108 protein-coding genes and 1 tRNA gene (2 of these 109 cut by a window edge) are annotated in these 115,343 nt (G+C 65.5%); 61 read left to right on the forward strand and 48 right to left on the reverse strand.

The window, feature by feature from the left end:
* The 18 genes from AC5RUO_RS04845 to AC5RUO_RS04930 all read right to left on the reverse strand — a co-directional run.
* A protein-coding gene (locus AC5RUO_RS04845) for an Hpt domain-containing protein (RefSeq protein ID WP_494102939.1) crosses the window boundary here: on the reverse strand, positions 1-271 show its 5' portion. It extends 194 nt beyond the left edge of the window; the window shows 271 of its 465 coding nt (coding positions 1-271); its start codon is at positions 269-271; its stop codon lies off the left edge, out of view.
* Positions 272-363: 92 nt separating this feature from the next.
* The gene (locus AC5RUO_RS04850) at positions 364-1,248 is read right to left on the reverse strand and encodes a type II secretion system F family protein (protein WP_494102940.1); all 885 of its coding nucleotides are present in this window, start codon (positions 1,246-1,248) and stop codon (positions 364-366) included.
* Positions 1,249-1,254: 6 nt separating this feature from the next.
* On the reverse strand, positions 1,255-2,187 hold the full coding sequence (locus tag AC5RUO_RS04855; RefSeq protein WP_494008915.1) for a type II secretion system F family protein: 933 nt from the start codon (positions 2,185-2,187) through the stop codon (positions 1,255-1,257).
* Positions 2,188-2,196: 9 nt separating this feature from the next.
* Complete coding sequence (locus AC5RUO_RS04860) at positions 2,197-3,696, reverse strand: TadA family conjugal transfer-associated ATPase (RefSeq protein WP_494008914.1); 1,500 nt, start codon at positions 3,694-3,696, stop codon at positions 2,197-2,199.
* Positions 3,696-4,892, reverse strand: a complete 1,197-nt coding sequence (locus AC5RUO_RS04865) for a CpaE/TadZ family protein (RefSeq protein ID WP_494102941.1) — start codon at positions 4,890-4,892, stop codon at positions 3,696-3,698. The genes AC5RUO_RS04860 and AC5RUO_RS04865 overlap by 1 nt, the downstream gene beginning before the upstream one ends.
* Entirely contained in the window at positions 4,889-5,644 is a 756-nt protein-coding gene (cpaB, locus tag AC5RUO_RS04870; protein ID WP_494102942.1) for a Flp pilus assembly protein CpaB, read from the reverse strand. The genes AC5RUO_RS04865 and cpaB (AC5RUO_RS04870) overlap by 4 nt, the downstream gene beginning before the upstream one ends.
* 40 nt (positions 5,645-5,684) lie before the next feature.
* On the reverse strand, positions 5,685-6,722 hold the full coding sequence (locus tag AC5RUO_RS04875; RefSeq protein ID WP_494102943.1) for a pilus assembly protein TadG-related protein: 1,038 nt from the start codon (positions 6,720-6,722) through the stop codon (positions 5,685-5,687).
* Positions 6,710-7,084, reverse strand: coding sequence for a TadE family protein (locus AC5RUO_RS04880; protein WP_494008910.1), 375 nt, complete (start codon positions 7,082-7,084; stop codon positions 6,710-6,712). Before AC5RUO_RS04880 ends, AC5RUO_RS04875 begins: the two co-directional genes overlap by 13 nt.
* A gap of 99 nt (positions 7,085-7,183) precedes the next feature.
* Positions 7,184-7,399 carry a Flp family type IVb pilin gene (locus tag AC5RUO_RS04885; RefSeq protein WP_494102944.1) on the reverse strand — a complete coding sequence of 72 codons (216 nt, stop codon included), beginning with the start codon at positions 7,397-7,399 and terminating at the stop codon, positions 7,184-7,186.
* 470 nt (positions 7,400-7,869) lie between these two features.
* Complete coding sequence (locus AC5RUO_RS04890) at positions 7,870-8,757, reverse strand: type II secretion system F family protein (protein ID WP_494008908.1); 888 nt, start codon at positions 8,755-8,757, stop codon at positions 7,870-7,872.
* A gap of 17 nt (positions 8,758-8,774) precedes the next feature.
* A complete protein-coding gene (locus tag AC5RUO_RS04895) occupies positions 8,775-9,722 on the reverse strand; it encodes a type II secretion system F family protein (protein ID WP_494103378.1) in 948 nt (315 codons plus the stop codon).
* Between the two features lie 5 nt (positions 9,723-9,727).
* The gene (locus tag AC5RUO_RS04900; protein WP_494008907.1) at positions 9,728-11,227 is read right to left on the reverse strand and encodes a TadA family conjugal transfer-associated ATPase; all 1,500 of its coding nucleotides are present in this window, start codon (positions 11,225-11,227) and stop codon (positions 9,728-9,730) included.
* Entirely contained in the window at positions 11,224-12,429 is a 1,206-nt protein-coding gene (locus AC5RUO_RS04905; protein WP_494008906.1) for a CpaE/TadZ family protein, read from the reverse strand. The genes AC5RUO_RS04900 and AC5RUO_RS04905 overlap by 4 nt, the downstream gene beginning before the upstream one ends.
* A complete protein-coding gene (cpaB, locus tag AC5RUO_RS04910) occupies positions 12,426-13,214 on the reverse strand; it encodes a Flp pilus assembly protein CpaB (protein WP_494008905.1) in 789 nt (262 codons plus the stop codon). Before cpaB (AC5RUO_RS04910) ends, AC5RUO_RS04905 begins: the two co-directional genes overlap by 4 nt.
* A 32-nt stretch (positions 13,215-13,246) precedes the next feature.
* Positions 13,247-14,275, reverse strand: coding sequence for a TadE/TadG family type IV pilus assembly protein (locus tag AC5RUO_RS04915; protein WP_494008904.1), 1,029 nt, complete (start codon positions 14,273-14,275; stop codon positions 13,247-13,249).
* Positions 14,263-14,652: a TadE/TadG family type IV pilus assembly protein gene (locus AC5RUO_RS04920; protein WP_494008903.1), complete on the reverse strand. Its 390-nt coding sequence runs from the start codon at positions 14,650-14,652 to the stop codon at positions 14,263-14,265. Before AC5RUO_RS04920 ends, AC5RUO_RS04915 begins: the two co-directional genes overlap by 13 nt.
* A 116-nt stretch (positions 14,653-14,768) precedes the next feature.
* Positions 14,769-15,005 carry a Flp family type IVb pilin gene (locus tag AC5RUO_RS04925; RefSeq protein WP_494008902.1) on the reverse strand — a complete coding sequence of 79 codons (237 nt, stop codon included), beginning with the start codon at positions 15,003-15,005 and terminating at the stop codon, positions 14,769-14,771.
* 280 nt (positions 15,006-15,285) lie between these two features.
* The gene (locus tag AC5RUO_RS04930; RefSeq protein WP_494008901.1) at positions 15,286-15,951 is read right to left on the reverse strand and encodes a prepilin peptidase; all 666 of its coding nucleotides are present in this window, start codon (positions 15,949-15,951) and stop codon (positions 15,286-15,288) included.
* A gap of 292 nt (positions 15,952-16,243) precedes the next feature.
* On the opposite strand from AC5RUO_RS04930, the gene rplM reads away from it, so the two are divergent.
* Both rplM and rpsI read left to right on the forward strand, forming a co-directional pair.
* Entirely contained in the window at positions 16,244-16,687 is a 444-nt protein-coding gene (gene rplM, locus AC5RUO_RS04935; RefSeq protein ID WP_009358699.1) for a 50S ribosomal protein L13, read from the forward strand.
* A 39-nt stretch (positions 16,688-16,726) separates the two neighbouring features.
* A complete protein-coding gene (rpsI, locus tag AC5RUO_RS04940; protein WP_058266545.1) occupies positions 16,727-17,233 on the forward strand; it encodes a 30S ribosomal protein S9 in 507 nt (168 codons plus the stop codon).
* A 51-nt stretch (positions 17,234-17,284) separates the two neighbouring features.
* Here rpsI and AC5RUO_RS04945 read toward each other — a convergent pair whose 3' ends face one another.
* On the reverse strand, positions 17,285-19,171 hold the full coding sequence (locus tag AC5RUO_RS04945) for an ArnT family glycosyltransferase (protein WP_494102945.1): 1,887 nt from the start codon (positions 19,169-19,171) through the stop codon (positions 17,285-17,287).
* The gene (locus AC5RUO_RS04950; protein ID WP_494102946.1) at positions 19,168-20,406 is read right to left on the reverse strand and encodes a bifunctional glycosyltransferase family 2/GtrA family protein; all 1,239 of its coding nucleotides are present in this window, start codon (positions 20,404-20,406) and stop codon (positions 19,168-19,170) included. Before AC5RUO_RS04950 ends, AC5RUO_RS04945 begins: the two co-directional genes overlap by 4 nt.
* Before the next feature lie 187 nt (positions 20,407-20,593).
* On the opposite strand from AC5RUO_RS04950, the gene glmM reads away from it, so the two are divergent.
* Genes glmM through AC5RUO_RS04965 form a run of 3 tightly spaced genes read left to right on the forward strand, consistent with a single transcriptional unit; the run spans position 20,594 to position 23,186 of the window.
* On the forward strand, positions 20,594-21,955 hold the full coding sequence (glmM, locus tag AC5RUO_RS04955) for a phosphoglucosamine mutase (protein WP_494102947.1): 1,362 nt from the start codon (positions 20,594-20,596) through the stop codon (positions 21,953-21,955).
* A 50-nt stretch (positions 21,956-22,005) separates the two neighbouring features.
* Positions 22,006-22,395 (forward strand): hypothetical protein, encoded by a 390-nt coding sequence (locus tag AC5RUO_RS04960; RefSeq protein WP_494008897.1) that lies wholly within the window; start codon positions 22,006-22,008, stop codon positions 22,393-22,395.
* The gene (locus AC5RUO_RS04965) at positions 22,380-23,186 is read left to right on the forward strand and encodes an HTTM domain-containing protein (protein WP_494008896.1); all 807 of its coding nucleotides are present in this window, start codon (positions 22,380-22,382) and stop codon (positions 23,184-23,186) included. Before AC5RUO_RS04960 ends, AC5RUO_RS04965 begins: the two co-directional genes overlap by 16 nt.
* Before the next feature lie 69 nt (positions 23,187-23,255).
* Here the strand turns inward: AC5RUO_RS04965 and mscL are convergent, their stop codons facing one another.
* The 3 genes from mscL to coaA are packed head-to-tail and all read right to left on the reverse strand — an operon-like array spanning position 23,256 to position 25,551.
* Positions 23,256-23,660, reverse strand: a complete 405-nt coding sequence (mscL, locus tag AC5RUO_RS04970; RefSeq protein WP_494102948.1) for a large conductance mechanosensitive channel protein MscL — start codon at positions 23,658-23,660, stop codon at positions 23,256-23,258.
* Positions 23,661-23,683: 23 nt separating this feature from the next.
* Positions 23,684-24,550 carry a M15 family metallopeptidase gene (locus tag AC5RUO_RS04975; protein WP_494102949.1) on the reverse strand — a complete coding sequence of 289 codons (867 nt, stop codon included), beginning with the start codon at positions 24,548-24,550 and terminating at the stop codon, positions 23,684-23,686.
* A 5-nt stretch (positions 24,551-24,555) separates the two neighbouring features.
* Positions 24,556-25,551 carry a type I pantothenate kinase gene (gene coaA / locus AC5RUO_RS04980; RefSeq protein WP_494008894.1) on the reverse strand — a complete coding sequence of 332 codons (996 nt, stop codon included), beginning with the start codon at positions 25,549-25,551 and terminating at the stop codon, positions 24,556-24,558.
* A gap of 108 nt (positions 25,552-25,659) precedes the next feature.
* Here coaA and glmS point away from each other — a divergent pair, with 108 nt between their 5' ends.
* From glmS to AC5RUO_RS05020, 8 genes are all read left to right on the forward strand, one after another.
* Positions 25,660-27,552 carry a glutamine--fructose-6-phosphate transaminase (isomerizing) gene (glmS, locus tag AC5RUO_RS04985; protein WP_494102950.1) on the forward strand — a complete coding sequence of 631 codons (1,893 nt, stop codon included), beginning with the start codon at positions 25,660-25,662 and terminating at the stop codon, positions 27,550-27,552.
* A 4-nt stretch (positions 27,553-27,556) separates the two neighbouring features.
* Positions 27,557-27,904: a holo-ACP synthase gene (locus AC5RUO_RS04990; protein WP_479771618.1), complete on the forward strand. Its 348-nt coding sequence runs from the start codon at positions 27,557-27,559 to the stop codon at positions 27,902-27,904.
* 30 nt (positions 27,905-27,934) lie between these two features.
* The gene (locus AC5RUO_RS04995; RefSeq protein ID WP_494102951.1) at positions 27,935-29,527 is read left to right on the forward strand and encodes an NAD(P)H-hydrate dehydratase; all 1,593 of its coding nucleotides are present in this window, start codon (positions 27,935-27,937) and stop codon (positions 29,525-29,527) included.
* Positions 29,528-29,591: 64 nt separating this feature from the next.
* Positions 29,592-31,847, forward strand: coding sequence for a glycogen debranching protein GlgX (glgX, locus tag AC5RUO_RS05000; protein ID WP_494102952.1), 2,256 nt, complete (start codon positions 29,592-29,594; stop codon positions 31,845-31,847).
* Positions 31,844-34,174 carry a malto-oligosyltrehalose synthase gene (treY, locus tag AC5RUO_RS05005; protein ID WP_494102953.1) on the forward strand — a complete coding sequence of 777 codons (2,331 nt, stop codon included), beginning with the start codon at positions 31,844-31,846 and terminating at the stop codon, positions 34,172-34,174. Before glgX ends, treY begins: the two co-directional genes overlap by 4 nt.
* The gene (treZ, locus tag AC5RUO_RS05010) at positions 34,171-35,940 is read left to right on the forward strand and encodes a malto-oligosyltrehalose trehalohydrolase (RefSeq protein WP_494102954.1); all 1,770 of its coding nucleotides are present in this window, start codon (positions 34,171-34,173) and stop codon (positions 35,938-35,940) included. Before treY ends, treZ begins: the two co-directional genes overlap by 4 nt.
* 102 nt (positions 35,941-36,042) lie before the next feature.
* Complete coding sequence (gene mgrA / locus AC5RUO_RS05015) at positions 36,043-37,086, forward strand: L-glyceraldehyde 3-phosphate reductase (protein ID WP_494008888.1); 1,044 nt, start codon at positions 36,043-36,045, stop codon at positions 37,084-37,086.
* Positions 37,087-37,235: 149 nt separating this feature from the next.
* The gene (locus tag AC5RUO_RS05020) at positions 37,236-38,321 is read left to right on the forward strand and encodes an inositol-3-phosphate synthase (RefSeq protein WP_494008887.1); all 1,086 of its coding nucleotides are present in this window, start codon (positions 37,236-37,238) and stop codon (positions 38,319-38,321) included.
* Between the two features lie 206 nt (positions 38,322-38,527).
* On the opposite strand, the gene AC5RUO_RS05025 is transcribed toward AC5RUO_RS05020, so the two are convergent.
* The 4 genes from AC5RUO_RS05025 to AC5RUO_RS05040 form a co-directional block, all read right to left on the reverse strand.
* The gene (locus tag AC5RUO_RS05025) at positions 38,528-39,487 is read right to left on the reverse strand and encodes a DUF559 domain-containing protein (protein ID WP_494008886.1); all 960 of its coding nucleotides are present in this window, start codon (positions 39,485-39,487) and stop codon (positions 38,528-38,530) included.
* A gap of 153 nt (positions 39,488-39,640) precedes the next feature.
* Positions 39,641-41,317: a formate--tetrahydrofolate ligase gene (locus AC5RUO_RS05030; RefSeq protein ID WP_494102955.1), complete on the reverse strand. Its 1,677-nt coding sequence runs from the start codon at positions 41,315-41,317 to the stop codon at positions 39,641-39,643.
* A gap of 75 nt (positions 41,318-41,392) precedes the next feature.
* Positions 41,393-42,658, reverse strand: a complete 1,266-nt coding sequence (gene mshA / locus AC5RUO_RS05035) for a D-inositol-3-phosphate glycosyltransferase (RefSeq protein WP_494102956.1) — start codon at positions 42,656-42,658, stop codon at positions 41,393-41,395.
* Between the two features lie 97 nt (positions 42,659-42,755).
* Positions 42,756-44,162, reverse strand: coding sequence for a family 4 glycosyl hydrolase (locus AC5RUO_RS05040; RefSeq protein ID WP_494102957.1), 1,407 nt, complete (start codon positions 44,160-44,162; stop codon positions 42,756-42,758).
* A 93-nt stretch (positions 44,163-44,255) separates the two neighbouring features.
* Between AC5RUO_RS05040 and AC5RUO_RS05045 the strand changes: the two genes are divergently transcribed.
* From AC5RUO_RS05045 to tsaD, 6 genes are all read left to right on the forward strand, one after another.
* Entirely contained in the window at positions 44,256-45,347 is a 1,092-nt protein-coding gene (locus AC5RUO_RS05045) for a carbohydrate kinase family protein (RefSeq protein WP_494008882.1), read from the forward strand.
* Positions 45,348-45,457: 110 nt separating this feature from the next.
* Entirely contained in the window at positions 45,458-46,693 is a 1,236-nt protein-coding gene (gene alr / locus AC5RUO_RS05050; RefSeq protein ID WP_494102958.1) for an alanine racemase, read from the forward strand.
* Positions 46,690-47,274 carry a tRNA (adenosine(37)-N6)-threonylcarbamoyltransferase complex ATPase subunit type 1 TsaE gene (gene tsaE, locus AC5RUO_RS05055; protein ID WP_494102959.1) on the forward strand — a complete coding sequence of 195 codons (585 nt, stop codon included), beginning with the start codon at positions 46,690-46,692 and terminating at the stop codon, positions 47,272-47,274. Before alr ends, tsaE begins: the two co-directional genes overlap by 4 nt.
* Positions 47,274-47,945, forward strand: coding sequence for a tRNA (adenosine(37)-N6)-threonylcarbamoyltransferase complex dimerization subunit type 1 TsaB (tsaB, locus tag AC5RUO_RS05060; protein WP_494102960.1), 672 nt, complete (start codon positions 47,274-47,276; stop codon positions 47,943-47,945). Before tsaE ends, tsaB begins: the two co-directional genes overlap by 1 nt.
* Positions 47,946-47,974: 29 nt before the next feature.
* Positions 47,975-48,433, forward strand: a complete 459-nt coding sequence (rimI, locus tag AC5RUO_RS05065; RefSeq protein ID WP_494051348.1) for a ribosomal protein S18-alanine N-acetyltransferase — start codon at positions 47,975-47,977, stop codon at positions 48,431-48,433.
* A complete protein-coding gene (gene tsaD / locus AC5RUO_RS05070) occupies positions 48,430-49,518 on the forward strand; it encodes a tRNA (adenosine(37)-N6)-threonylcarbamoyltransferase complex transferase subunit TsaD (RefSeq protein WP_494102961.1) in 1,089 nt (362 codons plus the stop codon). Before rimI ends, tsaD begins: the two co-directional genes overlap by 4 nt.
* Positions 49,519-49,611: 93 nt before the next feature.
* Here the strand turns inward: tsaD and AC5RUO_RS05075 are convergent, their stop codons facing one another.
* A complete protein-coding gene (locus AC5RUO_RS05075) occupies positions 49,612-50,763 on the reverse strand; it encodes a glutamate--cysteine ligase (RefSeq protein WP_494102962.1) in 1,152 nt (383 codons plus the stop codon).
* A 387-nt stretch (positions 50,764-51,150) separates the two neighbouring features.
* Between AC5RUO_RS05075 and AC5RUO_RS05080 the strand changes: the two genes are divergently transcribed.
* Complete coding sequence (locus AC5RUO_RS05080; protein WP_494103379.1) at positions 51,151-52,587, forward strand: glycoside hydrolase family 3 N-terminal domain-containing protein; 1,437 nt, start codon at positions 51,151-51,153, stop codon at positions 52,585-52,587.
* Between the two features lie 17 nt (positions 52,588-52,604).
* Positions 52,605-53,423, forward strand: a complete 819-nt coding sequence (locus AC5RUO_RS05085) for a shikimate 5-dehydrogenase (RefSeq protein ID WP_494102963.1) — start codon at positions 52,605-52,607, stop codon at positions 53,421-53,423.
* Between the two features lie 10 nt (positions 53,424-53,433).
* On the opposite strand, the gene AC5RUO_RS05090 is transcribed toward AC5RUO_RS05085, so the two are convergent.
* On the reverse strand, positions 53,434-54,675 hold the full coding sequence (locus AC5RUO_RS05090; RefSeq protein WP_494102964.1) for a THUMP-like domain-containing protein: 1,242 nt from the start codon (positions 54,673-54,675) through the stop codon (positions 53,434-53,436).
* Positions 54,676-54,728: 53 nt separating this feature from the next.
* Here AC5RUO_RS05090 and AC5RUO_RS05095 point away from each other — a divergent pair, with 53 nt between their 5' ends.
* Entirely contained in the window at positions 54,729-55,109 is a 381-nt protein-coding gene (locus tag AC5RUO_RS05095; protein ID WP_494102965.1) for a glycosyltransferase 87 family protein, read from the forward strand.
* Here AC5RUO_RS05095 and AC5RUO_RS05100 read toward each other — a convergent pair.
* Positions 55,049-55,981 (reverse strand): DMT family transporter, encoded by a 933-nt coding sequence (locus AC5RUO_RS05100; protein ID WP_494102966.1) that lies wholly within the window; start codon positions 55,979-55,981, stop codon positions 55,049-55,051. The two genes, AC5RUO_RS05095 and AC5RUO_RS05100, sit on opposite strands and share 61 nt — an antisense overlap.
* A 210-nt stretch (positions 55,982-56,191) precedes the next feature.
* Between AC5RUO_RS05100 and groES the strand changes: the two genes are divergently transcribed.
* Positions 56,192-56,485, forward strand: coding sequence for a co-chaperone GroES (groES, locus tag AC5RUO_RS05105; protein WP_003805290.1), 294 nt, complete (start codon positions 56,192-56,194; stop codon positions 56,483-56,485).
* A 77-nt stretch (positions 56,486-56,562) separates the two neighbouring features.
* Complete coding sequence (groL, locus tag AC5RUO_RS05110; protein ID WP_494102967.1) at positions 56,563-58,173, forward strand: chaperonin GroEL; 1,611 nt, start codon at positions 56,563-56,565, stop codon at positions 58,171-58,173.
* An 86-nt stretch (positions 58,174-58,259) separates the two neighbouring features.
* Here the strand turns inward: groL and AC5RUO_RS05115 are convergent, their stop codons facing one another.
* Positions 58,260-58,862, reverse strand: coding sequence for a dihydrofolate reductase family protein (locus AC5RUO_RS05115; RefSeq protein ID WP_494008871.1), 603 nt, complete (start codon positions 58,860-58,862; stop codon positions 58,260-58,262).
* A 69-nt stretch (positions 58,863-58,931) separates the two neighbouring features.
* On the opposite strand from AC5RUO_RS05115, the gene AC5RUO_RS05120 reads away from it, so the two are divergent.
* The 15 genes from AC5RUO_RS05120 to AC5RUO_RS05190 all read left to right on the forward strand — a co-directional run bounded on the left by AC5RUO_RS05120 (position 58,932) and on the right by AC5RUO_RS05190 (position 82,731).
* Positions 58,932-60,455, forward strand: a complete 1,524-nt coding sequence (locus AC5RUO_RS05120; protein WP_494008870.1) for an ATP-dependent DNA ligase — start codon at positions 58,932-58,934, stop codon at positions 60,453-60,455.
* A 112-nt stretch (positions 60,456-60,567) separates the two neighbouring features.
* Positions 60,568-62,202, forward strand: a complete 1,635-nt coding sequence (locus tag AC5RUO_RS05125) for a LuxR C-terminal-related transcriptional regulator (RefSeq protein ID WP_494102968.1) — start codon at positions 60,568-60,570, stop codon at positions 62,200-62,202.
* A 99-nt stretch (positions 62,203-62,301) separates the two neighbouring features.
* Positions 62,302-62,649: a hypothetical protein gene (locus AC5RUO_RS05130; RefSeq protein ID WP_494008868.1), complete on the forward strand. Its 348-nt coding sequence runs from the start codon at positions 62,302-62,304 to the stop codon at positions 62,647-62,649.
* The gene (locus tag AC5RUO_RS05135) at positions 62,646-63,773 is read left to right on the forward strand and encodes a flavin-containing monooxygenase (protein ID WP_494102969.1); all 1,128 of its coding nucleotides are present in this window, start codon (positions 62,646-62,648) and stop codon (positions 63,771-63,773) included. The genes AC5RUO_RS05130 and AC5RUO_RS05135 overlap by 4 nt, the downstream gene beginning before the upstream one ends.
* Positions 63,774-63,809: 36 nt before the next feature.
* Positions 63,810-65,870, forward strand: coding sequence for an acyltransferase family protein (locus AC5RUO_RS05140; RefSeq protein ID WP_494102970.1), 2,061 nt, complete (start codon positions 63,810-63,812; stop codon positions 65,868-65,870).
* A complete protein-coding gene (locus AC5RUO_RS05145) occupies positions 65,867-67,939 on the forward strand; it encodes an acyltransferase family protein (protein ID WP_494102971.1) in 2,073 nt (690 codons plus the stop codon). The genes AC5RUO_RS05140 and AC5RUO_RS05145 overlap by 4 nt, the downstream gene beginning before the upstream one ends.
* A 211-nt stretch (positions 67,940-68,150) precedes the next feature.
* On the forward strand, positions 68,151-69,662 hold the full coding sequence (gene guaB, locus AC5RUO_RS05150) for an IMP dehydrogenase (RefSeq protein ID WP_494008864.1): 1,512 nt from the start codon (positions 68,151-68,153) through the stop codon (positions 69,660-69,662).
* Positions 69,663-69,771: 109 nt separating this feature from the next.
* Complete coding sequence (locus tag AC5RUO_RS05155) at positions 69,772-71,631, forward strand: ABC transporter ATP-binding protein (protein WP_494102972.1); 1,860 nt, start codon at positions 69,772-69,774, stop codon at positions 71,629-71,631.
* A 122-nt stretch (positions 71,632-71,753) separates the two neighbouring features.
* Positions 71,754-72,890 carry a GuaB3 family IMP dehydrogenase-related protein gene (locus AC5RUO_RS05160; RefSeq protein ID WP_494008862.1) on the forward strand — a complete coding sequence of 379 codons (1,137 nt, stop codon included), beginning with the start codon at positions 71,754-71,756 and terminating at the stop codon, positions 72,888-72,890.
* Between the two features lie 109 nt (positions 72,891-72,999).
* Complete coding sequence (locus AC5RUO_RS05165) at positions 73,000-74,739, forward strand: glycerol-3-phosphate dehydrogenase/oxidase (protein WP_494008861.1); 1,740 nt, start codon at positions 73,000-73,002, stop codon at positions 74,737-74,739.
* A 40-nt stretch (positions 74,740-74,779) separates the two neighbouring features.
* Complete coding sequence (locus AC5RUO_RS05170) at positions 74,780-75,268, forward strand: PTS sugar transporter subunit IIA (protein ID WP_494102973.1); 489 nt, start codon at positions 74,780-74,782, stop codon at positions 75,266-75,268.
* A 75-nt stretch (positions 75,269-75,343) separates the two neighbouring features.
* The gene (locus AC5RUO_RS05175) at positions 75,344-76,213 is read left to right on the forward strand and encodes an SURF1 family protein (protein ID WP_494008859.1); all 870 of its coding nucleotides are present in this window, start codon (positions 75,344-75,346) and stop codon (positions 76,211-76,213) included.
* Complete coding sequence (locus AC5RUO_RS05180; protein ID WP_494008858.1) at positions 76,210-76,722, forward strand: DUF3817 domain-containing protein; 513 nt, start codon at positions 76,210-76,212, stop codon at positions 76,720-76,722. Before AC5RUO_RS05175 ends, AC5RUO_RS05180 begins: the two co-directional genes overlap by 4 nt.
* A gap of 100 nt (positions 76,723-76,822) precedes the next feature.
* Complete coding sequence (gene guaA / locus AC5RUO_RS05185; protein WP_494008857.1) at positions 76,823-78,412, forward strand: glutamine-hydrolyzing GMP synthase; 1,590 nt, start codon at positions 76,823-76,825, stop codon at positions 78,410-78,412.
* Positions 78,413-78,540: 128 nt separating this feature from the next.
* The gene (locus tag AC5RUO_RS05190) at positions 78,541-82,731 is read left to right on the forward strand and encodes an AAA family ATPase (RefSeq protein ID WP_494102974.1); all 4,191 of its coding nucleotides are present in this window, start codon (positions 78,541-78,543) and stop codon (positions 82,729-82,731) included.
* A gap of 39 nt (positions 82,732-82,770) precedes the next feature.
* Here AC5RUO_RS05190 and AC5RUO_RS05195 read toward each other — a convergent pair whose 3' ends face one another.
* From AC5RUO_RS05195 to AC5RUO_RS05205, 3 genes are all read right to left on the reverse strand, one after another.
* The gene (locus AC5RUO_RS05195; RefSeq protein WP_494102975.1) at positions 82,771-83,505 is read right to left on the reverse strand and encodes an RcpC/CpaB family pilus assembly protein; all 735 of its coding nucleotides are present in this window, start codon (positions 83,503-83,505) and stop codon (positions 82,771-82,773) included.
* Positions 83,506-83,610: 105 nt separating this feature from the next.
* Positions 83,611-83,889, reverse strand: coding sequence for an FmdB family zinc ribbon protein (locus AC5RUO_RS05200; RefSeq protein WP_494008854.1), 279 nt, complete (start codon positions 83,887-83,889; stop codon positions 83,611-83,613).
* Between the two features lie 114 nt (positions 83,890-84,003).
* Positions 84,004-84,624, reverse strand: coding sequence for a 5-formyltetrahydrofolate cyclo-ligase (locus AC5RUO_RS05205; RefSeq protein ID WP_494102976.1), 621 nt, complete (start codon positions 84,622-84,624; stop codon positions 84,004-84,006).
* Positions 84,625-84,732: 108 nt separating this feature from the next.
* Between AC5RUO_RS05205 and galU the strand changes: the two genes are divergently transcribed.
* From galU to AC5RUO_RS05225, 4 genes are all read left to right on the forward strand, one after another.
* Complete coding sequence (galU, locus tag AC5RUO_RS05210; protein ID WP_494008852.1) at positions 84,733-85,638, forward strand: UTP--glucose-1-phosphate uridylyltransferase GalU; 906 nt, start codon at positions 84,733-84,735, stop codon at positions 85,636-85,638.
* Positions 85,639-85,643: 5 nt separating this feature from the next.
* On the forward strand, positions 85,644-86,264 hold the full coding sequence (locus AC5RUO_RS05215) for a GNAT family N-acetyltransferase (RefSeq protein ID WP_494102977.1): 621 nt from the start codon (positions 85,644-85,646) through the stop codon (positions 86,262-86,264).
* A 105-nt stretch (positions 86,265-86,369) separates the two neighbouring features.
* On the forward strand, positions 86,370-87,281 hold the full coding sequence (locus tag AC5RUO_RS05220) for a hypothetical protein (protein ID WP_494103380.1): 912 nt from the start codon (positions 86,370-86,372) through the stop codon (positions 87,279-87,281).
* Between the two features lie 130 nt (positions 87,282-87,411).
* A tRNA-Ala gene (locus tag AC5RUO_RS05225) sits at positions 87,412-87,484 on the forward strand.
* Positions 87,485-87,652: 168 nt separating this feature from the next.
* Here AC5RUO_RS05225 and corA read toward each other — a convergent pair.
* The 3 genes from corA to AC5RUO_RS05240 form a co-directional block, all read right to left on the reverse strand.
* Entirely contained in the window at positions 87,653-88,648 is a 996-nt protein-coding gene (corA, locus tag AC5RUO_RS05230; protein ID WP_494008850.1) for a magnesium/cobalt transporter CorA, read from the reverse strand.
* A 34-nt stretch (positions 88,649-88,682) separates the two neighbouring features.
* Positions 88,683-89,108 carry a DUF1761 domain-containing protein gene (locus AC5RUO_RS05235; protein WP_494102978.1) on the reverse strand — a complete coding sequence of 142 codons (426 nt, stop codon included), beginning with the start codon at positions 89,106-89,108 and terminating at the stop codon, positions 88,683-88,685.
* A gap of 72 nt (positions 89,109-89,180) precedes the next feature.
* A complete protein-coding gene (locus AC5RUO_RS05240; RefSeq protein WP_494008848.1) occupies positions 89,181-89,660 on the reverse strand; it encodes an Lrp/AsnC family transcriptional regulator in 480 nt (159 codons plus the stop codon).
* A gap of 169 nt (positions 89,661-89,829) precedes the next feature.
* Here AC5RUO_RS05240 and AC5RUO_RS05245 point away from each other — a divergent pair, with 169 nt between their 5' ends.
* Positions 89,830-91,080, forward strand: coding sequence for an MFS transporter (locus AC5RUO_RS05245; protein WP_494102979.1), 1,251 nt, complete (start codon positions 89,830-89,832; stop codon positions 91,078-91,080).
* A gap of 12 nt (positions 91,081-91,092) precedes the next feature.
* Here AC5RUO_RS05245 and AC5RUO_RS05250 read toward each other — a convergent pair whose 3' ends face one another.
* Together AC5RUO_RS05250 and AC5RUO_RS05255 are read right to left on the reverse strand one after the other, a co-directional pair.
* Positions 91,093-91,596 carry an Lrp/AsnC family transcriptional regulator gene (locus AC5RUO_RS05250; protein WP_009356995.1) on the reverse strand — a complete coding sequence of 168 codons (504 nt, stop codon included), beginning with the start codon at positions 91,594-91,596 and terminating at the stop codon, positions 91,093-91,095.
* Positions 91,597-91,753: 157 nt separating this feature from the next.
* Positions 91,754-92,995 (reverse strand): MFS transporter, encoded by a 1,242-nt coding sequence (locus AC5RUO_RS05255; RefSeq protein ID WP_494102980.1) that lies wholly within the window; start codon positions 92,993-92,995, stop codon positions 91,754-91,756.
* Positions 92,996-93,099: 104 nt separating this feature from the next.
* On the opposite strand from AC5RUO_RS05255, the gene AC5RUO_RS05260 reads away from it, so the two are divergent.
* Together AC5RUO_RS05260 and AC5RUO_RS05265 are read left to right on the forward strand one after the other, a co-directional pair.
* Complete coding sequence (locus tag AC5RUO_RS05260; protein ID WP_494102981.1) at positions 93,100-94,074, forward strand: LysR family transcriptional regulator; 975 nt, start codon at positions 93,100-93,102, stop codon at positions 94,072-94,074.
* Positions 94,075-94,155: 81 nt separating this feature from the next.
* Positions 94,156-95,106 carry an N-acetylglucosamine kinase gene (locus tag AC5RUO_RS05265; RefSeq protein WP_494008844.1) on the forward strand — a complete coding sequence of 317 codons (951 nt, stop codon included), beginning with the start codon at positions 94,156-94,158 and terminating at the stop codon, positions 95,104-95,106.
* A 16-nt stretch (positions 95,107-95,122) separates the two neighbouring features.
* Here AC5RUO_RS05265 and AC5RUO_RS05270 read toward each other — a convergent pair whose 3' ends face one another.
* Positions 95,123-96,139, reverse strand: a complete 1,017-nt coding sequence (locus AC5RUO_RS05270; RefSeq protein WP_494102982.1) for a pirin family protein — start codon at positions 96,137-96,139, stop codon at positions 95,123-95,125.
* Positions 96,140-96,381: 242 nt separating this feature from the next.
* Between AC5RUO_RS05270 and AC5RUO_RS05275 the strand changes: the two genes are divergently transcribed.
* From AC5RUO_RS05275 to AC5RUO_RS05300, 6 genes are all read left to right on the forward strand, one after another.
* The gene (locus tag AC5RUO_RS05275; RefSeq protein ID WP_494008842.1) at positions 96,382-97,482 is read left to right on the forward strand and encodes an ABC transporter ATP-binding protein; all 1,101 of its coding nucleotides are present in this window, start codon (positions 96,382-96,384) and stop codon (positions 97,480-97,482) included.
* Positions 97,482-98,213, forward strand: a complete 732-nt coding sequence (locus AC5RUO_RS05280; RefSeq protein WP_494102983.1) for an ABC transporter permease — start codon at positions 97,482-97,484, stop codon at positions 98,211-98,213. Before AC5RUO_RS05275 ends, AC5RUO_RS05280 begins: the two co-directional genes overlap by 1 nt.
* The gene (locus tag AC5RUO_RS05285; protein WP_494008840.1) at positions 98,210-98,953 is read left to right on the forward strand and encodes an ABC transporter permease; all 744 of its coding nucleotides are present in this window, start codon (positions 98,210-98,212) and stop codon (positions 98,951-98,953) included. The genes AC5RUO_RS05280 and AC5RUO_RS05285 overlap by 4 nt, the downstream gene beginning before the upstream one ends.
* Positions 98,950-99,912, forward strand: coding sequence for an ABC transporter substrate-binding protein (locus AC5RUO_RS05290; protein ID WP_494102984.1), 963 nt, complete (start codon positions 98,950-98,952; stop codon positions 99,910-99,912). The genes AC5RUO_RS05285 and AC5RUO_RS05290 overlap by 4 nt, the downstream gene beginning before the upstream one ends.
* 140 nt (positions 99,913-100,052) lie before the next feature.
* Positions 100,053-101,273, forward strand: coding sequence for a pyridoxal phosphate-dependent aminotransferase (locus AC5RUO_RS05295; protein WP_494008838.1), 1,221 nt, complete (start codon positions 100,053-100,055; stop codon positions 101,271-101,273).
* A 51-nt stretch (positions 101,274-101,324) separates the two neighbouring features.
* Positions 101,325-102,179 (forward strand): polyphosphate kinase 2 family protein, encoded by an 855-nt coding sequence (locus AC5RUO_RS05300; RefSeq protein ID WP_494102985.1) that lies wholly within the window; start codon positions 101,325-101,327, stop codon positions 102,177-102,179.
* Between the two features lie 9 nt (positions 102,180-102,188).
* Here the strand turns inward: AC5RUO_RS05300 and AC5RUO_RS05305 are convergent, their stop codons facing one another.
* Positions 102,189-102,407, reverse strand: coding sequence for an exodeoxyribonuclease VII small subunit (locus AC5RUO_RS05305; protein WP_494008836.1), 219 nt, complete (start codon positions 102,405-102,407; stop codon positions 102,189-102,191).
* Positions 102,400-103,737, reverse strand: a complete 1,338-nt coding sequence (xseA, locus tag AC5RUO_RS05310; protein ID WP_494008835.1) for an exodeoxyribonuclease VII large subunit — start codon at positions 103,735-103,737, stop codon at positions 102,400-102,402. The genes AC5RUO_RS05305 and xseA overlap by 8 nt, the downstream gene beginning before the upstream one ends.
* Positions 103,738-103,900: 163 nt before the next feature.
* Here xseA and AC5RUO_RS05315 point away from each other — a divergent pair, with 163 nt between their 5' ends.
* Both AC5RUO_RS05315 and AC5RUO_RS05320 read left to right on the forward strand, forming a co-directional pair.
* Entirely contained in the window at positions 103,901-104,752 is an 852-nt protein-coding gene (locus tag AC5RUO_RS05315; RefSeq protein ID WP_494008834.1) for a hypothetical protein, read from the forward strand.
* Positions 104,753-104,761: 9 nt separating this feature from the next.
* Positions 104,762-105,841 (forward strand): 4-hydroxy-3-methylbut-2-enyl diphosphate reductase, encoded by a 1,080-nt coding sequence (locus AC5RUO_RS05320; RefSeq protein ID WP_494008833.1) that lies wholly within the window; start codon positions 104,762-104,764, stop codon positions 105,839-105,841.
* A 97-nt stretch (positions 105,842-105,938) separates the two neighbouring features.
* Here AC5RUO_RS05320 and AC5RUO_RS05325 read toward each other — a convergent pair whose 3' ends face one another.
* Entirely contained in the window at positions 105,939-107,165 is a 1,227-nt protein-coding gene (locus tag AC5RUO_RS05325) for a DNA recombination protein RmuC (protein WP_494008832.1), read from the reverse strand.
* Positions 107,166-107,255: 90 nt separating this feature from the next.
* On the opposite strand from AC5RUO_RS05325, the gene ychF reads away from it, so the two are divergent.
* On the forward strand, positions 107,256-108,341 hold the full coding sequence (gene ychF, locus AC5RUO_RS05330; RefSeq protein ID WP_494008831.1) for a redox-regulated ATPase YchF: 1,086 nt from the start codon (positions 107,256-107,258) through the stop codon (positions 108,339-108,341).
* A 31-nt stretch (positions 108,342-108,372) separates the two neighbouring features.
* Here the strand turns inward: ychF and AC5RUO_RS05335 are convergent, their stop codons facing one another.
* Together AC5RUO_RS05335 and AC5RUO_RS05340 are read right to left on the reverse strand one after the other, a co-directional pair.
* Positions 108,373-109,479, reverse strand: coding sequence for a tyrosine-type recombinase/integrase (locus AC5RUO_RS05335; RefSeq protein ID WP_494102986.1), 1,107 nt, complete (start codon positions 109,477-109,479; stop codon positions 108,373-108,375).
* Entirely contained in the window at positions 109,457-109,960 is a 504-nt protein-coding gene (locus tag AC5RUO_RS05340; protein ID WP_494102987.1) for a helix-turn-helix domain-containing protein, read from the reverse strand. The genes AC5RUO_RS05335 and AC5RUO_RS05340 overlap by 23 nt, the downstream gene beginning before the upstream one ends.
* 109 nt (positions 109,961-110,069) lie before the next feature.
* Between AC5RUO_RS05340 and AC5RUO_RS05345 the strand changes: the two genes are divergently transcribed.
* From AC5RUO_RS05345 to AC5RUO_RS05370, 6 genes are all read left to right on the forward strand, one after another.
* A complete protein-coding gene (locus tag AC5RUO_RS05345; protein WP_494102988.1) occupies positions 110,070-110,252 on the forward strand; it encodes a helix-turn-helix domain-containing protein in 183 nt (60 codons plus the stop codon).
* A 67-nt stretch (positions 110,253-110,319) separates the two neighbouring features.
* Positions 110,320-110,880, forward strand: a complete 561-nt coding sequence (locus AC5RUO_RS05350) for a hypothetical protein (protein WP_494102989.1) — start codon at positions 110,320-110,322, stop codon at positions 110,878-110,880.
* A 7-nt stretch (positions 110,881-110,887) separates the two neighbouring features.
* Positions 110,888-111,109, forward strand: coding sequence for a hypothetical protein (locus AC5RUO_RS05355; protein WP_494102990.1), 222 nt, complete (start codon positions 110,888-110,890; stop codon positions 111,107-111,109).
* 205 nt (positions 111,110-111,314) lie between these two features.
* Positions 111,315-111,638: a hypothetical protein gene (locus tag AC5RUO_RS05360; protein ID WP_494102991.1), complete on the forward strand. Its 324-nt coding sequence runs from the start codon at positions 111,315-111,317 to the stop codon at positions 111,636-111,638.
* Positions 111,635-112,456 carry a hypothetical protein gene (locus AC5RUO_RS05365; protein WP_494102992.1) on the forward strand — a complete coding sequence of 274 codons (822 nt, stop codon included), beginning with the start codon at positions 111,635-111,637 and terminating at the stop codon, positions 112,454-112,456. The genes AC5RUO_RS05360 and AC5RUO_RS05365 overlap by 4 nt, the downstream gene beginning before the upstream one ends.
* Positions 112,457-112,929: 473 nt before the next feature.
* Positions 112,930-113,481, forward strand: coding sequence for a recombinase family protein (locus AC5RUO_RS05370; RefSeq protein ID WP_494103381.1), 552 nt, complete (start codon positions 112,930-112,932; stop codon positions 113,479-113,481).
* Between the two features lie 79 nt (positions 113,482-113,560).
* On the opposite strand, the gene AC5RUO_RS05375 is transcribed toward AC5RUO_RS05370, so the two are convergent.
* From AC5RUO_RS05375 to AC5RUO_RS05385, 3 genes are all read right to left on the reverse strand, one after another.
* Positions 113,561-113,773 carry a hypothetical protein gene (locus tag AC5RUO_RS05375; protein WP_494102993.1) on the reverse strand — a complete coding sequence of 71 codons (213 nt, stop codon included), beginning with the start codon at positions 113,771-113,773 and terminating at the stop codon, positions 113,561-113,563.
* A gap of 105 nt (positions 113,774-113,878) precedes the next feature.
* Positions 113,879-114,961, reverse strand: coding sequence for an HNH endonuclease family protein (locus AC5RUO_RS05380; protein ID WP_494102994.1), 1,083 nt, complete (start codon positions 114,959-114,961; stop codon positions 113,879-113,881).
* Positions 114,958-115,343 carry the 3' end of an adenine-specific methyltransferase EcoRI family protein gene (locus tag AC5RUO_RS05385; RefSeq protein WP_494102995.1) on the reverse strand. It continues 643 nt past the right edge of the window, so the window shows 386 of its 1,029 coding nt (coding positions 644-1,029); its start codon lies beyond the right edge, outside the window; its stop codon occupies positions 114,958-114,960. The genes AC5RUO_RS05380 and AC5RUO_RS05385 overlap by 4 nt, the downstream gene beginning before the upstream one ends.

The following is a 115,343-nucleotide window of genomic DNA, read 5'->3' on the forward strand; positions in this document are numbered from 1 at the left end:
CCAGTGCCGACTCGCTGTCCTGGCGGTGTACGGCGGCGGCCAGGCGCGTGTAGCGCTGGTCCCACATGGCCGCATAGTCGCGGGCGAAGCGTTTGGCCAGTCCGGTGCCGGCCAGTTCGTCTTCGAGTTCGTCAAGGACGGCGGCGTCAATGAGCGGCAAGAGCCCGGCCGCTTCCTGTGAGGGCGGGGAAAGGTAGGGCGCGCTGATCCCGGCCGGCAAGGGGCCGGCAGAAAGGCCCTCGCTGCTGGAGCCGGAATCTGGACTGTGCATTGTTCAAGGCTACTTCCTGGAATTCTTTCGTTGGCCTATTTGGGATGAACCTGTGTAAACCTTGACCGACTCTTCAGCGGTCCTTGTGCCTGTCACTGGCCGCTGAACGTCATCACGGTATTGACCACGGCCGGGCCCAGGATGGCGATGAAGAGGACGGGGAATATAAAGAAGAGGAGCGGAAAGAGGATCATCACCGGAAGTTTCATGGCCTTTTCCTCTGCCCGCTGGCGGCGCTTCACGCGCATCACTTTGGCCTGGACCCGAAGGACCCGGCTGATGGCGATCCCGTACGTGTCCGCCTGGACCACGGCCTGCACAAAGCTCCGCAGTTCCGGGATGTTGGTCCGCTCAGCCAAGGCGATGTAGGACTCGCGGCGGCTGCGGCCCACCTGCATGTCCTGCAGCGTGCGCACCAGTTCCTCCGCCAGCGGGCCCTTCCCGTTCTCGCCGGCCCGGGCCATGGCGCCCTCGAACCCCAGGCCAGCCTCCACGGAGATCAGCATCTGGTCCAGCGTGTTGGCGAGCTCCAGCTGGATGACCTTCTGCCGCTCCTGCCCCTTGCTGTAGAGCAGCAGGTCCGGAATGAAGTAGCCCAGGAACAGGACGAAAAGGCCTGACAGCTTCATCAGGGGCGTACTGCCGATGGTGGTCAGGTAGATGCCGACTGTGATGCCTGCCAGGCCGATGGCGAGTTTGGACCCCAGCACCTTGCCGAGCGGCATGGAGACCGGGCGGCCGGCCAGGGCCAGCAGGCGGTCAAGGAATGCCACATAGGCCGGGGGAGTGAGGCGGCGGCCGATGCCTTCGAGCAGCCCGGGCTTGCTTTCCGGCGCCACGGTGACGGCCGGGGCGCCACGGTTGAGGAGCTCGCCGACGGCCAGCCTGCCCTGCCTGTCCACGGTGAGGGCGGACCAGGCGAGGACCGCCACCGGGACTGAGACCAGGAGGACGGAGAGGAGGATGATGACGTTCACGGTTCCTCAGAACTTCAGGTTGATGATCTTGCGCATCCACAGCGCGCCGATGGTCATGAGGACGAAGGACGCGCCGATCATTGCCCAGCCCAGCGGGTGGGTGAACATTGAGTCCATGTAGGTGGGACTCACGGTGAGCAGCATGGCCACGATGCCGAACGGCATGGCGATCAGGATGTAGGCGGAGAACTTGCCTTCCGCCGCCAGCGCCTTGATGTGGCCCTTGATCTCCGCGCGCTCGCGGATGGTTTCGTTGACCTGGTCCAGGACGTCGGCCAGGTTGCCGCCCACTTCCCGATTGATCTGGATGGCCTGCGAAATCCAGACAAAGTCCTCATTTTTCATCCGGTCCGCCGTGTCATTGAGCGCGGCCAGCAGGTCGCGGCCCAGGCTGGTTTCGGTGATCACCCGCCGCATCTCCTCCGACGTCGGCTTCTGCGACTCGGCCGCCGCGGCGTCGATGGCGCGCAGGATGCTGTGCCCGGCACGGAGGCCGCCGGAGAGGAGCTGCAGGGTGTCCCCGAGCTGGCCGTCGAAGGCCGTCCGGCGTTTCCCGGCCAGGAACCCGAGGACGAGTTTTCCGATGAAGGGTGCCAGCAGGGCAAGGAGCAGCCCCACCAGCGGGCCCACGGCGACAGTTCCCACCAGCATGCCAAGGCAGGCACCGATCCCCACCAGGAGGAGGAATTCCGCCTGGCTAAGGCGCAGCCCGGCGTTCTCCAGCTGGGGGCGGGAGAAGAGGGTGAGGTTCCGCCCGGCCAGGAGCCGTTCGAAGGACCGGACGGCGGTCAGCGAGAACCGTGCCAGGGAGGACGGCGGGTCGGTGTCGAACGGACGACGGCGGTCCAGCGGCACCGAGGGGGCGCCCGGCAGGATCACGGCGACGCCCAGCAGGCAGACGGCGGTGAGCAGGATGACGGCTCCGGCTGCGAGGATCACGGTGGCGCCCTATCTTCCGGGAGAGGTGGTGCCGGCGGGGTTCAGGGGTGACGCAAAGACCGACGGCGACACGTGGATTCCCAGGTCCTCGAACCGGTCGATGAACCGCGGCCGGATTCCCGTGGCCACGGGCTTGCCCAGGAACCGCCCGTGCGCGTCCACCCCGGCGGAGTAGTCGAAGACGAACGCGTCCTGGAGGGTGACGATGTCCCCTTCCATGCCCTGGACCTCGGTGACGTGCGTGATGCGCCGGGAGCCGTCACGGAGGCGGGAAATCTGCACGATGAGGTTGACGGCGGAGGCAATCTGTTCTCGGATGGCCCGTAGCGGCAGGTCCATGCCGGCCATGAGCACCAGGGTTTCGAGCCTGGCCACGGCATCGCGCGGGGAGTTGGAGTGCACGGTGGAAAGAGACCCGTCGTGGCCGGTATTCATTGCCTGCAGCATGTCCAGGGATTCACCGCCGCGGACCTCGCCCACCACAATGCGGTCCGGGCGCATACGCAGCGAGTTCCGCAGCAGTTCGCGGATGGTCACCTCACCCTTGCCTTCGGTATTGGGCGGGCGGCTTTCGAGCCGGACCACGTGCTCCTGCTGGATCTGGAGTTCCACGGCGTCCTCGATGGTGACGATCCGTTCATCATGCGGGAGGAAGGATGAGAGCACGTTCAGGAGCGTTGTCTTGCCGGTGCCCGTACCGCCGGACACGATGATGTTGAGCTTGGCCTTGACGCAGGCGTTGAGGAGCTCGGCCATCTCCGGGGTCAGGGTGCCGAAGTCGATCAGGTTGCGGACCGTCAGCGGGACCTTGCTGAACTTACGGATGGTGAGCGAGGATCCGCCCACGGCCAGCGGCGGGATGACGGCGTTCACGCGGGAACCGTCCTCGAGCCGGGCATCCACCAGGGGGGACGACTCGTCGATGCGGCGGCCCACCTTGGACACGATCCGCTCGATCACTTTGCGCAGGTGCTCCTCGGAGCTGAACCGGGATTCGGTGAGCGTCAGCTTGCCCTTGCGCTCGACATAGATCTGGTCCATCCGGTTGACCATGATTTCCGTGACGGCCGGGTCGTCCAGCAGGCGCTGGAGGGGACCGTAGCCCAGGACGTCGTCGGCAACGTCGCGGACCAGCCGGGTGCGTTCTTCGGACGTGAGCGGCACCTGTTCGGCATCGATGATGCGGGAGAGTTCCTCCTTGGCGGTGCTCCGGAGCTCCTGCTCGGTGACCGCAGCATCATTGAAGCGGGCGCCCATCCGTTCGAAAAGGGCGTTGGCCGCCCGCAGCTTCATGGCGGCGAAGACGTCCACCTTCGGTGCCGTGGGCACCTGCTGGGTGCCGGCGTCGTGCGCGGGAATCACGACGGCGGGGCGCGCGGGAAGGTGCCCCTCCGCCGTCGTGCCCGGAAGGGCCGGGGACGCGGCGGCGGGACGCTCCAGCACGGCCGTGGCCGTGCCGGACGCCTGGCCGCGGTCCTGGGCCGCGTTGATCCGTTCGGAGAGTTTCATCAGATGACCACCCTTCGGTGAAGCTTCCGCTGTGTCTGGGTACGCCACGCCGGGTTGAACCGCTCCACCAGCAGGCGGAGGCTCTTCACGGCGGGGTCTTTCCTTGATTCCTGGAGGACGGGGATGCCCCGGTTGGTGGACAGGGCAACGGCGCGGGACCGGGGGACGCTGACATCCACGGGCGCGCCGATGGTGGACTCGACGTCCTGGACGTTGAGACCGGCCTTGGCGTCCGCCATGTTCAGGACAACGTGCCGGGATTCGGGCATGATGTCCAGCTGGCGGAGGACTTCCAGGCCGGAGCGCAGGCCGCGGAGGCTGGGGACGTCCATGGCGCTGACCCACACCACGTCGGTGCACTGTTCCATGGCGGCCAGGCCGATTTCCGGCATGCCGGGCGCGGTGTCGATGACCACGTACTGGAATTCCTGGGCCAGCTGCTCGATGAGGCGGCTGATCTGTTCCGGGGTGATGTGGTCTGCGTCCACCGGGTTGGGCGGGGCGCAGAGCGCGTAGATGCCCGCCGGGTGCACGGTGAGGAAGGCCTTGAGGACCAGGGGGTCCTGCGCGGCCGCCGGGGTCACGGCATCAGTGACGGTGTGCTCCGGGTTCAGGTACAGGCCGGAGGCAACGTCGCCGAACTGCAGATCCAGGTCCACGATCACCACGCTCATGGGCGCGATCTGGCCCAGGCCGATGGCGATGTTGGTGGCGAGGGTGGTCTTGCCGACGCCGCCCTTGGGGGAGAAGACGCCGATGACCAGGCCCTTGCCGCCGTTCTCCGTGGGCGGGGCCTCGTGGTTGCGGTGGCGGGTGGCGAAGGACTGGCAGGCACGTTCCAGGAGGACGCGGATTTCGGCCGCGTCCGCATGTGGGCTGAGGATGTCCCGGATGCCGGCGCGCATGGCGTGCAGGAGGAAGTCCGCCTCGATGTCGCTGACCAGGACCAGGCTGAGGCCGGGGAGCTGGACATCGAACACCTTGGCGAACCGGAGTGCCTCCTCGTAGGGCACATCCGGGCCGATGATCAGGACCTCGGGCTGCTCCTGGTTGAGCAGGGAGAACAGTTCGGCGGGGCCGGCCGGGAGGATGTCCGAAGCGATGGTCTGCACGGTGCCGCGCAGGCCGTTCGCGACGGCGGCGCGCAGCTTCTGGTCGAACTCGCCGTTGGGGGAGAGGAGGACGAAGCGGCTCACTTGTAGACCACTTCCTTTCGCTCCACGCGGGGGCCGTTGTCCTGGGCATCCACGGGTTCCTTGGTGAGCCAGAGGCTGCCGTTGATGGACGTGAAGATGATCTTGGCGGCGTCCACATCGGTGACGGCGACGGTGAGCATGAGGGAGCCTTCGGGGAGGGTGGTGTCCTGCGGGTTGGTGCCGTCCTCCGGGGTTTCCGCGCCCGCGGCCTGCGGGGCGCGCTGGACGGCGGTGACCAGGACCTTGCGGAGGGTGAGCTGGGTGGTGGCGTCTTCCGGCCTTGCCTTGTACGCGCCGCCCTCGAAGTTGAGGGCGATGCCCACGTGGTCGCCGACGTTGATCCGCCCGCCCGCGACGCGCTGCGGTTCCAGCTGGAAGGAGACTTCCTGCAGCCCGGCAGGAACTTCCACGGCGCCGCTCTCCTTGGCTTCCTCCGGGGCGACCAGCCGCTCGGCCAGGAGCTGCTCGCCGGGGACGAGGTCCACGGCGGCCACTGTGCCGGCCTTGCCGTCGAGGGTGCTGAGGGCGGTATCGGACACGCCCGCCGAGGGGACCTTTTCGATGACCAGGCTGGCGGTCATGTCGTTGACCGGGGTGCCGGCGGAAACGGCTTCCTTGACCACCAGGACGTCGCGGGGTTCGGTGGAGGCGAGGGCGCGCTGGTCGGCGCCGTTGGCGTAGAAGATGATGAGGATGGCTCCCACGAGCGCCAGGGCGACGGCGGCCGTTCCGGCGAGCAGGCGAGACTTCACTGTGTTACTCCGTGGGTTTCGTGGGGCGCGTTGTTTGTGGTCAGAGGGTGAGGCGGGCGATGGTGGCGCCGTACTGGTCCACCGGGCCGAGGGTGTAGCCGTCGGCGAGGGAGACGTATTTGACGAATTTGCCGATGATGCCGCGGCACTCGCCCTTGCATTCGGTGGCGGTGGTGACGCCCGTCGTCGTCGACTTTTCGCTGCGGTGCTCGTAGGGGAGGCCGGTGCCGCCGCTGAACTTCCAGCCGGTGACCTCGAAGGCGGCGAAGGACACCAGGCCGTAGATGGCGCCCGCGCCGGTTCCGGTGACCTTGTTGAAGACCGGGAGGAGGACGATCACCTTGCGGCCGGCGGCGATTTCGCTGGCCCATTTGTTGAGCTCCGTGGTGCAGTTGCCGGGGGCGTTGTTGCCGGGGTCGCTGCCGCCCTCGCTGACGGCGAGGTCGATGGTGCCGCCGCACTTGCCGGCGTCCTGGACCAGCCAGCCGAAGCCGCCCTGGACTGCGGCGCCGGACGGGCCGTAGTTGCAGTCGGCGTTCTGGTTCTTGCCATGTTCCTGGAGGAGCTGGAGCGCGCCGCCGATGTTGTCCTTGACCTGGCAGATGGAGAATGCCAGGGGAAACGCGGTGCGGCCGGCCTTGGGGCTGCCCCACGCTGCCTTGGACTGGGCGCCTACCTCCTTGGAGGGGATGCCGATGGCGTTGGCGAAGAAGAGCGAGACAGAGTTGTCTTTCCCGCCGGTTTCCTTGGCGCTGGTGGTGACGCTGACCGTCCGGGCGGTCTTGTCCAGCTGGATGCTGTGGACCTTGCTCATCCCGTCCAGGGCGTTCTGGTTGGCGAGGCTCCCGGCGAGGGTGGAAGTCATCGAGCATTGTGTGTCCGTGGCGTCCCTGGCGCATTTCTGTGCCAGGGCGATGGCGGAGGCGTCCGCGCCGCTTTGCAGCTGCGCGCGTTCGGAGTAGATGACCCCGACGTCGACGGCGATGGCCGTGAAGCCGAGGAGCGTGACCAGGAGGAGGGCGACGATGACGCTGACGGCGCCTTTCTCCGCTTGGTCCTGGTAGCTTACCCGCCGCACAGCATTACTCCTTTGCCCGTCATGGGGAACGGTCCGGCGATGCCGGTGATGGTGGACAGGTTGTATTTGATGGTCAGCGTCACCTGGTTTCCGGTGCTGCAGGCGGTGGTGCTGAGAGTGATGTTCGAATCGGGGATGGTGCTGCTGACGGACGCGGCCGCATTCCTGGCCGCCGTCCTGGCACCGGTGGGATCGTTGGCGATAGCCATGACACGGACGCCGTCGCGGGCTGCGTTGGTGAGCGTGATCTGGGCGTTGTAGGCGCGGCCGAATTCGATGGTGCCCAGCACCAGCATCAGGAGGAGGGGCAACAGAATCGCGAATTCGACGGCGGCTGCTCCGCGCTCCGAATCGTGTGACACCTGCTGCACCTCCTCCTGGATTTGCTGGTTGTACTTGGGCCTTGTGGGGGGCGGTTCCGATATGGGGGGTAGCCGGAACCGCGGTCGGGGAGTGGCTTGTTAGGAACCTGTGCCGGTGCCGCCGGTGGCCGGAGCGGTCGGGGCGATCTTGGTCTTGACGTCCGTGAAGAGGTCGTCGAGGGTGCCACCGAGGAGGGTGACGGCAGCGATGATGACCACGGCGATGAGTGCGACCATGATGCCGTATTCAACGGCGGTGGCGCCCTTTTCGTCGGTGCGGAGGCGGGCCATGAGGTTGGTGTAAAGAGAAAGCATTTGAGACTCCTGTGCGAGACGGATGGCTGGTCCTGCACCAGCACTGAAACGAAGTTAGCAAGCGGAATTGGCCCTAATCCCGGATCTTGGAGCATTCTGCGCAAACGCTTTCACTCCCGCACTTTTCCTGCGCTTTTGCTTGGTTTTAGCTGTGCTGATGCTGGGAATCCCTGTGGTGGGCACACAAACGGACCCCCTCGGTTCTGGGTGCCGAGGGGGTCCGGTCTATGGGCGCCAATACGGCGCGGTATTTCGTCAGGCGACTTAGGGGATGCCCAGCAGTAGTTTCAGATGGAATGTAAGTTCGTCGAACCAGCCCTGCAGTTCCAAGCCAAAGAGGGTAACGATGGCAATCGTTGCAATCACGATGAAGCTCATGAGGACGCCATACTCAGTTGAGGTTGCGCCATGTTCCTCAGCAACCAAGGCTCGCCACGGGCGCCATCGAGGAGTGGGGGCTGGCCGATGGGTCACAACGTGCCGCCGGAGAACAATTCCATGATGCTGATCACGGAGGGTCCAAGGACAACGATGAACAGTGTGGGCAAGATGAAGAAGATCAGCGGGAACAGCATTTTGACCGGCATCTTCATGGCGTGTTCTTCTGCACGCTGCTTCCGCTTGATCCGCATATCTGAGGCCTGGGCCTTAAGTACCCCCGCGATTGCCACACCGTAAGCGTCTGCCTGAACGACCGCGCGAACGAAACTGCGCACGTCCGCTACGTCGATCCGATCGGCCATCGCCAAGTAGGCTTCCTTGCGGGACCTTCCCACTTGGATGTCCTGCAGCGTGCGGATCAATTCGTCTGCCAGGGGGCCGCTGCCGTTGTTCCCTGCACGCCCCATAGCCATTTCGAAACCGAGTCCCGCCTGGACCGCGATCAGCATCTGGTCCAAGGCGTTGGGCAGTTCCAGGCGAATCGCCTCGCGGCGTTTTTGTGCCCTGTTCTTGATGAGGATGTCCGGGACGAAGTAGCACAAAGTGGTGACGGCCACCATGATCAGGAAGTTGGGAGCAGTTGGGGACGACAGGAAAAATAGATAGCCGAGTACGGCACCAGTAAGGGCCAGCAGCGGCTTGATCATAATGATTCTTGCCAGTGGCCATTCTTTGGGGCGTCCAGCGCCGGCCAGCTGCTTATCCAGCCATCCGGCATAGCCTTGAGGCGTCAGTCTCTGGCTCATCTCGGTCAAGGTTTCATTGACGCTAAGGCCTTGGCGTTTCACCTTTGCTGCCTTGCCCAGATTGGCCTGGATGTTGCGAAGCCCAGCCCGATCGCCCGTGAATACGAGAAACGTCATAAGTGTTACCGGCAGCACGATGGCCAGGATCCCGGCGTGCGCGATCACTTGCATCGACAATCACCTGCTTTCTAGAACTTGGGCTTGACGAGGCTCTTCAGCCAGAGGCCGCCAAGAGTCAGGAGGACGAGGCCGGCGGCGATCATCATGTAGCCGGGCAGAGTAGTGTAGAACGTTCTGGAGTACAGCTCGTTGAACGCAGTCAGGCCGAGAAACATCACAACTGGCAGAGACATCAGGACAAGGGCCGACATACGCCCTTCAGCGCTCAGTGCCCGAATTTGTCCACGAACCTGGTTTCGGTCGCGAACCGTGTCACCAAGATGATCAAATACTTCGGCCAGGTCCCCGCCCACCTCACGGTGGATTTCAATCGCTTGGGCGATGGCGGCGAAGTCCTCGCTCTGCGTGCGTTGAGACACGTCTGCTAGCGACTCTCCCACATCCCGCCCGATGCGGGTTTCATTTACGATCCTGCTGAGCTCTTCGGACATCGGCGGCTGATTTTCCTGTGCAGCAGCATCCACGGCACGGAGCAGACTATGGCCAGCGCGCAGACCGCCAGCCAGCATCTGGAGTGTGTCGGGAACCTGATCATCGAACTGGCGCCGCCGCCGAGCAGCCAATAACTTCAAGGCGAGGTGAAGCAGCACCGGCGTAACAAGGGAGAACAGAAGAGCAGTCGCACTCCCGCCTAACATGAATCCGATGACGCCTGCAAGGAGGGTAATGACGCCACCCATAAGTAGGTAATCGCCCGGATCCTTCTTGAGCCCGCATTCGTCCAGGCGGTCGCGGCTTAGGAAGCGGTTGCCCCGTTCATTGACGGTCTTGTTGAGGGCGCCTACTGCATGCCCAGTGAGTCGGCTTAAGCCTGTTGCATGCGGGACCACATCGGGACGGCGCCGTGACATGGGAAGGGCTGAGGTGTTCTTGAAGACAACCCAACCGAACAGGACCAATGCGAGATAGACCAGGAACAGTCCGGCTATGAAGACAGCGGGCGAGACCTCCTGCATCACTGCTACCTCCCCCTTGTTCTGGGCCCGCCGGCCATCTGAGCGCCGAATACCGATGCTGAAATTGGTATGCCCAATTCAGCAAACCGATCCGTAAATCGGGGCCGCACGCCCGTTGGTACGGGTTTGCCCAAGAACTTGCCATTGGCGTCGATTCCCGCTGAATAGTCGAAGACGAACGCGTCCTGGAGGGTGACCACATCCCCTTCCATCCCTTGGACCTCGGTGATGTGTGTGACTCGACGGGTACCGTCCCGGAGCCTTGAAATGTGCACGATCAAGTTGATGGCGGAGGCAACCTGTTCGCGAACTGCACGCAGCGGAATATCCATTCCGGCCATAAGCACGAGCGTTTCCAGCCTCGCTATTGCGTCCCTGGGCGTGTTGGCATGGACAGTCGAGATGGAACCGTCGTGCCCGGTGTTCATGGCTTGCAGCATGTCCAGGCACTCGCCACCGCGCACCTCGCCCACCACAATCCGGTCGGGGCGCATGCGGAGCGAGTTCCGCACCAGGTCGCGAATGGAGACTTCCCCCTTACCTTCAATGTTTTGAGGACGGCTCTCAAGCCGAATCACATGGTCCTGCTGGAGTTGCAGTTCGACGGCATCCTCGATGGTGACGATCCTGTCGTCCGTCGGGATGAATGAGGACAGGACGTTCAGAAGTGTCGTCTTGCCAGTGCCGGTGCCGCCGGAGACGATGATGTTCATTCTCGCGAGGACACACGCCCTTAATAGTTCCGCCATCTCTGGTGAGAGGCTTCCCAGTGCGATCAATTTGTCCACTGTGAGCGGGTCCCGGCCGAATTTCCGGATGGTGAGGGCCGGTCCGTTCACGGCGAGTGGAGGGATGATGGCATTGACGCGCGAACCGTCTGCCAGCCTCGCGTCCACCAGTGGTGAAGACTCATCGATCCGGCGTCCGACCTTGGATACAATGCGCTCGATGACTCTGCGAAGGGCGTCATCGGAACTGAACTTCGTGTCGGTCAAGAAAAGGTGGCCTCGGCGCTCCACATAAACCCGGTCGAACCTGTTGACCATGACTTCCGTTATGGATGGATCGTCCAGGTAGCGTTGGATTGGTCCATGACCGAGCACATCGTCGATGATTTCCCGGATCAGCCGTTGGCGTTCGGCGCCCGAAAGAGGCACCTGTTCCTCGTCGACGACAATCTTCAACTCATCGCGTACAAACTGGTGGAGCTCGGCTTCCTCAAGAGACGAATCCGTTATCCGTGAGCCGAGTCGCTCGTACAGGGCCTGGCTCGCTCTTTCCTTGAGGGCAGTGAGGGCGTCACTTGCCCCCGCTGCAGTTTGGGGCGTTTCCAGGGTCACGACCGCACTGGCGGCGGCTTCAGCGGTCTTGGCTTCCTGGATCCTACCCAGGGTGGCCGGCGCGGCTGGCGCTTGGAAGGCTCCCTCGAAAGGGTTGCCCGCCTTGGGCCCCTGAGAGGGTTTAGATTCACCCCGGAGCTGCTGAAACCGATCGGTGAGGCTCACTGTACTACCGCCCTTCTGTGCAGCTGTTTGTGGGTTCGTGATTCCCATTCGGGTTTGAAACGGTCAACCAGTTTCCGCAGGCCCTTCGTGGCTGGGTCGCGGCTCCCGTCTTGGAGGAGCGGAATTCCTTTGTTGGTCGAGTATGGTAGCGACTTGGATCTCGGCAGTACCACGTCAACGGGCGCGTTTATAGTTGCCTCGACGTCTTGCAGGGTAAGTCCTGTCCGGCGATCTGCCATATTCAAGACCACATGACGCTGGGCCGGCATGAGATTCAGCTCATCGAGGATCTGGAACCCCGTGCGAAGGCCCCTGATGCTAGGAATATCCATGCCGCAGACCCATACCGCGTCAGAAGCATGTTCAAGCGTGGCCAAGACGTGTTCGCCCAAGCCGGGTGCAGTGTCCACGATGATGTAGTGGAATTCCTGCTTGAGCTGAGTGAGCAGCCGCGAGATGTGTTCGCCGGTGATCTTGTCCATCTCCACGGGATTACGGGGGGCGCACAGCGCGTAGATCCCCGCAGGATGGACGGTGAGGTATGTCTTCAGAACCATGGAATCCTGACTTGCTGCTCCCACGACGGCATCCGTAATAGTGTGTTCAGGTTCGAGCAGCAGCCCACTGGCCACATCACCAAATTGAAGATCGAGGTCAACGATGACAACACCCATAGGTGCTGCCTTGGCCAACCCGACAGCTAGGTTCGTAGCAATCGTCGTCTTGCCCACGCCTCCCTTTGGAGACATCACAGCGACGACCCGTCCGCCCTTCCCATGGTCGGCGTGCTCAGAAGTCCCCGGAGCTAGGCCTCTACGACGGCCGGCAGCAGCGAGACTGGCTCTTTCCAACATAACGCGGATGGCGTCGGGATCGGCGCCCGGGTCCAGCAGGTCCCTGACTCCGGAGCGCATAGCCTTGATGACCACGTCCGAGGTTTCCGGAACTACCAGTACCACGCTGATCTCAGGGAATTGAAGATCCATGACCGAGGCCAGTTTCAAAGAGTCTTCCACTGGCAGTCCTGGGCCGAGGATCAGGACCTCTGGAGGCTCCCCGACCAACTGCCGCAGGAAGTCCTGCGGCCCCTCCGGCAGGTAATCGGCCTGGAAGGCCTGCAAGGAACCGTGGATGCCTGCCGTCGCCAACCGCGTCTTCTGCTCGAAGTCAGCATCGGGTGTGATCAGAACAAAGCGGCTCATCGGAACAACCTCGTCTTGTCCACGACCCCAACCGTGCCTTCAACGGCATTGCCGGGTTCTTTGGACAAGTAGATCTTGCCGAACTCTGCGGCGAATACGATTCGTTCTGCGTCTGCCGAATTACGTGCCAAGGTGATGAGGTAGGTGCCGTCGCCGGTGGCTTCCTTCTTCGCCGGGGTTGTGCCATCTGTGGACGCAGTGGCTGTGGTATCTGACTTCGCCGCCGCGCCGTTACTGTACTGAGCTGCAGTGACTAGGACTTTGTGGAAGGTGAGTTGAGTTCCGCTGGACTTGCTGATCACGTCCCCCGTGGCCGCGTTGGTGGTGGCGTCATCAAGGGAAATGAAAACGCCCACGGTGTCTCCGGCCTTGATAACTCCACCCACGACGCGTTCAATGGGGAGTTTGAGAGTGAGCTCCTGCATCCCCTCGGGAACCTGAACCCTAGATGGGCCAAGTAGGGAGTTGGCGTCGACCATGCGTGAGAGAAGCAACTGCTCCCCGGGTACGAGGGGGACGGCCGTTACTTTGTCGGCAAGATCGTCCAAGCTGGATACGGTGTCCGAAGCCAGCGCCAGTTTCGGCACTTCCTTCTTGATAACGGAAGCGGTCAGTTTCTCGGTCGTGGTGCCGGCGGCAACGGGCTTCTCAACGACGTAGACCGATTCTGTTTCGGTGCCCGCTAAAGCCCGTTTGTCTGCGTTTTGTACGTACATCACTAGCATTACCGTTCCTATGATGGCCACAAGTAGTGCAGCGGTGCCTCCCAGTAGGCGTGTTTTCATTTTGATCCCCTTAGAAAATGGTTATTGCCTTGCTAGTTGATAAGCCGGATTTTGGAGGTCCCCAGGTCCACCCCAACTCCGGGAAGGCCGCCGCCGGAATCGATGGATACATATTTGACGAACTGTCCGATGATGCCGCGGCACGGATCAGTGCAGGCGTCCGCGGGGTCTGCCACATGCGGTGCTTTGTTGCGGAAGGTCCTCGGCTCGGTGGAGCCGCCACCGAATTTCCAACCTTGGATGTTGAAGGTCGCGTATCCGCGGATATGGAACCAACCTCCTGCACCAGTGCCGCCCGCGTTGTCGTAAACCGGGAAGGTCCCCATGACTGTCCCCCCGCCGTTGATCGTGTCCTTCCAGGATTGAATGATCGCGTCGCAGGCGGTCGTACTCGGGTAGTCAGCGCCAGTGTCAGAGTCTGCGTTGTCGCCGCTGTCAGTTTCCGCGTGGCACGCGCTGCCCGTTTGATCGAGCCAGCCAAACCCACCTGGTATGACGTGGCCAGCAGTGGATGTGCAACTGCTCATGCCTGGCTTGTATTTGATCAGTTGAATTTCGCCACTGGCGGCAGAAGAAGACAGATCGTACTGACAATCAGAAATCGCCAGGGGGAATGCTGAGCTACCAGAAGGGAACTCGAGACCGGCAGTAGCGTGGGCACCCACCGTTGCCGGCGGGGCATCAAGTGCGGAAGAAAACATCTGCCGCAGGAAGCCCGCGCCGCTCGTTCCATCGCGGGTAGTTGTCCTGACCGTCACTTCGTTAGGGACTGACATGTCAACCTCAAATACCGTCGATGATTCATCGTTGGAATTGCCGTCCGCAAGGGCTGCCGCTATCGCTTCGGCTTCAAGCTGCGAGCAACCTGTTTCGTGACAGGCCTGCATCACGGCTATTGCACCGGCGTCGGCGCCATTTTGGAGTTGGGCTCGTTCGGCATAGATCTGGCCGACGTCCACAGCGAGGGCACCGGCGCCGATAAGCACTAGCATCAGGAGTGCGACGACAATGCCTGCGGCGCCCCGCTCGGGGTCATTCGAGGTTTGGGTTAGCCGCCGCATCTCATTGCTCCTACTCCTAGCAGGCTCACGCCACTGCCAAAAAGGCCGGTGAGGGTGTCCGTGGTATATGAAATTTCCACATTGACAGTGGCATCGGCCGTACAGGCCGCGGGTGTGAAGGTATATGCAAATGTTGCAGTGTCTAGACCGGGAGCCCCATTTGCTGCAGCAGCTTCTGCTTCATCCTGGTCGTTCGTGATGGCCATTGTTCGAGCCGCTTCTCGCGCAGCCTGAGTGACGGAGATTTGAAGGTTGAAGGCATGGGCAAACTCGACGATCCCGGCAAGGAGCGCCAGGAGGATGGGTGCAACAAGTGCGAATTCAACGGCAACGGCGCCGCGGCTGCTCCTGTCGCTTTGAGGTGCGCTGCGTTCCAATGGGTCCCCCTGTGAATAGCAGTTGGATAATGAGCGGTTTGTAGCATTGGGAAATGAGTCGTGCCGCGCCCGCGTTATGCGGACGCGGCACGACTACTTGCAGGCGGAGAATAGTGTTATGAAGCAGCCGGGGCCGGGGCTGCGGGGCCGGTGCTCCAACCGTCAACCACAACCCCGAGGTCAGAGAACCAGTTGCTGAGGGCGGTGCCAAAGAGTGCGGCGCCGACGATGATGGCAAAGGCGACGAAGGCAATGAGCAGCGAGTACTCCGTTGCCGTCGCGCCCTTTTCAGATTCAAACCGATCCTTGATGCCGGCGATGAAAGCAGTCATTGAGACCATGAGAGAAGTCATTGTATTTTCCTTTAATTCGGTGAAATGGATAGATATTGATTTCAACGAATTTCCAGCTGCCCCCATAATTCTTTAGCGGCTGGATTTCGCTAAGAAGAGATTGTCATTCGGAGGGTAGCGGCAACAATGAGTAGTGGTACTCGACTTTTTTTAGGCGAGTAAAAAGGCCGTACTTGAAAGGCGGAAGTAGTACTCAATAACGAAATGAGTACAGGCGCGCACTACTTGGATTGCGGGCGCCCGACGTGGGGGGAGGAGGCAAGATTTCCTCAGGGTTTAGCTACAGGATTAAGAGGCTCACCGCTGCTGTAGCGCCGAGCATAGAGGGCCCGTGGGGCACTTCTGTGGCGTCTTTCCGGCCTTTTCTGCTGAGGGTGACTATCGCCACCAGGCCATTCAGTAGGAACCCGAGAAGACCCCCATAGAGCAGCTGACTCCAACCTAAGTACCCCAGGTAAAGGCCGACGGGCGCTGCGAGCTTCACGTCGCCCATTCCGATGCCTCCAGGCGAAATAAGTCCCAAAACAAAGTACCCAGCAAACAAAAGCACCGCTCCAAGAACCGCTCGCAGTAAATCGTCAGCCTGCTGATTGAATAATCCAGGCGCCAAGAGCAGTAAAAGACCGCCGGTGAGCAGTAACAATACAAGCGGGTTGGGCAGCAGGTGGTGTGCGACGTCAATTCGTGCCAGCTGCACCCCTAAAACAGCAAGGAATATAAACGCCGGCAAACCCAATCCAATTCCAAACCGTAAAGCAAAGGCGGCACACCCAAGCCCGGTGATTGCCGCCGTCGTGACTCGCGCTAGAGGGCTGGGCAGGCCGCCCAGCCGCGGAAGTTGCTTGGCTATGAGTACCTCGGCGGCGGGGGAGAGGGCGATGCCCAGGAGCCCGATGCCGACGATGACGAGCCAATCGAGTGAACCGTCATTACCCGTTGCCAACACCGCGACCCCCTGCGTCCGTCAGGCCGGCGGAGCTGAGGCCGTCCGGCTACCCCATTTTGACCCTGAACGCCCTTACGCGCTAATCTTGGTAGTCGTTGTGCGTGTCCTATTCCGATGGTGCGTGCCCGCTTGAGAATCCGGTTGCAGGATGACTACTCAACGTGCACATTCGGAACCACAGGATGACTGGTTACATAGAGCCCTCACCTCTGTTCCGGTAGCGCGCAGACAGTAGGTGCACGAGCTAGTGACACCTAAACAAGAACGCCAGAACAAGAACGAGGCAAACACCGTGCGTACGTACACCCCGAAGCCCGGCGATATCAACCGCCAGTGGCATGTCATTGACGCCACAGACGTTGTCCTTGGTCGTCTTGCAAGCCAGACCGCAATCCTGCTGCGCGGCAAGCACAAGGCCACCTATGCATCCCACATGGACATGGGCGACTTCGTCATCATCATCAACGCTGAAAAGGTAGCCCTGACCGGCGCCAAGCTGGAGCAGAAGCGCGCTTACCGCCACTCCGGCTACCCGGGCGGCCTGACCTCCGTCAACTACGCGGAACTGCTGGAATCCAACCCGGTCCGCGCCGTGGAGAAGGCCATCAAGGGCATGCTCCCCAAGAACTCCCTGGCTGCCCAGCAGCTCGGGAAGCTGAAGGTGTACCGCGGTGCTGAGCACCCGCACGCCGCCCAGCAGCCCAAGACTTTCGAAATCACCCAGGTCGCCCAGTAGTCCTGGCCACCAAACAACTTACTTAATACAAGGAGAATCGTGGCTCAGAACGAAGAACTGACCACCGAGGCCGTTGAGGCCGAGGAAAACCTGACCAGCTACACCTCTGAGAGCTCGGCTGCCGAAGCCGCTCCCAAGAAGGAGCGCCCGGCCCTGACCGTTGCCGGCGCAGCTGTTGGCCGCCGCAAGGAGGCCGTCGCACGCGTCCGCGTTGTGCCCGGCACCGGCAAGTGGACCATCAACGGCCGCGAGCTGGCGAACTACTTCCCGAACAAGCTGCACCAGCAGGACGTCAACGAGCCCTTCAAGATCCTTGATCTCGAAGGCGCCTACGACGTCATCGCCCGCATCCACGGCGGCGGCATCTCCGGCCAGGCCGGCGCCCTGCGCCTCGGCATCGCCCGTTCCTTGAACGAGATCGACGTCGAGAACAACCGCGCCACCCTGAAGAAGGCCGGTTACCTGTCCCGCGACGCGCGTGTCATTGAGCGTAAGAAGGCCGGTCTCAAGAAGGCCCGTAAGGCTCAGCAGTACTCCAAGCGCTAATCCCGCTTGCACAGAAGCCCGTCCCGCCATTGGCGGGGCGGGCTTTTCTGCTTAGGTCTTTCGCTGTTTTAGGTCGTATGCGATTTCAGCGCCAACAGATGACTGAACAAAGTTTCCCCGGATCCAGTCGATGATGGCTCCCGTCTCCTTGCCGACCTTCTGCTCGGCTAATAGCAGCGGCTGATCGATATAAAACCCAAAACGCCCTTCGGTAACCAACGCTTTGAACTGCTCGAGAGTAGGAGCTGGATCCAGGCCAAGCCAACCGCCGAGTGCCGCAACTGGTCTTCGTGATTCCAACTGATAGAGGGCAGCGTTTTGGGCCGTAATGGTTACTGCAGCCCATCGTGCTTCTGGAACAGCGCTTCTCAAAGCTCTTACCATTTGGGCATCCGGGGGAGAGCCGAAAGCAATCTGAAGTGTACGGGGATCTGCACCTGCTCGGGCGACCTCAAACCTGAGTGAGAGAGATCCATCCGCGGTGGAACCCGGACCGGACAGGGGATTTGTTCCATGCTGCCCCGAGTTGATCGTCACCACGTTGGTGGTGCTTGGTCCAAGTACAAAAGCGATTGCAACCAAGGCCAACGCCAGTTTCATCTGGTATAAAAACGCCCATAGGAGTGCCGCTAATAATCCCGAGGTCAAGATCATCGGGGCAAGAAAGGATGGCCAGAAGTCGCTATAGTCCAGAATTCGGCTACCAATGTAGCCCGTTGAGGCTATAACGACTGATCCGATAAGGCGTGTAATCGGTCGCTGCCTGTCAAGCCATAGCTGTTGGAGCCCTACAGCTAGCACTATTGACGCCGGTGCAGCAAAAGAAAAGGTGTAATAAGAGTGGACCATGGTGCCGGCAAAACAAAGAATTCCGAACGCGGTAAGCAGCCATATCGAACCGATTGCCGCGGTTGGTGATAGCGGGAGTCTTTGCGATGAATTCCTAAGGAGCAGGAGAATGGTTGCGCAACAAAGGGCAGGAAACAGGAACCAGGCCGACTCTGAAGCGAAGTCAGCGTTGAAGAGCCGCGTAATACCTGCGCGAAAAACATCAACGAGCGATTGGTTCTCAACGCTTGCGGCAGCTCCGTTTTGGTTGGTGAACTGGGTAAATCTGGCCAATCCGTTGTAGCCCGCGGCAAGCTGCAATGCACTGTTGTCAGCCGATCCACCAATGTAGGGGCGGCCAAGTGCTGGGGTGAGTTCGACGATGGCCATCCACCAGCCGCCGCTGATGATGAGGGCGGCGAGTGAGCCCAGGAGGCGAAGGAGTCTGGATGCCAGGCTCCCTGCGCCGAGGAGCAGGACGGCGAGGATGAGGGCTGGGATGGGGATGAAGGCTTGTATTTGTTTGGCCATGAAAGCTAGGCCGAGGGCTGTTCCGCCAAGGAGGTACCAGGTCCACTGATTGTCCTCGATGGCCCGGATGACGAAGTAGACGGCGGCGACGGTCAGCAGTCCCATGAGCGGTTCGGGGTTGTTGTAGCGGGACATGAGCACGACGACGGGCGTGGTTGCGTAGATGAGGCCGCCGAGGAGCGCCGGCGCGGCAGGGTGGCTGCGGCGGATGATTTTGTAGATGAGCCAGGTTGTGGCCACGCCCATGAGGGCTTGGGGAACGAGGATGGCCCAGGAGTTCAGCCCGAAAAGCCGGACCGAGAGGGACATGATCCAGATGCTAAGTGGTGGCTTGTCGACTGTGATGAGGTTGCCGGCGTCGAGGGAGCCGTAGAAAAATGCCTTCCAGTCCTGTGATCCGGCTTGGGCGGCGGCTGAGTAGTAGGGGTTTGCCCAGCCGTTGCGGTCAAGTCCCACGAGGAACGATGCTGCTGTTGCTGTGAGCAGGACGGCTAAACCAATCGTCTCCCACGGAACTGCCCGGCCGGCAGGGCGCTGTTGGGCAGTAACCGCGGCGCGGCTGTCCTCGGCAACACTCACCGCACAGACTCCCCAGCCGGGCGCAGCGCGCGAACCGCAGCCCGCTCACCATTCCGCCGGACCCGGAAGACCCAAAGCCGCAGCAGGACAAACCTCATCAGCGTTGCGAGGATATTGGCGGCTGTCAGCGCGAGCAATTCCATGTTTGGCGCGGCCTCAGGGTTGGCAACGTGCAGGACGACCAACGAAGACGATGTTATGCACCAAGCCAGCATGAAAACGATGAGTCCCTGTAATTGTTGTGTAAACAGCTTCTCGGGCCCACTGATGCCAAAGGTGAACCGGCGGTTGGCGGCGGTATTACCGACAGCAGTCATGAGCAGTGCCAGGAAGTTGGCCTCCTGTGCTCCGAAGGGACCCTGCAGAACCAGGTACAGCAGCGCGAACGCCAGCGTTGAGATGACCCCCACCACGCCAAAGCGCAGGACCTGCCCAAAGAAGCTCGGCCGGTCGATGGGCACGATTGGCCGCCGTCCGAGTTCGGCATAAATGGCCTGGACCGGGATCACTCCTTTTACTAAAGATCCGGCCACCCTGACCATGCCGCGAAGGTCATCAATTGCAGTTTGTTTGATATTGACGCGGCTATCCGGGTCATCAATCCAATCCACAGGAATTTCATGTATACGCAGTCCGGACCGTTCGGCGATAATCAGGAGCTCCGTGTCGAAAAACCAGCCGTTGTCCTCCACATGCGGGAGAAGCCGTTTGGCAACGTCCGCGCGGATAGCCTTGAAGCCGCACTGGGCGTCAGAAAAGCGCACCTGCATGGTCCGGCGGAGCAGGAAATTATAGGACCGGGAGATGAACTCTCGCTTTGGACCGCGGCTTACCCTCGAGTTCTGGCCTAGCCGAGTGCCAATGGAAATGTCGGAATGCCCCGAAAGCAAAGGTGCAACCAAGGGCGACAGGGCAGCAAGATCCGTGGACAGGTCAACGTCCAGGTAGGCCAGGACTTTTGCCTCCGAAGCGCCCCACGCATCTCTCAGGGCGAGCCCGCGGCCTTTGACCTCAAGCCGGCGGTAATTGACGTTCGGCATATGCTCGCTGAGTCGAGCGGCAATCACAGGTGTTCGGTCGGTGCTTGCATTATCGGCGACGGTAATTCTCCACGTCGACGGCATTTCGTGCGTCAGATATTCGGCGAGCCTTGTGATGCTTCTTTCGAGTACCGCTTCTTCGTTGTAGACCGGTACTACAATTTCGAGCGCCAAGCCCCCATAGCTAGGTGTCATGCATGGATCGTAGGTGTGGCGAAATGGGCGTGGCGAGGCTTTCCAGCAAAGACAGGTAGCAGTGAAAAAAATCAAGTAGTCCGAGTATTTGCCCTCATCTGAGTGCAGGTACTACCAAGTAGATCCGGTCCGGACGCACCAGCTACTCAGATGCCGCCCCGGCATCCCCATCCTCTAGACTTGACCGGTGTCTAGATTATTTGGAACTGATGGTGTCCGGGGGCTGGCCAACGGCCTGCTGACAGCAGAGCTGGCCATGCAGCTGGCCCAGGCGGCCGCCGTCGTGCTCGGCCACGACCGCAACTCCAACGGCTCCCGGCCCCGCGCCGTGGTAGCCCGCGACCCCCGCGCCAGCGGCGAATTCATCGCCGCCGCAGTGGAGGCCGGACTCTCCAGCTCCGGCGTGGACGTCTACGACGCCGGGGTCCTCCCCACACCGGCCGCGGCCTACCTGGTGGCGGACCTCAACGCCGACTTCGGCGTCATGATCTCCGCCTCGCACAACCCCGCGCCGGACAACGGCATCAAGTTCTTCGCCCGCGGCGGCCAGAAACTCCCCGACGACGTGGAAGACGCCATCGAGGCCCAGATGGCCAACGAGGCCGTCCGTCCCACCGGCGCCGACGTGGGACGCATCCAGCGCTTCTCCGACGCCGAAGACCGCTACATCGTCCACCTCCTCGGCACGCTGCCGCACAACCTCAACGGACTCACCGTGGTCCTGGACTGCGCCAACGGCGCCGCCAGCGGCTGCTCGCCCCAGGTCTTCAAGGACGCGGGTGCCAACGTCATTGTCATCGGTGCGGAACCGGACGGACTCAACATCAATGACGGCGTCGGCTCCACCCACCTCGGCCCGCTCAAGGAAGCCGTAGTGAAGCACGGCGCCGACCTTGGCATTGCCCACGACGGCGACGCGGACCGCTGCCTCGCCGTGGACCACGAGGGCAACGAGGTGGACGGCGACCAGATCATGGCCATCCTCGCCGTCGCACTCAAAACCTCCGGCAAGTTGAAGGACGACGTCCTGGTGGCTACCGTCATGAGCAACCTCGGCCTGAAGATCGCGCTGCGCGAGGCAGGCATTAGCCTCCGAGAAACCGCAGTGGGGGACCGCTACGTCCTCGAAGGCATGCGCGAGGGCGGCTTCAGCCTCGGCGGCGAACAGTCCGGCCACGTCATCTTCTCTGACTATGCCACCACGGGTGACGGCCTCCTCACGGGCCTCCAGCTCGCCGCCCAGGTTGCCCTGACCAAGAAGCCGCTCAAGGAGCTGGCCACCGTGATGACCAAGCTCCCGCAGGTCCTCATCAACGTCAAGGGCGTGGACCGCACCCGGGTCGGCAGCAGCGACGTCCTCGCGCAGGCCGTGGCCACCGCGGAGGCCACCCTCGGTGACACCGGACGCGTCCTGCTCCGCCCCTCCGGCACCGAGCCCGTGGTCCGAGTCATGGTGGAAGCAGGCGATGAGGACACCGCCCAGTCCATCGCCGAGCACCTCGCTCACGTGGTCCGCACCGAGCTCGCTTTGGAGCTCATTTCTGATTGAGAAGGGAAAAAGTTGCAGATTGGTGTTGTCTGTTCAGCTAGCATCACTGCATGGGGCGACAAACAACATTAGATGCGAAGCGTGCAGAAAAATCGGTCTCGAGTAGGCGCATAGCTATTGTTCGTGGCGGCACTGTCTTGTCCGGTGTTCTACTCATGGTTCTTGTGCCACTTATTGCCGTTGACGACCCGCGTCCGGCGAGGTTCGGATGGCATATGTATGCGGCGGCAGTGGACCTGCCAAAGGTCGAGGTGCTGCTCGCCGACGGTGCTCGTCAGGAAAGAAACGTCGGTAATATCGCTTCTGGATTTCGTCCAGAGGTGGACTACTTCTTGCCTATAGCCCGCCACCTTTGTGCTAAGGAGTCGGTCATAGTGTCCGTGCATATGAGCCGCAGGCATCCGGAACGGGAGGTGGCTCTCGAATGCAGCACGTTCTGACGGCAGAAGTTGATCCGCGTCCGCTGGCAGCTGCCCGCATCATTACCGCGTTGGTGGCGGTCGGGTTCGCCCTGGAATGGGGCAGGACGCTGGCAAGGGCTTCCTCAGGCAACTACTTGGCCTTGCCTGTACTGGAGGGATGGCCAACGGTAAGCCCTTCCTTCGTTGCAGTCCTGCTAGCTGTCTCTCTGGCTGCTTCCATAGCCATGGCAGTGGGTTTCGGAGGTAGGCTTCCTGCCATTTTGGTGGCTCTTGTAGCTGGTATCGTGCTTTTTGCAGACGAACAGACTTACAGCAATCATCTTGTCTTGCTCATGATGATGGCCCTGTGGATTAGCATGAGTGATGCGCATCGCGCATGGCGGCTGTCAAGGATTAGGGAATCTGGGATGGTTCCGTACTGGCCAGCGTTTTTGATCAAGGTTCTAGTCTCCTCGTTATACGCATGGACGGCTGTGTCTAAAATTAACCCCCAATATCTGTCAGGAGAGGTTCTCGGAACGTATTTGCATTCCTGGGTTCCTATCACCGGTGCCATGTTGCCCGTCGCGGCGGTGCTAAGCATCCTGGCAGAGGTCTTTTTGTCGATTGCATTATGGCTGACGCGACTACGGAAACTCGCATTTTTAGTGGGTGTGGGACTCCATCTCGGCATAGTCGTGCTTTTGGAATCACCAGCGCCTCTCGTGGGTTTTGGGGCGCTAATGATGGCTGGATACATTGTTTTCGGTTATGGAAAGCCGGACGTCTTCAATGGCAGTCCTTCCAGTCCAGAATTGGCAAGCAACTAGGGACTGACTACCAATATGAACGGATGTGGCCCGCCCCCGTAGGAGGCGGGCCGCACTTTGTTTAGCGGGTCAGGAGGCCCGGCTCTTCAGTGCATCGCGGATCTCGGTCAGCAGGGCAATCTGCGGGTCCTCTGCCGACTCGTTCTTCACGTCCTGGCCGATCCCCAGCCGGCGGTTGCGCCGCTCGATCATGAGGTTCATCGGCATGACCACCACAAAATAAATGGCGGCCGAGATCAGCAGGAAGTTGACGATGGCCGTCAGCAGGACGCCGAATTCGATGGCGTTGCCGTTCAGGTCAACCCTGGCGAAGCTGTCAAAGTTCGGCGACCCCACCAGCGCAGCGACAAAGGGCATCAGCACCTTGTTCACCAGCGCTGTTACCACCGAACCGAACGCGGTGCCGATCACAACGGCGACGGCAAGGTCAACCACGTTGCCCTTCATGATGAAATTCTTGAATCCAGTCAGCATGGCTTCCACGGTAATACATGGATCTACAGGTACCCCGGCGCCGCCTCCACGCCGAAGTACTCCTCCAGCGTGAAGATGCCCCGGGCCGCCATGTCTGTGGCCGCCTCCACGCCGATGTACCGCAGGTGCCACGGCTCGTAGTAGTACCCCGTGATGGGGTGGAACATCCACGGGTACCGCACCACGAACCCGAACCGGTGCCCGTTCGCCTTCGCCCACACCGCCGCGGGCTGGTCCCTGAAGCACGGCTGGAACCCGCAGGCTCCGTTGCCGTCGGCAATGTCGAACGCCCACCCGGTCTGGTGCTCCGAATAGCCCGGGCGCGCGCTGGCGGTGTCGGCGTCGGCCTGGCCCCGCGCCGCCACATAGCTGCCGTATGTGGCCACCTGGGTGGCATACGACCGGTAGCCGCTCGCCAGCACCATCGAGACGCCGTCCCGCCCGGCCGCCGCGAACATCGCCTCGGCCGCTGCCGCCGTCGTGCTGTTCAGCAGGGCAGCCTCCCCGGACGCGGTCATCGCGACGGCGGGGCGCACCAGGTCCGCCGGCGCGTACGCCGCCGGCACCAGCGGCCGGCGCTTGTTGACGATCACCCACGGGCTCGCCGGGTCCGTCAGGGAGAACTGCCGCGGCAGCACGGCGGATGGCGACGGCGAAGGGGCGGCTTCAGGAGCTGCGGGAGGCGCCGCGGCGGCCTCCGCCGTCGGGGTGGCCAAGGCGGTGGAAGCAACGGGGGAGGGGGACGTCAAAGGAGGGGCCGACGACGGCGCGGCCGCCGGGGGTGCCTCCGGCGTGCAGGCCGTCAGGACAGTCAGTCCGGCGCCAGCCGCCAGGAAGAGGGCAAAGTTTCGGCGGCTGGAAAGGGGTGAGCCGGAGCAGTCGTGGCACACGTGTGCTACACCTTCCGCAGCAGCATGCGTCGGACCGTGTGGTCAGCCTCTTTGGTGAGCACCAGCTGCGCCCGGCCGCGGGTGGGCAGGACGTTCTCCTCAAGGTTGGGCTCGTTGATGCGCTTCCAGATCTCCCGGGCGGTGGTCTCCGCTTCCTCGTCGGACAGGCTGGCGTAGCGATGGAAGTAGGATTCCGGCTGGGCGAACGCCGTGCTCCGCAGTTTCCGGAACCGGTCCACGTACCACTCCTCGATGTAGGACGTTTTGGCATCCACATAAATGGAGAAGTCAAAGAAGTCGCTCAGCGCCAGGCCCTGCCGGCCGTCGTGCCGGGGCCGCGCGGGGGCCAGCACGTTCAGGCCCTCCACAATCAGGACGTCCGGCCGGCGGACCACCACTTCCTTGCCCGGAACAATGTCGTACGTGACATGCGAGTACCAGGGCGCGCGGACCTCCTCGGCCCCGCCCTTGATCTCGCTTACGAAACGGAGGAGCGCCCGCCGGTCGTAGGACTCCGGAAAGCCCTTGCGGTCTAGCAGCTGGCGGCGCTTGAGCTCAGCCAGGGGATAGAGGAAACCGTCAGTGGTGATCAACTCCACGTTGGGCGTGCCCGGCCAGCGGCGCAGCATCTCGCGGAGCACGCGGGCGATAGTGGACTTCCCCACAGCCACGGAGCCGGCAACGCCGATCACGAACGGGGTGCGCTGGGTCTGCTCGCCCAGGAAGGTGGTGGTGGCCGCATGCAGCTGGCCCGCCGCCTCAACGTACAGGTGCAGCAGCCGCGACAGGGGCAGGAAGACCTCCCGGATCTCCGTCATGTCCAGGGGATCGCCCAGGCCGCGCAGACGGACAATATCCTCCTCGTTAAGAGGCTGTTCCATCTGTGCTGCCAGCCTGGACCAGGTCTGCCGGTCCAGCTCCACGAACGGGGAGACACCCTCTCCATTCGCCTCGTTGCGTTGCAAAGTCACGCTAGTGATTCTGCCCCGCCCCCGGCGCATAGCGAAATGCGGGCACCCGTGCGGGCGCTGCCCGCCTGCAACATATAAGTCCTCCGAGGCTTGGCCTCGCGTTTAAAGCTACGGCTCCCAGCCGATAGTCTTTAGCGTATGTGTGGAATCGTGGGATATGTGGGTCGTCCGGTTGACGGGGTAATTGCCGGTCACAGTGCGTTGGATGTTGTCCTGGAGGGGCTGCGCCGCCTGGAGTACCGGGGCTACGACTCCGCCGGGGTGGCGGTGGTGTCCAAGGGCAGCATTGAGGCGCGGAAGAAGTCCGGGAAGCTGAGCAACCTGGTGGCCGAGCTGGAGGCCCGGCCGCTGCCGGAGACCGTGACCGGGATCGGCCACACCCGGTGGGCGACGCACGGCGGCCCGACGGATAGGAACGCGCATCCGCACCTGGCCGACGGCGGCAGGCTCGCCGTGATCCACAACGGCATCATCGAGAACTTCGCCGAGTTGAAGCTGGAGCTGCTGGACAAGGGCGTGGAGTTCCTCTCCGAGACGGACACCGAGGTGGCTGCCGCGCTGCTGGCGGACATTTTCCGGAACAAGCTGGGCGGGGACACGTCCGACGGCGGCCTGACCCGGGCCATGGAGCTGGCCTGCCAGCGCCTTGAGGGCGCGTTCACCCTTCTGGCGGTGCACGCTGACCAGCCCGATGTGGTGGTGGCGGCGCGCCGCAACTCACCTTTGGTGGTCGGTTTGGGCGAGGGGGAGAACTTCCTGGGCTCTGACGTGTCCGGGTTCATTGACTACACCCGCCGGGCGGTGGAGCTGGGCCAGGACCAGATTGTCACCATCACCGCGGACACGGTGGAGATCACGGACTTTTTCGGCAACCCGGCAGCGGGCAAGGAATACCACGTGGACTGGGACCCGGCCTCGGCTGAAAAGGGCGGCTTCAGCTCCTTCATGGAGAAGGAAATTCATGACCAGCCCGACGCCGTGGCGCAGACCCTGCTGGGCCGGTCTGACATCAACGGCAAGCTGACCCTGGACGAGCTGCGGATCGATGTTGAACGCCTGAAGCAGGTGAACAAGATCATCGTGCTGGCCTGCGGTACCGCGGCCTACGCGGGCACGGTGGCGAAGTACGCCATCGAGAACTGGTGCCGGATCCCCACCGAGGTGGAGCTTGCGCACGAGTTCCGCTACCGCGACCCGATCCTGGACGCAAATACCCTGGTGGTGTCCATCAGCCAGTCGGGCGAGACCATGGACACCCTGATGGCTGTCCGCTACGCCCGGGAACAGGGCGCCAAGACCATCTCCATCTGCAACACCAACGGTTCCACCATCCCGCGCGAGTCCGACGCCGTGCTGTACACGCACGCCGGCCCGGAGATCGCGGTGGCCTCCACCAAGGCGTTCCTGGCCCAGATCACGGCCGCGTACCTGCTGGGCTTGTACCTGGCCCAGCTGCGCGGCAACATCTTCTCCGGCCAGATCAAGGACGTCCTCGCGGACCTGAACAAGATCCCCGCGAAGATCCAGAAAATCCTGGATAACGCCGGACCGCTGCGCGAACTTGCCCGGAGCATGGCGGATGAGAAGTCCGTGCTGTTCCTGGGCCGGCACGTGGGCTACCCGGTGGCGCTTGAGGGTGCGCTGAAGCTGAAGGAAATCGCGTACATCCACGCCGAGGGCTTCGCCGCCGGTGAGCTCAAGCACGGCCCCATCGCCCTGATCGACGAGGGCCAGCCGGTGTTCGTGGTGGTCCCGTCCCCGCGCGGCCGCGACTCGCTGCACGCCAAGGTGGTCTCCAACATCCAGGAAGTCCGCGCACGCGGCGCCCGCACCCTGGTCATCGCCGAGGAAGGCGACGAGGCGGTCAAGGCCTACGCAGAGCACGTCTTCTACGTCCCCGAGACGCCCACCCTGCTGATGCCGCTGCTGACCACCGTCCCGCTGCAGATCTTCGCCGCGGAACTCGCCGCGGCCAAGGGCTACGACGTGGACCAGCCCCGCAACCTGGCCAAGAGCGTCACCGTAGAGTAGTGCCATGATCGTAGGCATTGGGGTAGACGTCGTTGACATTGATCGGTTCGGCCGGCAGCTGGAGCGCACACCGGGTCTTCGGGACCGTTTGTTCGTCCCCGCAGAGCGGGAACTGAACATCCGGTCCCTGGCCGCCCGGTTCGCCGCCAAGGAAGCCGTGGCCAAGGTCCTGGGTGCGCCCGCCGGCATGAACTGGCAGGACTGCTGGATCGGCCTGGACCACAACGGGCCCACCGTCCAGGTCAAAGGCACCGTGCTGGCCGTGGCCGAGGCCAAGGGCGTCAAGCGCTGGCACCTTTCCATCAGCCACGACGGCGGGATAGCCACCGCCACTGTCCTGGCCGAGGGCTGATCCTGCCCCGGCCCGGCCCCAGGTGACCGGATGATCAGCGCCTTCACCGGAACGCAGGTCCGGGCCGCCGAGGAACCCCTCCTCGCGGCCGGACTGGGCGACGTCCTGATGCAGCGCGCCGCCCACGGGCTGGCCAACGCCGTCATCATCGAACTCCGTACCCGCGGCCGCCGCATTTACGGCGCGCGCCTCGTAGTGCTGGCCGGCAAGGGCAACAACGGCGGTGACGGGCTCTACGCCGCTTCCTTCCTCGCCGCCCGCGGGATGCGTACGACGGCGGTCCTCACCTCGGGTGCGGGCCACCCGCAGGCTCTGGCTGCCTTTGAGCGCGCTGGCGGACGCGCCCATGACATCGACGGGGCGGCACCCGGCGAGCTGGCGGCCGAAGCCGCACGGGCCGACGTCGTGATTGACGCGATCCTGGGAACGGGAGCCCAGGGTGGGCTGCGGGGGAGTGCGGCCGCATTCGTCAAGGCCATAACCGGGGCCCGCCGGCAGGCCGGGCACGGATTCGTGGTGGCCTGCGACCTGCCCAGCGGGGTGGACGCCGATACCGGCGCGGCGGTGGAACCCGTCCTGGCGGCCGACGTCACCGTGACCTTCGGGGCCGCCAAGAGCGGGCTGCTGGCCGACCCCGGTGCGGACTATGCCGGCCGGGTCCACGTGGTGCCCATCGGCATCGAGGACAACTTTCCCCGCCCGTCCGTACGCAGGCTGGAAGCGCAGGACATCGCTGAACTCCTGCCGGAGCCCGACCGCCGCGCCCACAAATACTCGCGCGGCGTCCTGGGTGTGGTGGCGGGATCCACAACCTACCCGGGGGCCGCCGTCCTGGCCTGTCGTGGCGCGCTTGCCGCAGGCGTGGGCATGGTGCGGTACCTGGGCCCGCCGGAGGTGGCGGACCTGGTGCGCCAGTCCTGCCCGGAAGTGGTGTGCAGCACCGGCTCCGTGGCCGACAACCGGGTGCAGGCGTGGCTGGTGGGTTCCGGGATGGGCCCGGATGACCATGACCAGCTGGCGCGGGCCCGGGACGCCGTTGACTCCGGGCTCCCCGCGGTGGCCGACGCCGGCGCCCTGCCGGCCCTTCCCGAAAGGCTTGCCCCGCACGTGGTCCTCACGCCGCACGCCGGCGAGCTCGCCACGCTGCTGCAGCGCCTGGGCGGGCCCGAAGACCGTGCCGCCGTGGAAGGGGCGACGATGGACGCGGTCCGCCGCGCGGCCGCACGGACCGGTGCCACGGTCCTGCTGAAAGGCGCCACCACCCTGGTGGCCGCACCTTCGGGCGACGTCTACAGCCAGGCGGACGGCACACCGTGGCTCGCCACCGCCGGCAGCGGCGACGTCCTGGCCGGCATCATCGGTGCGCTGCTCGCCCAGGCGAATGCCGGCGTCGAACGCTTGAATGGGCTCTCCGCTGACGAGGACGGCCGGTGGGCCACCTTTGCCGCGCTGGGAGCGGCGCTGCACGGCAAGGCCGGGAGGGCGGCGTCGGACGCCAATTCGGGAGGTCCGATCACTGCTGGCGTAATCGCCAGCGCGATTCCCGGCGTCTGGGGTAAAGTCAGCATGCTTAGCAATCCGGGTGGCCCGAAACGTAATAGTCACAGCCACCCGCTACGGTAGGCATAGTTCGCACCGGCAGCTGGGGGCGGTTCTGGACCGCTGCCGACCAACGATGAGGAGCATTATGGAAGTCTGGCCTGGATCGGCTTATCCGCTTGGCGCCACCTACAACGGCACCGGCACCAACTTCGCCCTGTTCAGCGAACGAGCAGAAAAAGTGGAACTGTGCCTCTTTGACGATGACGGCAAGGAAACCCGCATCGCGCTGGACGAAGTGGACGGCTACGTGTGGCACTGCTACATCCCGCAGATCCAGCCCGGCCAGAAGTACGGCTACCGCGTGCACGGGACCTACGATCCCGCCTCGGGCAACCGGTTCAACCCGAACAAGCTCCTGCTGGACCCCTACGCCAAGGCCATCCACGGCCAGATCGACTGGGATCCCGCGCTGTTCACCTACAACATGGGCGAGCCCGACTCCGTCAACGACGCTGACTCAGCCAAGCACATGATGATGGGCGTCGTCATTAACCCGTTCTTTGACTGGGAGGGCGACCAGCAGTTGCGCATCCCCTACCACCAGTCCGTCATCTACGAGGCCCACGTCAAGGGCCTCACCCAGCTACACCCGGACGTGCCCGAGGAACAGCGTGGAACCTACGCCGGCGTGGCGCATCCCGCCGTCATCGCCCACTTGCAGAAGCTCGGCGTCACCGCCATCGAGCTCATGCCCGTGCACCAGTTCGTTAATGACGGAACCCTTGAGGACAAGGGCCTGAACAACTACTGGGGCTACAACACAATCGGCTTCTTCGCGCCCCAGAACACCTACAGCTCCACGGGCGATACCGGCATGCAGGTCCAGGACTTCAAGGCCATGGTCCGCTCATTGCACAAGGCGGGCATCGAAGTCATCCTTGACGTGGTCTACAACCACACCGCCGAAGGCAACCACCTGGGCCCCACGCTGTCCTTCAAGGGCATCGACAACGCCGCCTACTACCGGCTGATGGAGGGCGACGAAAAGCACTACATGGACTACACGGGCACCGGCAATTCCCTGAACGTCCGGCACCCGCACTCGCTGCAGCTCATCATGGACTCGCTGCGCTACTGGGTCACCGAAATGCACGTGGACGGCTTCCGCTTCGACCTCGCCTCCACGCTGGCCCGTGAATTCTATGACGTGGACAAGCTGTCCACCTTCTTCGAACTCATCCAGCAGGATCCGGTAGTTTCCCAGGTCAAGCTCATTGCCGAGCCGTGGGACGTCGGCCCCGGCGGCTACCAGGTGGGCAACTTCCCGCCGCAGTGGACCGAATGGAACGGCAAGTACCGCGACACCGTCCGCGACTTCTGGCGCGGCGAGCCCGCCACCTTGGGTGAGTTCGCCTCCCGCATCACCGGCTCGGCGGATCTCTACGAGCACTCCGGCCGCCGTCCCGTGGCCTCGATCAACTTCGTCACCGCACACGACGGCTTCACCCTGGCGGACCTGGTGTCCTACAACGAGAAGCACAACGAGGCCAACGGCGAGGGCAACAACGACGGCGAGTCCCACAACCGGTCCTGGAACTGCGGTGCCGAAGGTCCCACGGACGATCCAAAGGTGCTGGCGCTCCGGGCCCGCCAGCAGCGTAACTTCATCGCCTCGCTGCTCCTGTCCCAGGGCGTGCCCATGCTCCTGCACGGTGACGAGTTGGGCCGCACCCAGCAAGGCAATAACAATGGGTACTGCCAGGACTCCGAATTGACGTGGATCAACTGGGACAGCATCGACCAGCCGCTGATCGAGTTCACCGCCGCCGTCAATGCGCTCCGCGCCAAGCATCCCACGTTCCGCCGCAGCCGGTTCTTCGACGGACGGCCCGTCCTACGGGGAGAAGGCGAACGGCTGCCGGACATCGTATGGCTGGACCCGTCCGGCGAGACGATGAAACCCGAAGCCTGGGACAGCGGGTTCGGCCGCTCAGTGGGCGTCTTCCTGAACGGGGACGGCATCCAGGGCAAGGACACCCGGGGTCGCAGGATCACCGATGTGAGCTTCCTGATGTTCTTCAATGCCCACGATGACACCGTCAAGTTCACGCTGCCTTCAGACGAGTACGCACCGGCCTGGGACGTCATCATTGACACTGCCGGGCAGAACGCCGACACTGAACCGGTTTCCGCCGGACAGCCGTTGCCGGTTGAGGCCAAGTCCCTGGTGGTCTTGCGCGCCCACACTGTTGAGGAAGTCGAGCCGGACCACTCCGTTGCAGCTTCGCTGGCCGCGCTCACGCAGACGTCCAGCAGCGAGACGGAGACCATCAGCACCCCCGTGGTGGCGGAACCCGGAAAGACCACCAAGGTGGGGGAGCGGAAGGCTGGGAAAAAGTGAGGGCACCCGCATCCACGTACCGGCTGCAGATCCGCAGCAGTTTCACGCTGTTTGATGCCGCCGAACAGGTTCCGTACCTGAAATCGCTGGGTGTGGACTGGGTATACCTCTCACCCATCCTCACCGCGGAGCAGGGCTCGGACCACGGCTACGACGTGACCGACCCCTCCGCCGTCGACCCCGCCCGCGGCGGCCCGGAAGGACTGCTGGCGCTGTCCAAGGCAGCCCGCGAGCACGGCATGGGCGTCCTGGTGGACATCGTCCCCAACCACGTTGGGGTTGCCTCACCGCCGCAGAACCCTTGGTGGTGGTCGCTGCTCCGGGAGGGCCGCGGCTCGCCCTACGCCGAAGCCTTCGACGTCGACTGGGACCTCGGCGGCGGCAAGATCCGGCTGCCCATGCTGGGCTCGGATGAGGACCTGGACAAGCTGGAAGTGGTGGACGGCGAGCTCCGTTACTACGACCACCGCTTCCCGGCGGCTCCGGGCACCTACACGGAGGGTGACTCCCCGCAGGACGTCCACAGCCGCCAGCACTACGAGCTCATGGGGTGGCGCCGCGCCGATGCCGAGCTCAACTACCGCCGCTTCTTTGCCGTCACCACGCTGGCGGGCATCCGGGTGGAGGACCCCAAGGTCTTCGAGGAAGCCCATGCCGAGGTGGGTCGCTGGTTCCGTGAGGGACTGGTGGACGGACTCCGGGTAGACCACCCGGACGGTCTGGCCGATCCGGCAGGGTACCTCCGCTGGCTGAAGGACCTCACGGGCGGGGCCTATGTCCTGGTGGAAAAGATCCTGGAGCCGGGCGAGGTCCTGCCCGGCGACTTCGCCTGCGAGGGAACCACCGGCTACGACGCCCTGGCGGACGTGGACCGCGTGTTCGTGGACCCGGCCGGCCAGGCTGCCCTGGACTCACTGGACGCTGATCTGCGCGGGACGTCCGGGCCGGCGGACTATGCGGAGATGATCCGCGGCACCAAACGCATGATCGCGGACGGCATCCTGCGGTCCGAGGTGCTGCGCCTGGCCCGCCTGGTGCCGGAATCCTACGGGCTGCCGCTGGACCAGGCGGCGGATGCCATCGCCGAGATTATCGCCTCCTTCCCGGTCTACCGCACCTACCTGCCCACCGGCGCCGAGGTCCTCAAGGAAGCGTGCGAGTCCGCGGCCGAACACCGGCCGGACCTCGCCGTTGCCGTGGGAACCCTCCTGCCGCTGCTGCTGGACCCCTCCAACCCGATTGCGGTCCGGTTCCAGCAGACCTCCGGCATGGTGATGGCCAAGGGCGTGGAGGACACTGCGTTCTACCGCTACACCCGGCTGGGAACCCTTACCGAGGTTGGTGCCGAACCCACTGAATTCGCGGTCACACCCGACGAGTTCCACCACCGGATGCGCCGCCGGCAGGAGGACCTGCCGCTGTCCATGACCACCATGTCCACCCACGACACCAAGCGCAGCGAGGACGCCCGGGCCAGGATCTCCGTGATCGCCGAACTCCCGCAGGAGTGGACCGCCACGCTGAAGACCCTTCGGGAGCTGGCGCCGGTTCCGGACGGCCCGTACGAGAACCTGCTGTGGCAGGCCGTCGTCGGGGCGTGGCCCGCCAGCCGGGAACGGCTCGAGGGCTATGCGTCGAAGGCCGCCCGCGAGGCTGGCAACTCCACCAAGTGGACGGAGCCCAACGAGGACTTCGAGTCCGCAGTGAAGGCTGCGGTGGACGCCGCGTTCGACAACCCCCGGGTCAACAAGGCCGTGGAGGAGTTCGTGGCACGGATTGACGCCTATGCCGCCTCCAACTCAGTGTCGGCCAAACTGGTCCAGCTCACCATGCCGGGTGTGCCGGACGTCTACCAGGGCAGCGAGTTCTGGGAACGGTCCTTGACGGACCCGGACAACCGTCGGCCGGTGGACTTTGCACTCCGGGCCGCCGAGCTGGAGAGGCTCGACGCCGGGACGTTGCCGGACGCCGGGACGGAAACCAGCAAGCTCCTGGCCACGTCGCGGGCACTCCGCCTGCGCCGGGACCGGCCGGAACTGTTCCAGGGCTACACCCCGGTTGCTGCTTCCGGCGCCGCGGCCGGCCACCTGCTGGCGTTTTTCCGCGGCACCTCGGAAACATCGCCCGGTGCGGTGACGCTGGCCACCCGGCTGCCCGCGGGACTGGAAGCCGGCGGCGGCTGGCGGGACACCGCCGTCGAACTCCCCGCGCCTATGCGTGACGAACTGACCGGTGCCGCCTTCGGGCCGGGACCCGTTTTGGTGGCGGATGTCCTGGGTACCTACCCGGTGGCTTTGCTGGTTCCGGTGGATGGAGAGAACGCATGACCCTCGTCAATGACGGTCCTGAACGCTTCGATGTGTGGGCGCCGGATGCCGCGTCAGTGGTCCTGCTGGCTGATGGCCGGCAGTATCCGATGCAGAAGAAGGAGACAGCGCCCGGCTCGGAAGGCTGGTGGACCGCCCCCAGCGCCCCAGCGCAGGGCGACGTGGACTACGGCTACCTGCTGGACGGGGATAGCAAGCCCCTGCCCGACCCCCGGTCCCGCCGGCTTCCGTCGGGCGTCCACGAACTGTCCAGAACGTTCGACCCCGCCGCATACCCCTGGCAGGACTCCGGCTGGCGCGGCAAGGGACTGTTGGGCTCGGTGATCTACGAACTCCACGTTGGCACCTTCACGCCTGCCGGGACCCTGGACGCCGCGGCGGAAAAGCTGGACTACCTGGCCGGACTGGGCATCGACTACGTGGAACTGCTGCCCGTCAACGGATTCAACGGAACCCACAACTGGGGCTACGACGGTGTCCAGTGGTACACCGTCCATGAGGGCTACGGCGGGCCGGCCGCATACCAGCGGTTCGTCGAGGCCGCCCATGCCGCCGGGGTCGGCGTCATCCAGGACGTGGTCTACAACCACCTCGGACCCAGCGGCAACTACCTGCCCAAGTTCGGCCCCTACCTCAAGCAGGGGGACGCGAACACGTGGGGCGACTCCCTGAACCTGGACGGTGCCGGCTCCGACGTGGTGCGCGAATACATCCTGGACAACGCTGCCCTGTGGCTGCGGGACTACCACGTGGACGGGCTCCGCCTGGATGCCGTGCACGCCTTCCGGGACGAGCGCGCCGTGCACCTCCTGGAGGACCTTGGTGCCTTGGGTGATGCCGTGGCCGCGGAAACGGGGCTCCCCAAGACGCTCATCGCGGAATCGGACCTGAACAATCCGCGCCTGCTCTACCCGCGGGATGCCAACGGCTACGGGCTGGCTGGGCAGTGGAGCGACGATTTCCACCATGCGGTCCACGTCAACGTCAGCGGCGAAACCACCGGGTACTACTCCGACTTCGACTCCCTCGCCGTGCTCGCCAAGGTGCTGAAGGACGGGTTCCTGCATGACGGAAGCTACTCCAGCTTCCGCGGACGGCACCACGGCCGGCCCATCAACACCGCACTGGTGCACCCTGCGGGGCTGGTGGTCTGCAACCAGAACCACGACCAGATCGGCAACCGGGCCACGGGGGACAGGCTCTCGCAGTCGCTGTCCTACGGGCAGCTCGCCGTGGCTGCGGTGCTTACGCTCACGTCGCCGTTCACCCCCATGCTGTTCATGGGGGAGGAATGGGGTGCCTCCACGCCGTGGCAGTTCTTCACGTCGCACCCCGAACCCGAGCTCGGTAAGGCCACCGCGGAAGGGCGCATCAAGGAGTTTGAGCGCATGGGGTGGGATCCCGCCGTCGTGCCCGATCCCCAGGACCCGGAAACCTTCCGCCGGTCCAAGCTGGACTGGGACGAGGCCGCCAGCGGCGACCACGCGCGGCTGCTGGACCTGTACCGGCAGCTGACCGCGCTGCGCCGCCAGCACACCGAGCTGGCCGGGCTGGGGTTCACCCAAACGGACGTGACGTTCGACGACGACGAGCGCTGGCTGCGGTTCCGCCGAGGCAGCGTCGAGGTGCTGATCAACTTCTCGGACGCAAAAACACGGCTGGACGGGGCCTCCGGCTCCGTGCTGCTGGCCACGGACGAGGGAACCGGCCTGGAGGGCGAGTCCCTTGCCCTGGCGCCGTGGAGCGCAGCAATCCTCAAGTCCTGACTGTTGGACTGAAGCGGCGCCGCGGGCAGGCATTTGTCAGCCCGCGGCGTAACTTTCCATCGTTGTCCTGTTACCGGGATCACAGCTGGCAGGATGGAACGTATGACTTTTTCTGCAGCGGGGGACCGCTACGATTCCATGCCCTACCGCCGCGTCGGCCGCAGCGGCCTGAAGCTTCCGGCAATCTCGCTGGGTCTGTGGCACAACTTCGGCGACGACAAGCGCTTTGACGAACAGCGCGCCATTCTCCGCCGCGCGTTCGACCTCGGCGTGAACCACTTCGACCTCGCCAACAACTACGGTCCGCCGGACGGCTCGGCCGAGACCAACTTCGGCCGGCACCTGCAGGACGACTTCAAGCCCTACCGTGACGAGCTGGTCATCTCCACCAAGGCCGGGTACTACATGTGGCCCGGACCCTACGGAGAGTGGGGTTCGCGCAAGTACCTCATCTCCAGCCTGGACCAGTCCCTGCAGCGGATGGGCCTGGACTACGTGGACATCTTCTACAGCCACCGGCCCGATCCGGAGACCCCGCTGGAGGAAACCATGGGGGCCCTGGACTACGCCGTCCGCTCCGGCAAGGCCCTCTACGCCGGCATCTCCTCCTACACCCCGGAGCAGACCGTCGAGGCGGCCCGGATCCTGAAGGAACTGGGTACGCCGCTGCTGATCCACCAGCCCAGCTACTCCATGCTCAACCGCTGGACCGAGGACGGTTCGCCCAACCTGTACGAGGTCCTCGACCAGGTGGGCGCCGGGTCCATCGCTTTCTCGCCCCTGGCGCAGGGAATGTTGACCAACCGGTACCTCAACGGCATTCCCGCCGACTCCCGCGCCGCCAAGGCCCGCTTCCTGTCCGAGGACGCCATCACGGACGAGAAGCTGGACCGGATCCGCGGGCTCCACGCCATCGCCGAGGGCCGTGGACAGTCCCTGGCGCAGATGGCCATCGCCTGGATCCTGCGCGACCAGCCCAAGGGCTCCCCGGTGACGTCCGCGCTCATCGGCGCCTCCAGCGTCCGCCAGCTGGAAGACTCGCTGGCCGCCATCAACAACCTGGACTTCACGTCGGAGGAACTGACGGCGATCGACGAATTCGCCGTCGAATCCGACATCAATCTCTGGAAGCAGCCTGTTTCCTGATTGTTAAAGCGCGGGGCGGGGAACAATGCCCCGTCCCGCGCTGTTGGGTAGTATGAAAAGGCGCCGCGCGGCGCCGTACCAGCCGGCCGCCGTCGCAATCCTCCCCGACGCACCCCGGCCGGCTGACGTTTTGTCCTCAAAGGAGTTCCGTGTCTTCACATCCGATCCGTGTTGCCATCGTCGGCGTAGGCAACTGCGCCGCTTCGCTGGTCCAGGGCGTCCAGTACTACAAGGATGCCGACCCCAACAGCACCATCCCGGGCCTGATGCACGTTGAGTTCGGCCAGTACCACGTGGGTGATGTTGAATTCGTCGCCGCGTTCGACGTCGACGGCAAGAAGGTCGGCCACGACCTGGCCGACGCCATCCTGGCCAGCGAAAACAACACCATCAAGATCGCCGACGTGCCGCCCACCGGCGTGACCGTCCAGCGCGGCCACACCCTGGACGGGCTGGGCAGGTACTACCTCGAGACCATCGAGGAGTCCACCGAAGAACCCGTTGACGTGGTCCAGGCCCTCAAGGACGCCAAGGTTGACGTTATGGTCTGCTACCTTCCCGTCGGCTCCCAGGATGCTGCCGAGTTCTACGCCCAGGCTGCCATTGACGCCGGCGTTGCCTTCGTCAACGCCCTGCCCGTCTTCATCGCCGGCACCAAGGAGTGGGCCGACAAGTTCACCGCAGCCGGTGTGCCCATCGTTGGTGACGACATCAAGAGCCAGATCGGCGCCACCATCACGCACCGCGTCATGGCCAAGCTGTTCGAGGACCGCGGCGTCACCCTGGACCGCACGTACCAGCTGAACGTCGGCGGCAACATGGACTTCAAGAACATGCTGGAACGCGACCGCCTGGAGTCCAAGAAGATCTCCAAGACCCAGGCCGTCACGTCCAACGTCGAGGCAGAGCTGGCAGCGAAGGACGTCCACATCGGCCCGTCCGACTACGTCCAGTGGCTCGACGACCGCAAGTGGGCCTTCGTCCGCCTCGAGGGCCGCAACTTCGGTGACGCCCCCGTCTCGCTGGAGTACAAGCTGGAGGTCTGGGACTCGCCCAACTCCGCCGGCGTGATCATCGACGCCATCCGCGCCGCCAAGATCGGCCTGGACCGCGGCGTCGGCGGCCCGCTGCTGTCCGCCTCGAGCTACTTCATGAAGTCCCCGCCGGAGCAGTTCAACGACGACCTTGCCCGCGAGAAGGTGGAAGCCTTCATCCGCGGCGACCTGGAGCGCTAACCCCCGGTTCGCTCTCGCACCTTCCGGGTGTTTTCCCGCAACGCTCTTCCACTTCCTGTGGGGGAGCGTTGCGCGTTAACGGCGGTGGACGTGGCGTGAGGTGGTGAGCGGCGTAGTCGTACTGTCCCTGACCGACGCTCTCTCACTTATTCCGGCTTTTGGATTCACGCTCTCTCACTCCATGCATCTGCTAGCCCGGCGCTCTTTCAGACCGCGTTCGCGAAACCGGACGCGACGGCGTGATCCTTGGGTGCGGCCCGCAGAAGTTGCCTGATCCTGAAGACTGAGCGTTCGAATCCATTGGTGAGATCATCCTTGTCGAGTATCAGGACCGTCCAGCCGGCAGACTCGAACGCTTTGTCCCGGCGCCTGTCGCTGAGGCCTTGTGCCTGGCCAAGGTGATGTTCGCCGTCGTACTGAATGGCGATTCGGCTTTGGCGGTATCCAAGATCTGCTGTTGGGGACGTGGGGTCGGTAGCGCGCAAGGAGAGTTGAAGCTCGGGTTCAGGGAGATTGAAGTCGGCCATTGCAAGACGCAGCAGGGTTTCAGGTGCGGAATCGGCGCCAACCCGCATCAGATCAAGCGCTTCCCGTGCACGAACCACACCTTGAAGGTTCGGATGGCGGGCAACCAACGTCCGCAGCCCGTCCAGGGAGTCAAAAGGCTCCGACCGATCCTCAAATTGCGGGCGCGGAATCCGGATCAGCTGATCTCCCATACATACCAGTTCGGTAAGTGAGAGCCGCCGCGCCATGTCCAACCATGTGCGTGAGCGCGTGCTGATGCAGAATCCGTCTGTTTGTTCCACCTCGTCCTCCCACGCGGTTACCGTGTGGCCGATTACGCCTTTCCGCCGTACGGACGGAAGTGCTCGAGGCTTGCTCAAGTGCAGTTCGGTCGAATCCCCCAGCGAAGATGGAAGCAGCTGGCAATGCAGGCGGGCGGCGGTTAAATGCGAAATCCAAGCTCCGGGCGACGCGGCGGAAAGCGCCCGTGCAGCTGACTCCAGCTCGAAACTCCAGCCCACGGGACGGTAAAGCCCTCGCCCCACGCCAATTATGTCCCTGCGCCTGAGCCGGTTTGCAGATACGCCGGACGCCTTGGCTGCATCCAAAGTGAACGGTGCGGCCGCCAACGGCACCGGGAGCTCTTCTGTTGATCGCATGCTGCACATTCTGGCCCGTGCGATCTGTCCGCTGCAGAAGTTTTCCACAGGCGGGTCCCCCTCCTGCGGGATGTGAGAGAGCGTGTGGGTGAGGGGTGCGGGATGTGAGAGAGCGTGTGGGTGAGGGGTGCGGGATGTGAGAGAGCGTCGGGGTTAGGTGAGGCCGACCGGGTTGCCGGCGTCGTCCACGTCCATGCGCAGGGCTGCGGGGACGGCGGGGAGGCCCGGCATGGTCATCACCGCGCCGGTGAGCGCCACAATGAAGCCCGCGCCGGTCTTGGGCAGCAGGTCCCGCACGTGGATGGTGAAACCCTTGGGGGCGCCGAGCCGGGAGGCGTCGTCCGTGAAGGAGTACTGGGTCTTGGCCATGCACACCGGCAGCCCGGACCAGCCGTTCCGCCCGATGTCGGCCAGCCGCTTCAGCGCCGGCACGGAAAAGTCCACGCCGTCCGCCCCGTAAATCTCCTGCGCAATGGTCCGGATCTTGTCCTCCACAGACAGCTCCAGCGGGTACAGGTGCCGGAAATTGTTGGGCGCTGCCACCAGCTGAGCCACCTTGGCTGCAAGCTCGTCCCCGCCGTCCCCTCCGCCGCCGCGCCCCCACACATCCGCCACCGCAGCATGCACTCCCTCCGCCGCGCACCATGACAGCAGCCAGTCCAGTTCCTCCTGTGAATCGAGGCCGAATTTGTTGATGGCCACAACGGGAGTAACGCCGAACTTCTCCACGTTCCGCAGATGCCGGCGCAGGTTGGGCACCCCGGCTTCGAGCGCTGCGAGGTCCGGGCGGGTCAGCTGGTCCTTGGCCATCCCGCCCTGCATCTTCAGGGCCCGCACCGTGGCCACCACCACGACGGCGGAAGGCGCCAGGCCGCCAGTGCGGGCCTTGATGTCCATGAACTTCTCCGCGCCAAGGTCGGCGCCGAAGCCGGCCTCGGTCACCACGATGTCCGCCAGCCGCCGTGCCGTCTGGGTGGCGATCAGAGAGTTGCAGCCGTGGGCGATGTTGGCGAACGGGCCGCCGTGGACCAGGGCGGGGGTGCCGGCGATGGTCTGCACCAGGTTGGGCTTTACGGCCTCCTTCAGGAGCAACGTGAGTACACCCTGCACGCCGAGATCGGCCACGGTCACCGGAGAGCGGTCGAAGGTGTAGCCGAACGTGATCCGGCCCAGGCGCTCGCGGAGGTCGGCGAGGTCCGCGGCCAGGCAGAAGACGGCCATGATTTCGGACGCCACGGTGATGTCGAAACCGTCCTGCCGGGGAACCCCCTGGGAGGGCCCGCCGAGTCCGATCACCACTTCCCGCAGAGCCCGGTCGTTCATGTCCAGGACCCGTTTGAACGTCATGCGTCGGGGATCGATGTTCAAGGCGTTGCCCTGGAAGATGTGGTTGTCCACCAGCGCCATCAGGGCATTGTTGGCGGAGGTGATCGCGTGGAAGTCGCCGGTGAAGTGCAGGTTGATCTCGTCCATGGGCAGGACCTGGGACAGCCCGCCGCCGGTGGCACCGCCCTTCATGCCCAGGACGGGGCCCAATGACGGCTCGCGGAGGGCGATCATCACCTTGTGCCCGGCCCGGGCCAACGAGTCGGCGAGGCCAACGGTGGTGGTGGATTTCCCTTCACCCGCGGGCGTGGGGGACATGGCCGAGACCAGCACCACCTTCCCCGCCGGCGGCGGGGCGTCCAGCCGGGCGGGGTCGATCTTCGCCTTGAACCGGCCGTAGAGCTCCACCGCGTCGGCGTTGATCCCCGCGGCAGCGGCGATCTCCGGAATCGGCCGGATCCGCGCGGCCCGGGCTATCTCAAGGTCGGAGGGGAAGCGAGACATCGTCGTCCTTTCCTGTGCGTCACAGGTAACGTACCCCGGGAACGCCGGCCCAAGCCCCGGCCGCGCCGGGGTCCCTCAGGATGCCGGAACGGCCGGCACCAGCCGGTGCCCCACGTGATGCTCGACGGCGGCGTGGTAGCTTTCGAGCGTGATGGCGGCGGTGCGGGACCAACCGGAGTTCTGGGCACGGATGGCGGCGGCCCGCCCCATGTCCTCCCTGGTGGCGGGGTCGTCGTACAGGGCTTCCAGGGCGTCGGCCCAATCCGCGGCGTGGTGCCCGTCAACCAGCAGCCCGGTGCGGCCATGGAAGATCGCCCGTGAAAGCCCGCCCACCCGGGTGGCCACCACCGGTGTGCCGCAGGCCTGGGCTTCCAGCGCCACCAGTCCGAAGGATTCGCTGAAGGACGGCATCACCACAACGTCCGCCGCGCGGAACCACTCCGCAAGCTCCGCTGCCTTGACTGGCGGAAGCTGCCTGACGACGTCGTCTATTCCGGCCTCGGAAATCCACCGGCGCAGGTTGAACTCCTTGTTGCCGCTCAGCGACCCCAGGATGGTGAGCCGCAGGTCGATGTCCGGGCGCCGGCGCCGCAGCAGGGCGGCAGCATCGACCAGTACATGGGGGCCTTTGAGCCGCTGGATACGGCCGGCAAACAGCAGGTGGAACGCGCCGGGACCGACGCCCCGGTTAGCCCGGGAACGGGCCCGGAACGCCGGGGTGAAGGTGCCCAGGTCCACGCCAGGCGGGGCGATATCGATCCGGTCGTACGTGGCGCCGTAGTGGGACACCAGTTCGGCGGCCTCTGAACTGGTATTCGCGATCAGCCGCGCCGCGCCGTCCACAATCCGGTGCTCGCCCAGTTCGCGCCGCCGCGGCTCGGGCTGCTCGCCGGACTCCAGCAACAGGTTCTTCACTTTGGCCATGGTGTGCATGGTGTGGACCAGCGGAACGCCCCACAGCTCGGACAGCTCCAGGCCCGCGATCCCGGACACCCAGTAGTGGGAGTGGATGACGTCGTACCGTCCGTGCGGCTGCCGGCGTCGGATCTGTTCGATCTCGGCCACCATGCTGTGCAGGAGCCCGGGAAGTTCCTCCTTGGGGATCTTCCGGGGCGGCCCGACCAGGACGTTGTGCACACAGACACCGGGATCGGGATGCTCGACGGCGGGCTGGCCGGCGGAGGTGGCGCGGGTGAAGATCTCCACCTCAACGCCCGCTTCGGCGAGGGCGGAGGCAAGTTCACGGATATAAACGTTCATGCCGCCGGCGTCACCGGACCCCGGCTGCTCCATGGGGGAGGTGTGGAGGGAGAGTAAAGCGACCCTGCGGATCAATGCCACGGGACCTCCTTCCGGCCGCCGGCTCGTAATGTGCGCGCCGGATCAGTGGGCGTTCGATAAAACACTACTCCTTACCCTTAACGCCCGCCGTTGTGTGTCAGCCGCCGCCCCCGCCCCACAATTTCCGCAGCTCCGGAAAGGCGTGTTCGTACCCGGTGAGCAGGTCCGCAGCCAGGTCCGGCGAATCCACCAGGGGATGCCGGGTAAACGCCGCCAGGGCCGCGTCCCGGTTGCCCTCCGTTACGGCCAGGACCGTGAGCCGTTCCACCTCCTTGACCCGGCGGAGCAGCTCCAGCTGCTCTTTTTCCGGTTGCGCCTGTAGCAGCGGCAGCGCGCCGTCGGGTGTCACCGTGCAGGGAAGTTCGACGACGGCGTCCGCCGGCAGCCCGGGAATGGCGGCCCGGGCAGCGGGTGCTTCAGCCGCGGCACCCCTGGACGCGGCGGGCAGGGAGTTGCGCGTGTTCAGGATCAGCTGGGTGTCCCCGGCCCCGGACAGGGCGCGCATGGCCGCCAGCGCAACCCGCTCATAGCCGCCGCCGGCCAGGTCACCTTCGTCCCGCTGTTCGCCGCTGGCCCGGGCCTCGGCCAGGTAACCCTCCTCGCGGGAACGGCGCGCCTCTTCCCACAGCCGGTAAGCGTCAGCGCCGGCGGCAGCCAGCCGCGGATACAGCTCCTGCTGCTGCCGGTGGATGGACTCCCCGCGCGTGCTGGGCATGGCCCGCATCGCCTGCCGCGCGGCGTCCAGCCGGTAATAGTAGTAGAGGTACTCGTTGGGAAGCGCGCCCAGCCCTGCCAAGAAGGGCTGCGGAAAAAGCCGGCCCTCCTCGAAGGACTGCAGCGCCTGTGGATCAGCGAGCAGGTTCGGCAGGACGTCGTGGCCGCCGGACTCCAGCCGGTACAGCCAGCCCAGGTGGTTCAGCCCGTAGTAGCCCACGCCGTCGAGCCGGCCGTCCGGCAGCGCCACTCCCGCAGCCCGCGCCGCCCGCTGCACCAGGCCGCCTGCCGAATCGCAGATGCCGATAACCCTGGAACCGAGCACCGGAACCATGGCCTCGGTGACCATGCCGGCCGGGTTGGTGAAATTGACCAGCCAGGCATCCGGACTGTATTCCTTCATCTGCCGGGCCAGTTGGAGCATGTGCGGAATGGTCCGCAGAGCGTAGGAAATACCGCCCGCGCCCGTAGTCTCCTGCCCCAGCAGCCCGAGGTCCTGGGCCACCTTCTCATCAGCGATCCGGCCCGCGGTGCCGCCCGGCCGGACGGCCGCAAACACCATCTGCGTGCCCGCCAGCGCGTCCGGAAGCGACGCAGTGGCACGGACCGGAGGGGCTGCACCCGGGCCGGCGGGCATGCTGCGCAGGACGGCGGTGACGGCGGCCAGGCGGGAGGGGTCGACGTCGTATAGAACCAGGTCGGTGACCAGCCCGGCGAAACGGCCGGAAGCCAGCGCCCGGTAGATCAGCGGCACCCGGAAACCGCCGCCGCCGGCAATGAGGAGCCGCATACCCAGCAGTCTAGGCCTGCGCCCTCCCGCATAACCGCACAAAGCGGGGGCATCTACTACCGGATGTCGGTGGCAGGGCGTATCGTGCCGGGCATGGACGCCATCCCTGCCCGCCCCTTCGACCCCCTGGCTGCGGTCCGCTCGCCCGACGAGCCGGGGTTCGACGTCCTCCTGGCGGGGACCGTCTTCCAGGACATCATCTTCACCGGGCTGCCCCACGGCCCGGAACCGGGCACCGAAATCTGGAGCGACGGCATGGGCAGCTGCCCCGGCGGCGTCGCCAACCAGGCCATCGCCGCAGCCCGCCTGGGGCTCCGGACAGGCCTCGCGGCGGCGTTCGGCGACGACGGCTACGGGGACTTCAACTGGAAGATCCTCTCCAGCCAGGAACATGTGGACCTCAGCCTGTCCAGGCGCGTCCCCGGCTGGCACTCGCCGGTGACGGTCTCGCTGTGCGTGGAGAAGGACCGGTCCATGGTGACGCACGGCCACGCCGCCCCGGTGACGTCCTCCGAACTGATCGGCACACCGCCGCCCGCGCTCGCCGGAATCGCGGAGGTGGGCGTGGAGGTGGAGCCCTGGGCCAAGGCGGCCCACCAGGCGGGAGTCAAGCTGTTCGGCGACGTCGGCTGGGACCCCACCGGGGAGTGGGCGCCGGTCCGGCTGGAGAACCTGCAGTATTTCCACGCGTTCCTGCCCAACCAGCGCGAGGCCATGGCCTTTACCGGCAAGGACGATCCGTGGACGGCGCTGTACGCACTGGCTGACCGGGTTCCGGTGGCCGTGGTGACGCTCGGCCCGCAGGGTGCCATGGCGGTGGATTCGGAAACCGGGGAGGAGGAGTGGGTGCCAGCCCTTCCCGTCAAGGCCTTCGATCCCACCGGCGCAGGTGACTGTTTCGACGCCGCGTTCATTGTGGGCAGCCTGGCCGGCTGGCCACTGGGGAACAGGCTGCGGTTCGCGAACCTGTGCGCCTCGCTCGCGGTGCAGGAAGTGGGCGGCTCGCTCGCCGCCCCGGGCTGGGGCGACATCGCCGACTGGTGGAAGCGCGCCAACGCGCGGCCCGAGCGGCAAATGAGCCAGTGGCTTCGCCGCTTTGGGTTCCTCGCGGAGATCATCCAGGACGTCCCGCTCGCCGCCCAGCGGAGGGCCTCGGCCACCATCGCCCACCTCTCGGACGCTTAGCCCCGACGGCGGCGAACCGGCAGGCGCCCCGGCGCACCAGCCGGTTCCGGGAAACCCGCGCGCACCGCCGTGATTATTCGGCCGGAACCGCCCGCACTAGAATCACTAAGGTGACTTACCCCGCAACAACCGGTGAATTCAGCGGTGCCCCCGGCCCGGACCCGCGCCACGAGCGGTCCGCCGTGATCGACCTGGACGCCATCCGCCACAACGTCCGCCGGCTCGCAGCCGCCGCCTCCCCGGCGAAGGTCATGGCCGTCGTGAAAGCCGATGCCTACGGACATGGCGCCGTTCCCGTGGCCCGCGCAGCCATCGAAGCGGGTGCCTCCTGGCTGGGCGTGGCCCACATCTCCGAGGCCCTGGCGCTGCGGGCCGCCGGTATTGAGGCCCCGCTGCTCGCCTGGCTGCACACGGTGGACAGCAACTTCGGCGCTGCGGTGGCCGCCGGCGTGGATATCGGGTGCTCCGGCTGGGAACTGGACCGCATTGTGGCGGCCGCCCGGGAGCAGGAACGCCCGGCCCGGGTGCACCTGAAAGTCGATACCGGCCTGGGCCGCAACGGCGCCACGCTCGAGACCTGGGACCAGCTGGTGGGCGAGGCCATGGAATACCAGGACCAGGGCCTGCTGCGGGTGGTGGGCATCTTCTCCCACCTGGCCGTGGCCGATGAACCGGACCGGCCCGAAACGGACCAGCAGCTGGCGGCATTCCGCGAGGCCCTGGCTGTTGCCGAGGACGCCGGGGTGGACCCCGAGGTCCGCCACCTGGCCAACACCCCCGCCACGCTTTCCCGGCCGGACACCCACTTCGACCTGGTCCGCGCCGGCCTGGGCATTTACGGGCTCTCACCCTTCGACGGCCAGACTTCCGCGGAACTCGGGCTGCGGCCGGCCATGACATTCCGGACCCTGGTGTCCCAGTGCAAGGAAGTGCCGGACGGACAGGGCGTCTCCTACGGCCTCCGCTACCACACCACCGGCCGCAGCACCCTGGCCCTGATCCCCGTGGGCTACGCCGACGGCATCCCCCGCATCGCCACCGGCGGCCCCGTCCGCGTGGCCGGCAGGACCTACCCGGTGGTGGGCAGGATCGCCATGGACCAGATGGTGATCGACCTTGGCGATACGGGTCCCGCCGGTGCCGCGCTGCTGGGTGCGGAAGCCGAACTGTTCGGCAGCGGCGACGACGGCGGCCCTACCGCCGATGACTGGGCCCGCGCCGCCGGGACCATCAACTATGAGATCGTGACCAGGATCAGCCCCCGGGTTCCGCGCCGCTTCATCAACGAACGGGACACGTCCGGGGGCCGGCACGCGGCCGCCCTGCAGACCGGGGGAGCCGCGTGACCGCCGTCGAACAGGGCACACTGCCAAATTGGGAAAAGACCTTCACCGCGGCGACGGCGGACCAGACCCATGCGCTGGGCGCCCGGCTTGCCGGGCTGCTGGAGGCCGGGGACTTGCTGGTGCTCTCCGGCGAGCTGGGTGCCGGCAAGACCACCTTCACGCAGGGCCTGGGGGAGGGGCTGGGCGTCCGCGCCGGCATCATCTCGCCCACGTTCGTCCTGGTCCGTATCCACCCCAACCTGCCCGAAGGCCCACGGCCCGGCGGCCCGGACCTGGTCCACGTGGACGCCTACCGCCTCGGCTCGGCCGCGGAGATCGACGACATCGACCTGGAAAACACCATGGATTCGTCCGTGACGGTGGTGGAGTGGGGCCACGACCGGGTGGAGCACCTGAGCGAAAGCCGGCTGGAAATCGACCTGCACCGCGCTATCGGGCTGGCTGCCCCCGGGCCCTCCGCCGCGGGGGGCCTCGACTTCGACACTGACGACACGGACGAGCCGCGCACCATCGTCATGCGCGGATACGGCCCGCGCTGGCCGGCCCCGCCCGGGCTGGGCACCGCCGAAGGGAACAACTGATGCTGATCCTTGCGATCGATACCTCCGCCGTGGCCAGCGCCGCGCTCGTCTCCGATGACGCGCTGGAGGGCGTGGTGGCCAGCTTCTCCACGGAGGACACCCGCAGCCACGCCGAGGTGCTGGCGCCGGGGATCGAGGACATGCTTGCCACAGCCGGCGTCAGCGGGCAGGACATCGACGCCCTGGTGGTGGGTGTGGGGCCCGGCCCTTTTACCGGCCTCAGGTCCGGAATCGCGACAGCACGCACCCTCGCCTTCGTCTGGGGCAAACCGCTGCACGGGCTGATGAGCCTGGACGCCGTGGCCCTGGAGGTGGCGGAATCCACCGCGGCCCCGGCCGAATTCCTGGTGGTGACGGACGCCCGCCGCAAGGAGGTCTACTGGGCCCGCTACACCCTGGCTGAAGGGCAGTTGCCCCGGCTCGAGGACGGGCCGCACGTGAACTTCGCCGCAGATTTGCCGGACCTGCCGGCATTTGGGGCGGGAGCGGGCCTCTATGCAGACACCCTGCAGGCGGACCCGGACTTCGCGCAGGAACAGCCCGACGCCCTGTACCTGGGCCAGTTCGCGCTGGCCCGTCTGGCCGCCGGCAACGGCCTCCTGGACTCCACGCCGCTGTACCTCCGCGAGTCCGATGCGCAGATGCCCGGACCCAGGAAGAGGGCCCTGTGAACGAAGTCTTAAACGTCACCGTGCGCGACATGACCCTCGACGACGTGCCGGCCGTGAATGCTCTGGAACAGCAGCTCTTCCCCGTGGATGCGTGGCCGCTGCAGATGTTCCTGGACGAACTGGCCCAGCCGGAGACCCGGCGGTATTTCGTGGCCGAAAGCGAAGAGGGCATCGTGGGCTACGCCGGGCTCATGTGCATTGAACCCATCGCGGACGTCCAGACCATCGCCGTCGTTCCCGGCTATGAGGGACGGGGCATCGGCAGCACGCTGCTGACCGGCCTCATTGACGAGGCACGCCGCCGGAACGCGGCGGACGTCCTCCTGGAGGTGCGGGCCGATAACCCCCGCGCGCAGCGGCTGTACCTGCGCTTCGGATTCGAGCAGATCCACATCCGCCCCCGCTACTACCGCGACGGCGTCGACGCCCTGATCATGCGGCTCCAGCTCACCGGCGACGCGGAAACACACGAAGGAAACCAGCCATGAACCGCACCCAGCCACTGGTCCTGGGCATTGAGTCGTCCTGCGACGAGACCGGCGTCGGCGTGGTCCGGGGGACCACCCTCCTGACCAACACCGTATCCTCGTCGATGGACGAGCACGTCCGCTTCGGCGGCGTCATCCCCGAAATCGCCTCCCGGGCGCACCTGGACGCCTTCGTTCCCACGCTGGAGCAGGCGTTGTCCGACGCCGGGGTCACCCTGGACGAGGTGGACGCCATCGCCGTCACCTCCGGACCCGGACTTGCCGGCGCCCTGATGGTAGGGGTCTGCGCCGCCAAAGCCCTGGCCGTGGCCACCGGCAAACCGCTGTATGCCATCAACCACCTGGTGGCGCACGTGGGCGTCGGGCTGCTGGACGGCAAAGACGGCAAGGCGCCGCAACTGCCAGAAAACCTTGGCGCGCTGCTGGTGTCCGGCGGGCACACGGAGATCCTGAGAATCAACAGCATCACCGATGACGTGGTCCTGCTTGGCTCCACCATCGACGATGCCGCGGGGGAGGCCTACGACAAGGTGGCCCGCATCCTGGGCCTGGGCTATCCTGGCGGCCCCGTCATCGACAAGGTGGCCCGCACCGGTAACCCCAAGGCGATCCGTTTCCCCCGGGGCCTCAGCCAGCCAAAGTACATGGGCACCGCCGAAGAGCCGGGCCCGCACCGCTACGACTGGTCCTTCAGCGGATTGAAGACCGCCGTGGCCCGCTGCGTTGAGCAGTTCGAAGCCCGCGGCGAGGAGATCCCGGTGGCGGACATCGCCGCCGCGTTCCAGGAAGCCGTGGTGGACATCATCTCGTCCAAGGCCGTGCTGGCCTGCCGGGAACACGGCATCAAGGACGTCCTGCTGGGCGGCGGGGTGGCGGCAAACACACGGCTCCGGGAGCTGACCGGCCAGCGCTGTGCGTCGGCCGGCATCAGGCTCCACGTGCCGCCGCTGGATCTCTGCACGGACAACGGGGCCATGGTGGCCGCCCTCGGCGCGCAGCTGGTGATGGCAGGCATTGCCCCCAGCGGAATCGGCTTCGCCCCGGACTCGTCCCTGCCGGTGACCTCGGTGTCCCTCCCGGCCTGACCGCGGTCGGCCCGGCGAACCGTCGCGGGGCACTTTGGGGGTCTCGCCGTCGGAAATCACGACGGCGTGCCGAAGTGCCCCGTATCGGGCGGGTCAGGCGGTGGGGCCGTTCCGCATCTGCTTGACCAGGTCCAGGACCACGGCCTGGAGGTCTCCGCCGTGTTCGGCTGCCACCCGGCGCTGGCGCTGGTAGCCGGCCCCGCGGCGGATGATCTTTTCAACGTCCGCCAGTTCGTCGGAGCAGCGCAGCTTCGCGGCCACCGGTTCCAGCCGGTTCAGGGTTTCCAGCAGGTGGTCGGTCACCAGCTGCTCCTTGCCGGCGGCGTCCAGGATGATGATGGCGTCCATGCCGTAGCGGGCGGCCCGCCATTTGTTCTCCTGGACGTGCCACGGCGGCATGGTGGGAATGCTGCCGCCGTTGTCCAGGACGGTGGAAAATTCGTCCACAAGGCACTGGGTGAGGGCGGCGATGGCGCCCACTTCCTCCAGGGTTGCCAGGCCGTCGCAGATGCGCATTTCGATGGTGCCCAGGTTCGGCACGGGACGGATGTCCCAGCGGATCTCGGAAAGGGTGTCGATCACGCCTGTGGTGAACATGTCCTGGACGTAGGACTCGTATTCCGCCCAGGACGGGAACTGGAACGGCAGGCCGGCGGTGGGCAGCTGCTGGAACATCAGGGCGCGCTGGGACGCATAGCCGGTGTCCTCGCCGCCCCAGAACGGGCTGGAAGCGGACAGTGCCTGGAAGTGCGGGAAGTAGTTGACCAGCCCGTCCAAGACCGGCAGGGCTTTGTCTCGCCGGTCCAGCCCCACGTGCACATGCACGCCGTAAATCACCATCTGCCGGCCCCACCACTGGGTGCGGTCGATCAGCTTGGCGTAGCGGGCTTTGTCCGTCACCGGCTGCAGCTGCGGCGGGCTGAACGGGTGGCTGCCGGCGCAGAACAGTTCCACGCCCATGGGGTCGATGACCTCCCGGACGGCGGCAAGGGACCGGCTCAGGTCCTCTTTTGCCTCGGCGGCCGTTTCGCAGATTCCGGTGACAAGTTCCACCGTGTTCAGCAGGAGTTCCTGCTTGATGTGCGGGTGCTCGTCGTCCTCGTTCAGTTCGGGATGGCGGTCCACCACACCGCGCAGCACCTCATTGGCCACGGATGCGAGCTCACCGGTTTTGCCGTCCACCAGCGCGAGTTCCCATTCGACACCGAGGGTTGACTGCCTCGATGAAGCGAAGTCGATCTTCACGCGTTTCCTTACTGTCCTGTTGCGGCTGGCGGGCGCCGCTCACGGGCTGCTGCCGGCAGGCGAACGGGTGTTTCAAGTCTATAGCTCAGGGGTAGCATCATAATGATGTCCCCGTTCCAGCACCTGCGTGACAGTCCACACAAAACTTTCCCCCTCCTGGCAGCATTATCCGCCGTTGCATTGGCCTCCTGCACCGCCGCGCCCGGCCCCGTCCCGTCGTCGACGCCGTCCCCCGCGGCGCCGTCCGCCACCGTGTCACCGTCGGCATCAGCGAGTCCGACGGCGGCGCCCGCCTCGGCGTCCCCCGCACCCGACCCCGGTTCCCGGCCCCTGGGCTGGGGCCCGGAACAGCGCGACCAGGACGCCGCCGCCGCGGCCGTGGCAGGCATGACGCCGGAGGAGAAGGCGGGCCAGGTGCTGATGCCCTTCTTCCAGGGCTTCAATGTGGAGGCGCACGCGGCCACCGTTGAGCGGCTGCACCTGGCGGGGTCCATCATCATGGGTGACAACGTTCCCCGCGACCCGCAGGGGAGGGTTGACCTTGCCCGCATGGGCGCCATCAACCAGCGGCTCGCCCAGGCCGCCGTGGCGGATGGCAACCCCTGGCCCGGGATGATCGGGGTGGACCAGGAAGGGGGCCTGGTAGCGCGCCTCGGCCCGCCGCTGACAGAGTGGCCCGCGCCCATGAGCTACGGTGCGGCAGGCAGCGAAGCGCTGACCAGGGAGGCGGGGCAGGGCCTGGCCGGCGAGCTGGTGCCGCTGGGCTTCAACGTTGACTTCGCCCCGGACACGGACGTCACCATGGGCCCGAAGGACCCCACCATCGGGGCGCGGTCCATGTCCGCCGACCCTGCCGCGGCTGCGGTGCACGGGGTGGCGTTCTCGCAGGGCATGCTGGCTGCGGGTGTCCTGCCCACGGTGAAGCACTTCCCCGGGCATGGTTCCGTCACCGCCGATTCCCACCACAACCTGCCGGTCCAGCCCGCAGCCGTGGAGGAACTCCGCGGCAGGGACTGGAAGCCCTTCCAGGCCGCCATCGCCGCCGGAACTCCGATGGTGATGACCGGGCACATTGCCGTGCCCGCGCTGGAACCCGGCGTCCCGGCGTCGCTCTCTGCTCCCACCTACGCCGCCCTGCGCGGACTGGGATTCAAGGGTGTGGCGGTGACGGACGCCCTGAACATGGGCGCGGTAACCAAGCAGTACCCCGGCGGAACCGCCGCGGTGATGGCGCTCGCAGCGGGTGCCGACCTGCTGCTGATGCCCGCCGACGTCGCCCAGGCCCACGCCGCCATCGTTGCGGCGGTGAAATCAGGAACGCTCCCCGCTGAACGGCTGGACGAGGCCGCCCGGAGGGTGGCCACGATGATGGTCTGGCAGGGACGGAGAGGCCCTGCAGCAGGGACGCCGGCCGGCAGCGCGGCACCAGTCTCCGCCCGGGTCTCGGCCTCGGCCGTCACGGTGGTGTCCGGGCCCTGCAGCGGACCGCTGGTTCCGGGGGCTATACGGGTGGCAGGCGGCGGGCCGGGGGACCGCCAACGCTTCGAGGCCGCCGCCACCCGGGCAGGCCTCAGCCTGGGGTCGGGGCCGGTGGTGAACCTCATCGGACACGGCGGGCGGCCCGCCGGAGGAGACATCGAGGTGGCACTGGACGTCCCATGGACGCTGCAGGCCTCCCCGGCGCCGGTCCGGCTGGCGCTCTACGGCCGCAGCGATGCCGCGTTCGACGCTCTCGCCGCCGTGCTGGCAGGGAAGGCGCCGGCGCCCGGAAAGCTGCCTGCCGCCGTCGGGAACATACCGGCCGGAACGGGCTGCCCCGCCTGAGCGCGTTTAATGGTCAGGTGCCCATTCTGAATAAAGACATGACTCTCTGCATCTCGCTCTCGGCCCGTCCCAGCAACAACGGGACCAGGTTCCACAACCACCTGTATGACCAGCTCGAGCTCAACTGGATCTACAAGGCGTTCGCCCCCACCAACCTCGAACAGGCCATCGCCGGGGTCCGCGGGCTGGGCATCCGTGGCTGCGCAATCTCCATGCCGTACAAGGAGGACGTCATCGCCCTCGTTGACGAGATGGACCCCTCCGCCAAGGCCATCGACTCGGTGAACACCATCGTGAACACGGACGGCCACCTCAAGGCCTACAACACCGACTACACGGCTATCGAACAGCTGCTCGCCAGCAATTCGGTGCCCACCGGTTACTCGGTCCTGGTCCAGGGCGCCGGCGGCATGGCCAAGGCTACCGTGGCGGCACTCCGGGACGCCGGCTTCAAGGACGTCACGGTGATTGCACGGAACGAGGCCGCCGGACGCGCGCTCGCCGCCCAGTACGGCTTCCAATGGCGGGCAGCGCTCGACGGCGGCACCGCGGACCTGATCATCAACGTCACCCCGCTGGGGATGGCCGGCGGGGCGGACGCGGAAACGGTGGCGTTCCCTGCCGAGGCCATCAACGCCGCCAGGATTGTCTTCGACGTGGTGGCGCTGCCCGCGGAGACCCCGCTGGTCCGGGCGGCTCGCGCCGCGGGCAAGCCGGTGATCACCGGTGCGGAGGTGGCCACCATCCAGGCGCTGGAACAGTTCGTGCTTTACACGGGCGTGCGGCCCACCCCTGAGCAGGTGCGGGCCGCCGAGGAGTTCATGCGCGCCCAGTAGCATCTGGTGCTCAGGTGCCGGCTGCCACCGGTTCCACCACGATGGCCACCCGGTCCTCCCCGATGCGGGTCAGGACCAGGGTGGCTGTCTTCCCGGCGCCCTTCTTGCCGGCATTCTTGCCGCCGGGCAGCAACTGCTTCCGCAGTTCCTCCGGGGTGACGGCTGTGCCGCGCTTCTTGATGTCCAGCACAGTGATGCCTTCCTGCTTAACCCAGGCCTTGAGCGCCTTGACGTTGTAGGGCATGACATCCAGCACTTTGTAGGCACGCGCGAACGGGGTGTCCGCCAGTGCGGGGGAGCAGATGTAGGCGATGTGCTCGTCCACCAGGTGGCCGCGGAGCTCCTTTGCGACGTCGGCCACGAGTCCCGCGCGGATGACGGCGCCGTCCGGTTCGTAGAGGTAACCCGCCACAGGACCCACAGGCGCCGCGGGCCCGGCTCCGAACTCATCGGCGCTGGCAAGCTCGGCTGCTCCGTTTGGCCCCAGCACCAGGGCTGAGCGGCGGACGCCGGCGCGGCGCACGGCGTTGAACCACAGGGCCACCTCGGTGACGTCCCCGTTCACGGACACCCACTGGGCTTCACAGCCTTCGGGCACGGAATCATGCGGCATCCCCGGCCCCATCTTCACCCCCACGGCCTTTCCGGATGCCGCGAGGGACTCCACGAAGGACAGCGGCGGCGAAAAGGCTTCGGGGTCCCAGATGCGCGTGGTGCCGGAGCTGGAGGTGACCCTGCGGGCGGGGTCCAGCCACACGCCGTCGATGCCGTCCAGCGGGACCGCGGTGGCGTCCGCGTGGACCACGGTAGCGTTCGGGAAGGGGATAAGGTTCACGGTGGCGCAGGCGGCAGTTGTCTCGTCCTTTTCCACCGCGGTGACGGTGAGGTCCATGGAAGCCAGCGCAAGGGAGTCGGCGCCGAGCCCGCAGCCCAGGTCTGCCACGTGGCTGACGCCCGCTTCGGCGAAGCGCTGTGCGTGGCGGGCTGCAACGTTCAGGCGGGTGGCCTGCTCCAGCCCGGCCTGGGTGAACAGCATCTGGCGGGCAAACTCGCCGAACTTGGCCTCGGCCCTGGTGCGGAGCCGTGACTGCGTGAGGGCGGCGGACACGAGTTCGGGGGAGTGCCCGGCCTTGCGCAGCGCGGAATTCAGCCCGAATGACGCGTCATCACGGTAGGGCCCAAGGGAGGCCAGCAGTTCCCAGCCTTCCGGGGTAAGCAGCGGCGCGATCTGGTCCTGGGGAGCGTTGGGCATGCGTTCCAGCCTAGTGGAGGAGCGTCCTGCGGGATGCCGATAGGGTTGAAACCATGGAAGACAGCGCAGGCCCCCAGCAGTCCGGAGAACAGCAGCCCACGGACCGGGGTCCTGCCAAGTACGGCCGCCCGGCGCTGATCGCGGCGGCCGTGGTGGCGGTGGTGTGCCTGGCGCTGCTGGTGATCATTTTCTTCCTGGACACCTTCAACGCCACCGTCTATTCGGTGGGCGGCAACAGCATCGAGGACGATACCCAGGAGGCCCGGGATATCCGCGGGCTGTATGCCGGGGCACGGACCGGAAGCATTGTGTTCCTGGTCGCCTCCCTGCTGGCCGCGGCCGCCGCAGCCGCTGTGCTGTACCGCAGCAGGAATCAGGGGACGCGGGATTCTGACGGCGGCGAGGACGTTGGCTTCGAGGATCTGGGCCGCTGAGGCTGCTGCCCGGCGCTGGTGAGCAGTACGCCTGATATCACCAGGATGCCGCCCATAACCTGCGCGATGGTGATGGGCTGGCCCAGCAGCACCGTGATGATAGCGGTAAAGACGGCGATCAGGTTCAGGTAGTTGCCCGCGTTCGCGGCCGTGGTCCGTTTCAGGGCCAGGTTCCACAGCAGGTAGGAGCCCAGCGACGGGAACACTGCGATAAACGCCAGCGACCAGCTTTCGGCGGGAGTGGACGGCAGCCCGGCGCCGCTCACCACCGCCAGGGGGGTGAGGACCACGGCTGCCAGGGCAACCTGCACCGCGGTGGACGTGATGGCCGGCAGGGACAGCCTGCGGGCGATGATGGTGTAGAAGCCCCATACCGTGATGGCGGCCAGGATCAGCAGTTCACCGGCATTGATGGAGAAAGTGACCAGCCGCTGCAGGTTACCGTCGGTGAGCACCAGGAGGACCCCGGCCAAGCCCAGGCCGATGCCCAGCCAGCTCACCGGGCGGGGCCGGTCCCGAAGGAGGACGACGGCGAGCACCATGATCAGCGCCGGGTTGGCGGCAGTGACCAGGGAGGCGTTCAGGGCCGAGGTGTGCTGCAGCGCGCTGTACAGCAGCAGGGTATAGCCGCTCATCCCCAGCACGCTCAGCAGCAGCAGGACCGGCCAGCGGCGCAGCACCGCCTTCCAGTCCGGCCTGTCGACGACGTGTGCCAGGAGGAGCAGCGGTGCGGCGGCCAGGGCCCAGCGCCAGAACGTCAGCTGGAGCGGGTCCATGGTCTTCATGGCCGACTGGCCCACCACGAAGTTTCCGGCCCAGAACAGGTTCGCAAGGATCAGGTACACGGCAGCTCGCACCGCTTCAATGTACATGGCGCATGTGTCCGCCGAAGACGAAACGCTGGCACTCGCCTTGACCGAGTGCTAACCCGGACATAGAGTCTTCATTAGCACTCTCCCTAGGAGGGTGCTAACACATGAAGAGCTGCCACCAGGCTGCTGCCGGCACCGCGACGACGGTTGCCAGCCAGGGCGGAAAGCTTTCCAAGTCCACGAATTTGCTGACGAAAAGGAGAGGTCCGAGTGTCGGTCTCTATTAAGCCTCTTGAGGATCGTATTGTTGTCCGCCCGCTCGAAGCCGAGCAGACCACGGCTTCCGGCCTGGTGATCCCGGACTCCGCACAGGAGAAGCCCCAGGAAGGCGAAGTTGTTGCAGTAGGCCCCGGCCGCTTCGAAGACGGCAACCGCGTACCGGTCGACGTAGCCGTGGGCGACGTCGTGATCTACTCCAAGTACGGTGGAACCGAAGTCAAGACCGGCGGCACCGAGTACCTCGTGCTGTCCGCCCGCGACGTCCTGGCGATCGTCGTAAAGTAACTTCCCGGATCCCCGTGCCGCTGGTCATGCCTTTCGCTGGTCAGCTGCGCGGGGTTCTGTCTTGAAAGGACAAAACCATGGCAAAGCAGCTTGCGTTTAACGACGCTGCCCGCCGGTCTCTTGAAGCCGGCATCGATAAGCTCGCCAACACCGTCAAGGTAACGCTCGGCCCCCGCGGCCGCAACGTTGTCCTGGACAAGAAGTGGGGCGCGCCCACCATCACGAACGACGGCGTCACCATCGCCCGCGAAGTGGAACTGGACGACCCGTACGAGAACCTTGGTGCCCAGCTGGCCAAGGAGGTTGCCACCAAGACCAACGACGTTGCCGGCGACGGCACCACCACCGCAACGGTCCTGGCCCAGGCACTGGTCAAGGAAGGCCTGCGCAACGTAGCTGCCGGCGCTGCTCCCGGCCAGATCAAGCGCGGCATCGAGGTTTCGGTTGAAGCCGTCGCTGCACGGCTGCTGGAGAACGCCCGCCCCGTCGAGGGCACCCAGGTCGCCAACGTGGCTGCCATCTCGGCACAGAGCGAAGAAATCGGCGAGCTCCTGGCCGAGGCCTTCGGCAAGGTGGGCAAGGATGGTGTAATCACCATCGAGGAATCCTCCACCACCCAGACCGAACTGGTCCTCACCGAGGGCATGCAGTTCGACAAGGGCTACCTGTCCCCGTACTTCATCACGGACGCGGACCGCCAGGAAGCAGTCCTCGAGGACGCCCTCATCCTGATCAACCAGGGCAAGATCTCCTCCCTGCAGGAATTCCTGCCGCTGCTGGAGAAGGCGCTGCAGGCGTCCAAGCCGCTGTTCATCATCGCCGAGGATGTCGACGGCGAGGCCCTGTCCACGCTGATCGTCAACCGCATCCGCGGAACCCTGAACGTCGTTGCCGTGAAGGCTCCGGGCTTCGGTGACCGCCGCAAGGCCATGCTGCAGGACATTGCCACCCTCACCGGTGCACAGGTTGTCTCCCCGGAGCTGGGCCTGAGCCTGGACACCGTTGGCCTGGAGGTGCTTGGTACTGCCCGCCGCATCACGGTCACCAAGGACAACACCACCATCGTGGACGGAGCAGGCTCTGCCGAGGACGTGTCCGCACGCGTCGCGCAGCTGCGTGCCGAGCTGGCCCGCACCGACTCCGACTGGGACCGCGAAAAGCTCCAGGAACGCCTGGCCAAGCTGGCCGGCGGCATCGGCGTCATCAAGGTTGGTGCTGCCACCGAGGTTGAGCTGAAGGAAAAGAAGCACCGCATCGAAGATGCCGTGTCCTCCACCCGCGCTGCCCTCGAAGAAGGCATCGTGGCCGGTGGCGGTTCCGCCCTGATCCATGCCCTCAAGGCACTGGATGAGGACCCCGCCGTCAAGGCGCTGGAAGGCGACGCCGCCGCTGCCGTGGGCATTGTCCGCCGCGCACTGGTGCAGCCGCTCCGCTGGATCGCCCAGAACGCCGGCTTCGACAGCTACGTCATCACTGCCAAGGTCGCCGAGCTCGAAACCAACAACGGCTTCAACGCCAAGTCGGGCGAATACGAGGACCTGATCGCTGCCGGTGTCATCGACCCCGTCAAGGTCACCCGTGCCGCCCTGCGCAACGCAGCCTCCATCGCTGCCCTGGTCCTCACCACTGAGACCCTGGTTGCGGAGAAGCCCGCTGAGGAAGACGAGCACGCAGGCCACAGCCACTAACCTGCCGTTGGCAGGAAACTGTGCAAACAAGAAACCGGTCCGGCATCCGCCGGGCCGGTTTTTTGCATCTTCGGGTACGGCTGGAATTAAGTTCCCGGCATGTCCTGCGTCTCCACCCGGCCGGCACGCTCATAAACCAGCCGCACCGCTCCTTTCGGAAAGGACCGTGCCGGTTCGGCGAGGCGGAAGGTGGCCGGAATGGTCCCGGCGTCGAAGAGGCGCTTCCCCTGTCCCAAGGTGAGCGGATACAGCCAGATGCTGAGGCGGTCGAGCACATCCGCCCGCAGCAGGGAGCGGATGAGGGCCCCGCTGCCGAACATATGCACCTCCCCGTACTCCTCGCGGAGCCTTCCCGCGGCCGCGGCATCCGGCAGCACGGTGGTGCCTACCCAGCCGGGGTGGGCCAGCGATCCGGAGACCACGAACTTGGGCACCCGGTTCAGGGTGGCGCCGATGTCGCCTGACTGGTGCGGCCAGTACGCAGCAAAGATGTCGTACGTCTTCCGGCCCAGCAGGAGGGCGTCCATGCGGCCGATCCCGGCCTCGATGTCGGCTTCGGACTCGTCATCGGACACCGGCAACTGCCAGCCGCCGAAGGCGAAACCGGCCTCGGTGTCCTCCTCGCGTCCGCCGGGCGCCTGGTAGACGCCGTCGAGGGTCATGAACAGGTTCGCGACGATGATGCCCATCCGCCCATTTTGGGACGGCGCCGGTATCGTGTCCAGAGCCCGCTGGCGGCGCCGTGGCAGACTGGTCCCATGCTGCTCGATGAGCTCGTGAAAACCACTGGTGCGGTCGCTTCCACACGCTCCCGGCTCGCCAAGGTCGAGGCGCTCGCGGACCTGCTGCGCCGGCTGGAACCCGGGGAGATTGCCACTGCCGTCGGCCTGCTCACAGCAAGGCCGCGGCAGGGGCGCGTGGGAGTGGGCTGGAGCGGAATGTCGGCAGCCAAGGGGGAACCGGCCGAAGAGCGCACCCTGACGGTGGCCGACGTCGACGCTGCCCTGGACCGCCTCCTCGGCACGGCCGGCACCGGATCCGCGGCGGAGCGTGCCGCCACCCTCCGGACGCTTCTGTCCGCCGCCACCGAACGTGAGCAGGCGTTCATCGCCGGAGTTCTCCTGGGTGAGCTCCGCACCGGAGCCCTGGAAGGCGTCCTGACGGACGCCGTCGCCCGCGCCGCCGGCCGGCCGGTGGAGTCCGTCCGGCGGGCTGCGATGCTTTCCGGCGACCTCGGCGGCACCGCCTTGCTGGCCATGACCGGGACGGCCGCCGAGCTGGACGCGGTGGGCCTCGTCGTGGGCCGCCCCGTGCAGCCCATGCTCGCCGCAACGGCGTCCAGTGCCAGTGCGGCGCTCGAGGCCACGGGGGAGGCCTCGGTGGAGTACAAGCTCGACGGCGCCCGCATCCAGGTGCACCGCTCCGGGCAGCAGGTGCGTATCTATACGCGCACACTGGCGGAGGTGACCCACCGGCTGCCCGAGGTGGTGGAGCTGGTGCGGAGCCTGCCGGTACGGGACGTGATCCTCGACGGCGAGACCCTCGCCCTGGGCGAGGACGGCGCCCCGCGGCCGTTCCAGGAGACCATGTCACGGTTCGGGGCGGACCAGGCGCGCTCCACCCTGCTGCATCCGTGGTTCTTCGACGTACTGCACATCGACGGCCGCGACCTGCTGGACGAGCCGCTGGTCATGCGCCTCGGGGTGCTCGAACGTATCGCGCCCGGCCACCGGGTCCCCGGGGAGATCACCGCGGACCCGGCGGTTGCCGAGAACGTCTCGCGTGCCGCGCTCGCCGCCGGGCATGAGGGGGTAGTGGTGAAGGCGGTGGGGTCCCTTTACGCCGCCGGCCGGCGCGGGTCCAACTGGATCAAGGTCAAGCCGGTGCTGACGTATGACCTGGTGGTGCTCGCCTGCGAATGGGGGTCGGGGCGGCGGTCGGGAATGTTGTCGAACCTGCACCTCGGAGCGCTCGACCCCGCCGGCGAATTCGGCGAACCCGGCGGGTACGTGATGGTTGGGAAGACTTTCAAGGGCCTCACGGACGAACTGCTGCGCTGGCAGACTGAGCGGTTCCAGGAGATCGAAGTGCGGCGGACGGCAAACACGGTCTGGGTTGAGCCTGTCACGGTGGTGGAGACCGCTATCGACGGCGTGCAGCAGTCCCCGCGTTATCCGGGCGGCATCGCCCTCCGGTTCGCCCGGGTCAAGCGCTACCGCGACGACAAAATGCCCGCCGAAGCCGACACCATCCAGACGCTGCGCGCCCTGCTGCGCTCCTGACGGCGCCGCTTGTGCCCGTGCGCCGGCGGGCGTACGGTGACGCTTAGGGACCGCCACTGCACAAGCACGACGACGGCGGGCCGGCTGGGCGGGGTATCCGAAAGGAGGCCGGGTGTCCGCTGAAACAGGTATTGACCAGGGCCGGGCTGCATTCCGCGAGCACCGCTGGACAGATGCCTTCGAGAACTTCCTTGATGCCGACCGGCGGGGCGGACTTCCGGCCGCGGACCTCGAGAGGCTTGCCACCGCGGAGATCCTGACCGGCAACACCACAGCAGGCCTTGAAACGCTCACCCGTGCGCACGAGGAATTCCTGGAAGTTGGAGACGTCGCCGGCGCAGCCCGGTGCGCCGGCTGGATGGGCATCCAGCTGAGCAACCTCGGTGAGATGGCACGCGCCGGCGGCTGGCTGGCCCGAGGGCAACGGTTGGCGAAGGAGCTTGACGCGATCCACGCCGTGCAAGGGCTCCTGCTCATGCCCCAGGGGCTGGGCAAGCTCTACGGCGGTGACCCCGCGGGCGCCCTGCAGGTGTTCAACCGGGCGGCCGAGATTGCCCGCCTGGCGCAGGACAAGGACGTGGCTGCCCTGGCACTCCTTGGCACGGGGCAAGCCAACCTCATGCTCGGCCGGCCAAACGAGGGCCTGGAGATCCTCGACGAGGTCATGGTGGCTGTCACGTCGGGCGAGTTGTCCCCGATACCCTCCGGCATCGGTTACTGCGCCGTCATCGGCAATTGCCACCTGGCCTATGACCTGGCGAGGGCCATGCAATGGACTATCGCGTTGGACCGCTGGTGCGCCGCAAGGCCGGACATGGTGGCGTTCAGCGGGCAGTGCCAGGCCCACCGGGCAGAGCTCTTCCGGCTGCACGGCGCCTGGGCCGAAGCGCTGAAAGCGGCGGCCGCTGCCCAGGACCGGTCAACCAGGGGTGATCCCCAGGCGCTTTTCGGCGGCTGTTACGAGCAGGGCGAAGTGCACAGGGTGGCGGGCAACATCGCCGCCGCGGAGGAGTCCTACCGGAAAGCCGCAGAGAGCGGCTACGAACCCCAGCCCGGACTGGCGCTCCTGGCACTGGGACGCGGACACGCTGGCCAGGCGCAGTCCATGATTCGCAGGGCAGCAAGCGTTGCCGATACTGCCACCCGGCGGCACCTGCTGCCTGCCCTGGTGGAAATCGAGGTGGCCGCCGGAGACCTGGCCGCAGCACGCGGGGGAGCAGATGAGTTGGACGCCTTCGCCAGCGAATGCCCAATGCCTATGGTGACCGCGGTTGCCTGCCAGGCAAGGGGCACCATCCACTTGGCAGAAGGGGACGCTGCAGCGGCGTCGCGGTCGCTGCGCCAGGCCTGGCGCCTGTGGTTCGAACTCCGGGTGCCCCATGAGGCCGCGCGGTGCCGGGTGCTGATCGCATGCGCCTGCCGGGAACTCGGGGATGAGTCGTCCGCCGTGATGGATTTGGAGGCTGCCCACGCCGAATTCCTGGAACTTGGTGCAGCCCCGGCAGCGGCTTGGGCAGCGTCTTTGATGCAGAACTCATCCACTGCGCAGGGCGGTCCCCTGACGACGCGGGAGCGCGAGGTGCTCCGGCTCGTGGCGTCCGGAAAGGGAAACCGTGCCATTGCCGCCGAGCTGTACCTGAGCGAGAAGACGGTTGCCAGGCACCTGAGCAATATCTTCCTCAAGCTTGGCGTGGCCTCCCGGGCGGCGGCCACCAGTTACGCCTACGAACACGGCCTGGCAGGATAGGCGCACCCCGGTATGGGCATTAATACCCATGCCGGTGGGACGAAAGGTTGCATGTTTTGGCCGACGCGCAGGCCCAGGGCCGGCCAATAGCCTCAGAACATGAACCTTCCCATGTTGGCCGGCACCCTCTCCACGGTGCTGTTTGCTGTTGGCATGCTGCCAATGCTGGTCAAGGCTGCCCGCACCCGGGACCTGGCGTCCTACAGCCCGGGCAACCTGGTGCTGAGCAATGTGGCCAACGCCGTCCATTCCGTCTACGTCTTCAACCTTCCCGCCGGGCCCATCTGGGCCCTCCACCTGGCCTACGTCCTCGCATCAGCGCTGATGCTCGTCTGGTGGATCCGGTACGGCCACGGCGGTCCGAAAACTGGACAGGCGCGAATTGGCGGTCCACAGGGAGGTTCAGTCCAGGAAACTGCAAGTAAGCAAGGAGTGATACAGCCATGAACAACCACAACAGCAGCACCAATGGGACCGGCACAGTGTTGGACACACTGGTGATCGGGGGCGGACAGGCCGGACTCGCGATGGGTTCCCTCCTGGCCAGCCAGCGCAGGCAGTTCTTGATCCTTGACGCCAGCCGGAGGATCGGTGACGGCTGGCGGCTGCGCTGGGACTCCCTGCGCCTGTTCACGCCGGCGAAGTACAACGGGCTGCCCGGCGTCCCATTTCCCGCGGATCCACTGTCCTTCCCTACCAAGGACGCGATGGCAGACTATCTTGAGCGGTACGCCTCGGCGCTGGACCTGCCCGTCAAGACCGGCATCCGGGTGGATCGGCTGTGGCATGAGGGGGACCGGTACATTGCCGCCTCCAACGGCACCAGGTGGGAATCTCGGAACGTGGTGGTGGCCACTGGAGCCGAACGGCAGCCCAAGCTTCCGCCCTTCGCCCGGGAGCTGGACGCTTCCATCATCCAGCTCCACTCAAGCGAGTACAGGAATCCAGGCCAGCTGCAGGACGGGCCTGTCCTGGTGGTGGGCCTGGGAAACTCAGGCGCAGAAATTGCGCGTGAAGTAGCCCGCACCCATGCCACGTTCGTGGCGGCGAGGCGCGCCAGCGAAATTCCGGTCAAGCACGGCAGGACGGCTGCCCGCTTCTTCCTCCCGGTGGTCCGCTTCGCCGGGCTGCATGTCCTGACCCTGGCCACCCCCGTTGGCCGCAAGGCCGCGCCGGCGGTGAAAGGGCACGGCGCTCCGCTTATCCGGACCAAAGCGAAAGATCTTGCAGCGGCCGGGGTGCACTTCGTTCCGCGCGTCGCAGGGGTTGAGGGTGGCCTGCCCGTCCTGGCCGACGGAACCCGCACCGACGTGGCGAACGTGATCTGGTGCACCGGCTTCCGGGAGGAGTTCGGCTGGCTCGATCCCGGTCTCCTTGACTCCTCTGGCGATCCCCGGCAGCACAGGGGAGTGGCCCTGGACTCGCCCGGCCTCTACTTCCTCGGTAACAACTTCATGTATGCCGCGGCGTCCGCAACGGTAACGGGAACCGTCAGGGACGCCCGCTACCTGGCCCGGCGGATGCCTTCGAAGGAAACTTCGGATTGGGGAGCTGCCCGCCAGCTCGGGTAACCTTGATGGTTCATTGCGCGCTCCGAAGGGTTATTTGTGTCGACATCATGGACCGCCGAGGCCGCGGCCCGCCCGGCCGACCCCTCGCAGAAGTACCGCAAGAGTGCTTACCGCCCGGAAATCCAAGGCATGAGGTCGCTGGCAGTCCTCATGGTCGTGACGTACCACGTCTGGTTCGGAAGGGTCTCCGGAGGGGTTGACATCTTCCTCCTGGTGTCAGCATTCCTCATGACCCTTCAGTTCACCGGCCGGTACGGGCGCCGGGAGCCGACTGCCCTGCTGAAGCACTGGCTGCACCTCTTCCGGCGCCTGCTTCCCGCTGCCGTAACGGTGATCCTGGCCACGCTGCTGGCCTCCTACCTGCTTCTTCCGCGCGGCCGCTGGCTCGAGGTCATAGAACACGGCTGGGCCTCACTCTTTTACTCGGAAAACCTGCTGCTGCAACAGAAGACGGTGGACTACTACGCCAACAACAGCCTGGCCAGCCCGCTACAACATTTCTGGTCGCTGTCTATCCAGGGGCAGGTCTTCATCCTCTGGCCCATTATTTTTGCAGGCGCCGCGTGGGCTGCCAGCCGGTTCAGGCTCGCCTACCGGCCGCTGCTGGCATATTTATTCTCCGCGGTCTTTGTCTTATCGCTGGCATATTCGGTCTACTTCACTGCCACAAACCAGGTACAGGCTTACTTCGATACTGGCGCCCGGCTCTGGGAGTTCGCACTCGGCACGTTGGTGGCACTGCTTCTGCCTGGCCTGCGGCCGGGACGGCGGACCCGCGTTGTGCTGGGTTGGGTAGGCCTCGTAGCAATGATCAGCTGCGGAATCGTGTTGAATGTCCAGGCGGCATTTCCCGGTATCGCAGCGCTCTGGCCCACTCTCTCGGCGGTGCTCATCATCGTGGCGGGCCAGACGGGCAGTTCCATCGGGGTTGACAGGTTCCTCAGCTCAAAGCCCCTGGTAAAGCTGGGAGACAATTCCTACGCCCTGTACCTCTGGCATTGGCCCGTCCTGGTGATCGCACTGGCGTGGAGCGGCAAGGAGCACGCGGGCTGGCTGTCCGGCACTGCGATCATTGTCACCTCGCTGGTTCTCGCCTATGTCACCACGCGCTTTGTCGAGAAGCCGTGGCGTGAATGGAAATGGCCCGAAGCCAAGAGGCGGCGGGCTGCGGTGGCGGTGGCTATTGCTGTGGCAGTTGCCTCTGCACCGCTGGCCCTTTGGCGCCATTCCATTCTGCAGGCTGATTCGATCTCGGCCATTGGACTCGACGATCCCCGGTACCCCGGTGCCCTGGCATTGAGCGACGGATACCAGTTCACGCCGGACCCAAAAGCCCCGCCGGTGCCCAAACTCGAAGTTATCGCCGAGGAATGGCCAGTCTTTCCAGAGCCATGCATAGGCGCAGGCGAGTACGCGAGCATCTGTACCAATGGGGCTGAGGGCGCTGCCAAACATATCGTCGTCATGGGGAGTTCCCACGCCTTCGTGCTCAATACGCCAGTGCTCATGATGGCCGAGAAGCATCATTGGCGTGTCACATCCATCACCAAGGGATTTTGTCCCCTGACTGACGAGCTGGCACCAGGCATCTCTGAGGAGTGCATTGAGTTCAACAAGAAAAGTTTCGAACAGGTGCTGGAATTGAAGCCGGATCTAGTGCTGACAACCAGCACCCGGACTGTGGCAGATCCCACCGTTACGGACATCCTCGAAAGTTCCTGGATCAGGGAAGCCAGCAGGCTCAATGACGCAGGCATTCCCGTGGTCGGAGTACGGGACACTCCACGGATGCCCCTGCACGTGCCGGCCTGCCTGGAAGAAAACCCAATCGACCCTGCCCCCTGTAACGGAAGCACGGCGGAAAACTTCAGTCCTGTGCCGGACACAGTTGCAGTGGACGACCTACTTCCGGATACCCATTTCCTCGATCTCACGCATTATTTCTGCATGGACGGCGTTTGTCCGGCTGTCATTGGCAACGTCATCGTGTACAAGGACGAAAACCATGTCACACGGTCCTATCTCATGACCCTGGCTCCGTTCTTTGAGCAGGAGTTTCTTGCGTTGACCGGATGGGGATCCGGGGACCGGGCATGACAAAAACCAGCTTCTCCAGCGGCCCAGTGCCGAAAGCAGCCGCCAAGAGCCGGAAACCGACGTTCCGTCCCGAGGTCCAGGGGCTCCGCGCACTGGCCGTCCTGATGGTGGTGGCCTACCACGTGTGGCTCGGACGGGTGTCCGGCGGCGTCGATATCTTCCTGCTGATCTCCGCCTTCCTGCTGACGCTCTCCTTCGTCCGGAAGGCCGAATCGGGCAGGCCGTTCGGGCTGTTGGCGCACTGGCTGCACCTGTTCAAGCGGCTGCTGCCTGCCGCCGTCGTGGTCATCCTCGGCGTCCTGGCAGGCACTTGGCTGATCCTCCCGCAAGGCCGGTGGCCGCAGGTCCTGGACCAGGCGTGGGCATCACTGCTCTACAGCCAGAACTGGCTGCTCGCCGACACCGCGGTGGACTACTACGCCCAGGACCACGCAGGCGCCAGCCCCCTCCAGCACTTCTGGTCGCTGTCCATCCAGGGCCAGGTCTTCATCCTGTGGCCCCTCATCTTTGCCGGGAGCGCAGCACTGCTGGCGCTGCTGCGGCGCATCACCGCGCTCCACGGTTTGACCTACCGGGGACTGCTGGCGCTGGTGTTCGGGGCGGTGTTCGCCGCGTCGCTGGCGTTCTCGGTGGAGCAGACCGCCACCAACCAGGCGTACGCCTACTTCGATACCAGGGCGCGGCTTTGGGAATTCGCCTTGGGCTCCCTGCTCGCCCTTGCCCTGCCCTACCTAAAGCCCCGCCGGGCCCTGCGCCTGGTGCTGGGCTGGTCCGGCCTGGCGGGCATGGTTTCCGTTGGCCTGCTGCTGACGGTGGACCGGTCTTTCCCCGGCTTCGTCGCCCTGTGGCCCACGCTCTCTGCCGCCGCCATCATCGTGGCCGGGCGGACCGGGAGCCGGTTCGGTGTGGACCGTTTCCTGAGCAGCAAGCCCGCCGTGGCCCTGGGCGACAATTCCTACGCCCTCTACCTGTGGCACTGGCCCGTGCTCGTGCTGGCGCTGGCCGCCACCGGCGTGGAGGAACCCAACCTTGTCCAGGGCATCGCGATTGTGGGCGCCTCAATCGTGCTCGCCGTCCTCACCACCCGTTTCGTGGAAAAACCGCTGCGCGACTGGCACTGGCCGAAACTGCGGGCCTGGCGCACCGCCGTCGTGATTGGCGCCTGCGGTGCGGTGCTGGCAGGTCCGGTGGCCATCTGGCAAACCACGCTCACAGCCGAGGAAGCCGCGACGGCGGCGCAGCCGCGGGAGCTCACACCGGGGGCCGCGGCGCTCAACCCCGAGAATGCCGGTGTGCCGGCACCCGAGGCCAAGTACATTCCCGGCCCTTCCGCCCTGGACCAGGACTGGGCTGGCATCCACGCCCCCTGCACCGGCGCGAACGCCACGGCGGACCCCATCCTGGAGGGGTGCCGGCAGGCGGTGCCCGCCGAGGGTGCCAGCAAGCGGATCGTAGTGCTGGGTGACTCGCACTCCCAGCAATACCTCGGCGCGCTGGCACCGATCGCCGAGGCCAGGGGCTGGGAACTGGTCACCCTGCTGATGCCGGCCTGTCGGTTCGGCGCAGAATCGGACACCCGGAATGCAGAATGCAATGCGTACAACAGCGCGGCCTCGGCTTACGTCCTGGAGCACCGCCCGGACGCCGTCTTCACCGTCGCCTCGCTGACGCATGAGGAAGCGCCCTTCGAGACCGAGGTGCCGGGCTACCTGGACGGCGTGCGCCCGTTCGCCGAGGCGGGCATCGAGGTGGTGGGCATCCGGGACAACCCGCGCTTCACCTTCAACATGCCCGAGTGCGTGCAGCGGCACGGCGCCGACGCTCCGGAATGCAACCCGTCCCTCAGCGAATCGCTCGTTGATCCCTCACCGCTGGACGGTTACCGCGGCAAGCTGGACAGGCTGCACCTGATGGACATGAGCGATTTCATCTGCCACCGGGGGGTCTGCCCCGCGGTGGTGGGCAACGTTTACGTGTACAAGGACGACAACCACCTGACCAGGACCTATGTGGAGAGCATGATCCCCATGTTCGAGCAGCGGTTGCTGGCTGCCACCGGCTGGCGCTGACTCTTTCGGGAGATGGTTCGTGCAGTTGCTCACATTGCACGCGTGGAATAGGGGGATCGGCGCAGAGGTTCTAATATTTACTCAATACTTCCTGCCCCCGGAACGCCGCATGCGGCGGTCCTGATTCCCTGCACAGGCCAGACCCGTAATGACGGGCTGGTCATCGGCTGCAACCCCTACCCGCCCAGCAACCAAGGTAAGAGGCGCACTCATGACCGAGCCCGAACACAACCCCTTTGGCTTCATCGGCCTGACCTACGACGACGTCCTGCTCCTGCCCGGGCACACGGACGTCATCCCGTCCGACGCCGACACCTCCTCCCGGATCTCCAAGAGGATCACGGTTCACACGCCGCTGCTGTCCGCAGCGATGGACACGGTCACCGAATCCCGCATGGCCATTGCCATGGCGCGGCAGGGCGGCCTGGGTGTCATTCACCGCAACCTGTCCATCGCGGACCAGGCTGACCAGGTGGACCGGGTGAAGCGCAGTGAATCCGGCATGATCACCAACCCGCTGACCATCCGGCCGGAAGCAACCCTGCTTGAGCTGGACAACCTGTGCGCCCAGTACCGGGTCTCCGGCCTGCCCGTGGTGGACGAGGAGAACCGCCTCCTGGGCATCGTGACCAACCGCGACACCCGCTTCGTGCCGGAGTCCGACTATCCCATCCGGCTGGTCAGCGACGTCATGACCAAGATGCCGCTGGTCACCGGGCACGTGGGCATCAGCCGCGAGGAGGCCTCGCACAAGCTGGCCACCAACAAGATCGAGAAGCTTCCCCTCGTGGACGAGCAGGGCCGGCTCAAGGGCCTGATCACCACCAAGGACTTCACCAAGGCGGAGCAGTACCCGCTGGCCACCAAGGACGACGAAGGCCGCCTGCGCGTCGGTGCTGCCATCGGCTTCTTCGGGGACGGCTGGGAGCGGGCCATGGCACTGGTGGATGCCGGCGTCGACGCCCTGTTCGTGGACACCGCCAACGGCCACTCCCAGGGCGTGCTGGACATGATCCGCCGGCTCAAGTCCGATCCTGTGGCAGCGCACGTGGACATCATCGGCGGCCAGGCTGCCACCCGCGAAGGCGCCCAGGCCCTGATCGACGCCGGCGCCGACGGCATCAAGGTGGGCGTGGGCCCCGGTTCCATCTGCACCACCCGCGTGGTGGCAGGCGTGGGCGTCCCGCAGATCACCGCGATCTACGAGTCCGCGAAGGCTGCGATCCCGGCCGGCGTGCCGCTGATCGCCGACGGCGGCCTGCAGTACTCCGGCGACATCGGCAAGGCGCTGGTAGCCGGTGCCGATACCGTGATGCTCGGCTCGCTGCTGGCAGGCTGCGACGAGTCTCCGGGCGAACTGATCTTCGTCAACGGCAAGCAGTTCAAGTCCTACCGCGGCATGGGTTCCCTTGGCGCCATGCAGTCCCGCGGCAAGAACACGTCCTACTCGAAGGACCGCTACTTCCAGGCCGATGTGTCCGGTGACGACAAGCTGATCCCCGAAGGCATTGAGGGCCGGGTGGCCTACCGCGGCCCGCTGGCCTCCGTGGCCTACCAGTTGGTGGGTGGCCTGCGCCAGACCATGTTCTACACCGGTGCGCCGACCATCCCCGAACTCAAGGCCCGTGGCAAGTTCGTCCGGATCACCCCGGCCGGGCTGAAGGAATCGCACCCGCACGATATCCAGATGACCGTCGAGGCGCCGAACTACGGTTCCCGCTAAGGCAACAAAAGCCGGGATGGGCACAACTGCCCGTCCCGGCTTTTTTGCTGCCATGAAGAGCGGGCGTGATGGCTCCGCCCCGTCCGCCGGGCGGTAATAGGCTGGGGGCATGCCTCCCTCTGGCCATCCGGCCAAACTGCAACCCAAACGCGACCCTCAGCGCCGGCTGGCCCTGCGCCCCTATGCCAAGGCTGTTGCCCAGGTCCTGCGGGTCAGTTTCCACGCCTCCCCGGGCGCGGTCATCATGAAGGTGCTCGGCTCGCTCATTTCAGCGGTGTTGCCCCTGGTCACCACCTACTTCGCGGCCCTGACCACCACCGCCCTGGCGGCTGCCTACACGGGTGATACCGGTGCCGGCCAGATGGCCATCGTCTACGTCATCATCACCGCCGCGCTGGGCCTCTTCTGGGGCGCCTTCACAAGCGTCGACCGCTACATCCAGCAGCTCATGAGCTTCAAGGTAGGGGCCATCGTAGGCGACCAGATGTACGAACGCTTCCTGGCCCTCGAGTTCTGGCGGTACGACGACAAAGAGACCGTTGACCTCTACGACCGTGCCAAGCGGTTCTCCGATTCCTATGCCCGCGTCCTCGACCGGATCGCCGGCATCTTCACCCAGCTCGTCTCGGTGATCCTGGCCGTGGGAGCCCTGCTGCTGGTCAGCTGGTGGATCGCGGTCATCGTCCTGGTGGCGATCGTGCCCAGCGTCTACCTGCAGTTCAAGCTCTCCCGGGAACAGATCGCGCACTGGAACACCCAGGTGGACTCCCGGCGGCAGCGCCGGATGATCGAGACCAACCTCCTCCGGCCCCAGCACATCGCGGAAATGCGCCTCTACGGAATCGTCAAGTTCCTGATGGATCTCCGGTCCAGGCTCCGGGACGCGGACGAGCGCCGCCGGCTCGATTTCCAGCGGCGGTACATTCCCAAGCAGCTGGCCGCCGACGCCCTGCAGTACGGGGCGGAGGTGGTCTCGCTGATCTGGGTGGTGGGGCAGATCATCGCCCGCGCCCAGCCCGTTGGCCAGTTCCTCTACGTCCAGCAGATCGTCAGCCGGGCGCTGTCCACCGCGAACAACCTGGTCTCCTCCCCCAGCTCGATTGACGAGGACCTGGCCAACCTCAAGGACTACGAGCTGTTCATGGCCCTGCCCGTCCACTCCGAACACGCGCCGCCGCTGTTGGCCGCGCCCCGGGAAGTGGAGCTCAGGGACATCCGCTTCACCTACACCGGGAGCGACATCGAGGTCATCCGCGGGATCAGCATGACCATCCGCGAGGGCCAACACATCGCCATCGTGGGGGAGAACGGTGCGGGAAAGTCCACCCTGATCCGGATCCTGGCCGGGCTCTACCGGCCGGACTCGGGGCAGGTATTGCTCGACGGCGTCGACCTCGCCGCCCTCGACGTCACCTCGTGGCACCGCCACCTGGCGGTACTGAGCCAGGAGTTCCTCAAATACGAGTTCGCCACGGCGGCGGAGAACATCTACTTTGGCGACGTCGACTCACCCAGGAATGACGCGCGGATCCGCCGGGCCGCTGCCGACGCCGAGGCGCTGGACTTCATCAACAAGCTGCCCAACGGCCTGGACAACCACGTCAGCAACTGGATGGAGGACCCCCGCGGCCGCAAGGGCAGCGGCCTGTCCGGCGGGCAGTGGCAGCGGCTCGCGATGGCAAGGAACTTCTACCGCGACGCCTCATTCATGGTGATGGACGAACCCACCTCCGCCATCGACGCGCTCGCTGAGCACCGGATTTTCACCCGGCTCTTCGCGGACCGCAGCAGCACCATCATTGCCATCAGCCACCGGCTGGCAACCATCGAGAAAGCGGACATCGTTTACATGCTGGAGGACGGCCGCATCGTGGAGCAGGGCACCCACCGTGAACTGGTGGCACTCCGCGGCCGCTACTTCCGCATGTTCGAATCCCAACTTTCCGTAGAGGAAGCAGGCGGTATCTAGGACTCCACTGGGAAGTGAGGTGGTGCAGGTCGCTCACCCCGTAGTACCCGTCAAAAATCCACCGCCTGCCCATCAGGCCACTCTAGCCAAGGGCGGCACGCGGGCTGGGATAACCTAGAGCAGTGACTTATGAGATCGAGATCGGCCGTGGCAAGCGTGGGCGTCGTGCCTACTCCCTGGATGACATAGCAATCGTCCCCAACCGTCGCACCCGCGACCCCAAGGACGTCTCCGTCTCCTGGCAGATCGATGCCTACCAGTTCAGCATGCCCGTCATTGCGGCACCCATGGATTCGGCCATGTCCCCGGCAACCGCCATCACCCTCGGCAAGCTTGGCGGCCTGGGCGTGCTTGACCTTGAGGGCCTCTGGACGCGCTACGAGGATCCGCAGGCCATCCTGGACGAGATCGGCGCACTGCAGGACGAGACCAACAGCCCCGCCGTGACGCGTCGGATGCAGGAGCTGTACCAGGCACCCATCCAGCCCGAACTCATCACCACCCGCCTCGCCGAGATGCGCGACGCCGGCGTCACTGTTGCCGGCTCCCTGACCCCGCAGCGCACGCAGGAACACTACAAGACCGTGGTGGCCGCGGGCGTCGACATCTTCGTGATCCGGGGGACCACCGTCTCGGCGGAGCATGTGTCCAAGGACCACGAGCCGCTGAACCTGAAGCAGTTCATCTATGAGCTTGACGTCCCGGTCATCGTGGGCGGTGCGGCCGGCTACACCCCTGCACTGCACCTCATGCGAACCGGTGCGGCCGGCGTGCTGGTCGGCTTCGGCGGCGGCGCCACAACCACCACGCGCCGCGCGCTGGGCATCCACTCGCCCATGGCCTCCGCCATCTCCGACGTCGCCGCCGCCCGCCGCGACTACATGGACGAGTCCGGCGGCCGGTACGTGCATGTGATCGCCGACGGCGGCATGGGCGCCTCCGGCGACATCGTCAAGGCCATCGCCATGGGCGCCGACGCCGTCATGCTGGGCAGCGCCCTGGCACGTGCCGAGGAGGCACCCGGCAAGGGCTGGCACTGGGGGCAGGAAGCGCACCACCTGGAACTCCCGCGCGGGGACCGGGTCAACGTGGGCACGGTCGGCCCGCTGGAGGAAGTCCTCTTCGGGCCGGGCCACCACACCAACGGAACATCCAACCTGATCGGGGCCCTCCGCCGTTCGATGGCTACCACGGGCTATTCGGACCTCAAGGAATTCCAGCGGGTCGACGTCGTCGTATCCCCTTACGAAGGGAACTGACCCGCAAGGGAAGGCCAGGGGCGGCGTCCGTCCCCGGCCTTCCTGCCAAGCGGGCCCCCAGCAAGTAGTGTGGTCCTACTACCGGCACTAGAGGCACTGGAGGCGTTCGATGAAGACTGTTCCTGCTCATGGCGGGGCACTCGGCCCGGCAGCCAGGGAAGCAGCCATCCAGCGGCTTCGTGACACCTCAGGGCCCGGCCAGGAACTGGACATCCTCATTGTCGGCGGCGGCATCGTCGGCACCGGAGCAGCCCTCGACGCCGTCACCCGGGGACTGAGCGTCGGCATCGTCGAAGCCAGTGACTGGGCAGCGGGGACCTCGTCCCGGTCCTCCAAGCTCATCCACGGCGGCCTGCGCTATCTTGAAATGCTCGACTTCGCGCTGGTGAAGGAAGCCCTGCAGGAGCGCGGGCTGCTGCTCTCCGAGCTCGCGCCGCACCTGGCCCGGCCGGTGCCCTTCCTGTACCCGCTCACCAAACCCTTCATCGAGCGCCCGTATGTGGGCGCCGGCATCGCGCTGTACGATGCTATGTCCATCTCCAGCGGACACAGCCGCGGCGTTCCCTTCCATAAGCACCTGTCGAAGCGCGGCACATTGCGCGCCGCTCCGAGCCTGAAGAACGATGCGTTCGTGGGTTCCATCAGGTACTACGACGGGCAGGTGGATGATGCCAAGTACGTCGCCAACCTGGTCCGCACCGCCGCGTACTACGGCGCCCACGCCGTCAACCAGATGGCCGTGGTGGACTTCCTGCGCGAAGGCGAACGCGTTGTGGGGGCCAAGGTGGTCAACCGTGAGGACGGCACGCAGTTCAATATCCGCGCCAAGCAGGTCATCAACGCCACCGGCGTCTGGACCGACGAAACCCAGGCGATGGTGACCGAACGCGGCCAGCTGAAGGTGCGGGCCTCCAAGGGGATCCACCTGGTGGTGCCCCGCGACCGCTTCCAGTCCACCGTGGGACTGATCCTGCGCACCGAAAAATCGGTGCTGTTCGTCATCCCGTGGGGCCGGCACTGGATCATCGGCACCACGGACACCGACTGGAATCTGGACAAGGCCCATCCGGCAGCATCCAGCAAAGACATCGACTACATCCTCGAGCACGTCAACAGGGTCCTCAAGCGGCCGCTCACCCGCGAAGATGTTGAAGGCGTGTACGCCGGGCTGCGGCCCCTCCTCGCCGGCGAAAACGACTCCACCGCCAAGCTGTCACGCGAACACGTGGTGGCGCACCCGGTCCCCGGCCTCGTCGTCGTCGCGGGTGGAAAATGGACCACCTACCGGGTGATGGCCAAGGACGCCGTGGACGAGGCCACGCGCACCATGGACGAGCGGGTCCCGCCGAGCTGCACGGAAACCATCCCGCTGCTTGGGGCCCACGGCTTCCGCGCGGCATGGAACCGACGGAACCGGACCGCCGAGGAATCGGGCGTGCATGTGGCCCGGATCGAGCACCTGCTCAACCGGTACGGGTCCCTGATCCCGGAGGTGCTGGCCCTCATCGAAGAGAACCCGGCGCTGGCCGAGCCGATTCCGGGAGCCGACGACTACCTCCAGGCCGAGGCCGTCTACGCGGCAACACACGAGGGGGCGCGGCACGTGCACGACGTGCTGACCCGGCGGACGCGGATCTCGATTGAAGCGTGGGACCGCGGTGTGTCCGCGGTCCCGGTTGTCGCTAAACTGATGGGTGACGTCCTCGGCTGGAGCGACGCGCAGCGCGAAAATGAGGTGCGGCACTACATTGCGCGCGTGGAGGCCGAACGCCTCAGCCAGCAACAGCCGGACGACAAATCCGCAGACGCCGCCCGCCTGGGCGTGGAAGACATCGTGCCCTTGCGCTGAGGGGCCGGATGCCCCGTACTGCCGACTGAAGGGAAACGCCTTGGCGGAAGCACTTGACCCGTATGATGCGGACCTCACCACCCCCGAGATGGTGATCCTGGAGATGGAGGCATCGGACAAGGCCGACGCCGCAACCCAGCTCGCGGAACGGCTCCACGCCGCCGGGCGCGTCTCGAACCTTGAGGGGTTCCTGCAGCACGTCAACGCCCGCGAGCACCAGCTGGCCACCGGACTTCCGGGTGGAATCGGCCTGCCGCACGCGCGCAGCGAGTTCGTGACCCGCACGTCCATTGCGGTGGGCGTCGCCAAATACGGCTCCGCCCTGGACTTCGGTGCAGCCGACGGCCCCGCAACGCTGATCCTTCTGATTGCCACCCCCGCCAGCTCCTTCTCCGACCACCTTGAAGTCCTGGCGACCCTGGCCAGGTCCCTGTCCAAGGAATCGTTCCGCGAATCCCTGCGGCGCGCCTACGACGCCGACATCATTTCCGAACTGATCAACTCCAGCCTGGTCTTTTTCGACCACTGATCCGGTGCCCCCGCCGCAGATGCCGCCGGCGTCGGCGTTTAGCTGTTCTACAAAGGTACGAAGTACGGTTAAGACGTGTGGAAAACTGCCCTTAAACCCCGCTGGATCGCCGGATTTGTTTTTGCGATCGCCATTTCCGGGGTCTTCGTGCTGCTCAGCCAGTGGCAGTTCGGGCGCTCCACGCAGCCCGAGGCCCCGGTCAACCCTGCCACCGAACAGGTCCAGCCGCTGACCGATACCCTCCAGCCGGGCGAGTTTTTCCACGGTACCGACGCCGACCAAATGGTCAGCGCGCGGGGCAGCTACGACCCCGACAAACAGGTCCTGGTCCCGGGCCGCCTGCACGACGGCAAAACGGGCTACTGGGTGGTTGCCGCCTTCGCCGTCGACGGCGCCCCGGCGCTGACCGGCGCTGCGGCCTCGCCGCAAACCTGGATCCCCGTGGCCCGCGGATGGGTGGCCGACCCCGCCGACGCGCCAGCGCCGCCGTCGGGCGCTGTTGAACTGACCGGGCGGCTCCTGCCGTCCGAGGCCCCCCTCGCCAAAACGGCACCGCAGCCCGGCCAGGCGACCGCCGTCTCCGTGGCCGAACTCATCAACTACTGGGAGATCAGCAGCTACCCGGGCTTCGTGGCCGCCACCGCCGAAGTGGCAGGGGGAGCGGACGTCAGCCCCGCCGCCGTGCCCGGCGACCTGCTGCCCCTGGAGATCGGGCCGCAGCCGCCCGGGCAGCAGATCAACTGGCTCAACCTCTTCTACTCCCTCGAATGGGTGGTCTTCGCCGGGTTCGCCCTGTTCATCTGGTGGCGGCTGGTCAAGGACGACTACCACCGGGACCTGGAAGAGGGCCTTGACGATGAACACCACGAGGCCGGTCCGGACCCCGGACAGCAGCCTGACCAGAACCAGCACCCGGAACCGACCCAGCAAAAGGTACAGCCATGATTGAACCGAAACCCGCCACCTCCGCAGCAGGCGGCAACACAGCCGGCAAGGCCGCAGGCAAGAAGCGGCGCTTTGGCGGCACCGAGGCGCAGATCCGCTCGGCCCTGAAGTTCTACAAGGTGCTGGCCTACCTCACCGGCGCCATGCTGCTCCTGCTCTGCGCCGAACTGATCGCCCGGTACGGCTTCGGCCAATACCTGTTCGCCGGCGGCACCAACGCCGTGACGGGGCAGCCCTTCGGCTTCGGGTTCGCCGACGCCGAGCCTCCGGGCGTGCTGGACGGGGTCAACCTGTCCGTCACCGTCCTGATCGTGCACGGCTGGATGTACGTGGTGTACCTGATGTCCAACTTCCGGCTCTGGTCGCTCATGCGCTGGCCATTCCTCAAGCTGATCCTGCTCGCCCTCGGCGGCGTCATCCCGTTCCTGTCCTTCATCGTGGAGAAGAAGTTCCACGCCGAGGTGGAGGCCGAGCTGGCCGCCAACCCGCAAGCACGGCAGCGGTACTAGTCCCCGGCACCCGGGCCGCCGCCCGCCGTCGGACGTCTGCTCCGTCACAGCACCGCCTCTCAAGGTGCGCCGGTGCAACGGCGCAAAGTAGGCTATTACGGTGACTACTCCCACTGCATCCCAGACTTCCCAGAAGCCGGTGCTGGTAGTTGACTACGGTGCCCAGTACGCGCAGCTGATTGCACGCCGCGTCCGGGAAGCAAACGTGTATTCGGAAGTGGTTCCGCATACCTACTCCACCGAGCAGCTCCTCGCCAAGAATCCGGCCGCCATCATCCTTTCCGGCGGGCCCTCCAGCGTCTACGCGGACGGCGCCCCGACCGTCGGTGCCGACCTCTTCGAGGCCGGTGTTCCGGTCTTCGGCATCTGCTACGGCTTCCAGGCCATGGCGAACGCCCTGGGCGGCAAGGTGGACAAGACCGGCCTGCGGGAGTACGGCTCCACGGAAACCACCATCCTTGGCGAGGGACGCTCCGTCCTGGAGGGCATGCCACAGCACCAGAAGACCTGGATGAGCCACGGTGACTCCGTCCACCTGGCCCCGGAGGGCTTCGAGGTGCTGGCGACGACGGCGGGCGCCGAAGTGGCTGCCTTCGCCAACGAGGAAAAGGGCCTCTTCGGCGTGCAGTGGCATCCCGAGGTCAAGCACTCCGCCTACGGCCAGCAGGTGCTTGAGAACTTCCTGTTCAACTGCGCCAAGATCGAAGCCAACTGGACCACCGGCAACATTGTCGAGGAACAGGTGGAGCGCATCCGCCAGCAGGTGGGGGACGCCCGCGTGATCTGCGGCCTCTCCGGCGGCGTGGACTCAGCCGTCGCTGCTGCCCTGGTGCAGCGCGCCGTGGGCGACCAGCTCACCTGTGTCTTCGTGGACCACGGCCTGCTGCGTGAAGGCGAAGCCGAACAGGTGGAACGGGACTTCGTTGCCGCCACCGGCGTGAAGCTCTACGTCGCCAACGAGCAGGAGCGCTTCCTGTCCGCCCTCGCCGGCGTCAGCGATCCCGAGACCAAGCGCAAGATCATCGGCCGCGAGTTCATCCGTGCCTTCGAAGAGGCCGAGCTGGCCATCATCGCCGAGGCCGCGGCACACGGCGAGAAGATCAAGTTCCTCGTCCAGGGCACCCTGTATCCGGATGTCGTCGAATCCGGCGGCGGCGAAGGTGCGGCGAACATCAAGAGCCACCACAACGTGGGCGGGCTTCCCGAGGACCTGCAGTTCGAACTCGTCGAGCCGCTCCGGGCACTGTTCAAGGACGAGGTCCGCGCCGTCGGCGCCCAGCTTGGGCTGCCGCAGGAGATCGTGGGCCGCCAGCCGTTCCCCGGACCAGGGCTGGGCATCCGGATCGTCGGCGAAGTCACCAAGGAGCGCCTGGACCTGCTGCGCAAGGCCGACGCCATTGCCCGGGCCGAGCTGACCGCCGCCGGGCTGGACAACGACGTATGGCAGATGCCCGTGGTCCTGCTGGCCGATGTCCGCAGCGTGGGCGTCATGGGTGACGGCCGCACCTACGGCCACCCCATCGTGCTCCGCCCTGTCTCCTCCGAGGACGCCATGACCGCTGACTGGTCGCGGCTCCCGTACGACCTCCTGGCCAGGATTTCGAACCGGATCACCAACGAGGTGGACGGCGTCAACCGCGTGGTGCTGGACGTCACCAGCAAGCCGCCGGGAACCATCGAATGGGAATAGCGTTCTGAGTGGCCGGCCTCCGATACGGAGGCCGGCCACTCCTGTTTCCGGATCAAATCTCCGCAATTTCGGGCACTCCAGTGTTGCGGTCTCTCGAGTCCGGCGCCGGAGCGGCTACGCTCGAACGTATGCCGGTATGGTCCAGGGCGTCACGCGCAAGCGCAGAAAAGAAGGCAGTAGTGTCAGTTGGTCAAGGCCACCCGGAAGGCTCGGAAGAGCTTCGCAAATGGCTGTCCGGGCTCAAACCCGTCACGGGTGCAGACACGATGCTGCGCTTCACCAAGACCCCTGAGGGCTCCATTGACCTGACCCACGCCCACCCGTCCGGTCTTGCCCAGCTCATGGCCGGGCGCCGCACCCGCCTGTCCACCCTGATCCGGGACCGGCAGCAGTACCTCGTGGCCGCGCGGGCCTCACGCAACATCCGCTCCAAGATTTTCGAACTCGCCAACGACCGCGGGATCGACGCCGGCTACCTCTCGGCCGGCACGGTGGTGTGGACGTCCGCCGTCGGCGGCAAGCCGCAGCGTATCTCGGCGCCCGTCATGCTCACCGCGATTTCCCTGACCGTCCGCCCGGGCGAAGACGACTACGAGCTCCAGCTGACCGAGCAGGCGCACATCAACCCGGCACTGGTCCGGCACCTCAAGACCATCCACGGCATCGTGTTCGACGTCAACGCCGTCACCCGGCTGGCCTACAGCACCGCGCGCTTCGACCCGCAGCCTGTACTGGACCGGCTGGGCACCCTGATCCGGCCCATCCATGGCGCCGAGGCCCAGCACAACCTGCTCGTGTCCACCTTCGCGGACCTGTCCGGCAACCTGGACGACCCCTGGATCAACGATTCCAATCCCATCGTGTCTGCCCTGGCTACCGCAGCCGGGGGAGAAGTGGTGGACGTGGCGGAACCGGATCCGTCCCGTTTCCCGCCACTGGACAGCCGGCACCCCAAGGACGAGCTGCTCCTGCTGGATGCGGACACGGACCAGCAGTACGTCATTGATGCTGCGCGCGCCGGTGATTCCCTGGTGGTCAGCAGCCCGCCCGGCACCGGGCAGACGCAGACGGCCATCAACACCATCGGCGCCCTGGTGGATGCCGGCAAGACCGTCCTGGTAGTGGGCGACCGCCGCGCCAGCCTCAACGAGGTGTCCGGCCAGCTGGAGTCCCTGGGCCTTGAATCCATCCTGTTCCAGCTCTCCGGGAACGTCACCGCGCAGCAGCTGAAAGGCCAGCTGGTCCGGGCCATCGTCCGCAACGAGAAGTCGCTGGAACCACAGCTCGGCAACCTCCACGCCACCCTGACCGAGCACCGCCACGCGCTGATGGACCACGTGGCCTCGCTGCACAATGTCCGGCAGCGGTGGGGATGCTCGCCTTACCAAGCCATGCAGTCGCTGGCGGAACTGACTTCCATCCATCCCGCCCCGGCCACCACCGTCCGGCTCAAGCGGAGCGTCCTGGACAGCATCCGGGACCGTGACGAACTGGCCGGAAGGCTGCGCCGTGCGGCGGAACTGGGCAGCTTCAGCAAGGCCGCAACCACCAGCCCCTGGCACGGGGCACGGCTCCTTACCCGGAAGGAAACCGAGGAAGCCCAGGAGCTGGTCCGTTCCGTGGCGAAGAGCCTGCCTGCCCTGCGGGAGCGCATGAATGCCGTGGCAGAGCACGCCGAGATCCGCCTCGGTGAATCCTTCGCCGAATGGGGCGAGCAGCTGGAACTGCTGGTGGCAGTCCGCGGCAGCCTGGACAAGTTCACCCCGGACATCTTCGACCGGCCGGTGACCGACCTCATCTCCGCCACCGCCCCTTCCGCCTGGCGGCGGGAACGCGGCATCGAGATGACCTCCATGCAGCGGTCCCGGCTGCGCAGGGTCGCTAAGGAATACGTCCGGCCCGGCGTCCACATCGCCGACCTGCACAGCTCCCTGGTCCTGGTCCAGGAACAGCGGGCCCTGTGGGCAGGCTACGCCACCACCCAGCGGCACCCGGCTGTTCCGTCCGGGCTTGCCGAGATGAACGCCATGTACCGGGAACTGGACCGCGAGCTCACCCAGCTGGGAGAGGCCCTGAAGCATACCGAGGCGGGCGGTTCGCTCTCCACGGTCCGGTACGGGGAACTCATGGACCGCCTCGAGCGGCTGGTGGCGGATACGGACACGCTCAAGACCCTGCCGGAACGAACGCTGCTGGTGGAAAACATGCGTGAGCACGGGCTGGGCGAGCTTTTGGCTGACCTGGCCGAGCGGGAAGTGCCCGCCGCTTCCGTCGCCGCCGAGCTGGAGCTCGCCTGGTGGCAGTCTGCGCTTGAGGCGATGATCAGCGGCGACGACTACCTGGCAATGTCCGACGGCGACGCCCTCCGGCAGCTCGAAGCCGAGTACCGGCTCGCGGACAATGCGCACATCGCCAGCGGGGCGGCCAGGCTCCGCTGGGACCTTGCCGAGCGCTGGCGCGCCGCGATCGCCGGGCAGCCGCGCCAGGCCGACCTCCTGCGCAGCCTGCTCAAGGACGGCCGCGTGTCGCTGCCGGCGCTGACCGCCCAGGCCCCGGACCTTATCGGTACCCTGGTGCCCGTGTGGTCCGTGAGCCCGTACCTGATGACCGGGCTGCTACCGGCAGAGCAACATTTCGACGCCGTGGTCATCCTCGACGCCGAAGCCACCTCGCTGCAGGCGGTACTTCCCTCCATTGCGCGCGCACGCCAGGTGATTGCCTTCGGCGACGCCCGCATCGCCAGCCCGCGCACCTTCACCGTGGGTGTGGAGCGGCTGGCGCCCGGTGAATCGGCGCACCAGCGGGTGGAGAGTGCCTTCACCGCGTTGTCCGCCGTGCTGCCGGTGTGGCGGCTGAACTTCGTTTACCGCGCGGTGGACGAGGACCTGGTCCTGCAGCTGAGCAAGAACTTCTACGACGGCGGTCTCCGCCGGCTGCCGGAGGGACAGTCGGCTACGGGGCTGGACCGGTCCCTGCTGGTGGAGTACCTGCCGGACGGAACCGGGTTGCCCAGCGCCGACCATGAAGGCGTTGAATCCGTGGTGGCCGAGGTCAACCGGGTGGTGGAGCTGGTCTTTGAACACGCCCGCCTGCGCCCGCGCACCTCGCTGGCCGTGGTGACCGCCAGCCTTCGCCACGCTGCCCGGATCGGTGAGGCCATCAGGCTCCAGCTGCCCAACCACCCCGGACTCGCCGGGTTCTTCGGCGCGGGCCCGGAGTCGTTCCGGGTGGTGGACCTTGAGCGGGCCCAGGGCCTGGTGCGCGACCACGTCATTTTCTCACCGGGCTTCGGCCGGACACCGCATGGGCGCGCCCTGCACAGCTTCGGGCCGCTGTCCGCCGAGGGAGGGCGGGAAAAGTTCGCCCTCGCGATGACCCGCGCCCGGCGCTCGATGCACGTTCTGACGTGCTTCCGGCCTGAGGACCTGGACCACACCCGGCTGACGCACGGGGCAGTGGACCTGTATGCCCTGCTGGACCGGGAAATCTCGGGCAACACGGATCTCGGTACGCCCGCGTCCCGCGCTGCCGCCAGCGAACAGGCGCTCGGCGCCGACCCGCTCGTGGCGGACCTGGGCGACCGGCTGCTGGCACGCGGTGCGCGGGTCTGGCACCAGTACGACGGCGCCATCGACGTGGTGGCCGCCGCCGATCCGCTTAACACCATGGGCCAGGACGACGCCGATCTTCCGTGGCCGGTGGCTATCGAGTCCGACGGCACGGAACAGTACCGCACCATGAGTGTCCGGGAGCGGAGCAGGCTGCGTCCCCAGCTGCTCGAACGGCTTGGCTGGCGGTACATGCCATTGTGGACCATCGAGGTTTTCACTGATCCGTCCGCCTGTGCAGACCGGATCGCCAAGTACCTCGGACTGGAAAAGGTTGTACTTCCGGGGCGGGTGGCTTCGCCCGGATTCCTTGACGACGACGTCGACCAGGCGCTGAATGATATTGATGCCGTGGCGGAGTCCGCTCCGGCATCGAACGTTACGCGTTTCCCGGGCCCGGCTTCCGGACGGCGGGCCGGCAACGCAGCACGTGCCGGTCATCAGGCAGCACCCGCCGCGGACCGGCAGGACAGCAAGGAGGCGGCCCAGGTGGGCAGCGACGAGAAGACCAACAGCACCAACAGCGAAGCGCGGCCCGCGGACGGTGACGAGACAGCGGAAGCGCCTGCGTCGGCCACCCGGGGCGGCCAGAAGCCGGCCCAGGGCATCCTGCCCGCCCGGGCTGCCGAGGATGATCCGCGGGCGTGGGGCGACCGTGACGATGACCATGATGCATGGCTGAAGGAACAGAAGCCGCCGCACTGGGGGTGACACCTTCGTAGGCCCCGGCGCCGCCAAGGAGGCAGCCTGTTACGGCGGCCCGACCAGGACAAAGAACAGCTTGCCTTGCGTGGAGGCGCCCGCCAGCCGGGCCGCCTGTTCCGCGTTTGCGGCCACGACGATCAGGCCGTCAGTCTCCTGCGTGCCAAGCCATTGCCCGCCCTGGCCGCCGGTTGCCGAGGTCCACAGCACGGGCACCGCCGCGGCCAGGACTTCGGACGGTGTTTGCTGGTCGAAACCGTTCCCCGCGGTCAGCACCACGTTCACCAGCTGCCCGGGGGAGACCAACTGGATGGACGAGGGGTCCGCCATCCGAAGGGGCACTGCAGCTGAGCCGGCAGGACTGCCGGTGAGGAGGCCGGGCCCCAGCAGCTGGGCGTCCGCCAGCAGCTGGCCTTTGCGCAGCGGGGCAGCCAGCTGCCTGCCGGACGCTTCGCCGGGTTCGCGCAGGACTCCGTCCGCGAGCATGCCCGGAGGAACCTGGATCGCGGAAATGTCAGTGGCCGCAAGGGCAGACCCGGCAGGCAGGTCCCGGGCGGCGGCCAGTGCGGTGACGGTGTGGACCGGTTCCGGCGTGAGCTGGTGGACGGTGAGTGCCGCCGCTGCACACAGCAACAGGGCAATGGCAAGCCGGCGGTTGCGGCTCAGCCAGCCGCCAAACCTGGCACTGGGACGGGCAACGGAACGGCCGGACGGAACCGTCCGGCCGGGAGTTCGAAGGAATCCGGAAGCTTCCCGGCGGGCACGGAAGGGATGAGCAGGCATGCCGCCACGCTAGGCGCCCCGGATATGCAAAAGACAGCGGCCCCGCGCCTATGTGGACAATGTCCCATCGGTGCAGGGCCGCCGTCGTAACGGCGGAAGCCGGAATCAGCTGGCGGCGGCCGCAGCTGCCGGAGCGGGAGCGGAAGGTGCCGCCGCCGGAGCAGGCGTGGAAGAAGCCGGCGCCGCGGAGACGGTGTTGCCCTTGGAGTCCCGGGAATCGGTCCGGTAGAAGCCGGAGCCCTTGAACACGACACCCACGCTGTTGAACTTCTTGCGCAGCGCGCCCTGGCATTCGGGGCACGACGTCAGTGAGCTGTCCGAGAACGACTGGACGATGTCGAAGGCGTGGCCGCAATCCTTGCAGGCGTAAGCATATGTTGGCACTGGTGCTCCTCCTCTTGGGCAAACGAGAGGTCCCGTGCTGCCACCTGGTAATCCATTAGCAGTCGCAGGGCCTGAGTGCTAATTCTATCATCCCGTTGCGGCCACCCGCCTGAGCTAGGCGATCTTGCCCAACGGCCTAAGCCCCGACGGGACAAGGACGGCGGGAACAGGACGGTCGAACTCCTCGGCAGGAATCCTGCCCGCCGGGAGGAGTTCATCGTCATAGATAACAGCGGCCAGCGGGATTTCCTTCCCGGCGGTGGCAAGGTGGCCCAGGAACTTGTCGTAGTAGCCGCCGCCCTGGCCCACCCTGTTGCCGTCGAGATCCACGGCGGTAGCAGGGATGAACAGTGCCGTGGCCTCGCCGGCAACATCCGGTCCGTGGCGGGGCCCAACCGGTTCCATGATGGGTGCGTACCTGCTGCGTTCCAGGGTGCTGTCCGGGCCCCAGATAACCCAGCTCAGCTCACGGCCCGGCTCGCAGACGGGGAGCAGGACCTTGTGGCCGTTGCCGTGGAGGGCGGCGATGAGGGGCAGCGTGGGCGGCTCGACGCCGGTACCGAGATACACGCAGAACGTCGCCGGCCTTCCACCGGACATGGATTCGGCCCAGGCGACACCATGCATGGCCAGGGCAGCGCCGGCGGCTTCCAGTTCGGCAGGGGTCAGCGCTGCCCTTCGCCGGCGGTGGGCTGTCCGGATGTCGTCCTTCGCGGTGGCTTGCTGTTGGGCCATTGTGTCTCCTTATTACCCGCGCTGGGGCGGTTGGTACGCCGGTTCCGGGGCGGCTGCCCGCCGGTCCATTGATTACTGAATGCTTGACGCTGACGTTAGATTAGTCCGGTGAGTACCCGTAACCCGAGAGTTCGCAAAGCCGTCATCCCCGCTGCCGGTCTGGGCACCAGGTTCCTTCCTGCCACCAAGGCTATGCCCAAGGAAATGCTGCCCGTGGTGGACAAGCCTGCCATCCAGTATGTAGTGGAGGAAGCCGTGCAGGTGGGGCTGAATGACGTTCTGATGATCACGGGACGTAACAAGCGGGCTTTGGAGGACCACTTTGACCGGGTCCCGGCCCTGGAGTCAACGCTTGCCGACAAAGGGGACACTGAGAAACTGGCATCCATCCAGGCGGCCAGCAACCTTGGCGACATCCATTACGTGCGCCAGGGCGACCCCAACGGGCTGGGCCACGCCGTCCTCCGGGCGAAGCAGCACGTTGGCAATGAAGCCTTTGCCGTGCTGCTGGGGGATGACCTCATTGATGCCCGTGACGAACTGCTCAGCACCATGATCGATGTCCAGGCCAAGACCGGCGGGTCCGTGGTCGCCCTCATCGAGGTGGAACCGTCACAGATCAGCTCCTACGGCTGTGCGGACATCCAGGACATCGACGGCGAAAGCTATGTGCGGGTCAACGGGCTGGTCGAGAAGCCGTCCGCGGATGAAGCGCCGTCAAACCTGGCTGTTATTGGCCGCTACGTCCTGCATCCGTCCGTCTTCGAAGTTCTGGAGCGCACCGGCCCCGGACGCGGCGGAGAGATCCAGCTGACAGACGCGCTGCAGGAGCTCGCCACCGGCGATGGCGAAGGCCGCGGCGTTTACGGTGTTGTGTTCCGGGGGCGCCGCTACGATACGGGCGACAAGCTCAGCTACCTCAAGGCATGCCTGCAGCTCGCCATCGACAGCGAGGACCTGGGCCCGGGCCTGCGGGAGTGGCTGCCGGGGTTCACCGACGGCCTGTCCAAGTAGCAACCGTGCGATTCGGCCCCATCTGGCCCGTGACCTTGGAGTGCGGCGACCTGGTCCTGCGGCCCATCAGGTACCGGGACAAAAAGGAGTGGACGGAGGTCAGGTCCCGCAACAGCGACTGGCTTGCACCGTGGGAGGCGTCCAACCCGGACCCGCGCGGGGGCCTTCCGGACTACCGGCAGATGGTCCGTTCGTTGAATACGCAGGCCGCCCAGGCCACCGCGCTGCCCTTCGTGATCACGGAGAGAACTCCGGGGCTGCGAAATCCGCCAATCATCGGCCAGTTGACGGTCTCCTCCATCGTGTGGGGGTCGGCAATGATGGCCACCCTGGGATATTGGGTGGACCAGGCCAGGGCCGGGCGCGGAATCGCCCCCACTGCAGTGGCCCTGGTGACCGACCACTGCTTCCAGACCCTGGGGCTGCACCGGATGGAAATCAACATCCGGCCTGAAAATGCGCCCAGCCTGCGGGTGGTGGAGAAGCTGGGCTTCCGGGACGAGGGCTACCGGCCCCGCTACCTCCACATCAACGGCGAATGGGCCGACCACCGGTCGTTCGCCCTGACATCGGAAGATGTCCCGGAAGGGCTGTTGACACGCTGGCTCGCCACCAGGCCGTCATAAATCCACTCATTTGCTCCCCGGCCTGCGACACACCGCGGCTAATGCCGCAGCAGGAGGCTTGATGCTCATACGGTTTTGAGTGTGGACTTCCCCCTTAGCAGCTCAGTGATCCTTGTGGTTGCCGTCGTGCTCTGGATTGTGTGGGTTGCCCCCTACGTCCTCCGGAACCGCCGGCACCAGTTCCAGCCCGCCGGTGATTTTCTGGCAGACGCCCCAGCCGAGGAAAGACCGGATCAGCCAGCCGGTCTGGTACTGAACGTCGCCGCCCAGCAGGAGAAGCCCATGGAAGCCATGAAGAGCGCCGGACCCTCCGCCAAGTCTGCCGGCCCGGCACCCGCCGGCCGCCTCCGGATCCGTTACGGCCGGACCGCACTGGCGCTTGCCGGACTCCTGTCTTTGATGACGTCACTGGTTTCCGCAATTCTGCTGCCTTTTGGCCTCGGCTCGCTTTTCCTGCCGCTGGCCTGTGCGGCACTGACGGCGGTGTCCGTCGCCATCCTGCGCTGGCTGGCTGTCCGCGACCGCAAGGCCAAGGTCAACGCGGCTTTTCGCTCGGCCATGAGCGCACCGCCGGTTAGGCACGTATCCGAAAGGATTCCGCCGAAGCCGGAGTCGGCCCCCGCTCCCCGGGAAAGCCCGCTCTTTGACGCCGAGGCCCACCAGCCGAAGGTCCAGCAGTTGACAGCCCAGGAACTTCGCGAGGCAGCCCTGGCCGTTGCCGTGGCGGCCGGTGATCCAAGTGCGGCTGCGGCGGCATCGGGAACTCCCGCTGGTACCCCCTGGGAGCCGGTAGAGGTTCCGAAGCCGGTATACGTTGATGCCGCCAAGGCCGAACGCCCAGAGCCTGAGCCGCTTGAGCTGCCGGCCGCGCCGAAGGCAGTGGGCAAGCCGTCCCTGAAGCAGGGTGCAACGGGGACGCCTGCCGCTGCTGCACCGGCTGCAGAAGCCCAGCAGCTCAGCAAGGCACAGAGCGCACTGAGCAACCTCGACGACGTCCTGCAGCGCCGCCGCGCATAAACCTTGCCGCGCGGTACGACGGCGGCATCCGGGGTGCTGCTGCCCCTCACCAGGGTGCGGATTGGCATTGGGACGGGAAAATTTGTAGCCTAGGGTCACCGGTCCAGCACCTGCACCAAGTGGCCGTTCCGGGGCTATAGCTCAGTTGGTAGAGCGCTTCGTTCGCATCGAAGAGGTCAGGGGTTCAAATCCCCTTAGCTCCACAAATGTGAGGAGTGGGGTCATCCTTCAGGGATGGTTCTGTCCTCGGTAACACCCCGGTCTTCGGACCGGGGTGTTTTGGAATCCGGGATCTGTCAGTCCACCCTGTGCCCCGCCCTTTGATGACCAGTAATTGCCAGTTCTCCCGAGAGGGCGGGAAGGCCAGGACTCTACAGCCAGCCCTTCTTTTTGAAGATGCCATACATTCCCACCCCCACGGCCGCCATGAGGCCGATCGCCATCGGGTAGCCAAAGGCCCAGTGCAGCTCGGGCATGTAGTCGAAGTTCATGCCGTAGATCCCGGCCACGAACGAGGGCGCAAACAGGATGGCGGCCCAGGAGGAGATCTTTTTGACCTGCTCGTTCTGCGCGGCGCTGGCCTCATTCTGCCGGTTGGCCGTCAGGGTGCCGTCAAGCGTCAGGGCATTCTGCAGCAGGTCCCGGAAGGAGTCTGCCCGGGAGATCACCCGCTCAACGTGGTCTTCCACGTCGCGCAGGCTGTGCTGGAGCTCGCTTTCCACACCGTACTTCGCGAAGCCCCGCTTGAGCTGGTGCATCATGTCCGGCAGGGGATGGATGGCGCGCTGGAACTGGATCACTTCCCGGGCCAGTTCGTAGATCCGGCGGGAGACGGTGGAATCGCCGCTGAAGAGCTGGTCCTCGATCTCGTCGATGTCATTCTCGAGCCCTGCCACCACCGGGGCGTAGTCGTCAACCACTGCGTCCAGGAGGGCGTACAGCACCGCTTCCGGGCCGTGCCGGAGAAGGTCAGGCCTGCCTTCGAGCCGTTTCCTTACCCGGGCCACACCGGCCGTCTCGGCATGCCGCACGGTGACCACGAAGTTCTTTCCCGTGAAGATGTGGAGTTCCCCGAATTCGACTGTTTCACTGGCGTCCAGGTAGCGTGCCGGCCGGAGGACGGTGAAGAGGTTGTCCCCGTAGCGTTCCAACTTGGGGCGCTGGTGGGCCGAGATGGCATCCTCCACCGCGAGGGCGTGGAGCCCGAACTCCGCGGCCACGGCGGCCATCTCAACCTTGGTGGGACGGTACAGCCCAATCCACGCCATCCCGCCGTGGTGCGCCAGCGTCTCGAACGTCTGCTCCAGGTTTTCCGGCTCGGCATGGCGGACACCGTCAACGTAAACGGCATTGTCGATGATGGTCATGGGCAGGTGCCTTCGCTGTACGTGCTCACAATGGTCAGGACACCGCTCCGATAATGGCGCCGGACACGGCCATCGCCACCAAGTCATGGCCGGCGTCGATCACTGTCACCGCAGCCGGGCGGCCTGCAAAACCGTTGTGGATCACATGGCCTCCGGCACGGAAGACAAGTCCCAACACCAGCGCGAACCAGGCTCCTGCCAGGGCATTATCCAGCCCCAGCTTGCTGATGAGGACGGCCAGGAGGATGACGGTCAGCGCCGAAGCCAGCATCATGGGGAGCCAGATTCCTGCTCCGCCACCGATGTTCTTCAGATCCTCCTCGGTCTTGCCGATGGCGGCCATCCACCGGTTGCCCAGGACGGCCGGCATGTACCACACGAAGCCAATGGCCATGCTGGCCACGAAAGCCAGTAGGACCGCGAGCCAGTTGATCTGTGAGACGTAAGAGAGCCAATCCATTCAAGAAATCCTAGCCGTCCGGAGCCGGCCGGAAGGGGAGGCAGGTCCCGAGGCGCCGCAGCGGATCCGGTATCAGCCGCCCGTCGACTTGGTGAGGCCGCTAATGAGGGGCTCGGTCCGGTAAGGAATATGGGTGTGCAGCGCCAGCACCGTTTCGGTCCGGATGACGCCCTTGATGCGGAGGACCTGCCGCAGCGATGCCTGCAGGTTGTGGGTGTCCGTGGCCACCACCCGGCACCAGACGTCGCCGCGTCCGGAAATTTCATGGACTTCCAGGACCTGGGGGATCAGCCGCAGCGCGGCGACCACACCGTCCAGTTCCCGGTGCGAGACCTCAATGGTCACAAAAGCCACCACGTCATAGCCCACGGCCTCAAGATCCACTTCCCGGCCGCCCGGGCGCAGTACACCCGCCCGGATCAGCCGGCGGACCCGGGACTGGGCGGTGTTGCGGGCCACGCCCACCGATTCGCTCAAATCGCCGATCTGGATACGGGGGTCCCGGATCAGTGCCAGCAGGATCCTGAGGTCGGTGGGGTCCAGATTGTTCAAATGGTCACTCTCCATCACAGCGGTACAGAACTTTTGATGATCCTGCTCAATTCTGTCATTGATTTCGAGCCAATCGAGCAGTAATACCCCAATCTGGAACCATCGCATATCCACTCCGCGCCGGGCTCCCACAAGGACCACCTGCCGCGGCAGAACCAAAGGCGGCACCATGACGGTCTTCAGCGAGCTCCGGATGCGCCCGGCCCCTGCCACATCTGCCGGGTGGGACGCGTCCACCACGGCACGGCTTGTGATGGCAGGCGCCGTCATTTTCGTCCTGCTGGTGGGCGCCAATCTCGCTACGCCGCTGTATCCACTCCTGCAGGCGGAGCTGGGACTCAGCTCGCTGGATGTGTCCGCTGCGTTCGCCAGCTACGTCCTTTCGCTGGTGGCCACCCTGATGCTGGCCGGGCACTGGTCCGACCACATCGGACGCCGCGCTGCGCTGCTGCTTGCCGTGCTGACCGGGTTGGCTGGCGGCTGGGTGTTCGCGGGTGCGGACACGCTCGCGGCCCTCTGCACGGGACGGGCCCTGCAGGGCATTGCCGTGGCACTCGCCACGGGTGCCAGTGCTGCCGCCCTGCGCGAGCTGCTGCCCTCGCGTCCTGAGTGGGCGTCACGTTTCACGCTGCTGGCCTCTGCCGGCGGAGTAGCGGCCGGCCCTGTTCTGGGCGGGCTGCTGTCCCTGCTGCCCGGTGCCACCACCGCCCCCTACACCGTGTACTCGGTGGTCCTCGCGGCGCTCCTGGTGCCGCTCTACCTGATCCGGGCAAGGCCAGCCATCATGCTTCCGGCAGTGTCCCGGCCCCTGCAGGCGCTGGCGCCGCGGCCCCTCGCCGTGCCGCGGAACGCCAGGGGCGCTTTCTGGCTTGCATCGGCCGTGGGCTTCCTCAGTTTCGCAGTATTCGGTTTCTGCCTTTCCCTGGCGCCCGGCTACTTCGCCCAGGTGCTGGACACACAATCCCGGCCGTTGATCGGCCTGCTGGCCGCCCTGCCGCTTGGAGCCTCCGCACTAAGCCAGGTGCTGACCCTCCGCGGACGCTACACAATCCCTATAGGGCTGGCAGTCCTCGGCGGATCCGTCTTCCTGCTGGGGGCCGCGGGCGCTTGGCACAGCCCGCTGGTGCTCGTGGTTGCTGCCGTTTTTGCCGGTGCCGGGCAGGGACTGGCCTTCAGGACCACATTCAATGAGGTTGCCGCCATGGTGGAGCCAGCCCGCCACGCCCAAACTGTCAGCACTGTCTACGTCATCACCTACTTAGGCAGCGCCGTCCCGGTCCTTGGCCTTGGCTGGTTGGCCGGACTTGCCGGGCAGGAAGCTGCCGTGGCCGGCTTCGTCCTTGTTTGCGGTACGGCCGCGCTTGCGCTGGCGGTCCTGACGCTGGTCCGGGCGGTTCGGCGGCACGGCCGGTCCGGCTAGGCCGGTAAGCCGCTACTCCGGGAGCGGCCCGTGGTTGCCCTGGATGTGTTCGAACACCAGGGTGGTCTCGGTATGCCCCACCACCGGGTCCGTCGCAAGGTTGTCCAGCACCCAGTCCCGGAGGTCCTCGGTGCTCCCGACGGCGATATGCAGCAGGTAGTCCACGGAGCCTGAGGTGTGGAACGTGGACAGCACAGCCGGCAGATGCGGAACGCGGGACGTGAAACGGTCGATCTGGTCGCGGTCGTGGGCGCGGAGCCGCACGGCAACAAGTGCCTGGACGGACCGGCCGATGGCAGAGAGGTTGAGCTTCGCCTCGTAGCCCTGAACGATGCCCCGTTCGGACAACGCGCGGGTCCGCATCAGGGCGGTGGAAGGGGCGATCCCCACCAGTTCGGCAAGCTGCTTGTTGGAGATCCTGGCGTCGTTCACCAGGGCTTCGAGCAGCCGCTCGTCAATAGCATCCAGCGGCTCCAGGTGCGCTCCCGGCCTGATGTTCCTGGGATTCGTGGTCACTGCTGTTCCTTCCAACGGTCCTGCATTCATCCTAGACCGCTGTAAATGCGCCAGTACGCCCCTGGCTGCGGGTCCCGCCGAATATCAGCACCGACACTGCCTCCGACCGGAGCAGTTAATTCGCTGCCCGTAGAGCCGTAGGGCCCGTCCCGGCCGGTCAGGCGCCTGCATCTTGCGTCCGGGGATGCACGACGGCGACGGCGGCCCCGGTCAGGCAGGCAAGGACCATCACCCCTGCCGCCAGGGCCACCCAGCCGAAGGACTGGAAAACGAGGCCGCCGGCCCACCCGATGATGCTTGACCCCAGGTAGTAGGCGAGGTTGTACAGGGATGCTGCCTGCGCACGGCCGGTGCTGGCGATCGCTCCGGTCCAGCCGGCGCCGATGCTGTGCGCGGCGAAAAAACCGCCCGTGAACACTACCAGCCCCGTGAGGATCAGCGGAAGGTAGGGAACAAGCGTCAGGGCAAGTCCCGCCGTCGAAAGGGCCAGCCCGGCCAGCAGGACGTTCCGCCGCCCAAACCGTGTGGTCAGCCCGGCGGCCCAGCGTGAGGACACGGTTCCGGAGAGATAGGCCAGGAAGATGAGGCTGATCAGCGTGGCAGGCAGGCTGAAGGGCGCGCCGGACAGCCGGAAGCCCAGGTAGTTGTAGACGGCGACGAAACCGCCCATCATCAAGAACGCCTGGACGTACAGGGCGAGCAGCCGGATGTTGCGCAGGTGCCCGCCGAGGGTCCGGAATGCGCTGCCGAGTCCTGCCCCCGGTGAGGAGACGAAGCCCCGTGCCCCCGGCACCAGGAACAGGAAGGCGACGGCGGCGAGGGTGGCCAGGATGGAAACGGCCAGAGCGGCAGCACGCCAGCCCCACAGCTCACCGGCCGGTCCTGCCACGAGCCGGCCGGCAAGCCCGCCGAGGGTGGTGCCCGCGACGTAGCTGCCTGCCGCCAGCGCCGCGTGCGCTTTGGTCACTTCCTCATTGAGGTAGGCGATGGCGATGGCGGGGATTCCGCCGAGAGCCATGCCTTCCAGCAGCCGCAAGGCAAGCAGCATCCCGAAACTCGTGGACAGCGGCACCAGCAGGCCGAGGACAGTGGCGATGGAAATGCCCCAGGTCATGGCCTTGACCCGTCCGATCCGGTCGGCCAGGAAGGACCACGGGATCACCGTGACGGCGAGTCCCACGGTGGCCAGCGAGATGGTAAGCGCAGCCTCGGCCGCGGTGATGTGCAGGTCAGCCGCGAGCAGGGGCAGGACGGCCTGGGTGGAGTAGAGCTGGGCAAAGGTGGCCACCCCGGCGAAGGACAGTCCGGCCAGGATCCGGGCGTAGGCCCGGGATCCCTTGGCGTGCCCGTCCCAGCGGGGCGGTGATTGGTTGCCGGTCACCCTTGCTTCACAGGCCATGCCGTTAGCCTAGGCCGGGCCTATACATGCCTCCAATGCATAATTTGTGAAGAACTGATAGCAGGTAGGGATCGGTTATGGAACCGGCGGCGAGGAGCCAAGACATGCAGACAGACCACAGGCAGCTGGCGCAGCTTCTTCCCCTCCTGCCCGTGCTCGCCGAGCTGGGCAGGACGGAGCACGTCACTGAAACAGCCGAACTCCTGGGAGTGCCCCAGTCCACGGTGAGCAGGGCACTGGCACGGGCCAGCACCGCCGTCGGCACGGAACTGCTGGTGAGGGACGGCAGGGGAGTCCGGCTCACCCCGGCGGCCCGTACGCTCCTGCCTTACATCGAGCAGGCACTCAGCGAATTCCAGACCGGACTGGACCTGGTACGCGAGGAATCGTCGGTGGTCCGGGGCAGGATCTCCGTGGCATTCCAGCACACCTTCGGCGAGGCCACCTTGCCGCTGCTGATCAGTGCCTTCCGGAGCCGGCATCCCGGCGCGGTGTTTACCCTGAGCCAGGGTTCGCGGAATTCCTGCCTGGAGGAGCTGGCGGCCGGGAAGGCAGACCTGGCACTCACGGCGCCGGTGGGAGCGGACGGCACGAACCTGCACTCCGCGCCGCTGTACCGGGAACCGCTGCGACTGGTGGTGCATCACAGCCATCAGCTCGCCGGCCGGGGGTCGGTGGCGCTGGCTGACATCAGGACGGAACCCTTTGTGGCACTCGAGCCGGGGTACGGCATGCGTTCCCTGACGGATGCACTGTTCCGCGAGGCAGGGTACCGGCCGCGCATAGCCTTTGAAAGCCAGGATTCGCATACCGTCCGGGGGCTGGTGTCCGCTGGGCTGGCCGTGAGCATCCTGCCACCGGGAGGGGATGCACCCGGCAGGACCGTCAGCCCGGAGACCGGAAACCTTGGCTGGACGGAGGTTCCCCTCGGCTCACCGCTGGCCTTCCGGGAAGTGGGCCTGAGCTGGCGCCGCAGGAAAGCCGGTGCCGAACCGGTGCCGGTGCGGCTTTTCCGGGACATGGTGGTTGGTGAGGGACCCCACTTGCTGGCAGGACTGGCCAGGCAGCGTACCCGCTGAGCCGGAGGAGGGGACAGGCACGACGGAGCCAGGGCCGGTCCCGGCCAGGTTGGCGCCTGTGCCGGCCAGTACCCTAGTGACGTGACCAACACCGAAAACCCCTCGGCACTGCCCACCGACAAGACTGTGACGTCCGCACCCAGCCCGCTCGCCGGCGTCGTGATTGGCCTTGATATCGGAGGCACCAAGACCCACGGCATCCGCTTCGAGGGCGGCGTGCCGGTTGCAGACGAGTCCGCGGGCAGCTCAAATGTGCAGAATGTCAGCCGGGAGGAGGCTGCCCGCAATATCGCGGACCTCTTCGGCCGGATCGGCGGCGGTGCAGTCTCCCGGGTTTACGCGGGATCGGGCGGGATCGACACCGATGAGGACGCGGCCGCCCTGGCATCGCTGATCCAGCCGCACGTTCCCGATGCCCTGGTCACCGTGGTCCACGACTCGCGCCTCCTGCTCGCGGCCGGCCACGCCAGCACCGGGGTGGCAGTGATCGCCGGGACCGGTTCGGCCGCCTGGGGCAGGAACGCCGACGACGGCGAGGCCCGCGCAGGCGGCTGGGGCTACCTGCTGGGTGATGAAGGCAGCGGGTACTGGCTGGGCCGCGAAGCCGTGAGGCACAGCCTCCGGCGGATGAACCAGGGACTGCCCGTAGACGAACTCACCACCGCGCTGCTGCAATCCTGCGGGGTGGACCACCCCAACCGGCTTATCGCGCTGTTCCACTCCCCGGACACCGGACGCCGTTTCTGGGCCCAGCAGGCGCGCCACGTAGTGGCGGCTTCAGCCGCAGGGCACGCCGGCAGCCAGGCCATGCTGGACCAGGCCGGCCGCGATCTTGCAGACCTGGCGCTGCAGGTGCTCCGCCAGCTCGGGCTCGATGGCCCTGTCATCCTGGGCGGCGGGCTGGGCATGAACGTGGAACCACTGCAGGATTCCTTCCGCCACCACCTTTCCAGTGCCGGCGCCGCTGATGTCCGGGTCCTGGACCAGGAGCCCGTGTTCGGGGTGCTGCAGCTGCTGGCGGAGCCGGCCTGACGCCGGTTCCGGCGAATCAGACGGCCCGCTTCCGGGGCGTAAGCCGCACCGCCGGCAGCGGGGGAGCGGGGATGCGCCCGGCTTCGGCGCCCGCATCGGGGCCGTGGCCGGGCACCAGGCCGTACCTGGCGGAATACGCATCGGTTCCGGACAATGCGGCCTGCGCTTCCCAGTCCTCCCGGGCCTGCTCCACCTCCTCGTGGGTCCGCCCCACGAAGTTCCACCACATCAGCAGTTCCTCCTCGAACGGCTCGCCGCCGATCAGCAGGAAGCGCGTGCCCGGAAGTGCCTGCAGCCGCAGTTCCTGCCGGCCCGTGCCAAGGTAGCCCAGCGGTCCGGGACGAAGTTCCTGCCCGTCCAGCGACAGCCCGCCGTCGAGCACCAGAATGCCGTGCTCAAAGTCCCCGTTCAGCGGGAGCACCGCGGTGCCTTCACAGGACACATCGGCTCCCACGATGGGCGAGTACATGGTGGCGGGGGAGGCCACACCGGCCAGCTCGCCCACCATCACGGTCGCGGTGAAGCCGTCCCCGTTGACCCGGGGCAAGTCGCGGTGCTGCTCGAACGCCGGCCCGCGGTGCCGCTCGGCGTCGGGCAGCGCCACCCACAGCTGGAGGCCGCGCTGCAGCGGCAAGTCCCCGCCGGCAGGCGGGAGCACAGCAAACTCGGAGTGGGAGACGCCGTGCCCTGCGGTCATGATGTTCAGCTCGCCCGGGCGGACCACAACATCGCTGCCCACGCTGTCCCGGTGGCGGACGTGGCCGGCCAGCGGCCACGTGACCGTTTGCAGCCCGATGTGCGGGTGCGGCAGGACGGACATTGCCGTCCGGTCCGGGCCGAAACTGTCCAGGAAGCACCACGCCCCGATGGTGGGAAGGCCGCGCTGGGGAAGGGTCCGTTGGACGTTCATGGCTCGCACCCCGCCCAGCGGGACCTCACGCTCCGGCCACAGCTGCAGGCAGGGGCCCGAACTCCCCTCGGCGCTCGCCGGCGGACAGACTTCCTGCTGGGGTGAGATCTCCAAGTTGGTCACCCTCCAACTGTAGGCCGGTGCGGCCGGGGCGGTCAGTGCTTAACTTCGCGGCCCGTGATCCGGACCCACGCCCGTCCGGATCGCGTGCGGCTCCGAATGGTCACAGTAGGAAATCCTTTGCGCGGATTAGGTGCCGCTACCGGTGATGCCGGCCCCGGATTGGGTTACCGTAACTATCAGCGTGCTGATGACAATGTCGCGTGCAATCAGATGCCGTCCAACAGAACAGGTAAGTCCGCACCATGGACCAGGCGATGATCGAGTTCCAGAGCGTTACCAAGCAGTACCAGGGCGGGCAGCCGGCCGTGGACAACCTCTCGCTGTCCATCGCGAAAGGCACCATCACGGTTTTCGTTGGACCATCGGGCTGCGGTAAGACCACCTCGCTGCGGATGATCAACCGGATGGTGGAACCCACCAGCGGCACCATCACCGTTGGGGGCAACGATGTCGCCTCGGTGCCGGCTGCCGAGCTGCGGCGGTCCATGGGGTACGTGATGCAGTCCGCCGGTTTGCTGCCGCACCGCTCGGTGCTGGACAACATCGCCACGGTGCCCCGGCTGAACGGGGTGTCCAAAGCCGACGCCCGCAGGCGCGCCGAGGAACTGCTGGACGTGGTGGGCCTGGCCCGGCCCCTTGCCAAGCGGTACCCCTCCCAGCTTTCCGGCGGCCAGCAGCAGCGCGTCGGCGTGGCCCGCGCCCTCGCCGCGGATCCGCCGGTCCTGCTCATGGATGAACCCTTCAGCGCTGTGGACCCCGTGGTCCGCGACGAACTGCAGCAGGAACTGCTGCGGCTGCAGAAGGACCTGGCGAAGACCATCGTCTTCGTCACCCACGATATTGACGAGGCCACCACGCTGGGGGACAGGGTGGCGGTCTTCGCCGTGGGCGGCAGGCTGGCCCAGTACGCCACCCCGGAGGAGATCCTCCGGGCGCCGGCCAACGATTTCGTGGCCTCCTTCGTGGGGCGGGACCGGGGCTTCCGGCACCTGGGCTTCACCCCGTCCGACGGCGTCACGCTCCACCCGGTGCCGACCATCGTCCGCGGCCCGTCCGGCCCTGTCTCCGATCCGGCGGCCGCCGGCGGGTGGCAGCTGGTGGTGGACCAGGACATGCGCCCGCTTGGCTGGTCGACCCCCGGCACCGACACGGGGCTGATACCCGGCGGTTCCCTGTTCCGGCCCGGCGAAAGCCTGCGGAAAGCGCTCGACGCGGCCCTGTCGTCGCCGTCGGGCCTGGGCGTGGCGGTGGATTCCGAAGGCAGGGTGCTGGGCGCCGTCCGGGGCGGGGAGGTCCTGGCGCTGATCGAGGAAGCACGCCAGCTGCGGCAGGCCGCACTCTGATGGAGTGGTTCCTCGCCAACAGCGGCATGGTCTTCGAACGCGCAGGCCAGCATATGGTGCTGGCCATTGTGCCCATGGTCCTGGGCCTGATGATTTCCATCCCCTTGGCCCAGCTCGTCCGGCAGCACCGCGCACTCCGCTCCGTGGTGCTGACCGCATCCTCGCTGCTGTATACCATTCCGTCGCTGGCCCTCTTCATCATCCTGCCCACCATCCTGGGCACCCGGATCCTGGATCCCCTCAACGTGGTGGTGGCCTTGACCATCTACGCCGTCGCGCTGCTGGTCCGCGCAGCTTTGGACGCCTTCGATTCCGTGGATGCTGAGATCAGCCAGGCTGCCGTTGCCATGGGGTACAAACCGCTGGCACGGTTCCTGCAGGTTGACCTGCCACTGTCCCTTCCGGTCCTGTTTGCCGGCCTGCGGGTGGTCTCCGTCAGCAACATCTCCCTGGTCAGCGTCGCCGCCCTGCTGGGCATCGGAAACCTCGGCATGCTGTTCACCTCAGGCCTGCAGCGGGACTTCGTGACCGAAGTGGTGGTGGGCATCATTGCCATCCTCTTCCTGGCGCTGGTGATGGACGCGCTGCTGGTCCTGCTGGAGCGCATCCTCACGCCGTGGGAGCGGGCCGGCAAGGGACGCGGCCCGCAACCCCTGGCCGCCGGCAGGCTCGAGCCTGCAGCCGCGGCCGGGAGGCTCGCTGCTCCTAAGACCGGAGGTGGGAACGCGTGAGCGTCTTCAGCGATACCTTTGCCTGGCTGGCCGACCCGGAACACTGGACCGGGTCCGCCGGTATCCCGGCACGGCTGGGTGAGCACCTCCAGTACACCGGCCTGGTGATGCTGATCGCCGCGGCCATCGCGGTCCCGGTGGGCCTGTACGTCGGACACACCGGCAGGGGCCGGGTGGCGATCGTGGCGCTGGCCGGGGCTTTGCGGGCACTGCCCACACTCGGCCTGTTGACACTCTTCGTCCTGCTCGCAGGAATCGGACTCATGCCCCCGGTGTGGGCGCTGGTGATCCTGACCGTGCCGCCGCTCCTGGCCGGGACCTACGCCGGGATTTCCAGCGTGGACCGGAACGTGGTGGACGCTGCTCGCGCCATGGGGATGACAGAGCTCCAGGTCCTGTTCCGCGCTGAGCTGCCCAACGCCCTGACGGTGATGTTCGGCGGTTTCCGGACCGGCGTGCTGCAGGTGATTGCCACCGTCTCGGTGGTTGCCTACATCAACCTGGGCGGCCTGGGCCGGTACCTCTTCGACGGGCTGGTCCTGAGCGACTTCCCGCAAATGCTGGGCGGATCACTGCTCATCGCAGCGCTGGCCATCGCCGTCGACCTTGTTTTGTCCCTGTTCCAGCGGCTGTTCCTGACACCAGGGGCAGCAGGGCAGTCCCGCCGCAGCCAGCAGGCTGCGGCCGATCTCACAGACCCCGTGCTCACGGAGACTGTTGTCCAAGGAGGTAAACCATGAAACTAAGCCATCACCCGCGCCTGGGAAGGCGGGCATTTGGCGGGCTGGCCGCAGGACTCGGCCTGGCAATGGCGCTGTCCGCGTGCGGCGGTTCGTCAGATCCCTTGAGCGAGGCTCCCAAAACCACCGGCGGTTCCACGGGCGGGACCACCTCCCTGGTGGTCGGCTCGGCCGACTTCCCGGAAAGCCAGATCATCGCCGAACTGTACGCGGGGGCACTGAACGCCGCCGGCGTCACCGCCACCACCAAGCCGAACATCGGCTCCCGCGAGGTCTACTTCAAGGCCGTCCAGGACGGTTCCGTTGACGTTGTCCCGGACTACACGGGCAACCTGCTGCTGCACGTCGACAAGGAAGCCACGGAGGAGTCGGCCGAGGACATCGCCAAGGCCCTTCCGGACAAGCTGCCGGACGGCCTGGCCGTGCTGGACGCGTCCAAGGCGGAAAACAAGGACGCCATGGTGGTCACCAAGGCAACGGCTGAGAAGTACCAGCTGAAGTCCATCGAGGACCTCGCCAAGGTCTGCAGCGAGATTACTGTCGGGGCACCTGCCACTTTCGCCGAACGTGCCTACGGGCTGCCCGGCCTGAAGGAGAACTACAACTGCGAGCCCAAGAAGCTGGAGCCCTTCAGCGACGGCGGCGGCCCGCTGACCCTGAAGGCGCTGCTCGAGGACCAGGTCCAGGTGGCCGACATCTACACCACCACCCCGTCCATCGCGGACAACGACCTGGTGGTCCTCGAGGACCCGAAGAACAACTTCATCGCCCAGCAGGTCATCCCCCTGTACAACGAGGCCAAGATGACAGACAAGGCCAAGGAGGCGCTGAACAACGTGTCCAGCCAGCTGACCACCGAGGACCTGATCAACCTCAACCGTGCCGTCAGCGGCAGCCAGAAGCAGGGTGCCAAGGAAGCAGCCGAAGCCTGGCTGAAGGAAAAGGGCATCCTCAAGTAGGAGCCTGCAGCTTGCCCGCCGGGCCATCCGCACGGTGATCACGACGGCGGCTGCCGGACTTTCCGAAGTCCGGCAGCCGCCGTCGTTCGTGTGGGCGAGGTCTCAGCGGCCGTGCATCCTTCCTGTGGCATATTTGAGGAATGGCAGAATTCAGGCAGTCCACAAAGCTCAACAACGTCCTTTATGACATCCGTGGACCGATCCTGCAGGCCGCCCAGCAGATGGAAGCGGAGGGCCACCGGATCCTCAAGCTGAACATCGGCAATCCCGCGCCGTTCGGCTTCGAAGCTCCCGATGCCATATTGGTGGACATGATCCGGCACCTGCCGCATGCGCAGGGCTACAGCGATTCCCGCGGCATCTTCTCGGCGCGGACGGCCGTATCGCAGTACTACCAGACCCGCGGAATCCAGAACATCCATGTGGACGACATCTACCTGGGCAACGGCGTCAGCGAACTCATCACCATGTCCCTGATGGCGCTGCTGGACGACGGGGACGAAGTCCTCATCCCTACCCCGGACTACCCGCTCTGGACCGCGTCCGTGGCGCTGGCCGGCGGAAAACCCGTGCACTACCTCTGCGACGAGGAATCCGGCTGGCAGCCGGACCTGGAGGATCTCGAATCCAAGATCACGCCCCGGACCAAGGGCATCGTGGTGATCAACCCGAACAACCCCACCGGGGCTGTGTACCCGGAGGGGACGCTCAAGCGCATCGTTGCCCTGGCCGAGAAGCACGGGCTGGTGATCTTCGCCGACGAGATCTACGAAAAAATCCTGTACGAGGATGCCGTCCACATCAACCTCGCCGCGCTCACCGGCGACCACGTCCTTTGCCTGACCTTCAGCGGGCTGTCCAAAGCCTACCGGGTGTGCGGCTACCGCGCCGGCTGGATGGCTATTTCGGGACCCAAGAAGGACGCCGCCGACTATCTTGAGGGCATCAGCCTGCTGGCCAACATGCGCCTGTGCGCGAACGTCCCGGCGCAGCACGCCATCCAGACCGCCCTTGGCGGATACCAGAGCATCAACGACCTGATCCTGCCCGGCGGCCGTCTGCTGGAGCAGCGCAACAAGGCCTACGACATGCTGAACGCCATCCCCGGCGTGAGCACCCAGCAGGCCCGGGGCGCCCTGTATCTCTTCCCGAAGCTTGACCCGGAGGTCTACCACATCCGGGACGACGAGAAGTTCGTCCTGGACCTCCTCAGGGAGCAGAAGATCCTGGTGTCCCACGGCCGGGCCTTCAACTGGGTGCGCCCGGACCACTTCCGCATGGTTACGCTTCCCAACGTCAAGGACATTGAGGAAGCTGTTGGCCGGATGGGGGACTTCCTGAGCAGGTACCAGGGGAACTAGCCTGTGCACACGGGCTATGAGGCCCGTGGCACTTCGCGGAAAGGATTCCCCATGGCCGGCGTCACTCGGTTCGAGCAGCTTCCTTCTGAAACTTTGCGTGTAGGCGACGGATTTGCACTGTCCGACGTCGACCCGGATGCCACCCCGGGCTACAACGGCACGAAGGAGGACGGCAAGGCACTGCTGGCCGACATGGACGACGAATTGGCCGAACTGCAGGAAAAACTGTTCGCCGAATCCCGTTTCGGCGGCCGCAAAAGGATCCTGCTCATCCTGCAGGCCATGGACACGGCCGGCAAGGGCGGCATCGTCAAGCACGTCATGGGGGCGATGGATCCGCAGGGTGTCCAGTTCAAGGCTTTCAAGGCTCCCACGACCGAGGAGAAGTCCTACGACTTCCTCTGGCGGATCGAGAAGGAAGTGCCTGCTGTCGGCATGGTGGGGGTTTTCGACCGGTCCCACTATGAGGACGTCCTGATCCACCGCGTCCACCGCTGGGCAAGTCCCGAGGAGATCAAAAGGCGCTACGTCGCCATTAACGAGTTCGAGGGGCGGCTCATCGAATCGGGAACCAAGGTGGTGAAGGTGATGCTCCACATCAGCGGCGGGGAACAAAAAGAGCGGCTGCTGGCCCGCCTGGACAACCCGGCGAAGCACTGGAAATACAACCGGGGCGACCTCGATGAGCGGGCGTTCTGGGAAGACTATATGAATGCATACCAGGCGGCCTTCGACGAAACCAGTACCAGGGAAGCCCCCTGGCACGTAATCCCGGCCAACAAGAAGTGGTATGCCCGCATCGCCGTGCAGCAGCTGCTCATTGGTGCGCTGGCCGAACTAGACCTTCAATGGCCGAAAGCCGACTTTGACGTTCCCACCGAGCGGGAGCTGATCCTGCGCTCCTGAGCCTGCCTGTTACAGCGGCTGGTCGCGGGCAGCGGCCAGCCGTTTCCTTGCCCCTTCCAGCCATTCCTCGCAGCGGGCGGCCAGGGCTTCGCCCCGCTCCCACAGCGCCAGTGACTCTTCCAGGCTGGCGCCTCCCGCCTCGAGCCGGCCCACGACGGCGATGAGCTGCTCGCGTGCCTCCTCGTAGCTTAGCCCCGCGATGGCGGCATCTGTTGTCTGCTCACTCATGAGCGTCTCCTTCCTGCATTACGTCCGTTTGCGTCTTCGGGTTGCGCGTTCCGGTGGAGGTGGCGCCGAAACGCCCCTCCGCCACGCGTATGGAAAGCGCAGAGCCTGCCGGGGCGTCCACCGCGCGGCGGACCACAGCGTGGCCGGCGACCGCGGTGGGTGCGGCCTGCCGGCCTGCGAGCTCGACGACGGCGTACCCGCGGTCGAGCGTCTTCTGCGGCGACAGCGCCCGCACCTGCGCCTTGAGATGCTCCAACTGGTCCGCGGCCCGGACAACCGTGGAGTTCACGGCAGCGGACGACCGCCGCAGCAGCCGTTCGATCTCCTCGGCCCGGACGGTGACCAGTCCTTCCGGAGACGCCAGGACGGGGCGGGAGCGCAACGAGGCCAGCCTGTCCGATTCCCGGTCCACCAGGCGTTCCATGCAGCGGCGCAGCTGTTCCCGTGCCTGCCGGACGCCTGCCAGTTCCTCGGAGACCTCGGGAACAATCCGCTTGGCTGCATCCGTTGGCGTGGAGGCACGCAGATCGGCGACGTCATCCAGCAGCGGCCGGTCCGCCTCATGCCCGATGGCACTCACCACAGGGGTGGCCGCCGCCGCTACGGCGCGGATCAGTTCCTCGCTGTTGAACGGAAGCAGGTCCTCGAGCGCGCCACCGCCGCGTGCGATCACAATGACATCCACAACGGGGTGGGCATCGAGCTCGCGGAGGGCACGGACCACCTGAGAGACAGCGGTGTTGCCCTGGACGGCCACTTCCCTGATTTCAAACTCCACCGCAGGCCAACGTAGCGCAGCGTTCCGCAGGACGTCCTTCTTGGCGTCCGAGTCTCGGCCGGTGATCAGGCCGATCCGGTGCGGCAGCAGGGGGAGGGGTTTCTTCCGGGAATCGGCGAAGAGCCCCTCGGCGGAGAGGGCCTGCCGGAGCCGTTCAATCCGGGCCAGCAAGTCACCGAGGCCCACCGGCCGGATATCGCGGACCAGCATGTTGAGCCGGCCGGTCTTCATCCAGAATTCGGGCTTCAGCAGGGCCACCACGCGGGATCCGCGTTCAAGGGGCAGGTTCTGGCGTTCCAGTACTTTGGTCCAGACCGAGGCGGGCAGGGAAACTTCCGCATCAACATCCCGCAGCGTCAGGTAGGCGTTGCTTCCGCGCCGGTTCAGCTCGATGACCTGGCCTTCCACCCACGCGGACGGGGTCCTGTCGATGTGGGCCTTGAGCTTCTGCGAGAGCAACTGCAGCGGCCAGGGGTTGTCCGGGGTGGTTTCAGCAGCCGTCGCGGGCAGGGTGGAGGGTGCGGTGCCGGGAAGGGAAGCCTGGTCAGACATGCAAACGCCCTTGCGGGGCTGGAGCTGCGGGCATGGGGTCCTTCGTCTGTTGTACGGCGGTCATTCAACCTTATCCATAAGCTGTAGCATGCGGGACCGACAGAATCCCGCCAGGATCCTTGCCTAGGATGGGTCTACCGCCAACAACGACGAAGGACCTGCTGTGCGCACTTTTGTTTCCGCCGTGGCCACCGTGCTGGGTGTCCTGCTGGCAGCCGTGGCCGTCCCGGCCATCTGGCTTGACCGCAACCTCGTCCAGGAGGACGGTTTCGTGGAACTGGCGGCCCCTCTGGGAAAGAACTCGGAGTTCCAGCAGCAGCTGGCCACGGCGGCTGTAGGAACCATTGACACCAGCGCAGTCCCCGGGTTCCTCGGTGACCTTGTCCAGCCGGTGCTGGAGGATGCCGCCACGTCACTGGCCGGCCTTCCGGGGTATCCGGTGGCCTGGGAAGAGACCCTTCGCAAGAGCCACCGGCTGAGTTTCCCGCAGGCTCCTGCGGGCCCAGGCGCTACCGGATCCGTGTCCTCCCTGACCCTGGACGTAGCACCGCTGGTGGCACTGGGGGTTGAGGAGATCTCGCGCGCCACCAGGCTGCCACTGGATCCGCCGGGGGAGACGCTGATCAACGTTGGCCAGCCCGAACAGCGGGAATGGACGGAGCGGCTGGCTACGTACGCCCCCATGGGCTACCTGCTTGCAGCAGGCTCGGGCATCGCCTTCCTCCTTGCCCTTGTCGCGGCCCGCCGGCGCTGGACAGTACTGGTGGGCGCCGGGCTCGGCGGGTTGGTGCTCGCGGGGCTGTGGGCCCTCGGTGCGCAGATAGGTTCGGCGCGGGCACTGGCCACGGACACCGGCAACGAGGTGGCCAACATGTTCCGGAACGAATTCGTGGCCGCGGCAACCGCAGACTTCACGGGCTGGACCGTTGCTGCAGCCCTCGCCGGCGGCGTGCTGGTGTTGCTGGGCGCTGTGGCCGGGATCGCATCGCGGAGGCGCCCGGGGACAACCCGGTAGCATGGAGAAATGACCTCCTCAGCTGTTTCCCTTTCGATGCCCACCATCCCGCGTCGGCGCCGCTCTCCGGAGGAAGTAGCAGCTGCAGCCCCTGTCCTGGGAACCAAGAAAGTGCTGCTGGCCGCGCCCCGCGGTTACTGCGCGGGCGTGGACCGCGCTGTCATCGCCGTCGAAAAGGCCCTCGAACACTACGGCCCGCCGGTGTATGTGCGGAAGCAGATTGTGCACAACGTCCACGTTGTCAGCTCCCTAGAGGAAAAGGGCGCCATCTTCGTGGATGAAACCGATGAGGTGCCTGAGGGCGCCCTGGTCATCTTTTCGGCGCACGGCGTTTCTCCCGCGGTGGTCGAGTCAGCCGAGGAGCGCGGGCTGCGCACCATCGATGCCACCTGCCCGCTGGTGACCAAGGTCCACAAGGAAGCCGTCCGGTTTGCCAAGGATGACTTCGACATCCTCCTGATTGGCCACGACGGGCATGAGGAAGTGGAAGGCACGGCGGGCGAAGCGCCGGAGCACATCCAGATCATCAATGGCCCGCACGAGGTGGACAAGGTCACCGTGCGGGATCCGGAAAAAGTCATCTGGCTCTCGCAGACCACCCTCAGCGTTGACGAGACCATGGAGACGGTCCGGCTGCTGAAGGAGCGCTTCCCTACGCTCCAGGATCCGCCCAGCGACGACATCTGCTACGCCACCACCAACCGGCAGGTGGCCATCAAGAAAATCTCGCCGCAGGCGGATCTGGTGATCGTTGTCGGCTCCGCCAATTCCTCCAACTCCGTCCGGCTCGTGGAGGTGGCCCTCGAATACGGTGCCAAGGCTTCCTACCGGGTGGATTTCGCCAACGAGGTTGACGAGGCCTGGTTCGAGGGCGTTGCTACCGTGGGCGTAACGTCCGGGGCATCCGTTCCCGAAGTCCTGGTGCAGGACGTGCTGCGGCTGCTGGCCGAGTACGGCTACGGCACAGTGGAGGAAGTAGTCACCGCTGAAGAGGACCTCCTGTTCTCGCTGCCCAAGGAACTCCGCGCAACACTCAAGCAGGCCGGGGATGTCAGCCGTGCGTTGGGCGGGCGCAGGCCGCGCAGCTGAAACAACGGCGCTTCAAAGAATAGAGCGGGCTCCGCAGCTTACAGCTGCGGGGCCCGCTCCGGTTCTTTTTGCCTTTCCCAGGCTGCCTTGCCCTTTCCTAGGCTGCAGCCTCATCCTGCTGAAGCTCAGGAGCCGAGAGGGCACGCGGCGTGGCTTCCACTGCCGGCGGAGCAGCCAGGCCGGACTCCTCCAGGGAGTTCAGCTTCCGTGCCGTAGGCAGCACCCGCGCCTCGAGGGTTCCCACCATCGCGTTGTAGCGGTCCACCGACGATTTCAGGGATGAGCCCAGCTTGCTGACGTTTTCGCCGAGCGTTCCCATCCGGTCGTAGAGCTGCCGGGCAAGGTCGAACAGTTCCCGGGCGCTGTCCGTCAGGACATCCTGCCGCCACGTGAAGGCAACTGATTTCAGGACAGCCAGGAGGGTGCTGGGGGAGGCCAGGACCACGTTCCTGGACAAGGCATGGTCCAGGAGTTCTGCGTCCGCGGCCAAGGCAGCTGCCAGGATTGATTCAGCCGGGATAAAGCAAATCACCAGTTCGGGCGAGTTGCCCGGGATATCCCAGTACTTCTTGTTACTGAGGGCATCCACGTGCGCACGGAGGGCCTTCGCGTGGGCAGCCAGCAGCGCCTGCTGCGACCGGCCATCCGCCTGCACCGTCCGCCCCTGCTGCCCGGGCCGGGAATCCACTGCACCCAACTGTTGGGCCTCCAGGTAGGACGACAGCGGAACCTTGGCGTCCACCACCAGCTGCTTTTCGCCGGGAAGCTGGACCACAAGGTCGGGGCGGACAGACGAATCGCTGCCGGCGCTGTGAAGCTGCTCAACGAAGTCGACATGGCGGAGCATCCCCGATGCTTCCACTACCCTCCGCAGCTGCACCTCGCCCCACTGTCCGCGGGCGCTGTTTGAGCGCAATGCCGACTCCAGCGCGTGCGTGGACCTGATCAGCTGTTCATCCGAGTGCCGGGCCTCCCGCAGCTGCTGCGCAAGCTGGCCGTACTGTTCCACCCGGTCGCGCTCCAACAGGGCCACCTGCTGCTGTACCGCCGACAGCTTCTCCGCCACCGGCGCAAGCGCGCGCAGCACGCTGCCGTCCTGCGTCCGCGCCTCGCCAAGCTCCCGGTTCTGTGCCGCCAAAAGTCGGCGCTCGGCGTCGGCCGCTGCGAACTGCGCGCTGACCTCTGAGAGCCTGGACGAGACAGCGTCGAAGTCCGCCTCCAGGGCATGGGAGCTTTTCCGCAGCACAAAGTAGGTGGCAGCAGCACCGGCAAGGGCGCCGAGCAGCAGCATGAACAAGGCCAGAATCAACGCAAAAACATCCATGCCCTCACTGTGGCATGGGGGTCGGACAATCGAGGGCAGTGACATCCGCGGGTACAGGCGGGGGACGCCCTGCGGGTAGAATCAATGCTCGTGGCTCTTACTATTGGCATCGTCGGACTGCCCAACGTCGGCAAATCAACCCTCTTCAACGCACTTACCCGCAACCAGGTCCTGGCCGCGAACTATCCGTTCGCCACCATCGAACCGAACGTCGGCGTCGTGAACCTGCCCGACCCCCGCCTCGACAAGCTGGCCGGCATCTTCGGTTCGCAGCGTATCCTGCCCGCAGCGGTCTCCTTCGTGGACATCGCCGGCATCGTCAAGGGCGCGTCCGAAGGCGAAGGGCTCGGCAACCAGTTCCTGGCCAACATCCGTGAAGCCGAGGCAATCGCCGAAGTAGTCCGCGTCTTCGACGATCCCGACGTCGTCCACGTCGACGGCAAGGTGGACCCGCGCTCTGACATGGAAACCATCAACACCGAGCTCATCCTCGCCGACCTGCAGACCATCGAGAAGGCCATCCCCCGGATCGAAAAAGAGGTCAAGATCAAGAAGCGGGAGGCCGCAGAGCTCGCGGCAATCAAGGCTGCCCAAGCGGTCCTTGAACGCGGCGACACCATCTACTCCTCGATCAAGAGCGACAAGCTGGAGATGGAACACCTCAAGGAGCTCGGCCTGCTGACGGCCAAGCCCTTCATCTACGTATTCAACGCGGACGAGGCAATCCTGGGCAGCCCGGAAAAGCAGGAGGAACTCCGTGCTTTGGTTGCCCCAGCAGACTGCATCTTCCTGGACGCCAAGCTCGAGGCCGACCTCGTGGAACTGGACGAGGAAGAAGCCCGGGAAATGCTGGAAATGAACGGCCAGGACGAGTCCGGCCTCGATCAGCTGGCACGGGTGGGTTTCCACACACTGGGCCTGCAGACCTACCTCACGGCGGGCCCCAAGGAAGCACGCGCCTGGACCATCAAGCAGGGGGACACCGCGCCGCAGGCAGCGGGCGTCATCCATTCGGACTTCCAGCGCGGCTTCATCAAGGCCGAAGTGGTCTCCTTCGAGGACCTCGTCGAGGCGGGTTCCATGGCCGAGGCCAAGTCCCGCGGCAAGGTGCGCATCGAAGGCAAGGAGTATGTCATGGCCGACGGCGACGTGGTGGAGTTCCGCTTCAATGTGTGATTAGACGCCTTTTCCCATGCAAATAAAGGGATCAGGCGCTGTCAGTCCGCACAGAGTCCGCAAGACCGCCAAGAGCTTCCCTCATCATGGCCCCGGCGGCGGACCTGGTGCGGTCCTCAGCGGTAGGCCACAGGTGGGAATACGTGTTCAGCGTCGTGGTGGCCTTGGAGTGCCCAAGTGCCCTCTGAACGGTCACCACGTCGCACCCGGCAGCAATGAGGCCTGAGGCGTAGAAGTGCCGCAGGTCATGCAGACGGACTCCTGCCAACCCCGCGTCCCTGACGGTCTTGCGCCACCAGTAGCCAACGGTGTTCTGATGCGGCGGCATCCCGCCGTCGCCCACAAACAGCCAGTGGTGAGCACCGTGTACGCCGATCTTCCCGATGTGCGCGGCAAGCATCTCCACGAGGCCGTCCGGTATATGCACCACACGCTCCGAACCATACTTCGGTGGAGTGATCGACACGGTGCCTTCCCCTGCCCTCTGGACCTGCCTTTGAACGTTGAGGGTCCGGCGCAGGAAGTCGATGTCGGAAAGCTGCACCGCGGCAGCCTCGCCCAGCCTCAGTCCGGCGAAGGCGCACAGGGCGACGAAGGGCCTGAACGAAGCGTCAGCTGCCTCCAGAAGCTTCCCGACATCAGTGGGGGAGGGTATGACCATTGCGTGCTCGGCCCGGCGTCCGCGGGGCAGGGAGACCCCCTCCGCAGGGTCTACAGCAAGGCACCTGTCGTTGCGGGCACCATGTAGCACGGAGCGCACGTTGTTCAAGCGGGTGCGGATCGTTCCTGCGGCCAGGCCGTCCTGATCCATCTTCTTGACCCATGACTCGACATGGGAGCGCTTGAGGTTGCGGAACTCCACGTCGGCAAAAGTGCAGGAGCGCACGGCAAGGCTCATGGCCTTAGCGGTCCCGCCCGCCCATATCTGGCGTTTTGACCAGTCCTCGAAGAAGGCTGTAAGGGTAGTTGTTCCGGCCCTTGGGTCCACGTACGTGCCGGTGACGATAGCGGCGGTGACTTCGTTCAGCCATTTCTGAGCGTCGATCTTTCGGGCGAAATGCCGAGCGTGTTCTTTGCCCGCCGAGTCCCGGTAGCGTGCCCGCCATTTCCCGTCGTCACGCTTCTGGATTGATGCCATCGCGGACCTCCACATCTGTCGGATCGTCGTCCCGGTACTGAATATGCACACGGCGGGTGGGTTCGGCTTCCGCCGCGCGGGCCAGCTCCTGGTTACCGGCCTGGTTCAGTGTGGTGTGGAACTGTTCCAGCTGCTCCATGAACGAGGCCACGCTTCCGTTTAAACGACCCACCCAGTCGTCCAGGTCTCTTCGAAGCACTTCCGCCCTGATGTTTTGATCCTGTGCTTCCGTGTCCAAGGCAAGCATTCCGGTCAGGTCGATGCGCAAGATCTTGGCGATATCGTGCGCTTCACCCAGACGAATAATGCGCTCAAACTTTTCAACCCTGCTCACGGTGGTTTGCCGCCAGTAGTCCCAACCTGCCTCGACCATCCGGGCAGCAAGCTCGACTTGGCTGATGCGCTGCATCTCCCGCAACAGCTTCATCTGCTGAATGAACTGTTCTTCGATCTGAGCCCCTTGGGCCTTCTCCACAACCATAAATTAAGTTCTACACGGTTTTGCATAAGTCGTCAACGATCCAAACACGATCGGGTGTAGTCTGGTTCGTATAGCGGCTCAGGCTGTTCCACATCGAATGGAGGTAGTGATGGAGTTGATGACGCTGGAAGAGGCAGCGTTGTTCCTGAGGAAGTCTCCAGCGCAGATGCGTTGGATGAGGCATGCGGGGACGGGGCCGAAGTCAGCCAAGATCGGTGGCCGGGTGATGTTCCGTAAGTCGGACGTCGTCGCGTGGGTTGACGCCCAGTTCGACCAGGCAGACGCAGGCTAAAACCCGGCAATGATCGAACATTGGGCTTGGCTCACACGTCAGTCGTCATACGACGCAGCACGGGTTGGTGCTCACGATGGACTCTAGGTTTCCAGAACGCTGGTTGAATGACCGCCGTCTTGCACGTGCCACAGACGCCCAGTTCCGCCTATTCGTTAATGCCAATGCCTGGTCAGTGTCCAACCGCACAGACGGCCTCATTCCCGCAGAGGAACTGTCCTTGATTCCCCGCGCAAACACTGCCGACGCCGGTGCTCTCGTGGCATTGGGCCTTTGGGAAACCGTGGAGGGTGGCTGGCAGATTGAAAGCTACAAGGATGCCCAGTCCTCTAAGGCCCAGCTCGAAGGCCTGGACCACAAACGAAGGGTCGCCGCTAACGCCTCCAAGGCTTACCGCAAGAGGAAGAAAGCCAATGAACCGTCATATGACGAATCACATGACCGTCAGCATGACTCGTCATATGACGACAAAGGCAAGGACAGGACAGGACAGGCTCTTTACAGGGAACCTGAGGAAACCAATTTGAGTACCACAGACTTCACGGAAGATTGGCCATGCTCCATGTGCGGCGAAGTAAAGCCCTTGAACGACGATGGGCGGTGCGAGTCGTGCTGCATCGCATGGTGATAACGCCATGAGCGAACTTGAAGACGACATCCCGGCCATGCTGGGTCCGCTGCCGGAACTCCCTGACCTTGAGTTTCAGGAAGTGCCTGGCCTCTGGGATGGCTGGGCCGAGTCTGTGGCACAGGTCGAGGAGGTTTTTCGGGCCTACACGGAACCCAGCCAGCCCGCTGGCAATACACAGGAAAAAACACGCGAGGAATACCCGGAGTCTCCGCCTCCTGGCCCTTAGTTCCTGCGAAAATGGAAGAACACGAGGGAGCGTGGATCTTCAGCCAGCACTAGACCAATAAGGAACCCCATTGGCTACCACTCCCGACTTTGACGACTTCATCCAGAAGCTCATACGCGCAGACCGTCAGCGAAAAATGGTCAAGATGGACATCCAGGAAACTTCTGGTGTGTCAGAGCCCGCTCACGGAATCTCAGGTTGGGTCGTGATGAAGTCAGCAGACGGCCATCAACACCGCACGGACGCAGACTACTTGGAGGGCATGGCACTGGAAAGCGCCCGCCACCTGCTCAACTCCGACACCATCCCGACCGGTGGCGAGAGGCCGTTCGCCGACGATCCAGACCGCTCCCTGGGCCGATCAGATTGCGGATGTCTGTACCTCCGCACCCCGGAGACTGTGGAGAAAGCCGCCTCAGCCGCATACCTCGACGGCCTGACCCGGGCAACGCCAAAACGCACGTGGACGCAGGAGGAAGCCGCCTACCTAACGGCAGAAGCGAACAAGCTGCTGGGGCGGGACAAGTGACCTGCGACCACCCCAGCGTTGAAGGCGGGGAAATCATCGAACCCCGCGAGTTTGTCCAGGCATTCGGTCCGACCGTAGGCAAGGACGTCCCCACCTACCCCGGCTATAACCTGCTGCGGAACGAAGGGCAGCAGACGGTCTGCATCTCCCGGCTAAACTGCGGGCACTTCCTTATGACCTCCGCGTACACGGTAGCCCAAGCACGGGCGCAACAAGCTGCCGCCCTTATGGCTGAGCACCCCCACCTGAGCGCAAGGGCAGCGTACACGGCCCTCCTGGAGAAAGCCTTCCGGGGCGAGGATGTCAGCGCACACGAAGCTGCGGAGGCTCAGGCCGCCATCCTCTTGGAGGAGAAGGCAGAGGAGGGGAGGCGCGAGCGTGCCGAAGCTGAACGTGTGCGCAGTGAACGCGAACACCGCGAAGCGGTGGCCGGCCCCGTCCGTAAGGAACTCGAAGCCTCCCGCGACAACCTCCAGAACGCCCGGGACGAAGCTTTTCGCGCCATCATGTCCCTGCTGGACCTGGTGGACCAGGACCTCAAAATTCACGACGACGCAGTGGCCCACCTCCTGAACGGCGGATTCAGCGAGGAGGAGATCAAGCCACCTGCCCGCGGCTACCTCCACGAGACGGTTGCCGACGGTCAAGGCTTCCCGATCTGGCCCAAAATGGAGCACCTCGTCGCTGTCCTGAACGCCGTGAGGTACACGCGCCACCGCGATGCCTTCTACTCCATGGAAGGCCGGGACCTTGGCAAGAACCTTCCCACGCCCATCCCTAACGGGCCCGGAATCAGCCCAGGGGCGGAAGAAGGATAAAGCAGATTTAATAGGGTTTTCGGTCATTGTAAAAAAGACCAGAGACCGCCGTGCAGAGGGAGCAACAGGGGTTGGGTAATCCCCCTGCGCGGCACCGACTCCCGCTGACGGGTTCCCAGCGGGCGGCTCCACCCGGATTCCACATGCAAGGCCGGACGGGGCCAGGGCGGAAGGCCTCCCAAGTGCTCCTAACTGGGAGGCCCTTCTGCAGATTCTTCTCCCAGGATCAGGGTAGGAAGTCGTTTAGGGAAGGTCCTCCAGAGGCGTGCAGGGCCTTCCCCCAAGCCCCTGACTAGACCGCCACAAACCATGGTTGGGTGAAAGGGGTCTGAAACCCCTGCTGGAAGCCTCCTGGGGCTAACGGGGGTTATTAGAACCCGACTTCAAAATGGGTGGGGTAATCGGCCCTTTTTTGAGAGGCATTTTGATAAAATTGAAGGACCCAGAAAACTCGGAAATAAGCGGTGAGAACCATGGCGCTGATCGGTTATATGAGAGTGTCCACAACAGATCAAAACCTCGACCTTCAGCGCGACGCGATGATTCGCGAAGGTGTCGAAAAGGTGTTCGCCGACGAAGGCGTCAGCGGCTCCAAGGCCGACAGGCCTGGACTGCAGAAAGCGTTGGACTACTGCCGCACAGGCGACACCTTCGTTGTGTGGCGGCTGGATCGCCTGGGCAGAAACCTAACCCACGTTCGTTCCACCATCCAGGAACTCCGCGACAGGGGCGTGCACTTCCGGTCCATCACGGAAGGTCTCACGGACGAGGGAGCCATGGGAAAGATGATGATCGACATCCTGGGCGCGTTTGCGGAGTTTGAACGGAACTCGATGCTGGAGCGTACGCAGGCGGGCCTTGCTGCCGCCAGGGCACGCGGAGCTAAAGGGGGCCGCAGGAAACTACTGGACGAAAAGAAGATCGCCGAACTCAAAAACCTCCGAAGCCAGGGCTTCACTGTGTCCCGGCTGGCGGAGATGTTCCGGATCTCGGAGCCGTCCGTCTATCGCTACCTGAATGCCTGAGCGACGGACTGGCCCGGTTGAATACTGTGGAGTCCGAGTACCGTACAGGACGGGCGGACTCCACAGTAGCCGCTAGATTTTAGCCAGCGGCGATGTCAGCCTTACCTACCTGCACTGCGGCCCCACGCAGGAGCGCGTACGCCTCGGCAAGGTCGCGGACAGCGCGCACTCCGGGTGCCGTCTGGTTGAAATTCGGGATGCTCTCCAGCAAGTGCGTTTGTGCTGCCAGCAGTGCCTTGTCGTGCTTCTTTGCCTCTTCGTCGTCGATCTCGACGTAGGTGTAATCGGCCATAGATGGCCCCCTTCTCATCGTTGGCCGGGATGCCTGATGCAACCGGTCCAACATGACTGTACTAGCGAGGTCGGACATCGAAGCCGGGCAACTAAGAGTTCCCGACTAGATCCCGCCCTTGCGGCGGTTGTCGTCACGGCAGAGCATCTGACAGTTGGAAGCTTCCGTCTTTCCGCCATCATGCCAGGGCCTTATGTGGTCGGCTTCCATGTCCTCAAGAGCGAAGTGCTCCTTGCAGACGGGGCAGATACCCTCCTGTCGCTCGTAAGCTTCACGCTTCTGGTTGGGAGTGAAAGCCCGGATGTTAAGGTGCTTTTCCCGGCCATCCAGCACGTAGTAGTAGATGCCAGGCTTGCGGGTCACGTCCTCGTCCGCCATAAGGCGGCTTACCTCGGCCTCCAGCTTTATCGGATTCAGTGAAGCAGCCTTGAACTCGTTGTAGAGCGAGCCCCAGGCAACCGTCTTCATCTCCCTGCGGTACTTCGGGAAAGTCGCCTTCACCCATGCCATGACGCCTTGGAAGTAGAGCCACAGGTCAATTGCGTTGGGGTCGTGCTGGTGAGTGGCCATGTAGCCGTCAACATCACCGTCGTTGATCCACTCGATGACTGTTTCCAGGTAATCCTGGCGAATGGGAGAACCGCTCACGTAGTCGCTGCCAATGCCGTAAGCAGGGCAACCCGTCTTGCTAAAGTAACGCTTCGCGTCCGTGACCCAAGAGCCGTGGTAAACGGCGTTCCGCAGCTCCTGGTCGTAAAGTTTCTCGCCAGCGATGTTGATGGTCTTAAACCACTCCAGCTTCTCGCTGTCGGTCCCGGAGCACAGGTAGACCATCAACGTGTAGTTGAGGATTTGTTCCTGCTCGTCCTTCTGAAGGTTGTGGAAGTAGCGACCCTTGAAGGCGAAATCTCCATCGATGTATTGGGCGATCGAGATGGTCCGCTGCTGCCCGTCGATGACCTCGAAGCCACCGTCCCCTCGCACCGACCAGTACATGACGTTGAGTGGGAAGTTCTTTGTGAGGGTCTCGATTACTGCATTCCGCTGCTTGTCCTTGTAGATGAACTCGCGCTGGTAAGGCGGTCGGATGTCGAGCTTGCCGCCGTAGCCTACAACGCCCGCTTCCTCGTTGTCCACGTAGTCGTCGGTGAGGTCACGGACGCTAATCTCCTTGAGTTCGATCTTCATAGCCGCTTGTTCCTGATCACGATGCGGTCGTACATCCGGCGGTAGGTGCCGTCGCCATTCGGTAGGTAGAACCTTGGGCCACCCTGCGCGAACGAACCCTTTTCGGCGACGCTCGCCATAGGCACCCCAAGCTCGCGACTGTTGCCAAGAATCTCGAACTGGTCGGGGTTGTGCTTGTCGAGGAAGGTGATCGGGACACCCATAGCTCCTGCATAATCCATGGGGATGTCTGCCGTGCGGCCAACCTCGATGGCGTCGTAGTTTGCATAGGTGGGGTAGTCGTCGGGGTTGTAGGTCTTGAAGAGGATCAGGTCCTCGTGGCGCTTCGTTAAGTCCAGATTGGTGAACCACGTGGCATTGCCGAGACTGCGCCATTTTTGAC

Source organism: Arthrobacter sp. Y3221087 (genome assembly GCF_059089905.1).

Coding starts and splice junctions, on each gene's coding strand:
- AC5RUO_RS05305 (WP_494008836.1), bottom strand. CDS start 102,407: ATGAGTGAGCAGACAACAGATGCCGCCATCGCGGGGCTAAGCTACGAG.
- treZ (WP_494102954.1), top strand. CDS start 34,171: ATGACCCTCGTCAATGACGGTCCTGAACGCTTCGATGTGTGGGCGCCG.
- corA (WP_494008850.1), bottom strand. CDS start 88,648: ATGACCATCATCGACAATGCCGTTTACGTTGACGGTGTCCGCCATGCC.
- AC5RUO_RS05295 (WP_494008838.1), top strand. CDS start 100,053: ATGGCAGAATTCAGGCAGTCCACAAAGCTCAACAACGTCCTTTATGAC.
- AC5RUO_RS05180 (WP_494008858.1), top strand. CDS start 76,210: ATGATTGAACCGAAACCCGCCACCTCCGCAGCAGGCGGCAACACAGCC.
- AC5RUO_RS05040 (WP_494102957.1), bottom strand. CDS start 44,162: ATGCGGCTCCTCATTGCCGGCGGCGGCGGTTTCCGGGTGCCGCTGATC.
- AC5RUO_RS05355 (WP_494102990.1), top strand. CDS start 110,888: ATGAGCGAACTTGAAGACGACATCCCGGCCATGCTGGGTCCGCTGCCG.
- AC5RUO_RS05155 (WP_494102972.1), top strand. CDS start 69,772: ATGCCTCCCTCTGGCCATCCGGCCAAACTGCAACCCAAACGCGACCCT.
- AC5RUO_RS05320 (WP_494008833.1), top strand. CDS start 104,762: ATGACCTCCTCAGCTGTTTCCCTTTCGATGCCCACCATCCCGCGTCGG.
- AC5RUO_RS05345 (WP_494102988.1), top strand. CDS start 110,070: ATGGAGTTGATGACGCTGGAAGAGGCAGCGTTGTTCCTGAGGAAGTCT.
- groL (WP_494102967.1), top strand. CDS start 56,563: ATGGCAAAGCAGCTTGCGTTTAACGACGCTGCCCGCCGGTCTCTTGAA.
- glgX (WP_494102952.1), top strand. CDS start 29,592: ATGGAAGTCTGGCCTGGATCGGCTTATCCGCTTGGCGCCACCTACAAC.
- AC5RUO_RS04890 (WP_494008908.1), bottom strand. CDS start 8,757: ATGCAAGTGATCGCGCACGCCGGGATCCTGGCCATCGTGCTGCCGGTA.
- AC5RUO_RS05045 (WP_494008882.1), top strand. CDS start 44,256: ATGGACGCCATCCCTGCCCGCCCCTTCGACCCCCTGGCTGCGGTCCGC.
- AC5RUO_RS05095 (WP_494102965.1), top strand. CDS start 54,729: ATGGAAGACAGCGCAGGCCCCCAGCAGTCCGGAGAACAGCAGCCCACG.
- AC5RUO_RS05090 (WP_494102964.1), bottom strand. CDS start 54,675: ATGCCCAACGCTCCCCAGGACCAGATCGCGCCGCTGCTTACCCCGGAA.
- AC5RUO_RS05135 (WP_494102969.1), top strand. CDS start 62,646: ATGAACAACCACAACAGCAGCACCAATGGGACCGGCACAGTGTTGGAC.
- AC5RUO_RS05380 (WP_494102994.1), bottom strand. CDS start 114,961: ATGAAGATCGAACTCAAGGAGATTAGCGTCCGTGACCTCACCGACGAC.
- tsaB (WP_494102960.1), top strand. CDS start 47,274: ATGCTGATCCTTGCGATCGATACCTCCGCCGTGGCCAGCGCCGCGCTC.
- AC5RUO_RS05290 (WP_494102984.1), top strand. CDS start 98,950: ATGAAACTAAGCCATCACCCGCGCCTGGGAAGGCGGGCATTTGGCGGG.
- AC5RUO_RS05120 (WP_494008870.1), top strand. CDS start 58,932: ATGCTGCTCGATGAGCTCGTGAAAACCACTGGTGCGGTCGCTTCCACA.
- guaB (WP_494008864.1), top strand. CDS start 68,151: ATGACCGAGCCCGAACACAACCCCTTTGGCTTCATCGGCCTGACCTAC.
- AC5RUO_RS05375 (WP_494102993.1), bottom strand. CDS start 113,773: ATGGCCGATTACACCTACGTCGAGATCGACGACGAAGAGGCAAAGAAG.
- AC5RUO_RS05195 (WP_494102975.1), bottom strand. CDS start 83,505: ATGCCTGCTCATCCCTTCCGTGCCCGCCGGGAAGCTTCCGGATTCCTT.
- AC5RUO_RS05235 (WP_494102978.1), bottom strand. CDS start 89,108: ATGGATTGGCTCTCTTACGTCTCACAGATCAACTGGCTCGCGGTCCTA.
- xseA (WP_494008835.1), bottom strand. CDS start 103,737: ATGTCTGACCAGGCTTCCCTTCCCGGCACCGCACCCTCCACCCTGCCC.
- AC5RUO_RS05205 (WP_494102976.1), bottom strand. CDS start 84,624: ATGGCCCAACAGCAAGCCACCGCGAAGGACGACATCCGGACAGCCCAC.
- AC5RUO_RS05080 (WP_494103379.1), top strand. CDS start 51,151: ATGACGCCGGAGGAGAAGGCGGGCCAGGTGCTGATGCCCTTCTTCCAG.
- AC5RUO_RS05275 (WP_494008842.1), top strand. CDS start 96,382: ATGGACCAGGCGATGATCGAGTTCCAGAGCGTTACCAAGCAGTACCAG.
- AC5RUO_RS05260 (WP_494102981.1), top strand. CDS start 93,100: ATGCAGACAGACCACAGGCAGCTGGCGCAGCTTCTTCCCCTCCTGCCC.
- AC5RUO_RS05030 (WP_494102955.1), bottom strand. CDS start 41,317: ATGTCTCGCTTCCCCTCCGACCTTGAGATAGCCCGGGCCGCGCGGATC.
- AC5RUO_RS05245 (WP_494102979.1), top strand. CDS start 89,830: ATGACGGTCTTCAGCGAGCTCCGGATGCGCCCGGCCCCTGCCACATCT.
- AC5RUO_RS05115 (WP_494008871.1), bottom strand. CDS start 58,862: ATGGGCATCATCGTCGCGAACCTGTTCATGACCCTCGACGGCGTCTAC.
- AC5RUO_RS05145 (WP_494102971.1), top strand. CDS start 65,867: ATGACAAAAACCAGCTTCTCCAGCGGCCCAGTGCCGAAAGCAGCCGCC.
- AC5RUO_RS04990 (WP_479771618.1), top strand. CDS start 27,557: ATGATCGTAGGCATTGGGGTAGACGTCGTTGACATTGATCGGTTCGGC.
- AC5RUO_RS05100 (WP_494102966.1), bottom strand. CDS start 55,981: ATGTACATTGAAGCGGTGCGAGCTGCCGTGTACCTGATCCTTGCGAAC.
- mscL (WP_494102948.1), bottom strand. CDS start 23,660: ATGCTGACTGGATTCAAGAATTTCATCATGAAGGGCAACGTGGTTGAC.
- AC5RUO_RS05325 (WP_494008832.1), bottom strand. CDS start 107,165: ATGGATGTTTTTGCGTTGATTCTGGCCTTGTTCATGCTGCTGCTCGGC.
- AC5RUO_RS05370 (WP_494103381.1), top strand. CDS start 112,930: ATGGCGCTGATCGGTTATATGAGAGTGTCCACAACAGATCAAAACCTC.
- AC5RUO_RS04995 (WP_494102951.1), top strand. CDS start 27,935: ATGATCAGCGCCTTCACCGGAACGCAGGTCCGGGCCGCCGAGGAACCC.
- AC5RUO_RS05340 (WP_494102987.1), bottom strand. CDS start 109,960: ATGGTTGTGGAGAAGGCCCAAGGGGCTCAGATCGAAGAACAGTTCATT.
- AC5RUO_RS05190 (WP_494102974.1), top strand. CDS start 78,541: ATGCCGGTATGGTCCAGGGCGTCACGCGCAAGCGCAGAAAAGAAGGCA.
- AC5RUO_RS05280 (WP_494102983.1), top strand. CDS start 97,482: ATGGAGTGGTTCCTCGCCAACAGCGGCATGGTCTTCGAACGCGCAGGC.
- AC5RUO_RS04915 (WP_494008904.1), bottom strand. CDS start 14,275: ATGCGGCGGCTAACCCAAACCTCGAATGACCCCGAGCGGGGCGCCGCA.
- AC5RUO_RS04925 (WP_494008902.1), bottom strand. CDS start 15,005: ATGACTTCTCTCATGGTCTCAATGACTGCTTTCATCGCCGGCATCAAG.
- rimI (WP_494051348.1), top strand. CDS start 47,975: ATGACCCTCGACGACGTGCCGGCCGTGAATGCTCTGGAACAGCAGCTC.
- cpaB (WP_494008905.1), bottom strand. CDS start 13,214: ATGAAAACACGCCTACTGGGAGGCACCGCTGCACTACTTGTGGCCATC.
- AC5RUO_RS04960 (WP_494008897.1), top strand. CDS start 22,006: ATGGGGCGACAAACAACATTAGATGCGAAGCGTGCAGAAAAATCGGTC.
- AC5RUO_RS04950 (WP_494102946.1), bottom strand. CDS start 20,406: ATGACACCTAGCTATGGGGGCTTGGCGCTCGAAATTGTAGTACCGGTC.
- AC5RUO_RS05335 (WP_494102986.1), bottom strand. CDS start 109,479: ATGGCATCAATCCAGAAGCGTGACGACGGGAAATGGCGGGCACGCTAC.
- AC5RUO_RS05130 (WP_494008868.1), top strand. CDS start 62,302: ATGAACCTTCCCATGTTGGCCGGCACCCTCTCCACGGTGCTGTTTGCT.
- AC5RUO_RS04895 (WP_494103378.1), bottom strand. CDS start 9,722: ATGCAGGAGGTCTCGCCCGCTGTCTTCATAGCCGGACTGTTCCTGGTC.
- AC5RUO_RS04905 (WP_494008906.1), bottom strand. CDS start 12,429: ATGAGCCGCTTTGTTCTGATCACACCCGATGCTGACTTCGAGCAGAAG.
- glmS (WP_494102950.1), top strand. CDS start 25,660: ATGTGTGGAATCGTGGGATATGTGGGTCGTCCGGTTGACGGGGTAATT.
- tsaD (WP_494102961.1), top strand. CDS start 48,430: ATGAACCGCACCCAGCCACTGGTCCTGGGCATTGAGTCGTCCTGCGAC.
- AC5RUO_RS05025 (WP_494008886.1), bottom strand. CDS start 39,487: ATGCGATCAACAGAAGAGCTCCCGGTGCCGTTGGCGGCCGCACCGTTC.
- AC5RUO_RS04860 (WP_494008914.1), bottom strand. CDS start 3,696: ATGAAACTCTCCGAACGGATCAACGCGGCCCAGGACCGCGGCCAGGCG.
- AC5RUO_RS05300 (WP_494102985.1), top strand. CDS start 101,325: ATGGCCGGCGTCACTCGGTTCGAGCAGCTTCCTTCTGAAACTTTGCGT.
- AC5RUO_RS05255 (WP_494102980.1), bottom strand. CDS start 92,995: ATGGCCTGTGAAGCAAGGGTGACCGGCAACCAATCACCGCCCCGCTGG.
- mgrA (WP_494008888.1), top strand. CDS start 36,043: ATGACTTTTTCTGCAGCGGGGGACCGCTACGATTCCATGCCCTACCGC.
- AC5RUO_RS04965 (WP_494008896.1), top strand. CDS start 22,380: ATGCAGCACGTTCTGACGGCAGAAGTTGATCCGCGTCCGCTGGCAGCT.
- AC5RUO_RS05165 (WP_494008861.1), top strand. CDS start 73,000: ATGAAGACTGTTCCTGCTCATGGCGGGGCACTCGGCCCGGCAGCCAGG.
- AC5RUO_RS04885 (WP_494102944.1), bottom strand. CDS start 7,399: ATGCTTTCTCTTTACACCAACCTCATGGCCCGCCTCCGCACCGACGAA.
- coaA (WP_494008894.1), bottom strand. CDS start 25,551: ATGCGCCGGGGGCGGGGCAGAATCACTAGCGTGACTTTGCAACGCAAC.